Source organism: Azospirillum sp. TSO22-1 (assembly GCF_003116015.1).
Classification (GTDB): Bacteria; Pseudomonadota; Alphaproteobacteria; order Azospirillales; family Azospirillaceae; genus Azospirillum.
This window is the reverse complement of sequence record NZ_LGQZ01000027.1, coordinates 113,825-222,483: the sequence shown is the minus strand read 5'-3', so window position 1 is coordinate 222,483 and position 108,659 is coordinate 113,825. Positions and strand designations below refer to the sequence as shown.

At 69.9% G+C, this 108,659-nt stretch carries 110 protein-coding genes and 1 tRNA gene (1 of these 111 cut by a window edge); 63 read left to right on the top strand and 48 right to left on the bottom strand.

Annotated features, from left to right (window positions below; genetic code table 11):
- On the bottom strand, positions 1–1,086 hold a 1,086-nt coding region (locus TSO221_RS08540; protein WP_158284029.1), incomplete at its 3' end, for an FAD-dependent oxidoreductase.
- Positions 1,083–1,400 carry a (2Fe-2S)-binding protein gene (locus TSO221_RS36805; RefSeq protein WP_282187736.1) on the bottom strand — a complete coding sequence of 106 codons (318 nt, stop codon included), beginning with the start codon at positions 1,398–1,400 and terminating at the stop codon, positions 1,083–1,085. The genes TSO221_RS36805 and TSO221_RS08540, both read right to left, overlap by 4 nt.
- A gap of 90 nt (positions 1,401–1,490) precedes the next feature.
- Between TSO221_RS36805 and TSO221_RS08530 the strand changes: the two genes are divergently transcribed.
- The 3 genes from TSO221_RS08530 to TSO221_RS08520 are packed head-to-tail and all read left to right on the top strand — an operon-like array spanning position 1,491 to position 4,001.
- Entirely contained in the window at positions 1,491–2,474 is a 984-nt protein-coding gene (locus tag TSO221_RS08530; RefSeq protein WP_109118048.1) for a dipeptidase, read from the top strand.
- Positions 2,471–2,920 carry a hypothetical protein gene (locus TSO221_RS08525; protein WP_109118047.1) on the top strand — a complete coding sequence of 150 codons (450 nt, stop codon included), beginning with the start codon at positions 2,471–2,473 and terminating at the stop codon, positions 2,918–2,920. Before TSO221_RS08530 ends, TSO221_RS08525 begins: the two co-directional genes overlap by 4 nt.
- Before the next feature lie 55 nt (positions 2,921–2,975).
- Positions 2,976–4,001 carry an ABC transporter substrate-binding protein gene (locus TSO221_RS08520; RefSeq protein ID WP_109118046.1) on the top strand — a complete coding sequence of 342 codons (1,026 nt, stop codon included), beginning with the start codon at positions 2,976–2,978 and terminating at the stop codon, positions 3,999–4,001.
- Between the two features lie 46 nt (positions 4,002–4,047).
- Here the strand turns inward: TSO221_RS08520 and TSO221_RS08515 are convergent, their stop codons facing one another.
- The 4 genes from TSO221_RS08515 to TSO221_RS08500 all read right to left on the bottom strand — a co-directional run bounded on the left by TSO221_RS08515 (position 4,048) and on the right by TSO221_RS08500 (position 8,498).
- On the bottom strand, positions 4,048–5,604 hold the full coding sequence (locus tag TSO221_RS08515) for an AMP-binding protein (protein ID WP_109118045.1): 1,557 nt from the start codon (positions 5,602–5,604) through the stop codon (positions 4,048–4,050).
- 16 nt (positions 5,605–5,620) lie between these two features.
- Positions 5,621–6,442, bottom strand: coding sequence for an enoyl-CoA hydratase (locus TSO221_RS08510; protein ID WP_109118044.1), 822 nt, complete (start codon positions 6,440–6,442; stop codon positions 5,621–5,623).
- An 82-nt stretch (positions 6,443–6,524) separates the two neighbouring features.
- Positions 6,525–8,153, bottom strand: a complete 1,629-nt coding sequence (gene groL / locus TSO221_RS08505; RefSeq protein ID WP_109118043.1) for a chaperonin GroEL — start codon at positions 8,151–8,153, stop codon at positions 6,525–6,527.
- Positions 8,154–8,207: 54 nt separating this feature from the next.
- A complete protein-coding gene (locus TSO221_RS08500) occupies positions 8,208–8,498 on the bottom strand; it encodes a co-chaperone GroES (RefSeq protein WP_109118042.1) in 291 nt (96 codons plus the stop codon).
- Positions 8,499–8,793: 295 nt separating this feature from the next.
- On the opposite strand from TSO221_RS08500, the gene TSO221_RS08495 reads away from it, so the two are divergent.
- The 12 genes from TSO221_RS08495 (at position 8,794) to TSO221_RS08435 (ending at position 18,439) form a co-directional block, all read left to right on the top strand.
- Positions 8,794–10,410 carry an ABC transporter substrate-binding protein gene (locus TSO221_RS08495; protein WP_109118041.1) on the top strand — a complete coding sequence of 539 codons (1,617 nt, stop codon included), beginning with the start codon at positions 8,794–8,796 and terminating at the stop codon, positions 10,408–10,410.
- Positions 10,410–11,408, top strand: a complete 999-nt coding sequence (locus TSO221_RS08490) for an ABC transporter permease (RefSeq protein WP_199229415.1) — start codon at positions 10,410–10,412, stop codon at positions 11,406–11,408. The genes TSO221_RS08495 and TSO221_RS08490 overlap by 1 nt, the downstream gene beginning before the upstream one ends.
- 20 nt (positions 11,409–11,428) lie before the next feature.
- Positions 11,429–12,280 (top strand): ABC transporter permease, encoded by an 852-nt coding sequence (locus TSO221_RS08485; protein WP_247877958.1) that lies wholly within the window; start codon positions 11,429–11,431, stop codon positions 12,278–12,280.
- Positions 12,277–13,290, top strand: a complete 1,014-nt coding sequence (locus tag TSO221_RS08480) for an ABC transporter ATP-binding protein (RefSeq protein ID WP_109118039.1) — start codon at positions 12,277–12,279, stop codon at positions 13,288–13,290. Before TSO221_RS08485 ends, TSO221_RS08480 begins: the two co-directional genes overlap by 4 nt.
- Positions 13,253–14,245, top strand: a complete 993-nt coding sequence (locus tag TSO221_RS08475; RefSeq protein ID WP_247877957.1) for an oligopeptide/dipeptide ABC transporter ATP-binding protein — start codon at positions 13,253–13,255, stop codon at positions 14,243–14,245. Before TSO221_RS08480 ends, TSO221_RS08475 begins: the two co-directional genes overlap by 38 nt.
- Before the next feature lie 15 nt (positions 14,246–14,260).
- Positions 14,261–14,824: a peroxidase-related enzyme gene (locus TSO221_RS08470; protein WP_109118038.1), complete on the top strand. Its 564-nt coding sequence runs from the start codon at positions 14,261–14,263 to the stop codon at positions 14,822–14,824.
- Positions 14,825–15,503: 679 nt separating this feature from the next.
- A complete protein-coding gene (locus TSO221_RS08460; protein ID WP_109118037.1) occupies positions 15,504–15,926 on the top strand; it encodes a hypothetical protein in 423 nt (140 codons plus the stop codon).
- A 72-nt stretch (positions 15,927–15,998) separates the two neighbouring features.
- The gene (locus tag TSO221_RS08455) at positions 15,999–16,292 is read left to right on the top strand and encodes a hypothetical protein (protein WP_109118036.1); all 294 of its coding nucleotides are present in this window, start codon (positions 15,999–16,001) and stop codon (positions 16,290–16,292) included.
- Complete coding sequence (locus TSO221_RS08450; RefSeq protein WP_199229414.1) at positions 16,292–17,020, top strand: hypothetical protein; 729 nt, start codon at positions 16,292–16,294, stop codon at positions 17,018–17,020. Before TSO221_RS08455 ends, TSO221_RS08450 begins: the two co-directional genes overlap by 1 nt.
- Positions 17,021–17,022: 2 nt before the next feature.
- Positions 17,023–17,262 carry a DNA-binding protein gene (locus tag TSO221_RS08445; RefSeq protein WP_146208742.1) on the top strand — a complete coding sequence of 80 codons (240 nt, stop codon included), beginning with the start codon at positions 17,023–17,025 and terminating at the stop codon, positions 17,260–17,262.
- A 3-nt stretch (positions 17,263–17,265) separates the two neighbouring features.
- Positions 17,266–17,952, top strand: coding sequence for a hypothetical protein (locus TSO221_RS08440; protein ID WP_109118034.1), 687 nt, complete (start codon positions 17,266–17,268; stop codon positions 17,950–17,952).
- Positions 17,936–18,439, top strand: a complete 504-nt coding sequence (locus TSO221_RS08435; RefSeq protein ID WP_247877956.1) for a tyrosine-type recombinase/integrase — start codon at positions 17,936–17,938, stop codon at positions 18,437–18,439. Before TSO221_RS08440 ends, TSO221_RS08435 begins: the two co-directional genes overlap by 17 nt.
- Positions 18,440–18,452: 13 nt before the next feature.
- Here the strand turns inward: TSO221_RS08435 and TSO221_RS08430 are convergent.
- From TSO221_RS08430 to cysE (TSO221_RS08400), 7 genes are all read right to left on the bottom strand, one after another.
- A tRNA-Met gene (locus TSO221_RS08430) sits at positions 18,453–18,527 on the bottom strand.
- A gap of 73 nt (positions 18,528–18,600) precedes the next feature.
- Positions 18,601–19,722: a tRNA 2-thiouridine(34) synthase MnmA gene (mnmA, locus tag TSO221_RS08425; protein ID WP_109118062.1), complete on the bottom strand. Its 1,122-nt coding sequence runs from the start codon at positions 19,720–19,722 to the stop codon at positions 18,601–18,603.
- Positions 19,723–19,790: 68 nt separating this feature from the next.
- Complete coding sequence (locus TSO221_RS08420; protein WP_109118032.1) at positions 19,791–20,123, bottom strand: ferredoxin family 2Fe-2S iron-sulfur cluster binding protein; 333 nt, start codon at positions 20,121–20,123, stop codon at positions 19,791–19,793.
- 29 nt (positions 20,124–20,152) lie between these two features.
- Complete coding sequence (locus TSO221_RS08415) at positions 20,153–20,794, bottom strand: molecular chaperone DnaJ (protein ID WP_109118031.1); 642 nt, start codon at positions 20,792–20,794, stop codon at positions 20,153–20,155.
- 112 nt (positions 20,795–20,906) lie between these two features.
- Positions 20,907–22,019 (bottom strand): cysteine desulfurase family protein, encoded by a 1,113-nt coding sequence (locus TSO221_RS08410; RefSeq protein ID WP_109118030.1) that lies wholly within the window; start codon positions 22,017–22,019, stop codon positions 20,907–20,909.
- A 125-nt stretch (positions 22,020–22,144) separates the two neighbouring features.
- The gene (locus TSO221_RS08405) at positions 22,145–22,615 is read right to left on the bottom strand and encodes an Rrf2 family transcriptional regulator (protein ID WP_109118029.1); all 471 of its coding nucleotides are present in this window, start codon (positions 22,613–22,615) and stop codon (positions 22,145–22,147) included.
- A gap of 57 nt (positions 22,616–22,672) precedes the next feature.
- Entirely contained in the window at positions 22,673–23,407 is a 735-nt protein-coding gene (gene cysE / locus TSO221_RS08400; protein WP_247877955.1) for a serine O-acetyltransferase, read from the bottom strand.
- Between the two features lie 256 nt (positions 23,408–23,663).
- Here cysE (TSO221_RS08400) and TSO221_RS08395 point away from each other — a divergent pair, with 256 nt between their 5' ends.
- Positions 23,664–24,326 carry an alpha/beta hydrolase gene (locus TSO221_RS08395; protein WP_109118027.1) on the top strand — a complete coding sequence of 221 codons (663 nt, stop codon included), beginning with the start codon at positions 23,664–23,666 and terminating at the stop codon, positions 24,324–24,326.
- 30 nt (positions 24,327–24,356) lie between these two features.
- On the opposite strand, the gene TSO221_RS08390 is transcribed toward TSO221_RS08395, so the two are convergent.
- Positions 24,357–24,905, bottom strand: coding sequence for a carbonic anhydrase (locus tag TSO221_RS08390; protein ID WP_109118026.1), 549 nt, complete (start codon positions 24,903–24,905; stop codon positions 24,357–24,359).
- Between the two features lie 75 nt (positions 24,906–24,980).
- Positions 24,981–26,045, bottom strand: a complete 1,065-nt coding sequence (locus TSO221_RS08385) for an anhydro-N-acetylmuramic acid kinase (RefSeq protein WP_109118025.1) — start codon at positions 26,043–26,045, stop codon at positions 24,981–24,983.
- Positions 26,046–26,230: 185 nt separating this feature from the next.
- On the opposite strand from TSO221_RS08385, the gene tyrS reads away from it, so the two are divergent.
- Positions 26,231–27,484, top strand: coding sequence for a tyrosine--tRNA ligase (gene tyrS, locus TSO221_RS08380; RefSeq protein ID WP_109118024.1), 1,254 nt, complete (start codon positions 26,231–26,233; stop codon positions 27,482–27,484).
- Between the two features lie 142 nt (positions 27,485–27,626).
- On the opposite strand, the gene TSO221_RS08375 is transcribed toward tyrS, so the two are convergent.
- On the bottom strand, positions 27,627–31,313 hold the full coding sequence (locus TSO221_RS08375; protein WP_109118023.1) for an AsmA-like C-terminal region-containing protein: 3,687 nt from the start codon (positions 31,311–31,313) through the stop codon (positions 27,627–27,629).
- Between the two features lie 198 nt (positions 31,314–31,511).
- Here TSO221_RS08375 and TSO221_RS08370 point away from each other — a divergent pair, with 198 nt between their 5' ends.
- The 3 genes from TSO221_RS08370 to TSO221_RS08360 all read left to right on the top strand — a co-directional run bounded on the left by TSO221_RS08370 (position 31,512) and on the right by TSO221_RS08360 (position 35,963).
- The gene (locus TSO221_RS08370; RefSeq protein ID WP_199229413.1) at positions 31,512–34,508 is read left to right on the top strand and encodes a bifunctional [glutamine synthetase] adenylyltransferase/[glutamine synthetase]-adenylyl-L-tyrosine phosphorylase; all 2,997 of its coding nucleotides are present in this window, start codon (positions 31,512–31,514) and stop codon (positions 34,506–34,508) included.
- The gene (gene bcp, locus TSO221_RS08365; protein ID WP_109118021.1) at positions 34,505–34,969 is read left to right on the top strand and encodes a thioredoxin-dependent thiol peroxidase; all 465 of its coding nucleotides are present in this window, start codon (positions 34,505–34,507) and stop codon (positions 34,967–34,969) included. Before TSO221_RS08370 ends, bcp begins: the two co-directional genes overlap by 4 nt.
- A gap of 160 nt (positions 34,970–35,129) precedes the next feature.
- Entirely contained in the window at positions 35,130–35,963 is an 834-nt protein-coding gene (locus tag TSO221_RS08360; protein WP_109118020.1) for a hypothetical protein, read from the top strand.
- Between the two features lie 48 nt (positions 35,964–36,011).
- Here TSO221_RS08360 and TSO221_RS08355 read toward each other — a convergent pair whose 3' ends face one another.
- Positions 36,012–37,811, bottom strand: coding sequence for an acyl-CoA dehydrogenase (locus TSO221_RS08355; RefSeq protein ID WP_109118019.1), 1,800 nt, complete (start codon positions 37,809–37,811; stop codon positions 36,012–36,014).
- Positions 37,812–37,967: 156 nt separating this feature from the next.
- On the opposite strand from TSO221_RS08355, the gene cdd reads away from it, so the two are divergent.
- Positions 37,968–38,786, top strand: a complete 819-nt coding sequence (gene cdd / locus TSO221_RS08350; RefSeq protein ID WP_158284028.1) for a cytidine deaminase — start codon at positions 37,968–37,970, stop codon at positions 38,784–38,786.
- Positions 38,787–38,813: 27 nt separating this feature from the next.
- Positions 38,814–39,791: a hypothetical protein gene (locus tag TSO221_RS08345; RefSeq protein ID WP_247877954.1), complete on the top strand. Its 978-nt coding sequence runs from the start codon at positions 38,814–38,816 to the stop codon at positions 39,789–39,791.
- A gap of 80 nt (positions 39,792–39,871) precedes the next feature.
- Here TSO221_RS08345 and TSO221_RS08340 read toward each other — a convergent pair whose 3' ends face one another.
- Positions 39,872–41,281 (bottom strand): FAD-binding oxidoreductase, encoded by a 1,410-nt coding sequence (locus TSO221_RS08340; RefSeq protein WP_109118017.1) that lies wholly within the window; start codon positions 41,279–41,281, stop codon positions 39,872–39,874.
- 340 nt (positions 41,282–41,621) lie between these two features.
- On the opposite strand from TSO221_RS08340, the gene TSO221_RS08335 reads away from it, so the two are divergent.
- The gene (locus TSO221_RS08335; RefSeq protein WP_109118016.1) at positions 41,622–41,984 is read left to right on the top strand and encodes a hypothetical protein; all 363 of its coding nucleotides are present in this window, start codon (positions 41,622–41,624) and stop codon (positions 41,982–41,984) included.
- Positions 41,985–42,099: 115 nt separating this feature from the next.
- Here the strand turns inward: TSO221_RS08335 and TSO221_RS08330 are convergent, their stop codons facing one another.
- Positions 42,100–43,071 carry an L-threonylcarbamoyladenylate synthase gene (locus TSO221_RS08330; RefSeq protein WP_109118015.1) on the bottom strand — a complete coding sequence of 324 codons (972 nt, stop codon included), beginning with the start codon at positions 43,069–43,071 and terminating at the stop codon, positions 42,100–42,102.
- A 112-nt stretch (positions 43,072–43,183) separates the two neighbouring features.
- On the opposite strand from TSO221_RS08330, the gene parA reads away from it, so the two are divergent.
- Entirely contained in the window at positions 43,184–43,831 is a 648-nt protein-coding gene (gene parA, locus TSO221_RS08325; RefSeq protein ID WP_109118060.1) for a ParA family partition ATPase, read from the top strand.
- A 2-nt stretch (positions 43,832–43,833) separates the two neighbouring features.
- On the opposite strand, the gene TSO221_RS08320 is transcribed toward parA, so the two are convergent.
- The 12 genes from TSO221_RS08320 to TSO221_RS08265 all read right to left on the bottom strand — a co-directional run bounded on the left by TSO221_RS08320 (position 43,834) and on the right by TSO221_RS08265 (position 58,325).
- On the bottom strand, positions 43,834–44,544 hold the full coding sequence (locus TSO221_RS08320) for a phosphatidylcholine synthase (protein ID WP_109118014.1): 711 nt from the start codon (positions 44,542–44,544) through the stop codon (positions 43,834–43,836).
- 4 nt (positions 44,545–44,548) lie between these two features.
- Positions 44,549–45,886: a glycolate oxidase subunit GlcF gene (glcF, locus tag TSO221_RS08315; RefSeq protein WP_109118013.1), complete on the bottom strand. Its 1,338-nt coding sequence runs from the start codon at positions 45,884–45,886 to the stop codon at positions 44,549–44,551.
- A gap of 5 nt (positions 45,887–45,891) precedes the next feature.
- Positions 45,892–47,091 (bottom strand): glycolate oxidase subunit GlcE, encoded by a 1,200-nt coding sequence (glcE, locus tag TSO221_RS08310; protein WP_109118012.1) that lies wholly within the window; start codon positions 47,089–47,091, stop codon positions 45,892–45,894.
- Between the two features lie 6 nt (positions 47,092–47,097).
- Positions 47,098–48,585, bottom strand: coding sequence for an FAD-linked oxidase C-terminal domain-containing protein (locus TSO221_RS08305; protein ID WP_109118011.1), 1,488 nt, complete (start codon positions 48,583–48,585; stop codon positions 47,098–47,100).
- A 157-nt stretch (positions 48,586–48,742) separates the two neighbouring features.
- Complete coding sequence (ykgO, locus tag TSO221_RS08300; protein ID WP_012973122.1) at positions 48,743–48,868, bottom strand: type B 50S ribosomal protein L36; 126 nt, start codon at positions 48,866–48,868, stop codon at positions 48,743–48,745.
- A gap of 106 nt (positions 48,869–48,974) precedes the next feature.
- Complete coding sequence (locus TSO221_RS08295; RefSeq protein ID WP_109118010.1) at positions 48,975–49,928, bottom strand: methyltransferase domain-containing protein; 954 nt, start codon at positions 49,926–49,928, stop codon at positions 48,975–48,977.
- 80 nt (positions 49,929–50,008) lie between these two features.
- Positions 50,009–50,971 carry a penicillin-insensitive murein endopeptidase gene (mepA, locus tag TSO221_RS08290; RefSeq protein WP_109118009.1) on the bottom strand — a complete coding sequence of 321 codons (963 nt, stop codon included), beginning with the start codon at positions 50,969–50,971 and terminating at the stop codon, positions 50,009–50,011.
- 115 nt (positions 50,972–51,086) lie between these two features.
- On the bottom strand, positions 51,087–54,170 hold the full coding sequence (locus TSO221_RS35900) for a patatin-like phospholipase family protein (RefSeq protein WP_247877953.1): 3,084 nt from the start codon (positions 54,168–54,170) through the stop codon (positions 51,087–51,089).
- Between the two features lie 352 nt (positions 54,171–54,522).
- Positions 54,523–55,665 carry an ABC transporter permease gene (locus TSO221_RS08280; protein WP_109118008.1) on the bottom strand — a complete coding sequence of 381 codons (1,143 nt, stop codon included), beginning with the start codon at positions 55,663–55,665 and terminating at the stop codon, positions 54,523–54,525.
- 127 nt (positions 55,666–55,792) lie between these two features.
- Positions 55,793–56,719: an ABC transporter ATP-binding protein gene (locus tag TSO221_RS08275; protein WP_109118007.1), complete on the bottom strand. Its 927-nt coding sequence runs from the start codon at positions 56,717–56,719 to the stop codon at positions 55,793–55,795.
- Complete coding sequence (locus TSO221_RS08270; protein ID WP_109118006.1) at positions 56,716–57,660, bottom strand: HlyD family efflux transporter periplasmic adaptor subunit; 945 nt, start codon at positions 57,658–57,660, stop codon at positions 56,716–56,718. The genes TSO221_RS08275 and TSO221_RS08270 overlap by 4 nt, the downstream gene beginning before the upstream one ends.
- The gene (locus TSO221_RS08265; RefSeq protein WP_109118005.1) at positions 57,657–58,325 is read right to left on the bottom strand and encodes a TetR/AcrR family transcriptional regulator; all 669 of its coding nucleotides are present in this window, start codon (positions 58,323–58,325) and stop codon (positions 57,657–57,659) included. Before TSO221_RS08265 ends, TSO221_RS08270 begins: the two co-directional genes overlap by 4 nt.
- A 230-nt stretch (positions 58,326–58,555) precedes the next feature.
- Here TSO221_RS08265 and nifA point away from each other — a divergent pair, with 230 nt between their 5' ends.
- The 3 genes from nifA (at position 58,556) to TSO221_RS08250 (ending at position 61,657) form a co-directional block, all read left to right on the top strand.
- A complete protein-coding gene (gene nifA, locus TSO221_RS08260; protein ID WP_199229412.1) occupies positions 58,556–60,331 on the top strand; it encodes a nif-specific transcriptional activator NifA in 1,776 nt (591 codons plus the stop codon).
- Between the two features lie 102 nt (positions 60,332–60,433).
- On the top strand, positions 60,434–60,679 hold the full coding sequence (locus tag TSO221_RS08255; RefSeq protein WP_158284027.1) for a YdcH family protein: 246 nt from the start codon (positions 60,434–60,436) through the stop codon (positions 60,677–60,679).
- Between the two features lie 87 nt (positions 60,680–60,766).
- Positions 60,767–61,657 (top strand): adenylate/guanylate cyclase domain-containing protein, encoded by an 891-nt coding sequence (locus TSO221_RS08250; protein WP_109118002.1) that lies wholly within the window; start codon positions 60,767–60,769, stop codon positions 61,655–61,657.
- Here the strand turns inward: TSO221_RS08250 and TSO221_RS08245 are convergent, their stop codons facing one another.
- Complete coding sequence (locus TSO221_RS08245) at positions 61,658–61,861, bottom strand: DUF1127 domain-containing protein (protein WP_109118001.1); 204 nt, start codon at positions 61,859–61,861, stop codon at positions 61,658–61,660.
- A 101-nt stretch (positions 61,862–61,962) separates the two neighbouring features.
- Here TSO221_RS08245 and TSO221_RS08240 point away from each other — a divergent pair, with 101 nt between their 5' ends.
- From TSO221_RS08240 to TSO221_RS08185, 12 genes are all read left to right on the top strand, one after another.
- Positions 61,963–62,844, top strand: a complete 882-nt coding sequence (locus tag TSO221_RS08240) for a LysR family transcriptional regulator (RefSeq protein WP_109118000.1) — start codon at positions 61,963–61,965, stop codon at positions 62,842–62,844.
- 151 nt (positions 62,845–62,995) lie between these two features.
- Positions 62,996–64,546: a nitrogenase cofactor biosynthesis protein NifB gene (gene nifB, locus TSO221_RS08235; RefSeq protein WP_109117999.1), complete on the top strand. Its 1,551-nt coding sequence runs from the start codon at positions 62,996–62,998 to the stop codon at positions 64,544–64,546.
- Between the two features lie 44 nt (positions 64,547–64,590).
- Entirely contained in the window at positions 64,591–64,782 is a 192-nt protein-coding gene (locus tag TSO221_RS08230; protein WP_109117998.1) for a 4Fe-4S dicluster domain-containing protein, read from the top strand.
- Between the two features lie 75 nt (positions 64,783–64,857).
- Positions 64,858–65,376, top strand: coding sequence for a hypothetical protein (locus TSO221_RS08225; protein WP_109117997.1), 519 nt, complete (start codon positions 64,858–64,860; stop codon positions 65,374–65,376).
- Positions 65,373–66,155, top strand: a complete 783-nt coding sequence (locus tag TSO221_RS08220) for a 4Fe4S-binding leucine-rich repeat protein (RefSeq protein ID WP_109117996.1) — start codon at positions 65,373–65,375, stop codon at positions 66,153–66,155. Before TSO221_RS08225 ends, TSO221_RS08220 begins: the two co-directional genes overlap by 4 nt.
- Positions 66,152–66,466, top strand: a complete 315-nt coding sequence (locus TSO221_RS08215; protein WP_247877952.1) for a nitrogen fixation protein NifZ — start codon at positions 66,152–66,154, stop codon at positions 66,464–66,466. The genes TSO221_RS08220 and TSO221_RS08215 overlap by 4 nt, the downstream gene beginning before the upstream one ends.
- 14 nt (positions 66,467–66,480) lie before the next feature.
- On the top strand, positions 66,481–66,783 hold the full coding sequence (locus TSO221_RS08210) for a nitrogen fixation protein NifZ (protein ID WP_109117995.1): 303 nt from the start codon (positions 66,481–66,483) through the stop codon (positions 66,781–66,783).
- Positions 66,783–67,940, top strand: coding sequence for an aminotransferase class V-fold PLP-dependent enzyme (locus TSO221_RS08205; RefSeq protein ID WP_109117994.1), 1,158 nt, complete (start codon positions 66,783–66,785; stop codon positions 67,938–67,940). The genes TSO221_RS08210 and TSO221_RS08205 overlap by 1 nt, the downstream gene beginning before the upstream one ends.
- 30 nt (positions 67,941–67,970) lie before the next feature.
- Positions 67,971–68,180, top strand: coding sequence for a putative nitrogen fixation protein NifT (gene nifT, locus TSO221_RS08200; protein WP_109117993.1), 210 nt, complete (start codon positions 67,971–67,973; stop codon positions 68,178–68,180).
- A gap of 4 nt (positions 68,181–68,184) precedes the next feature.
- Complete coding sequence (locus TSO221_RS08195) at positions 68,185–68,463, top strand: hypothetical protein (RefSeq protein ID WP_109117992.1); 279 nt, start codon at positions 68,185–68,187, stop codon at positions 68,461–68,463.
- A 4-nt stretch (positions 68,464–68,467) separates the two neighbouring features.
- Entirely contained in the window at positions 68,468–69,631 is a 1,164-nt protein-coding gene (locus TSO221_RS08190; RefSeq protein ID WP_109117991.1) for a DegT/DnrJ/EryC1/StrS family aminotransferase, read from the top strand.
- Positions 69,632–69,785: 154 nt separating this feature from the next.
- Positions 69,786–70,631, top strand: coding sequence for an SIR2 family protein (locus TSO221_RS08185; protein WP_109117990.1), 846 nt, complete (start codon positions 69,786–69,788; stop codon positions 70,629–70,631).
- A gap of 76 nt (positions 70,632–70,707) precedes the next feature.
- Here the strand turns inward: TSO221_RS08185 and TSO221_RS08180 are convergent, their stop codons facing one another.
- The 4 genes from TSO221_RS08180 to TSO221_RS08165 all read right to left on the bottom strand — a co-directional run bounded on the left by TSO221_RS08180 (position 70,708) and on the right by TSO221_RS08165 (position 73,735).
- Entirely contained in the window at positions 70,708–71,475 is a 768-nt protein-coding gene (locus TSO221_RS08180; protein WP_109117989.1) for a class II glutamine amidotransferase, read from the bottom strand.
- Positions 71,476–71,542: 67 nt separating this feature from the next.
- A complete protein-coding gene (locus TSO221_RS08175) occupies positions 71,543–71,968 on the bottom strand; it encodes an ArsC/Spx/MgsR family protein (RefSeq protein WP_109117988.1) in 426 nt (141 codons plus the stop codon).
- Positions 71,961–72,872: an ADP-ribosyl-[dinitrogen reductase] hydrolase gene (gene draG, locus TSO221_RS08170; protein ID WP_109117987.1), complete on the bottom strand. Its 912-nt coding sequence runs from the start codon at positions 72,870–72,872 to the stop codon at positions 71,961–71,963. The genes TSO221_RS08175 and draG overlap by 8 nt, the downstream gene beginning before the upstream one ends.
- Entirely contained in the window at positions 72,869–73,735 is an 867-nt protein-coding gene (locus TSO221_RS08165; RefSeq protein WP_109118057.1) for an NAD(+)--dinitrogen-reductase ADP-D-ribosyltransferase, read from the bottom strand. The genes draG and TSO221_RS08165 overlap by 4 nt, the downstream gene beginning before the upstream one ends.
- Before the next feature lie 221 nt (positions 73,736–73,956).
- On the opposite strand from TSO221_RS08165, the gene TSO221_RS08160 reads away from it, so the two are divergent.
- From TSO221_RS08160 to TSO221_RS08130, 7 genes are all read left to right on the top strand, one after another.
- The gene (locus TSO221_RS08160) at positions 73,957–75,225 is read left to right on the top strand and encodes a hypothetical protein (RefSeq protein WP_109117986.1); all 1,269 of its coding nucleotides are present in this window, start codon (positions 73,957–73,959) and stop codon (positions 75,223–75,225) included.
- A gap of 159 nt (positions 75,226–75,384) precedes the next feature.
- Positions 75,385–77,067 (top strand): methyl-accepting chemotaxis protein, encoded by a 1,683-nt coding sequence (locus tag TSO221_RS08155; RefSeq protein ID WP_109117985.1) that lies wholly within the window; start codon positions 75,385–75,387, stop codon positions 77,065–77,067.
- 313 nt (positions 77,068–77,380) lie between these two features.
- Positions 77,381–78,286 carry a nitrogenase iron protein gene (gene nifH / locus TSO221_RS08150; RefSeq protein WP_109117984.1) on the top strand — a complete coding sequence of 302 codons (906 nt, stop codon included), beginning with the start codon at positions 77,381–77,383 and terminating at the stop codon, positions 78,284–78,286.
- A gap of 118 nt (positions 78,287–78,404) precedes the next feature.
- Positions 78,405–79,844 (top strand): nitrogenase molybdenum-iron protein alpha chain, encoded by a 1,440-nt coding sequence (gene nifD / locus TSO221_RS08145; protein WP_109117983.1) that lies wholly within the window; start codon positions 78,405–78,407, stop codon positions 79,842–79,844.
- A gap of 29 nt (positions 79,845–79,873) precedes the next feature.
- Positions 79,874–81,421 carry a nitrogenase molybdenum-iron protein subunit beta gene (gene nifK, locus TSO221_RS08140; protein ID WP_109117982.1) on the top strand — a complete coding sequence of 516 codons (1,548 nt, stop codon included), beginning with the start codon at positions 79,874–79,876 and terminating at the stop codon, positions 81,419–81,421.
- Positions 81,422–81,704: 283 nt separating this feature from the next.
- On the top strand, positions 81,705–82,049 hold the full coding sequence (locus tag TSO221_RS08135) for a hypothetical protein (protein ID WP_109118056.1): 345 nt from the start codon (positions 81,705–81,707) through the stop codon (positions 82,047–82,049).
- 36 nt (positions 82,050–82,085) lie between these two features.
- Positions 82,086–82,556, top strand: coding sequence for a hypothetical protein (locus TSO221_RS08130; RefSeq protein ID WP_109117981.1), 471 nt, complete (start codon positions 82,086–82,088; stop codon positions 82,554–82,556).
- Positions 82,557–82,573: 17 nt separating this feature from the next.
- Here TSO221_RS08130 and TSO221_RS08125 read toward each other — a convergent pair whose 3' ends face one another.
- Together TSO221_RS08125 and TSO221_RS08120 are read right to left on the bottom strand one after the other, a co-directional pair.
- Positions 82,574–83,044 (bottom strand): DoxX family protein, encoded by a 471-nt coding sequence (locus tag TSO221_RS08125; RefSeq protein ID WP_109117980.1) that lies wholly within the window; start codon positions 83,042–83,044, stop codon positions 82,574–82,576.
- A gap of 112 nt (positions 83,045–83,156) precedes the next feature.
- Positions 83,157–83,876, bottom strand: a complete 720-nt coding sequence (locus TSO221_RS08120; RefSeq protein WP_158284026.1) for a TRIC cation channel family protein — start codon at positions 83,874–83,876, stop codon at positions 83,157–83,159.
- Between the two features lie 231 nt (positions 83,877–84,107).
- Here TSO221_RS08120 and nifE point away from each other — a divergent pair, with 231 nt between their 5' ends.
- The 12 genes from nifE to TSO221_RS08060 all read left to right on the top strand — a co-directional run bounded on the left by nifE (position 84,108) and on the right by TSO221_RS08060 (position 93,640).
- Positions 84,108–85,487: a nitrogenase iron-molybdenum cofactor biosynthesis protein NifE gene (gene nifE, locus TSO221_RS08115; RefSeq protein WP_109117978.1), complete on the top strand. Its 1,380-nt coding sequence runs from the start codon at positions 84,108–84,110 to the stop codon at positions 85,485–85,487.
- A gap of 1 nt (position 85,488) precedes the next feature.
- Complete coding sequence (gene nifN, locus TSO221_RS08110; protein WP_109117977.1) at positions 85,489–86,868, top strand: nitrogenase iron-molybdenum cofactor biosynthesis protein NifN; 1,380 nt, start codon at positions 85,489–85,491, stop codon at positions 86,866–86,868.
- A complete protein-coding gene (gene nifX / locus TSO221_RS08105) occupies positions 86,847–87,314 on the top strand; it encodes a nitrogen fixation protein NifX (RefSeq protein WP_247877951.1) in 468 nt (155 codons plus the stop codon). Before nifN ends, nifX begins: the two co-directional genes overlap by 22 nt.
- Positions 87,315–87,317: 3 nt before the next feature.
- On the top strand, positions 87,318–87,776 hold the full coding sequence (locus TSO221_RS08100) for a NifX-associated nitrogen fixation protein (protein WP_109117976.1): 459 nt from the start codon (positions 87,318–87,320) through the stop codon (positions 87,774–87,776).
- 10 nt (positions 87,777–87,786) lie between these two features.
- Positions 87,787–87,987, top strand: coding sequence for a CCE_0567 family metalloprotein (locus TSO221_RS08095; RefSeq protein WP_109117975.1), 201 nt, complete (start codon positions 87,787–87,789; stop codon positions 87,985–87,987).
- A 17-nt stretch (positions 87,988–88,004) separates the two neighbouring features.
- Positions 88,005–88,298 (top strand): ferredoxin III, nif-specific, encoded by a 294-nt coding sequence (fdxB, locus tag TSO221_RS08090; RefSeq protein ID WP_109117974.1) that lies wholly within the window; start codon positions 88,005–88,007, stop codon positions 88,296–88,298.
- A gap of 475 nt (positions 88,299–88,773) precedes the next feature.
- Positions 88,774–89,145, top strand: a complete 372-nt coding sequence (locus TSO221_RS08085) for an iron-sulfur cluster assembly accessory protein (RefSeq protein WP_109117973.1) — start codon at positions 88,774–88,776, stop codon at positions 89,143–89,145.
- A 24-nt stretch (positions 89,146–89,169) separates the two neighbouring features.
- The gene (gene nifU, locus TSO221_RS08080; protein ID WP_109117972.1) at positions 89,170–90,093 is read left to right on the top strand and encodes a Fe-S cluster assembly protein NifU; all 924 of its coding nucleotides are present in this window, start codon (positions 89,170–89,172) and stop codon (positions 90,091–90,093) included.
- A gap of 2 nt (positions 90,094–90,095) precedes the next feature.
- Entirely contained in the window at positions 90,096–91,298 is a 1,203-nt protein-coding gene (nifS, locus tag TSO221_RS08075; RefSeq protein ID WP_109117971.1) for a cysteine desulfurase NifS, read from the top strand.
- Between the two features lie 121 nt (positions 91,299–91,419).
- Positions 91,420–92,547: a homocitrate synthase gene (gene nifV, locus TSO221_RS08070; RefSeq protein ID WP_109117970.1), complete on the top strand. Its 1,128-nt coding sequence runs from the start codon at positions 91,420–91,422 to the stop codon at positions 92,545–92,547.
- A gap of 38 nt (positions 92,548–92,585) precedes the next feature.
- Entirely contained in the window at positions 92,586–93,320 is a 735-nt protein-coding gene (gene cysE, locus TSO221_RS08065; RefSeq protein ID WP_348770254.1) for a serine O-acetyltransferase, read from the top strand.
- A complete protein-coding gene (locus TSO221_RS08060) occupies positions 93,317–93,640 on the top strand; it encodes a nitrogenase-stabilizing/protective protein NifW (RefSeq protein ID WP_109117968.1) in 324 nt (107 codons plus the stop codon). Before cysE (TSO221_RS08065) ends, TSO221_RS08060 begins: the two co-directional genes overlap by 4 nt.
- Here TSO221_RS08060 and TSO221_RS08055 read toward each other — a convergent pair.
- Both TSO221_RS08055 and TSO221_RS08050 read right to left on the bottom strand, forming a co-directional pair.
- On the bottom strand, positions 93,637–93,957 hold the full coding sequence (locus TSO221_RS08055; protein ID WP_109117967.1) for a CcdB family protein: 321 nt from the start codon (positions 93,955–93,957) through the stop codon (positions 93,637–93,639). The genes TSO221_RS08060 and TSO221_RS08055 overlap by 4 nt on opposite strands.
- The gene (locus TSO221_RS08050) at positions 93,957–94,193 is read right to left on the bottom strand and encodes a type II toxin-antitoxin system CcdA family antitoxin (RefSeq protein WP_109117966.1); all 237 of its coding nucleotides are present in this window, start codon (positions 94,191–94,193) and stop codon (positions 93,957–93,959) included. The genes TSO221_RS08055 and TSO221_RS08050 overlap by 1 nt, the downstream gene beginning before the upstream one ends.
- Positions 94,194–94,548: 355 nt before the next feature.
- On the opposite strand from TSO221_RS08050, the gene TSO221_RS08045 reads away from it, so the two are divergent.
- From TSO221_RS08045 to TSO221_RS08030, 4 genes are read left to right on the top strand one after another with little or no spacing between them, the layout of a single operon-like run.
- Complete coding sequence (locus tag TSO221_RS08045; protein ID WP_109118054.1) at positions 94,549–95,379, top strand: electron transfer flavoprotein subunit beta/FixA family protein; 831 nt, start codon at positions 94,549–94,551, stop codon at positions 95,377–95,379.
- A 12-nt stretch (positions 95,380–95,391) separates the two neighbouring features.
- Complete coding sequence (locus TSO221_RS08040) at positions 95,392–96,465, top strand: electron transfer flavoprotein subunit alpha/FixB family protein (RefSeq protein WP_109117965.1); 1,074 nt, start codon at positions 95,392–95,394, stop codon at positions 96,463–96,465.
- 14 nt (positions 96,466–96,479) lie between these two features.
- Entirely contained in the window at positions 96,480–97,781 is a 1,302-nt protein-coding gene (locus tag TSO221_RS08035; protein WP_109117964.1) for an FAD-dependent monooxygenase, read from the top strand.
- 5 nt (positions 97,782–97,786) lie between these two features.
- Positions 97,787–98,077, top strand: coding sequence for a ferredoxin family protein (locus tag TSO221_RS08030; RefSeq protein WP_109118053.1), 291 nt, complete (start codon positions 97,787–97,789; stop codon positions 98,075–98,077).
- A 104-nt stretch (positions 98,078–98,181) separates the two neighbouring features.
- On the opposite strand, the gene TSO221_RS08025 is transcribed toward TSO221_RS08030, so the two are convergent.
- Together TSO221_RS08025 and TSO221_RS08020 are read right to left on the bottom strand one after the other, a co-directional pair.
- Entirely contained in the window at positions 98,182–98,565 is a 384-nt protein-coding gene (locus TSO221_RS08025; protein ID WP_109117963.1) for a nuclear transport factor 2 family protein, read from the bottom strand.
- Positions 98,566–98,661: 96 nt separating this feature from the next.
- On the bottom strand, positions 98,662–99,108 hold the full coding sequence (locus tag TSO221_RS08020; RefSeq protein WP_109117962.1) for an Rrf2 family transcriptional regulator: 447 nt from the start codon (positions 99,106–99,108) through the stop codon (positions 98,662–98,664).
- 155 nt (positions 99,109–99,263) lie between these two features.
- On the opposite strand from TSO221_RS08020, the gene TSO221_RS08015 reads away from it, so the two are divergent.
- Positions 99,264–99,677 (top strand): hemerythrin domain-containing protein, encoded by a 414-nt coding sequence (locus TSO221_RS08015; RefSeq protein ID WP_158284025.1) that lies wholly within the window; start codon positions 99,264–99,266, stop codon positions 99,675–99,677.
- Between the two features lie 104 nt (positions 99,678–99,781).
- Here TSO221_RS08015 and TSO221_RS08010 read toward each other — a convergent pair whose 3' ends face one another.
- The 6 genes from TSO221_RS08010 to TSO221_RS07985 form a co-directional block, all read right to left on the bottom strand.
- Positions 99,782–102,238, bottom strand: coding sequence for a hybrid sensor histidine kinase/response regulator (locus TSO221_RS08010; protein WP_146208741.1), 2,457 nt, complete (start codon positions 102,236–102,238; stop codon positions 99,782–99,784).
- Between the two features lie 310 nt (positions 102,239–102,548).
- Positions 102,549–105,512, bottom strand: coding sequence for a DUF3369 domain-containing protein (locus TSO221_RS08005; protein WP_109117959.1), 2,964 nt, complete (start codon positions 105,510–105,512; stop codon positions 102,549–102,551).
- 78 nt (positions 105,513–105,590) lie between these two features.
- Positions 105,591–106,310: a Crp/Fnr family transcriptional regulator gene (locus TSO221_RS08000; protein WP_109117958.1), complete on the bottom strand. Its 720-nt coding sequence runs from the start codon at positions 106,308–106,310 to the stop codon at positions 105,591–105,593.
- Between the two features lie 91 nt (positions 106,311–106,401).
- Positions 106,402–106,932 (bottom strand): YgjV family protein, encoded by a 531-nt coding sequence (locus TSO221_RS07995; RefSeq protein ID WP_158284024.1) that lies wholly within the window; start codon positions 106,930–106,932, stop codon positions 106,402–106,404.
- Positions 106,933–107,174: 242 nt separating this feature from the next.
- Positions 107,175–107,981 carry an alpha/beta hydrolase gene (locus TSO221_RS07990; RefSeq protein ID WP_158284023.1) on the bottom strand — a complete coding sequence of 269 codons (807 nt, stop codon included), beginning with the start codon at positions 107,979–107,981 and terminating at the stop codon, positions 107,175–107,177.
- A gap of 103 nt (positions 107,982–108,084) precedes the next feature.
- Positions 108,085–108,659, bottom strand: partial view of a hypothetical protein gene (locus tag TSO221_RS07985; protein ID WP_109117955.1) — the 3' portion only. It continues 61 nt past the right edge of the window; only the last 575 of its 636 coding nucleotides appear in the window; its start codon lies off the right edge, out of view — the gene reads right to left on this strand; the stop codon is at positions 108,085–108,087.

Sequence of the window (108,659 nt, the reverse complement as noted above, 5' to 3'; positions counted from 1 at the left end):
TCCCGGAACCCGCCAGTGGCCGGCGCGCGCCGCCACCGCGGCCGTGGTGCGCCCGGCAAAACGGCGGGCGTCGCGGTGCAGCGCCCAGCCCGCCGCGGCGGCTCCGGCCACCACGCCGTCCGCCGCCGCCGCCAGGGCGCCGGCCACGCCGCTGCCGTCACCGGCGACGAACAGGCCGGGGACGGAGGTGGCGCCCCACGCGTCGCGCACCGGCAGCCAGCCGCCGCGGCGGGCGTCGAAGCGCGTCTCCGCCCCGGCCATGCGCGCCAGATCGCTGTTGGCGGTGAAGCCGAAGCTGGCCGCCACCGTGTCCACATCGATACGGATCTCTGTGCCGGACAGGGGCCGCCCGTCGCCGCCGTGGCGGGCGATCACCAGCCGTTCGACTCCGGCCGCGCCGACCGCCCGCACGGGCACATGCCCGCCGTAGATCCGGACGCCGGCGCGGTGCAAGCGCGCCAGATGGCGCAGCCCCTCCCCCAGCGCGGTGCGCCCGGTCCACAGCGTGCGCGGGCCGGCGGCGAGGCGCCACCAGGGCTTGAGGAGGACGACGGCGGGCACCGCGGCGCCGGCGGCCAGCGCCTGGGAGGCGGCGACCAGCGGCAGCGGCCCAGTGCCGACGAAGGCGATGCGGTCGCCGACGCGCACCGCGCCACCCTTGAGCTGCGCCTGCACGGCGCCCGCGGTGACGACGCCCGGCAGGGTCCAGCCGTCGAACGGCACCACGAACTCGTGCACCCCGGTGGCGAGCACCACGGCGTCGGCCGCCGCCAACTCGCTGGCCGACGGGTCGGCGAGCAGGATCTGGTCGAGGCCGTAGAACGCCGTCACGATGGTGCGCGGCCGGTAGTCGATGGCGTCGGCGACGGCGGCGAAGCGCGCCAGCACGCGCGCCTTGCGGGCCTTTTCCGAGGGAAGCTCCGGCGCGGCCGACGGCAGCGGCTCCGGCGGCTGCCGGTGGATCTGGCCGCCCGGCCGCTCGCCCTCGTCCACCAGCGTGACGGCGCAGCCGAGGTCCGCGGCCTCCGCCGCCGCCATCAGTCCAGCCGGGCCGGCGCCGACCACAAGGATGCGGGGGCGACTCACGACAGCCCCTCCTGGCGGCGCACCACCATGCCCGGCCGCACCAGCGTCTGGCAGGCCCGGGTGTTCGGCTGCCCGTCGACGACACAGCGGCATTCCCAGCACACGCCGATGCCGCAGAACAGCCCGCGCGGCGTGCCGTCCTCGGCCCGCCGCCACGTCCGGTGCCCGGCCGCCAGCAGGGCGGCGGCCACCGTCTCGCCGGGCCACGCGGCGATCTCCGCGCCGTCGAAGAGGAACGTGAAGCCATCCCCCTCGCGGCGCCCGAGGCGGCGGTCCCGGCCGGGGGCGGTCGTCGGAGCGGTCAAGTCGGTCACCCGCTGTGATTCCTTCGGTTAATACACAAACCTATTGCGAACGTTGCATCAAATGTATACTGAATCAATAGAGATATTTGGGACCGAGCCATGCCCCTGCACGACACCCTCACCGTCATCGACGGCCTGATCGTCTCCAAGTGGAGCCGATCGGTGTTCGAGAGCATGCGGCGCGGCGGGCTGGCCGCGGCCAACTGCACCTGCTCGGTGTGGGAGGGGCTGGACGGCTCGCTGCGCAACCTGGCGCAATGGAAGGTCTGGCTGCGCGAGAACGACGACCTGCTGCTCCAGGTCTACCGCGTCGGGGACATCGCGCGGGCGAAGGCGGCGGGAAAGGTCGGGATCGTCCTCGGCTGGCAGAACTCCACCGGCTTCGGCGACCACCTGCCGAACGTCGCGCTGTTCCACGAGCTGGGCCTGCGCGTCGTGCAGGTCACCTACCACACCGCCAATTCCGCCGGATCCGGCTGCCTGGAGAGCCGCGACGGCGGCCTGACCGACTTCGGGCGCGACCTGGTGGCGGAGTTGAACCGCGTCGGCATCCTGATCGACCTCAGCCACGTCGGCCCGCGCACCGCGCGCGAGACCATCGAGGCGTCGGCGCAGCCGGTGGCGTTCACCCACTGCGCGCCGAAGGCGCTGAAGGACCACCCGCGCAACCGCACGGACGAGGAGCTGCGCTTCCTGGCCGAGCGCGGCGGGGTGGTCGGCGTCACCATGTTCCCGCCCTTCATGCCGCGCGGCAACGACTCGACCATCGACGACTACCTCGACGCCATCGACCACGTCGTGAATCTGTGCGGCGAGGACCACACCGCCATCGGCACCGACTTCACCCAGGACGTCGATGCCGACGGCATCCGCACCTTCACGCTGGACAAGGGGTACGGGCGCAAGCTGCTCGACGTCGGCGAGGTGCGCAACCCGCCGGGGTTCGAGCGGATCGACGGCTTCCCCAACCTGACCGCCGCCATGGAGCGGCGCCGCTGGCCCGAGGCGCGCATCATTAAGCTGCTGGGCGGCAACTGGCTGCGCCTGTTCGGCGCGGTGTGGCGCGACGGAGGCCGCCGATGAACCGCGCCGCCCCCGAAAATTGGGCAGAGCACTGGTTCGGGACGGAGGTGCCCCGGCGCTTCCTGGAGGACACGCCCGAGGCCGAGCGGCCGCAGGTGACGGCCATGCTGGAGTCCTCGGCCACGTTCCTGCGCAACTGCGCGCGCTACCGGGTGGTCGCCGAGGTGGTCGAGGCGCAGCGCTGCATGGCCGGCGTCAAGGTCGGCGACCGCTACGTGTTCCAGGGCGCCGCGCTGGATCCCGGCCGGACCACCGGACCGCTGTGCGCCTTCCTGATCGCCATGCTGGTGCAGCGCGTCGGCGTCGCCTTCGACCGCTTCGGCCGGGACGAGGCGCCGTCGCCGGCCCTGACCGGCGCCCACTGCACCGATCCCGGCCCCGCCGTGGGCGGCTTCGGGCAGGTCCGCGCGCGCCTGTGGATCGAGCCGGCCGGGGCCCCGCCCTGACGGCGGCCGGGAGCGGGCGTGGTTTCAACGTTCACAACACGAGGGGAATTCGGTCATGACGGTTCGGTTCGGGGGTGAGTCCGCAGTGTCGCGGCGCGGCCTGCTCAAGCTGGGTGCGGCGGCGGGGTTGGCGCTGCCGCTCGGCGCGGTGGGCGCGCGCGCCCTCTCGGCGGCGCCGGCGGCGGGGCTCAAGCCGCTCAAGTTCGCCTGGAACACCGGGGGCGTCTGCGGCGCGCCGGTGGCGGTGGCGCTGCACAAGGGCATCTACGCCAAGCACGGCCTGGACGTGGAGTTCATCAACTTCGCCGGCTCGACCGAGCAGCTGCTGGAATCGCTGGCCACCGGCAAGGCGGACGCCGGCATCGGCATGGCGCTGCGCTGGCTGAAGCCGCTGGAGCAGGGCTTCGACGTCAAGATCACCGCCGGCACGCACGGCGGCTGCATGCGCCTGCTCGCTGCCAAGACGGCGGGCATTGCGGACATCAAGGGCCTGCGCGGCAAGGCGGTCGCCATCTCCGACCTCTCCAGCCCGGCCAAGCACTTCTTCTCCATCGTGCTGGCCAAGCTGGGCATCGACGGCAACAAGGAGGTGGAGTGGAAGGTGTTCCCCGGCGACCTGCTGGGCGCCGCGGTGGAGCGGGGCGAGGCGCACGCCGTCGCCCACTGGGACCCGGTCACCTTCAACTTCCTGAAATCGGGCAACCTCGTCGAGATCGCCACCAACCTGGACGGCGAGTTCAGCAACCGGGTGTGCTGCATCGTCGGTGTGCGCGGCAGCCTGCTGCGCGAGGACAAGCCCACCGCCGCCGCGCTCACCCGCGCACTGATCGAGGCGCACGACTACACCGCCGCCCACCCCGAGGAGGCCGCGGCCGTGTACCAGCAGTATTCGCCCAAGAGCAACCTCGCCGACCTCACGGCCATGCTGAAGAGCGAGACGCACAACCACCACCCGGTCGGCGGCGACCTGAAGAAGGAGCTGGCGCTCTACACCGACGAGCTGAAGCTGATGCAGATCTTCAAGCCGACGACCGACACCGCCAAGTTCGCCGACAAGATCTACGCCGACGTACTGGCCTGAGCGGGTGCGCGGCGGACGCCCCGGGCGTCCGCCGCGCACCCGTTCCTCACACCGGTTCCAGCCGGCGCCGGCGGTAGTGGTCGCGCAGCTCGCGGCGCAGGATCTTGCCGTAATGGCTCTTCGGCAGCTCCTCCACCACGTCCACCGAGCGCGGGCGGCGGTCGGTCGGCAGCCGGTCGCGCGCCCAGGCCAGGAAGGCGGCCGGGTCGAACGTGCGGCCCTCCCTGGCGGACACCACGACGTGCACCGTCTCGCCCCACAGCGGATCGGGCAGGCCGATCACCGCCAGCTCGCGGACGTCCGGGTGCTCGTACAGCACCTCCTCCACTTGGCGCGGGTAGACGTTGTTGCCGCCGGTGATGATCATGTCCTTCTTGCGGTCGGTGATGTAGACGAAGCCGTCCCCGTCGATGTGACCGACGTCGCCGGTGCGCTGCCAGGGGCCGACGCGCAGCTCCGCCGTCGCCTCCGGGTTGTCGAGGTAGCCGACCATCAGGTGCTCGCCCGCCGTGGCGATCTCGCCGGTGCTTCCGGGCGGCAGTTCGTTGCCGTCGTCGTCCAGCACGGCGACGCGGGCGAAGGTGCCGGGCTTGCCGGCCGACTGCAGCCGGTGCGGCGCGTGGCGCAGCGCCTCCACATGCTCCCATGGTTTAAGGTGGATGAAGGCGACCGGTGCCTCCCACTGGCCGTAGCCCTGGACGAAGCAGGGGCCGAACAGCTCCAGCGCCTCGGCCAGCCGTTCCGCCGGGAAGGGGGCGCCACCGTAGAACAGGCCCTTCAGCCGCAGCGCCGCGCGGTCGAGGCGCTGCGCGTGCTGCATCAGCAGCATGATCATGGTCGGCGCCATGAAGCTGGCGGTGATTCCCTCGGTGGCGAACAGCGTCAGGATGCGCTCGGTGTCGAAGTGGTCGATCACGTAGAGCCGGGCGCCCCGCGCCAGATGCGGCAGCACCAGCGAGCCGGTGGCGTGGCTCAGCGGTGCGGCGAGCAGCGCGGTGTCCTCGTGCGAGGCGGTCGGGAAGGCGTCGAGCAGGTGCGCCGTGGTGATGCTCACCCAGTTGCGGTGCGCCAGCACCACCCCCTTCGGCCGGCCGGTGGTGCCCGAGGTGAAGTACAGGCTGTGCGCATCGTCCAGCCCCGGCGGCGCCGGCGGCGGCGCCTCCGAGGCGCGGGCCAGCAGGTCGTCGTAGGCGTGCGCCCAGCCCGGCGCCGGGCCGCCGACGGCGATCCAGTGCTCGACGCCCGGCAGCTGCGGGCGCAGCGCGTCGATGTGCGGGGCCAGCGCCGCCTCGAAGACCAGGGCTTTGACGCGGCCGAACTCCAGGCAATAGGTGTGGTCGGCGGCGGGTGCGCGGACGTTCAGCAGGGTGCGCACCAGCCCGAAGCGGGCGGCGGCGAGGTCGAACTCCACCATCTCGACGGAGTTGTGCTGCACGGTGGCGATGGTGTCACCGGGCCGCAGGCCGAGGGCGAGCAGCGCGTGGCCCAGGCGGCGGGTGCGGCGGTCCAGCTCCCGGTAGGTGAAGCGCCGCCGGCCGTCGTCGAGGGCGATGCGGCCGGCGTAGCGGCTGAAGGCGTTGTCGAGCAGCGCGGTCAGCGACATGGCGGGCGTCCTCCGCTCACCGGCCGCGCCAGACCGCGGGGCGCTTCTCCAGGAAGGCGGCGATGCCCTCCTGCGCGTCGGCGTGCTGCAGGTTGACCGGGATCAGCGTGCCCGTGTAGGCGAGGGCGTCGCCCAGCGTCAGCCCGCGCTGGCGGTAGAAGGACTCCTTGCCGAGCGCCACGGCGTAGGACGACTTCGACGCGATGGTGCGCGCCAGCTCGTCCACCGCGGCGTCCAGCTCGTCGGCCGGCACCACGCGGTTGAGCAGACCGATGCGGAAGGCGTGCTCGGCGTCGAACAGCGTGCCGGTGGCCAGCAGCTCGAAGGCGTGTTTCGGGTGCACGGCGCGGCTGAGCGGCACCTGCGGCGTCAGGCACCACAGGCCGATGTTGACGCCCGGCGTGGCGAAGCGGGCGCCGCTCTCGGCGACGGCGAGGTCGGCGGCGGCGACCAGCTCCAGCCCGGCGGCGGTGGCGACGCCGCGCACCTTGGCAATCACCGGCTGCGGCAGCCGGACGATGGCCTCCACCACCGCCGAGGCGGCGTCGGCGGAGGCGCGCAGCGCCTGCGCGTCGGATTCGGCGAGAAACTCGCGCAGGTCGTGGCCGGCGCAGAACACGCGCTCGCCGACGCCGGTCAGCACCACCACCTTGACCGAGCGGTCGGCGGCGATGGCGTCCAGCTCCCGCTTCAGCGCATCGACCAGCGCGTGCGACAGCGCGTTGCCGGCCTGCGGGCGGTTGAGGGTCAACGTGGTCACGCCCTCCTCGTCCCGGCGCAGCAGGACGGAATCGGCATCGGCGGGCGGCGGGGTGGTCTCGGACGGTTGGATGGGCATGGTCCGGAAAGCTCCGATAGGGGATGGTGAAACGCCGCGGACATCGCTGCCCGCGGCGTCTCCCGGTGCGTCGCTGCCAGCGTCAGAAGTCGTAGTCGCCGCCACCCGGCGGCAGGGCCGGCGCCTTCTTCTCGGCCTTCTCGACCACCAGCGCCTCGGTGGTGATCAGCAGGCCGGCGACCGAGGCGGCGTCCTGCAGCGCGATGCGCACCACCTTGGCCGGGTCGATGATGCCGGCCTTCAGCAGGTCGGAGAACTCGCCCTTCTGCGCGTCGTAGCCCAGCGCGTCATCCGCGGCGCCGAGCAGCTTGCCGACGATCACCGAGCCGTCCGCCCCGGCGTTCTCGGCGATCTGCCGGACCGGCGCCTGCAGCGCGCGGCGGACGATGTCGATGCCCACCCGCTCGTCGTTGTTGCCCGGGGTCAGGGAGTCGATGGCGCGGGTGGCGTACAGCAGCGTGACGCCGCCGCCCGGCACGATGCCCTCCTCGATGGCGGCGCGGGTGGCGTGCACGGCGTCGTCCACGCGGTCCTTGCGCTCCTTCACCTCGACCTCGGTGGCGCCGCCGACGCGGATCACCGCGACGCCGCCCGACAGCTTGGCGAGGCGCTCCTGCAGCTTCTCGCGGTCGTAGTCGGACGTCGTCTCCTCGACCTGGGCGCGGATCTGGGCGATGCGGGCGTCGACCGCCTCCGAACCGCCGGCGCCGTCGATGATCGTGGTGTTCTCCTTGCTGATCACCACGCGCTTGGCGGTGCCGAGCTGGGCGAGCGTGACGTTCTCCAGCTTGATGCCGATGTCCTCGCTGATCAGCTGGCCGTCGGTGAGGATGGCGATGTCCTCGAGGATGGCCTTGCGGCGATCGCCGAAGCCCGGCGCCTTCACCGCCGCCACCTTCAGCCCGCCGCGCAGGCGGTTGACCACCAGGGTGGCCAGCGCCTCGCCCTCGACGTCCTCGGCGACGATCAGCAGCGGGCGCGACGACTGCACCACGGCCTCCAGCACCGGCAGCAGCGCCTGCAGGCCCGACAGCTTCTTGTCGTGAATCAGGATGTAGGGGTTCTCGAACTCGGTCACCAGCTTCTCGGCGTTGGTGACGAAGTAGGGCGACAGGTAGCCGCGGTCGAACTGCAGGCCCTCGACCACGTCCAGCTCGGTCTCCAGGCTTTTGGCCTCCTCCACCGTGATGACGCCGTCGTTGCCGACCTTGCCGACGGCGCGGGCGATGATCTGGCCGATCTCGGTCTCGCCGTTGGCGGAGATGGTGCCGATCTGCGCCACCTCGTCGTTGGTGGAGATCGCCTTGGAGCGCACCTTCACGTCGGCGATCACCGCGCCCACCGCGCGGTCGATGCCGCGCTTGAGGTCCAGCGGGTTGAGGCCGGCGGCCACCGCCTTGGCGCCCTCGCGCACGATGGCCTGGGCCAGCACGGTGGCGGTGGTGGTGCCGTCGCCGGCGAGGTCGTTGGTCTTCGAGGCGACCTCGCGCACCAGCTGGGCGCCGAGGTTCTCGAACTTGTCGGCCAGCTCGATCTCCTTGGCGACGGTGACGCCGTCCTTGGTGATGCGCGGAGCGCCGAACGACTTCTCGATGACGACGTTGCGGCCCTTCGGGCCCAGCGTCACCTTGACGGCGTTGGCGAGGATGTCGACGCCGCGCAGAATGCGCTCGCGGGCGTCGGTCGAGAACTTGACGTCCTTGGCAGCCATGATTCCGGTTCCTGTCGAAATATGAATGGGATCAATGAATTCGGCGGGCGGCGCTCAGCCCTCGTAGACGCCGATGATGTCGGATTCCTTGAGGACCAGCAGGTCGTCGCCGTCCAGCTTGATCTCGCTGCCCGACCACTTGCCGAAAACGATGCGGTCGCCGGGCTTGACGTCCAGCGGGTGGACGCGGCCCTGCTCGTCGCGCACGCCGGGGCCGACGGCGATCACCTCGCCTTCCTGCGGCTTCTCCTTGGCGGTGTCGGGAATGATGATGCCGCCCTTGGACTTCTCCTCCTGGGCGAGGCGGCGGACGACGACGCGGTCATGCAACGGCCTGAACGGCATTGGTGTCTCCTGGCATCCCCTGGGCCCGGCGCGCGCCGGACCGTTCGAATGCCCGGAACGGTACAGGGGCATATTCTCTACTGTCAATGTGGATTGTTTACATAAATAACACAAAATATTTTTGCTGATAACAGGGCTGCCCGGCACCCCCGCATACGATGATAGAGCGCTTGACAGCTGAATTATCCTATTTTGATAATAGGATTAAAATTTGCTTTGAACAGCGAATTTAGTGTTTTTATCGGCGGCCGGCGCCATCCGCCGGTCCCCCTCCGCCGAACCGCAAGGATCCCCCATGACAGCCCACGCCTCCAGCCCGCTCCTCCTGCGCGCCGCGTCCGCCGCGGCCGTGGCCGCCACCCTGCTGACCGGCGGCGCGCTGGCGCAAACGCCGCAGAACGGCGGCACGCTCACCGCCATCGTGCAGCCGGAGCCGGTGACCCTGACCTCCGCCATCAACACCGCCGCCCCGACCGGCTTCATCAGCGGCAACGTCTTCGACGGTCTGGTCGACTACGGCACCGACCTGACGCCGCGCCCGGCGCTGGCCGAGCGGTGGGAGGTGGCGCCCGACGGCCTGTCGATCACCTTCCACCTGCGCAAGGGCGTCACCTGGCACGACGGCCACCCGTTCACCGCCGCCGACGTGAAGTGGACGCTGGAGAACGTCTGGAAGACCATCCACCCGCGCAACCAGGCGACCTTCGGCCGCGTCACCCGGGTGGAGACGCCGGACGACCACACCGTCATCCTGCGCCTCAGCGAGCCGTCGCTGGCCATCCTTAGCTCGGTCAACTCGAACGGCGCGCAGATCCTGCCCAAGCACCTGTACGAGGGCACGGACATCCTCAACAACCCGCACAACCTGAAGCCCGTGGGCACCGGCGCCTACGTCTTCAAGGAATGGAGCAAGGGCAACCACGTCATCCTGGAGCGCAATCCGAACTACTGGGACAAGGGCAAGCCGCACATCGACCGCATCGTCTTCAAGGTGATCCCCGACGCCGCCGCCCGCGCCGCCGCGCTGGAGAAGGGCGACGTGCAGTACGCCGTGTTCAGCCCGGTGCCGCTGAAGGACGCCGAGCGGCTGGGCAAGCTGCCGAACCTGAAGATCGAGACCCGCGGCTACGAGTGGATCTCGCCCTGGCTGTTCTTCGACCTCAACGTCGACACCCCGTACCTCAAGGACGTGCGGGTGCGCCACGCCATCGCGCACGCGCTGGACCGCAAGGCGATCGCCAACGTCGTCTGGTACGGCTTCGCCAAGCCGGCGATCAGCCCGGTGCCCTCGACGCTCGGCGCCTTCCACGACGCCACCGTGCCGCAGTACGAGTTCGACCCGAAGAAGGCGGAGGCGCTGCTCGACGAGGCCGGGTTCAAGCGCGGGGCGGACGGCGTGCGCTTCACCCTCACCCACGACTTCATCCCCTACGGCGACGACTACAAGCGCACCGGCGAGTACCTGAAGCAGGCGCTGAAGAAGGTCGGCATCGAGGTGACCATCCGCAGCCAGGACACCGCCGCCTTCACCAAGCGCGTCTACGGCGACCGCGACTTCGACATCTCCAGCGCGTGGTTCGCCGCCTTCTCCGACCCGCAGGTGGGCGTCACCCGCGCCTACTGGTCGGGCTGGATCGGCAAGAACACGCCGTGGACCAACGGCTCCGGCTACCGCAGCGCGGAGGTGGACGCGCTGATCGCCAAGGCGCAGGGCCTGGCGAGGCAGGAGGACCGCATCGCCACCTTCAAGCAGCTCCAGCAGACCGTGCAGAGCGACCTGCCGTCGATCCCGCTGGTCGAGCTGAAGTTCTTCACCGTGCACGCCGCCAGCCTGAAGGACGTGGTGACGCGCGGCGACCAGATCTACGGCTCGCTGAAGGACGCGTGGTTCGACAAGGCCCCGACCAACTGATGACGACGCGGGGAAAAACCGGGCGGCGGCTGCGGTTCTGGACCGGGCGGATCGTCCACATGGCGCTGGTCGTGTTCGGCATCGCGGTGGTCAACTTCTTCCTGCTGCACCTGGCGCCCGGCGACGCGGCCCAGGTGCTGGCGGGGGAAGCCGGTTCGGCGACGCCGGAATACCTGGCGGCGCTGCGCCGCCAGTTCGGCCTGGACCAGCCGCTGCCGGTGCAGTTCGTCCGCTACGTCGGGCACCTGCTGACGCTCGACCTCGGCTTCTCCTTCCGGCACGGCCTGCCCGTGTCCGACCTCATCGCGCAGCGGCTGCCGGCGACGCTGCTGCTGATGGCGGCGAGCATCGGCTTCGCCGTCGTGGCGGGCTCGGCGCTGGGCGCGGTCGCCGCGCGCCACGCCGGGCGGCTGGCCGACACCCTGATCTCGACGCTGGCGCTGCTGTTCTACGCCACGCCGGTGTTCTGGATCGGGCTGGTGCTGGTGGTGATCTTCTCGGTCGGGCTGGACTGGCTGCCGGTCGGCGGCATGACCAGCGTGGAGGCCGGCTACGCCGGCTGGGACCATGTCCGGGACGTGGCGCGCCACCTCGTGCTGCCGGCGGCGACGCTCGGCCTCTTCTACCTCGCCATCTACACGCGGCTGATGCGCGCGGCGACGCTGGAGGTAACGACGCAGGACTTCGTCCGCACCGCCGTCGCCAAGGGCCTGACGGCGCGCCGCATCGCCGTCCGCCACGTGCTGCGCAACGCGCTGCTGCCGGTGGTCACCATGCTGGGCGTGCAGGTCGGCTCGATCCTCGGCGGCGCCGTGCTGGTCGAGACCATCTTCGCCTGGCCCGGCCTCGGCCGCCTCGCCTTCGAGGCGCTGTTCCAGCGCGACCTCAATCTGCTGCTCGGCATCCTGCTGTGCAGCTCGGCGGTGGTCGTGGTCGTCAACCTTGCGGTCGATCTCCTTTACACGGTGCTCGACCCGCGCATCGAGCTGGCCCGATGAGCCTTGTTGAACCGATACGCGTGGTATCCCTGCCCGGCCGCAGCGGCCTCGCCGGACGCCTGCTGCGCCGGCCCTCGGCGGTCGCCGGGCTGGCGCTGCTGGGCGCCATCGTCGGCATGGCGGCGGGGGCCGACGTCCTCTACCCCGCCGACCCGCTGGACATGGTGGGCACCCCCTTCCTGTGGCCGGGCGCCGATCCCGACTTCCCGCTGGGCACCGACATGCTGGGGCGCGACATCGCCGCCGGCATCTTCCACGGCGCACGGATGTCGCTGCTGATCGGCGCGGTGGCGACGCTGGTGTCGCTGCTGATCGGCGTGGGCGTCGGCGCGGTTGCCGGCTTCTTCGGCGGGCGCACCGACCACGCGCTGATGCACGTGACCGAGCTGTTCCAGACCATCCCGCCCTTCCTGTTCGCCATCGTCATCGTCGCGGTGCTGCAGCCGAACGTCGTCACCGTGGTGCTGGCCATCGGCCTGACCTCCTGGCCCAGCCTGGCGCGACTGGTGCGCGCCGAGGTGCTGAGGCTGCGCGACGGCGAGATGGTGCAGGCCAGCATCGCCATCGGCCTGTCGGACGCGCGGATCATCCTCGCCCACGTGCTGCCCAACGTGCTGGCGCCCATCGTGGTGTCGGCGTCGATCATGGTGGCCTCGGCGATCCTGACCGAATCCAGCCTCGCCTTCCTCGGCCTCGGCGATCCCAACATCGTCAGCTGGGGCAGCATGGTGGGCTCCGGGCGCGAGGTGCTGCGCACCGACTGGTACGTCGCCACCGTGCCCGGCCTCGCCATCGTCGCCGCCGTGCTGGCGCTCAACCTGCTCGGCGACGGGCTGAACGACGCACTCGACCCGAGGCAGAACCGGCGATGACCCATCGTGATTCCGTCCTCGCGGTGGACGACCTGTCCATCGTCTTCCGCCAGGGTGCCCGCGCGCTTCCGGCGGTGCGCAACCTGTCCTTCCAGGTCGGCCGCGGCGAGACGCTGGCCATCGTCGGCGAGTCCGGCTGCGGCAAGTCGCTGACCGCGCTGTCGCTGCTCGGCCTCGTGCCGCGGCCAGGCCGCGCCGAAGGGCGCGGCATCCGCCTGGAGGGCCGCAACCTGCTGGGGCTCCCCGCCGAGGAGCTGCGCCGCCTGCGCGGCGGCCGGATCTCCATGATCTTCCAAGAGCCGATGACCGCGCTCAATCCCGTCCTGACGGTGGGCGAGCAGATCGTCGAGACCATCCTCGACCACGAGCCGGTGCGCCGCGCCGCGGCGCGCGACCGCGCGCTGGCGCTCTTGGAGCGGGTGCACATCCCCGACCCGGTGCGCCGCTTCGGCGAGCACCCGCACCGCCTGTCCGGCGGCATGCGGCAGCGGGTGATGATCGCCATGGCGCTCGCCTGTTCGCCCGCCGTGCTGGTCGCCGACGAGCCGACCACCGCGCTCGACGTGACGATCCAGGCGCAGATCCTCGACCTGATCGACGAATTGAAGCAGGCCGGCATGGCGGTGGTGCTGATCACCCATGATCTTGGTGTCGTCGCCGGCCACGCCGACCGCGTGCTGGTGATGTACGCCGGCCGCAAGGTGGAGGAGCAAGCCGCCGCGTCGCTGTTTGCCGCGCCGCTGCACCCCTACACGCGCGGCCTGATCGCCGCCCGCCCGCGCCTGCGCCCTGGCGGCGGGCGCCAGCGCCTTGCCGAGATCCCCGGCAGCGTGCCGTCGCTCGCCGGCATGCCCGCCGGCTGCGCCTTCGCCCCACGCTGTGCCCTGGCCACCGCCGCCTGCACCGCCGCCGAACCGCCCCTCGCCCTGCTCGACGGCGGCGCCGTCGCCTGCATCCGTGCCGGAGAGTCCGATGCCGCCCCTGCCGTTCCCCATGCCCGCCACGCCTGACGCGCCGCTGCTCGCGATCGAGGATCTCGTCGTGCGCTACGACACGCCGCACGGCGTCGTGCACGCGGTGGACGGCGTGTCGCTGACCGTCCGGCGCGGCGAGACGCTCAGCCTCGTCGGCGAGTCCGGCTGCGGCAAGTCCACGCTCGGCCGTGCCATCCTGCGCCTGATCGAGCCGGCCGGCGGCCGCATCCGGCTGGAGGGCGAGGAGTTGACCGGCCTGAGCCGCCGCGCCCTGTGCCCGAAGCGGCGCGCGGTGCAGATGGTGTTCCAGGACCCGTTCGGCTCGCTCGACCCGCGCTGGACCGTCGGGCAGCTGCTGGCCGAGCCGCTGCACGTCCACGGCATCGGCCCCCGCGCCGAGCGGCGCGACCGCGTGCTCGGCTTGCTGGAGCGGGTCGGGCTGCCGGCCGACGCGGCGCAGCGCCATCCACACGAGTTCTCCGGCGGCCAACGCCAGCGCATCGGCATCGCCCGCGCGCTGGCGCTGGAGCCCAAGCTGGTGGTGTGCGACGAGCCGGTGTCGGCGCTCGACGTCTCGGTGCAGGCGCAGATCCTCAACCTGCTGGTCGACCTGCAGCGCGACCTCGGCGTCGCCTTCCTGTTCATCAGCCACGACCTGTCGGTGGTCGAGTACATCGCCGACCGCGTCGGCGTCATGTACCTCGGCCGCATCGTCGAGACCGCCCCGCGCGAGGCGCTGTGGCGCGCCCCGCTGCACCCCTACACCCGGGCGCTGTTCGACGCGGTGCCCGACATCGAGCGCCCCGGCCGGGCGCGGGCGCCGCTGTCCGGCGACGTGCCGAGCGCCTACGCGCCGCCGTCCGGCTGCCGCTTCCACACCCGCTGCCCGCTCGCCGTCGACCGCTGCCGCCGGGACGCCCCCGCCCTGCGGCCGGCCGGCGATCCCGACCACCACGTCGCCTGCCACCTCGCCCCCGGCGGCGCACCCTAGACGAGGAACCGTCCCATGGCCCGCGTGCGAAACATCGAGATTGACGACGTCGCCGGCGAGACCCGCGCCGTCTACGAGCGCATCCAGCGCGAGTACGGCCCGTTCGGCAATATGCTGCGGGTGTTCGCCCACCGCCCGCCGGCGCTGCGGCACATCTTCGGCCTGCTGCTGGACTCCGCCGCCGACGCGGTGATCTCCAAGCGCCACCTGGAGATCGTGCTGCTGACCGCCTCCAAGGCGGCGGCGTGCGCCTACTGCGTCGCCCACCACGCGCCGCGGCTGGCGGAACAGGGGCTGCCGCCGGAGACGGTGGAACGCATCCTGGAGCCCGACGTGCCCGGCCTCAGCCCCGTGGACCGGCTGGTGCGCGACTACGCGCTGCAGGTCACGCGCGACCCGGCGCGGGTAACGGACGCGCTGTTCGCCCGCCTGCGCGAGCACTTTACCGAGGAGCAGGTGGTCGAATTGACGCTGCGCGCGGCCCTGTGCGCCTTCTTCAACCGCTTCAACGAATCGCTCGGCATTGAGATCGAGGACGACGCGCTGACCGACGCCGCGGCCCTCGCCACCAGCGCATGAGCCGCCCCGGCGTGAAACACTCCGCCAGTGGAAACCCGCTCGCCGGACAGAGCCTGATCCTACAGTTGAGGTTGGTCGGTCATGAGCTGCCGGCCCCAGTGGTACGCGCGGGCGACAGCGTGGTGTGTTCGCCGCCATACGGACCAACCGAGGATCATGGCGATGCCGGGTGGGCTCTGCCGCTGAAGCGCGCTGATGAGGTGGCGGATCTCCGGCATGCTGCAGGCAATCGGTTCGAATGGCCTGCGGCTGGCGCCCCCTTGCCGCGTTGAGCCGCAGGCGCATGGCCGCCAGGAAGGCCAGCGCCAGCATGGACAGCGTGACGTACCGGTACCAACCACGCCAACTGCGCACCTCGTAGTCGTCCAGCCGCTGGTCCGGGCCGATGACCCGGCCGGAGGCCCGCTCCTGCCGGACGCAGGTGGTCCACGCGTGAAGAAGGGATCGTAGGGGATGTTGTCGGTGGCGATCGCCGTGGGAATGCCCAGGCGCAGCAGGTGCGCGTGCGGCACGACGCCGTCGCCGCCGTCCGGCTCCTCCAGATAGGCCGCGCCGCGCTTCCACAGAGGCGCTCGATCTCCGTGAAGCCGTCGCCAAGGCCCTTCACGACCACGAAGGCGAAGACTGGACGTGGCCGACGCACGAGGATGACGATGGCTGCCACGGCAACGGCGGCTATGTGCGCATCACGCCGCCTGACGTGCGCGAGCGATACCGGGATCGCGCCGACGTGGCCCTGGGCGCAATCCCCCACGCGGCGGTGACGCGCGCCGTCAACGAAGCGCTATTCACCCGCCGCGGGGATGCCCGGAATTACGACATGGACGCGGGGAGGGAGGTGGCGAGGAAGGACACCCCAGTCATCGTCGCCGTGCCGAGCAAGACGCGCGGCGCGCCCATCGTCGGCGAGGCGTACTACGACCCGGACGCCTACGGCGGCACGTGGTGGTGGGGCACGACTTCCGAAAAGGATTGGGGAGCCTCGTGCATCGAAGACGGTAATGACGGCCCGCCCTTCGCTTGGCAGCCGATGCCCGCTGCGCCGCAGCAGGAAGCCTTTCAGCCCCAACAGGACGAGGTTCGGACGGAAGCGGCGCAGTAGCGCCGCGCTCCGCCAGCCACCAACCGAGCGATTGACGATGCCCCCCACCCCCTCTTCCGACACCGGAGACCCATGCCGCAGCGTGCCCCCTCCCCCGCCGTGGAGGCCGTGGCGAGGGCGCTGGAGCCCGAGACGTTCCTGCTGCCCCGCCTCAACCTGTACAAGGCCGATTACGACAGGGACTATGCCGCAGCCGAACGCGCCATCACCGCGCACCTCGCCGCCCTGGCAGATGCCGGGATGGTGGTGCCGGCCTTCCCGTCGGACGAGATGATCGAAGCCGGCGCGGCCATGAAGCGGCAACCGCTCGCCCAGCCGTCCGACATCTACCGCGCCATGCTCTCGGCCCACTCGGGGGAGCGGTGATGCAGCTGGTTTCAGCCCTCTTCGTCGAGACCAATGGCGCCTATTACGGCCTGCCCGGTGTCGATCCGTGGGACGAGGCCCGCGACGCGCGCCTGTATGACGGCCCGCACCCGGTGGTGGCGCATCCGCCCTGCCAGCGGTGGGGCCGGTTCTGGCATGGTTCCACGCGCAAGCCTCACCAGTTCCGGCTTGGCGCTGATGGTGGATGCTTCGCCGCGGCCCTGACCGCCGTCCGAAATTGGGGGGGCGTTCTGGAGCATCCGGCGCAGTCGCGCGCCTGGTCGTACTTCGGTCTGCGCGAGCCGGCCATTGGCGCGGGATGGGTGCCGGCGGATGCCTTCGGCGGCTGGACCTGCTATGTGGAGCAAGGGCACTACGGGCACATCGCCCGCAAGCCGACGTGGCTCTACGCCTGCGGCGTCGATCTGCCAGACCTGGACTGGACCCGCGGCGAACAGCGCCTGCACCCCCGCGCCGTCGAGTTGCACGGCTACGCCAAGGCTCGTCGGATCGGCATGGTGGCGATGGTCGGCGGGAAGGACAAGACCAGGATCCGCAACGCCACGCCGGCCGCGTTCCGCGACGTGCTGCTGGCCATGGCGCGCACCGCTGGTCCAGCAGCCCGGCAGCAGAAGACGACGCCCGTCGAACTGCCGCTGTTCGAACTGGCAAGCCACGGAGGCCGCATGACCACTTATCCCACAGGAACAACGGGAGCGGGGGTGTAGCGATGGCACGACCGAAGCCTGCAGACCTGCCCGACTGGCCCCGTCTGATGTCGAAGGACATGGCCGCCGCCTACATCAGCCTGTCGGTCGGCACGCTGGGGAACCTGCCGATCGTCGTGCGGCGCGTCGGAGCGCGCGTGCTTTACGATCGCAATGACCTGGACCGCTGGGCCGATGGGCTGGCGAAGGTCGGCGCGCCCGCGAACGATTCGGACGAATATTGGCTGGCGAAGCTTGGGTGACGCATGCTGGTTCGGTTGAAGAACGTCAAGAGCTACGTGTCCAAGGGGCGCACCTACTACTACCACCGCCCGACGAAGACCCGCATCATGTCGGAGCCGGGGACAGCGGCATTCGTTGATGAGGTGCGACGGCTCGAAGAGAAGGCGGCTCAGCAAGCCGAGCGGCCGGGAACCCTTGGCAGCCTGATCGGTGATTACCGTGGAAGCCCTGAGTTCGGCAAGCTATCGGACGCCACCAAGGCCGACTATCTGGGCGTGCTCGACTATCTCCAGCCGATGGCCGGGCGGCCAATTGCTGAGTTCACGCCTCCCTTCGTCCTGAAGGTGAGGGACTTGGCGTTCAAGAAGCACAAGCGCCGATTCACCAACTACGTGCTCGCCGTCCTGTCGATCCTGTTCAACTGGGGCATGCCTCGGGGGATCACCACCACGAACCCGGCGGAGAAGGTCCCAAAGATCGAGCGCCCACGGAAGATGGCGGAGGCCAACCGGGCGTGGAAGGCCATCGAGCTGGAGGTTGTCATGCTGGCCGCGCCGGACGAGTTGCGCGTCGCCATCGCCATCGCCGCGTTCGCCGGCCTGCGCCAGGGCGATGTGATCCAGCTTCCATGGTCGGCCTACAAGGGGGGGGATCATCGAGTCGCGGCAGGCGAAGACGGGGGACCCGATCTGGGTGCCGGCGCACTCTGAGCTGCGGACCATACTGGACGAAGCGCGGGCGCGCCTGCCCGACATGGCGGAGAAGCTGGCGCAGAAGGGCCGCCCGGTGCCAATGACCATCGTCGTCGGGGAGCGCGGCGCGTCGTTCACAGAGGACGGCTTCCGCGCCCGGTTCTTCAAGCTGGTCCGTGAGTTGGAGAAGAAGGAGTGGGTGCGGCCGGGCCTGACCTTCCACGGGCTGCGCCACACCGCCGCGACCATGCTGGCCGACGCGGGGTGCGACACCCGCGACATCCAGGCTGTCCTTGGGCACAGGACGGCCGCCATGTCGGAGCACTACGCCAAGGACGCCGACCGCCGCCGCCGGGCTACAGCCGCCATCACGAAGCTGGAGGATGCACGCAATAGGCGCGGCGATGGAACAGGTTCGGAACAGGCGGTGTCTAACTCGATGTCTAACGGCGCCACCGAGAACGGAGCGAGACCAAAGAAAAACCCCGCCAAGCCATTGACCTAGCGGGGTTTCCGATTGGTAGCAGCGGAGGGATTTGAACCCCCGACCAAGGGATTATGATTCCCCTGCTCTACCACTGAGCTACGCTGCCGTCGGACCCGGTCGTTTCCGGCCGGGGCCGCTTACATAGGCGATCGGATCAGAGGTGTCAACACCCTGTTGCGTCAGGCTTCGGCACCCGCGATCCAACCGCCGCCGAGCACTCGGTCACCTCGGTAGACCACGCAAGCCTGCCCCGGCGCCACGCCGTACTGCGGCTCGGCCAGCGTCACCACCGCACCGTCGCCATCGGTCAGCCGCAGCGTCGCCGCGGCCGGCGGCTGGGCGGAACGCAGCTTGACCTCCACCGCCAGTTCCTCGCCAGCGTCCAAAGCAGGGCCGAGCCAGTTCACCTCGCGCACCAGCACCCGCGCGCGCGCCAACTGGCGGCGCGGGCCGACCACGACGCGGCGGGCCGGCGCGTCGAGGCCGATGACGAACAGCGGCTCGCCCTCGCCCTTGATGCCGCCGATTCCCAGGCCCTTACGCTGACCGACCGTATAGTGGACGATGCCCTCGTGCCGGCCGAGCACGCGGCCATCGACGTGCACGATCTCCCCCGGCTCGATGGCGCCGGGGCGCAGCTTCGCCACCACGTCGGCGTAGGAGCCGTCGGGGACGAAACAGATGTCCTGGCTGTCCGGCTTGGCCGCCACCTCCAGGCCATAGCGCTCCGCCAACGCGCGGGTCTCCGGCTTGGTCAGGCCGCCCAGCGGGAAGCGCAGGAAGTCCAGCTGCTCCTGTGTGGTGGCGAACAGGAAATAGCTCTGGTCGCGCGCCGGATCGACGGCACGGTGCAGTTCCGCCCCCCGCTCTCCACCCAGGCGGCGCACGTAGTGGCCGGTCGCCAGCGCCTCGGCGCCGAGGTCGCGGGCGGTGTTCAGCAGGTCGCGAAACTTGACGCGCTGGTTGCAGCGCACGCAGGGAATCGGCGTCTCGCCGCGCAGGTAGGTGTCGGCGAAGTCATCGATCACGTCCTGGCCGAACCGGCTCTCGTAGTCGAGCACGTAGTGCGGGATGCCGATGCGGTCGGCGACCTGGCGGGCGTCGTAGATGTCCTGCCCGGCGCAGCAGGCACCCGGCTTCTGCACCGCCAGGCCGTGGTCGTAGAGCTGCAGCGTGACGCCGACCACGTCGTAGCCTTCCTCGCGCAGCAGCGCGGCGGTCACCGACGAATCGACCCCGCCGGACATCGCGACGACGACGCGGGTGTCCTTGGCGGGCTTGGAGAAACCAAGCGAGTTCAGAGGAGAATTCATGGCGCCCTATATGGGCCGGCGGCGCCTTCAGACAACCGCGCCGCCGGTGTCGGCCGTCAGGCCTTCATCGCGTTGCGCGTGCCGCCCGGCAGGCGCACGGCCAAGCCGTCCAGCTCCTCGGTGATGATGATCTGGCAACCCAGGCGCGAGGTCTTGGTCAGGCCGAAGGCGAGGTCCAGCATGTCCTCCTCGTCCTCGCTCGCCTCGTTCAGCACGTCGAACCACTCTGGCTCGACGACGACGTGGCAGGTCGAGCAGGCCAAGGAACCCTCGCACGCGCCCTCCAGGTCCAGGCCGTGCTTGTGCGCGACCTCCAGCACGGACAGGCCGAGCGGCGCGTCCACCTCCTTGCGGGTGCCATCGGGCTCGATGAAGGTCATCTTCGGCATGGAACGGGGACTCCTCGGGCGTTCGTCTCTTACGGGGTCTTGTCGGTGAAGGCGGCGCGGCGCTCGCGCGCGGCCTCGGCGATGGCGTCCAGGTCCTCCAGCCGGGCCAGCACGCGCGCGGCGTTGCCGGTCAGCCCGGTGCGGAAGGCGATGGAGAGGTCGCGGATGCAGGCCTCGATGCGGTGGACCACGTCCAGCGCCACCCGGTCCACCGCCGCAGCGTCCGGAGCGGCGGCGAGGTCGCCGCGCAGGTCCATGGCGTCGGGGTCGTCGGCGGGCGACGCCGCCACGCGCTCGATGCCCAGCATCTCCAGCAGGTAGCGGGCGCGCCGGACGGGGTCGCGCAGCACCTCGTAGGCGGCGGTCATCGCCTCGGCCTGGGCGCGCGCGTGCGCCTGCTGGCGGGCGCCGCGGGCGACGAAGCGCTCGGGGTCCAGCGCCTTGGTCAGGCCGGTGTGCTGGCGGCCCAGCTGCTCCAGGTCGATGTCGAAGCGGCATTCCAGGTTGAGCCGCGCGAAGTGGTCCAGCTCGCGCGGCGGCAGAACGGCGCCGCAGCCGTGGCAGAACAGCGCGCGCGCCGACACCGAGCGGCCGCACAGCCAGCACGGCTGCATGTCGCCGGCGATGGTGCCGGCGATGCGAGGACCGTTGCCGTTGTCCGACTGGCTCATGCGGGCTTTCCGTTGGACGCACGTGCACGGGCGGACGCCCGTTTCCGGCGCGTCATACCGGCATCGGCGGCGCGACGCAACACCGGGATGCGCCTGACGCGCCACGAAGCCATTATTGCGCAAGCCCAAGACGGCGCGCCATGGCGATCCAGGCGGCGAGGAAGCGCCCGACGTCCTCCGCCGTGCTGCCCCAGCCGAGGCTGATGCGCAGCGCCGAACCGGCCAGCGAATCGTCCGCCCCCATGGCGCGCAGAACGTGCGACGCCTTGACCTTGCCGCTGGAACAGGCCGAGCCGGCGCTGACCGCGATCCCCGCGAGGTCGAGCGCCATCACCTGCGTCTCGCCGCTCGCGCCGGGCAGCGCCAGGCAGGAAACGGTGCCGACACGCGCCGCCCCCGCCCCCATGACGCGGGCCACCGGCACCGCGTCCAGCGCGCGCATCTCCAGGGAATCGCGCAACGCGGCGCGGTCCGGCGCCGCCGCCACGTCCTCTGCCGCCAGCGCCGCGGCGGCGCCGAAGCCGACGATTCCCAGCAGGTTCTCGGTGCCGGCACGGCGCCGCCGCTCCTGCCCGCCACCGCGCAGCAGCGGCTCCGGCTCGACGCCCTCGCCCAGCAGCAGCGCGCCGACTCCAGCCGGCCCGCCGATCTTGTGCGCCGACAGCGTCAGCAGGTCGGCGCCGAGATCCGCCAGCGCCAGCGGCAGCCGCCCGGCCGCCTGCACGGCGTCGCAATGGAGCAGCGCGCCATGCGCGTGGGCGATGCGCGCCGCCTCGGCGACCGGCTGGATGACGCCGGTCTCGTTGTTGACCAGCATCAGCGACACCAGCGCCGGGCCGCCGCCCGCCAACAACCGTTCCAGAGCGTCGAGATCGGCGCGCCCCTGCGAATCGACGGGAATGCGGGGGGCGTCCGGCACGGCGGCGAGCACCGAATCGTGCTCGACGGCGGAAACGATCGGCCGACGGCCGGGAAAGCCGCGCAGCGCCAGGTTGTTCGCCTCGGTGCCGCCAGCGGTGAATACGGCGCGGGTCGGCGCGGCGCCAGCCAGCGCGGCGACCTTGGCCCGGGCGTCCTCGACGGCGCGCCGCACCGCGCGGCCATGCCCATGCACCGAGGACGGATTGCCGACGAGGTCGAGCGCCGCCACCACGGCCGCCTTCACCCCCGGCTTCAGCGGCGCGGATGCATTGTAGTCGAGGTAGACGCGGCCGTCGGAACCCATCGCTTCAAATCATCGTCATCCCCGCGAAAGCGGGGATCCAGCGTTGTCCGGAAAATGCACGACGCGCGAAGCCTGGATCCCCGCCTTCGCGGGGATGACGGCCTCAAAACGTGCGAGCCTGGGGATCACTCCGCCGCGACGGCCGGGTCGACGCGTTCGGCGCGGGCCATGATGCTGGTGCCGATGACGCGCTTCTCCACCACGTCGGCGATGGTGACCGAGCTGAGGTACATGTGGATCTGGTTGCCCAGTTCCTCCCACAGGTCGTGCGTCAGGCAGCGCGAGCGGTTGGTGCGGCAGCCCTGCGGCGTGATGTTGGCGCAGCGCGTGGTGCGGATCGGCTCGTCCACCGCCAGGATGATGTCGGACACCCGGGTGTTGTCGGCCGTGTAGGCCAGCAGGTAGCCGCCGCCGGGGCCGCGCACGCTCTTCACCAAGCCGCCCTTGCGGAGCTTGGCGAACAACTGCTCGAGGTAGGAGAGCGAGATCTCCTGCCGTTCTGCGATGTCGGCCAGGGCGACGGGGCTGCCGTTGCTGTTGGCCGCGAGGTCGACCATTGCCATCACGGCGTAGCGCCCCTTCGTGCTCAGTCTCATCTCACCACCTCTCCTTTTTCTTGTTCCGGCCCGCCGCCCGCAGCGGCCGGCCGGTTCTCAACAGGGCCCCAGCGGACCGGCGTCCGCGGTGGCGCGCTCGCGCGCCGGGTTGGGGTCCTCCGCCAGGATCGCGCCGGAGCGTTCCTGCTCCAGCTCCTCGACCCGCCGGCGCAGCGTGGCGACCTGATCGAGCAGGCCGGACAGCGCGCGCGCCACCGGGTCGGGGATGTCGCCGCACGGCGTGCCGTACGGCAGGAACGTGTTGGCCTCGGCCTTGTCGCGCGGCACCACCACGCGGGCGGCAACGCCGACCATGCTGGCGCCCGCCGGCACGTCCTTCACCACCACGGCGTTGGAGCCGATGCGCGCCCCCTGCCCCACCGTGACGGCGCCCAGCACCTTGGCGCCGGCGCCGACGACGACGCCGTTCTCCAGCGTCGGGTGGCGCTTGCCGTGGTGCAGCGCGGTGCCGCCCAGGGTGACGCCGTGGTAGAGCACCACGTCGTCGCCGATCTCCGCCGTCTCGCCGATCACCACGCCCATGCCGTGGTCGATGAAGAAGCGGCGGCCGATGGTCGCGCCGGGGTGGATCTCGATGCCGGTCAGGAAGCGCGCCGCCTGCGACAGGAAGCGCGCCAGCAGCTTCCACTCGCGGTCCCAGCAGTAATGGGCGATCCGGTGCATCAGCAGCGCGTGGAGACCGGGATAGCACAGCACGACCTCCAGCCGCGAGCGCGCAGCCGGATCGCGTGCGATGATCCCGTCGATCTCTTCGCGAAGATGCTTGAACACCGTATCACCCGCCGTGGTATAGTCCGCGCTCTTACCTCTCCACTTCGGTCCGAGCTGTGTTCGTGCGGGGCCGATCGCGTGGGTTGCCCCGAACGTACCATCGACGCATATATGATGACCAAGCAAAACGGTCAAGAATTGTGTTGGCGAAAAACGTGGCGCCCCGTGCGAGTCCACATTAGCTTGTCCCGCGCTGGCAGGTCCCGTCCTGGCAGTCGTCCACGTCATTCGAGTTCGCGCCAGGATCGTCGCCCCAATGCCTGAAGTGATCATCAACGGTCCGGCCGGTCGACTGGAAGGTCGCTACACCCATGGCAAGGCGCAGAACGCGCCGGTCGCCCTGCTGCTCCATCCGCACCCGCAACACGGCGGGACGATGAACAACAAGGTGGTGTTCACCCTCTTCCAGGCGTTCACCAAGCGCGGCTATTCGGCCCTGCGCTTCAACTTCCGCGGCGTCGGCCGCAGCCAGGGCAGCTACGACAAGGGCGAGGGGGAACTGGCGGACGCCGCCGCCGCGCTCGACTGGCTGCAGACCTACAACCCCAACGCGTCGCTGTGCTGGATCGCGGGCGTCTCGTTCGGCGCGTGGATCGGCATGCAGCTGCTGATGCGCCGGCCGGAGATCGACGGCTTCGTCAGCGTGTCGCCGCCGGCCAACCTGTTCGACTTCTCGTTCCTGGCACCCTGCCCGTCGTCCGGACTGATCATCAACGGCGAGAAGGACGAGCACGTGCCGCAGGCGGCGGTGACCAAGCTGGTGACCAAGCTGTCGCACCAGAAGGACATCCGCATCGACCACCGCGTGGTGCCCGGCGCCAATCACTTCTTCGTGAACCGCACGGACGACCTGGCCGTGCAGGTGGACGACTACCTCGACCGCGCGCTCGGCAACCCGCTGGCGGTGGTGGAGGGGTAAGGGCGGACCCGGAGGTCCGCCCGCGGGTCCTTACCCGACCTTCTCGACCGTGCCGTCGAGCCCCATGATCAGCAGCTCGACGCCCAGGTCCGGGTGCTTCTCGCGAATCATCCCGCCGAGCTTGGCCAGCACCTCGCCGTGCACCGCCGTCTCCTTGGCGCGGTCGTCCTTCAGATCCTGGCCGAGGAAGACCTTGTAAGCGCCGCAGTCGCGGTGATCCAGGACGATCACCTTCTTGATGTGGTGCAGGGCCTTGGCGACCTCCACGTGCTTCCAGAAGGTCTGGCCCCAGGCGGGCTCCTTGTCCGTCAGCGCACCCAGGCTGGCGCCGGCCAGGATGACGTGGTCGTAGTTGTTGGTCAGGCCGCGGCCGTCCATATAGCGCACGATGTCGTCGACCAGCCGGTAGTCCATGCAGGACAGCAGCAGCGCCTCGACGTCGCCCGCCGCAGCGGCGTGGCGGATGGGCGTGGCGCTCAGCAGCATGGCGCCGCCGCCCAGGGCGGCGAGCTTCAGGAAGGTGCGGCGGTCACCGGTGGCCGGGCGGTGGCAGGTGCAGTCGTGGTCGTGGCGGTGCATGGGCGTCTCCCCTGATGAGCAATCGGCACCACGAACGATACCCGAGCAATCCACCCATGCATTAACTCTTTTGTGTCACGGGCCGTGGTACCGCCCGCCGGTCACCGGCACCGGCACCCCGGTGGTGCTCGGCAGGCTGAGCGGCAGGCCGAGGCGCGAGCGCACCGCCAGATAGGCGAAGGCCTGCGCCTCCAGCGCATCCCCGTCCCAGCCCACGCTCTCCACCGGATCGACGGGCGCACGCAGGCGGTCGCGCAGCATCTCCATCAGCGTCGCGTTGTGCCGCCCGCCGCCGGTCACCAGCCAGCGCACCGGCGGCGCCGGCAGGTGCGGCAGCACGCGCTCCACCGCGAAGGCGGTGAAGGCGGTCAGCGTCGCCGCCCCGTCCTCCGGCGACAGGCCGCGCACCGGCGCCGGGTCGAAGGCGTCGCGGTCCAGCGACTTCGGTGCCGGCCGGTCGAAGTAGGGGTTGTCGAGCAGTTCGGTCAGCGCCAGCGCGTGCACGGCGCCGCTGCGCGCCAGTTGCCCGCCCTCGTCGTAGCGCCGGCCGGTCTTCGCCAGCACCCAGTCGTCCACCAGCGCGTTGGCCGGGCCGGTGTCGCAGGCGATCACATCGTCCTCGCCGTCTCCAATCCAGGTGACGTTGCCGACCCCGCCCAGGTTCAGCACCGCCAGCGGCCGCGGCAGGCCAGAGGCGAGAGCGCGATGGAACAGCGGCGCCAGCGGCGCGCCCTGCCCGCCCGCCGCCACGTCGGCGGTGCGGAAATCGTGCACCACGGCGATGCCGGTGCGCTGCGCCAGCAGGGCGCCGTTGCCGATCTGCCAGGTGCGGCGCTCGTGCGGCGCGTGCAGGATGGTGTGGCCGTGGAAACCGATGAGGTCGACGTCGGTCGCGCTCACCCCGGCCTGCGCCAGCAGGCCCTTCACCGCCGCGGCGTGCGCCTCGGTGAGATTGTGCTCGACGTCGGCGACGTCGCCCTTGCCGCCCAGGCAGGCGCGCAGCCGGGCGCGGAAGCCGTCGTCGTAGGATGTGAAGCGGAAGGCCAGCGGCTCGACCCGGTCGACGCCGTCGGTGCGCACCAGCGCCGCGTCGATGCCGTCCATGGACGTGCCGCTCATCAGGCCGACGACGGTCTGCATATCTCGATCCTTCCGACCACAACGGATCCTGCATCTATAGCGTCAATTTCGTGCCAGCCCGACAAATATGTCGGGCAATGCCGAATGCGTGTCGATCTAAGTCGGGCACTGTCGATAATTGTCGGCCCACACGGCCCGTGCTATCAGACGCAGCCCTATACGCACCAGACAGACGAAGATCGGCCATGACCACGCTGAAATCGGATTTCCTGCGCACCTTGCAGGAGCGCGGCTACATCCACCAGTGCACCGACATGGAGGGCCTGGACGCCAAGGCTCTCGGCGGGCCGATCGTCGCCTATATCGGGTTCGACTGCACGGCCGACAGCCTGCACGTCGGCAGCCTGATGCAGATCATGATCCTGCGCTGGCTGCAGAAGACCGGCCACAAGCCGGTCGTGCTGATGGGCGGCGGCACCACCAAGATCGGCGACCCGAGCTTCCGCGACGAGAGCCGTCCGCTATTGGACGACGCGGCCATCCAGCGCAACATGGACGGCATCAAGACGGTCTTCGCCAAGTACCTGATCTTCGGCGACGGCCCCACGGATGCGGTGATGGTCAACAACGCCGACTGGCTGGACGCGCTGCACTACATCCCGTTCCTGCGCGACATCGGCCGGCACTTCACCATCAACCGGATGATGAGCTTCGAGTCGGTGAAGATCCGCCTCGACCGCGAGCAGCCGCTGACGTTCCTGGAATTCAACTACATGATCCTCCAGGCCTACGACTTCATGGAGCTGTCGCGGCGCATCGGCTGCGCGCTGCAGATGGGCGGCTCCGACCAGTGGGGCAACATCGTCAACGGCGTCGAGCTGACCCGGCGCGTCGACGGCAAGGAGGTGTTCGGCCTGACCTCGCCGCTGCTGACCACCGCGTCGGGCGCCAAGATGGGCAAGACCGCGGCGGGCGCGGTGTGGCTCAATGCCGACAAGTTCAGCCCCTACGAGTTCTGGCAGTACTGGCGCAACACCGAGGACGCCGACGTCGGCCGCTTCCTGCGGCTGTTCACCGAGCTGCCGCTGGACGAGGTGGCGCGCCTGGAGGCGCTGGAGGGTGCCGGCATCAACGAGGCGAAGAAGGTGTTGGCCACCGAGGTGACCGCGCTCGCCCACGGCCGCGCCGCCGCCGGGGAGGCCGCCGAGACCGCGCGCCGCACCTTCGAGCAGGGCGCCGCGGCCGAAGGCCTGCCGACCGTCGAGGTGCCGCGGGCCGAGCTGGAGGCCGGCTTGGCCCTGGTCGACCTGTTCGTCACCGCCGGCCTGACCGCGTCGAAGGGCGAGACGAAGCGCAAGATCAAGGAAGCGGCGCTGAAGCTGAACGACGCCACGGTGACCGACGAGGCGGCGAAGGCGACGGTCTCGGATCTGAACGCCGACGGGGCGATCAAGCTGTCGTTCGGCAAGAAGAAGCACGCGCTGGTCAAGGCGGTGTGACGCCCTGAAGCCCTCCCCCGCCTCCGGCGGGGGAGGGAGGGACCCGCAAAGCGGGTGGGTGGGGGCTACGGCTCACCCGAAGAACAACTGGCCCCCTCCTAACCTCCCCCGCCGGAGGCGGGGGAGGGACTGAAAGCCCCCCTCAGTTCCGGTGCTCGTCCAGCCCCGGCGTCGTCGGCGCGGGTGAGCTGTCGCTCTTGCCCCGCCCCAGGAAGAACAGATTGCGCAGAAAGCCCGGCGCCAGCACGGCCAGCGGGTTGACCGACACGTTGGGGTCGGCCATCGGCCCTTCCACGTGCCACGTCGCGGCGAAGATGCCTTGGCCCGCGCCGCCGCTCAGCGCGTCGCCCAGCAGCGGGATCTGCCCGATGATGCGGTTGATGCCGTAGACCGGCACGATGGTGCCGCGCAGGTTGGCCACGTCGGTGCCGAGGTCGATGTCGCCCTCCGCGGTCAGCCCCAGCGCGCTGCCGGAGGTGCGCAGCTCCTTCAGCGTCAGCAGCCGCCCCTCCTTGCGGAAGTTGCCGGTCAGCCGGCCGAAATGGATGCCCTTGCCGCCACCGAGAAGCTCGGCGAAGCCGCTCGGCGAGAGGGTGTTGAGGATGCGCGCCAGCGTCGGCACGTCGACCGCCGTGTAGTCGGTCAGCTCGACCTGCCCCTCGATCACCGCGTCGGCGCGCGGCTCCACCGTGGTGCCGGTGATCTTCAGGGTGCCGCCCTGGATGCGGTCGGTGACGTCGAGCATGCGCAGCACCGTCCCGGCATCCTGACCGACGATCGACACCTCGTGCCGCCGCCCGGCCCCCGGCCCGCCACCCGGCGGCCCGTAATGCACCGTCAGCGAGCCCTTGTCCCCCGCCTTCGCCTGCGCGTCGAGCCGGTTCCACGCCATCCCGTCGTTGCGCAGGTCGGCGGTCACTTGGGTGAGCTGCCGCCCCTCTCCGAACACCACACGGCCGAGCTTCGCGTTGATCGCCAGCGGCCGGCGCTTCGGCTCGTCGGCGCTGGATCTGGTGCGGTTGTGCTTGAGGAAGGCTTCCAGGTCCAGGCTGTCGCCGGTTACCGTCACCCCGTAGCCGCCGTCGCGCGGCACCAGCTCGCCGCGCGCGCGGGTGCGGCCGAGCGCCAGCTCGTTCACCAGGATGCGCGACAGCGTGGTGCCGCCGGGAGCCAGCTCGACCACGACGCCGGCCTTCAGCCCGCCGCCCTCGACCGTGATGCCGCTGACCTTGGAGACCTTGTCCTTCTGGAACTCCAGCGCGAAGCGGCCGGTGGCGGCGGTGCCCGGCGGCTTGGTCCAGCCCAGTTCGGGGATGCTCAGCGTCGTCTTGCCGAGGTCCAGCGCGCCGGTCAGCGCGAGGCGCTTGGAGCGGTCCACGGTGAACACGATGTCGGTGCCCACCGGCCCCTCGGCGTAGCCGGCGGGGTCGGGAACGAAGCGGGTGAAGTCGGCCGCGCTCGGCGTCGCCTTGACGGCCACGCGGGTGCGCGGCCCGCGCGCGGCGGCGTCGAAGGACTCGCGCCACTCCACGTTGGCCGGCACGCCGTCCAGCTTGGCGGTGCCCTTCACCGTCATGCCCTTGGTGGTGAGGTTCACCTCCACCGCGCCGTCGGTGGCGTCCAGCCCGGCCGCCACCTTCTCGATGCCGACGCCGGTCGCCTTGCCGGCGACGCCGACCTCCACCTGCTCGACCTTGAGGTCGCTCAGCAGCGGGAATTGCAGGTGCAGCTTGGCGTCCACCATGCCGGCGGTGCGGCGCGGGTCCATGTCCAGGCGCTTGGGGTACTCCAGCGGCGGGTTGTTCAGCACCGTCAGGATGGTGCGCAGCGGCCCCTGCATCGGCACGTCGATGACGATGTGCTCCTTGCCACCGAGGTCGTGGATGACGATGGCGCCGTCGCCCAGCTTCACGTCGTCGATGCGGCCGCCCTGGGTGTGGACGGAGAAGGTCTTGCCGTCCGTCGTCGCGCGCATCCTGGCGACGCCGAGCACCGGCGGCAGCGGCCGGAAATACTCGACGTCGATTCCCTCGCCCTCCATCGCCACGTCCACCAGGGTGGGCCTGAACGCCGCAAGGTCGTCGCGCGGCGCCGCCCCGGCGAAGCGCGCCTTCGCCTCGTGCACCACGCCCTTGGACAGGTTGCTCACCACCCACTTGCGGGCGTTCGGCGACGCCGGGAGCGGCCACCAGCGGTGCAGGTCGTCGAGCGGCACGCCGCGCGCCGTCGCCTCCGCCGCCACCGTCAAGTCGGAACCCGACACGCCGACCTGCGCGCTGGCCTCGATGGTCGGCCCGCCGAGGTCGAGGGTCAGCGCCTCCAGCGACAGCCGGTCGGCCGCCCGGTCGCCCGAGGCGCGCAAGGTCAGCGACGCGATGTCCAGCGGCGCCTCGAACACGCCCGGCAGATCGAGGCGTCCGGCCCCGGCGGCGAGGTCGACGCGGCCGCGGCTCGGCACGAACGTCCGGTCCAGGTCGAGGTCGGCGGTGCCGGAAATCGGCAGCGACGCCTTCGCCAGCGGCGCCAAATCCGGCGCCAGCCCGGCCAGCGCCGCCGGCACGAGGTCACGCAGTTCCGCCACCACGCGCGGCCCGCCGTTGCCGGGGGTGGCGGTGGCGCGCAGCTCGGCGGTGTGCCCGCCGGCCGCCAGAGTCAGCAGCGCGGTGCCGATCGGCCCGTCCGGCTCGTCCATCAGCGTGCCGCTGCCGCCCAGCTGCGCCTCGGCCAGCGCCAGCGCCATGTCCTCGACGGTCAGCTTCCTCGTGGTCAGGTCCAGCTCGCCGCGGGCGCGGGCGGAGCGCACGGCGTAGGGCTCCGGCCGCACCGGCAGGCCGAGACTGCCGGCCCCGGCGGCGAGGTCGAAGCGCACGCGCGTCGGGCGGAAATCGGGATCGAGCACCGCCGCCAGCGTGCCGCTGACCGGCACCGCGGCGGCGCGCAGCGGTTCCAGCGTCGGCGCCACCTGCGCCAGCGTCGAAAGGTCGAGGTCGTCCACCCGAAGCGAGGCGGTGGTGGTGCCGGCCGCCGCGCGGTAAGCGCCGGTGGCCTCCGCCGTCGTCGGCCGGCCGCCGAGATCCAGCGTCAGCTGGGCGCGGCCGTCGATGCCGTCGTCGCCCCGGCGCAGCGCGATGTCGGCGCGCGAGGCGTGCCAGGACAGGCCGAGCTGCCGGTTCTCCACCCGCAGGTCGGCGCCGACCACGGTCAGCCGGCGCAGCAGGCCCAGCGGGCGCCCCCGCGACGGCGGGCGGCGCAGCGTGTCGAGCAGGTCGGCGGTCACCTCGGTGCCGGCTTCCGGTTCGGCAGCGGCGGCGGCGGTGCCTTCCGGCCCGGCGTCGCGCACGTCGAAGCCATAGCGGCCGTCCTCGTGGCGGATGACGGTGAGCTGCGGCCCGATCAGGTCGAGCCGCGTCGGCGCCAGCCGGCCGAGCAGCAGCTCGCGCAGCGACAGGCCGATGCCCATCTCCGGCACCGCGGCGATCGGCGTGCCCCCCTCGCCGGCGACGCGGACCTGCCGGGCGCGCAGGTCGAGGATGGAGGCGCCGGTCTCCGCCTCGCCGGCCCAGCTCAGCACCAGCGAGCCGATGGTGACATCGACGCGGGCGTCCTCGTCCTCCAGCGCGCGTTCGATGTAGGGCGCCAGCGCGTCCACCGCGACCGGCCCCTGCGCCAGCCGCCACACCAGCGCCCCGGCACCGGCCAGCACCGCCGCCAGCAGCAGGGTCGCCAGCCAGCCGAGGATCTTGGCGGTGCGGCGAATCGTCTTTCCCCTCTCCCCCCTGGGGAGAGGGCTGGGGTGAGGAGGGGCCACGGTGTGGTTGGCGTCGGTCATATCTCCCTCTCCCGGGACGGGAGAGGGTGGCCGCGCAGCGGCCGGGTGAGGGTCATCGCGAGAATCCTTGCAGGCACCCTCACCCTCCCGCGCTCTGCGCGGGCCCCTCCCTCTCCCGAGGCGGGAGAGGGACAATCAGCGTTGACCACAGAGCACGGGATGCGCAGTCTGCCCGTCTGCACAAACAGTGAGCACGCCATGCCCATCGCGTTCCCCGCCCCATTGCCGAAGCCCTTCGACCCCGCGCAGGCCCAGCTTGGCCGCGAGCGCTGGCGCGAAGAGGCGGCCAAGGGCGAACCGGAGCTGGCGGCCTGGGCCGAGGCGTTCGCCGCCGGCTCGACCGGTGCGTCGCTGATCGATGCGGTGTGCGGCAACAGCCCGTATCTTGGCCAGTCGCTGACGCGCGAGCTGCCCTTCGTCCGCCGCACGCTGGAGGACGGCTTCGACGCCGTCTTCCCGGCGTTGATGGCGGAGCTGGAACGCGACTTTGCGCAGGAGCGCGACATGGACCGGCTGATGACCGGGCTGCGCATCGCCAAGCGGCGCGCCGCGCTGCTGATCGGGCTGGCCGACATCACCGGCTCCTGGACCCTGGAGCAGGTCACCGGCGCGCTGAGCGACACCGCCGAGACAGGGCTCCGCCTCGCCTCCAGCCACCTGCTGCGCAGGGCGGCGGAGGCCGGCACGCTGACGCTGCCGAATCCGGAGCGTCCGTGGGAGGGGTCTGGCCTGATCGTTCTCGGCATGGGGAAACTGGGCGCGCGCGAACTCAACTATTCCAGCGATATCGACCTGATCGTGCTGTACGACGACGCCGTCGTGAAGACGGCCCAGCCGGACAACCTCGCCCGGACCTTCATCCGGCTGGCGCGCGATCTGGTGCGCATTATGGATGAACGGACCCGGGACGGCTACGTCTTCCGCACCGACCTGCGCCTTCGCCCCGACCCCGGCGCCACGCCGCTGGCGGTTTCCGTCACCGCGGCCGAAATTTACTACGGCTCGGTCGGCCAGAACTGGGAACGTGCGGCCATGATCAAGGCCCGTCCGGTCGCCGGCGACCTGGAGGCGGGCAGGGCCTTCATGCGCTTCCTGGAGCCGTTCGTCTGGCGCCGTCACCTGGACTTCGCGGCGATCCAGGACATCCACTCGATCAAGCGGCAGATCAACGCGCACAAGGGCCACCGCGAGGTCACCGTCAACGGCCACGACATCAAGGTCGGCCGCGGCGGCATCCGCGAGATCGAGTTCTTCGCCCAGACCCAGCAGCTGATCTACGGTGGCCGCGACATCCGCGTGCGCCCCTCCCCCACCCTCAAGGCCATCGAGGCGCTGTGCGAGGTCGGCCGCGTCGAGCCGGCGGCGGTGGAGGAACTGACCCGCGCCTACAATTACCTGCGCCGGGTCGAGCACCGCATCCAGATGACCGAGGACCGGCAGACCCATCAGGTGCCGGCCGACGACCGCGGAGTCGAACACCTCGCCCGCTTCCTCGGCTACGACGAGTCCGACGCCTTCCGCGCCGACCTGCTGGCCACCCTCGGCCTCGTCGAGGACCGCTACGCCGAGCTGTTCGAGGAGGCGCCGTCGCTGTCCTCCAACACCGGCAACCTCGTCTTCACCGGCACCGACGACGACCCCGGCACGGTCAGGACGCTGTCCGAGATGGGCTACCAGGACCCCAGCCGGGTCATCAGCGTGGTGGCGGCGTGGCACCGCGGCCGCTACCGCGCCACCCGCTCCGCCCGCGCCCGCGAGCTGCTGACCGAGCTGGTGCCCGGCCTGCTGCAGGCCTTCGCCAGGACGCCGGTGCCGGACACCGCGCTGATGAACTTCGACGGCTTCCTGGAGAAGCTGCCGGCCGGCGTCGGGCTGTTCTCGCTGTTCTACGCCAACCCGGCGCTGCTGGAGCTGGTGGCCGAGATCATGGGCAACGCGCCGCGCATGGCCGAGGTGCTGTCGCGCAACCCCTCGCTGCTCGACGCCGTGCTGACGCCCGACTTCTTCGACGCCCTGCCCGGCCAGGACGTGCTGACGCCGGAGTGGGCGCGGGTGGTGTCCGCCGCCCGCGACTTCGAGGATTCGCTGGCCCTGGCGCGGCGCTGGACCAACGACCAGCGCTTCCGCGCCGGCATCCACATGCTGCGCAACATCACCGACGGCGACCGCTGCGGGCCGTTCCTCGCCGACCTCGCCGACGTGGTGGTGCCCGACATCGCCGCCCGCGTGCAGGAGGAGTTCGCGCGGCGGCACGGCACCGTCCCCGGCTCCGCCTGGGTGATCGTCGCCATGGGCAAGCTGGGCAGCCGGCAGCTGACGCTGACCTCCGACATCGACCTGATCGTCGTGTACGAGTCCGCGCCCGCCGCGACGATGTCGGACGGGGCCAAGCCGCTGTCGGCCGGCGAATATTACATCAAGCTGACGCAGCGCCTGACCAACGCCATCACCGCGCCGATGGGCGACGGCCGGCTGTACGAGGTGGACATGCGCCTGCGCCCCAGCGGCAACGCCGGGCCGCTGGCGACCTCGCTGGAATCCTTCGTCAAGTACCAGCAGCAGGACGCCTGGACCTGGGAGCACATGGCGCTGACCCGCGCCCGCGTGCTCGGCGTCCGCACGCCCTTTGCGGAAAAGGTGGAGGCGGCGATCCGCGACGCGCTGGTGCGGCCGCGCGACCCGGACAAGCTGCTGTGGGACGTCGCCGACATGCGCCGGCGGATCGACAAGGAGTTCGGCACCGACAATCCGTGGAACGTCAAGTACCACCGCGGCGGCCTGATCGACATCGAGTTCATCGCCCAGTACCTCCAGCTCCGCCACGCTGCGGAGCACCCGGCCGTGCTCAGCATCGGCACCGCCAACGCGCTGAAGGCCGCGGCGGCGAACGGCCTGCTGGACGCGGCGGTGGCGGGGGACCTGGAAGCGGCGCTGCGCCTGTGGCGACGGGTGCAGGGCTTCCTGCGGTTGACGACCGACGGCGTGCTCGATCCGCAGCAGGTGTCGGAGACGCTGTTCGCCGGTCTGGCGCGAACCGCGTTCCCCGGAGAGGCGGCGCCGGTTGACTTCGCGGAACTCGACGCCAGAATCCGTGCGGTCGCCGCGCGGGCCCACGCCCACTTCCGCACCCTGGTGGAGGAACCGGCGGCCAGGCTCATCCCACCCGCCCAAACCGAGGAACCGAACATACCATGAGCGTAGAGGCCGGAACCCCCGCCCCCGACTTCACCATGCCGACCGACGGCGGCGGCAGCGTCACGCTGTCCGCCCTGCGCGGCAAGCCGGTGGTGCTGTACTTCTACCCGAAGGACGACACGTCCGGCTGCACCGCGCAGGCCTGCGGCTTCCGCGACCAGCTGCCCGATTTCCAGGGGGTGGACGCCACGGTGATCGGCGTGTCCAAGGACTCGGTCGCCAGCCACGACAAGTTCAAGGCGAAGTACAGCCTGCCCTTCACGCTCGCCTCCGACAAGGAGGCCGGCGTCGCCGAGACCTACGGCGTCTGGGTCGAGAAGAGCATGTACGGCCGCAAGTACATGGGCATGGAGCGCGCCACCGTCCTGATCGACAAGGACGGCGTGGTGCGCAAGGTCTGGCGCAAGGTCAAGGTGCCCGGCCACGTCAAGGAGGTGCTGGAGGCGGTGAAGGGGCTGTAAGCCCCTCACCAACGGACGCTGGACCTCGGCGAGGCGGGGTATTCCCGGGATCGGTCGGACTAAACCCATCGCTTGCTTAGCAAATAACTTAGAATCTCTATAAAGTCCGCCTGCAACGAAACGTTGGTTCGCTCCAGCGTCCCGGCAAGGAAATACCCCCATGAACGTCGCCAACATCGCCCGGCGTCTGGCTGCCGGTGAGCTTCACTATGCGCTTGGCCGCTTCGAGACCGTGCGCCGCGGCTACAGCCTCGTGCGCGGCTTCGGGCGCCGCCCCCGCGGCGGGCCGGCGCTGGTGCCGACGCTGTTCCCACGGGTGGACGTGGCGGCGGCGGCGGAGGCGGTCCGGCGGGAGTCGGTGGCCTTCGGCTTCGACCTGCCGGTCGAGGTGGTGGCCGAATTGCAGGCCTTCGCCCGCACCGCCGCGCTGTACGACCGCGGCGTGCCGCATCCCTTTCATCATGACGACGTGACCGACGGGCGCCTCGCCGACGGCACCCCCGCCGTCCTCGGCCTGATCCCCGAGCCGATCCAGAACGCCGCGGTGCGCCGCATCTGCAACGACCACATGCTGCTGGACGCGGTGACACGGCACCTCGGCTACCGGCCGACGAAGCTGGTCCCGCGCCTGTTCTGGAGCTTCGCCACCAGGATGGACGAGGACGAGCGGCGGCGCCGCGGCCAGACCATCGACTGGCACTTCGACGTGCACGATTTCAACTTCTGCTCGGCCTGCTTCTACCTCAGCGACGTGACGGAGCGGACCGGGGCGCACGCGCTGGTGTGCGGCTCGCACCGCGACAAGCCGCTGCGCTTCCTGGTGGGGTCCGCCAACGTACCGCAGGACGAGGTCTTCGCCCAGTTCGGCGCCGACCGCGCGATGATCATCGAGGGCCCGGCCGGCACCGGTTTCCTCGAGGACACCTCCTGCTTCCACCGCGCCATGCCACCGCTGGAAGGCGAGCGCTTGATGATGCAGATCTGGTTCAGTTGAGCCACGCACAAAGCCCCTCCCCCGCGAGGGGGAGGGACTCCAGGGGAGTCAGAACTGCTCCTCGCTCAGCGCCATCACCGTGCGCTGGGCGCTGAGGATCGGCACCAGCAGGCCCTGGGTGCTCGGCAGGATCTGCTCGGCGTAGAAGCGGGCGGTGACCAGCTTGGCCTCTAGGAAGGGCGCGTTCGCCCCCGGCTGGCGCAACCCGTCCAGCGCCTTGGCCGCCGCCTTCGCCATCATCCAGCCGCCGGCCACCGTGCCCCACAGGCGCAGGTAGTTCACCGCACCGGCCGCGGCGGCGCGGGCGTTGCCCTCCTGCTGGACGCGCACCACCCACTCCGTCGCCTGATCCAGCGTCGCCAGAGCGGTCGACAGGTTGGTGAGGATCGCCTGCATGTCGTCGCCGGGCACGCTGTCCAGTTCGGCCAGCGTGGCGCGGATCTCGGCGATGAAGGCGTTCGCCGCCGCGCCGCCGTCGCGCCCGACCTTGCGGAAGACGAGGTCGTTGGCCTGGATGCCGTTGGTGCCCTCGTAGATCGGCGTGATGCGGGCGTCGCGGTAGTGCTGCGCCGCCCCGGTCTCCTCGATGAAGCCCATGCCCCCGTGCACCTGCACGCCCAGCGAGGTGACCTCGCAGCCGATGTCGGTGGACCATGCCTTGACGACCGGCGTCACCAGATCGATGCGCGCCTGCGCGGCCGCCCGCACCTCGGCGTCCTCGTGGCTGCGCGCGAGGTCGAGCTGCGTGCCGGCGTAGAGCGCCAGGGCGCGCGCCGCCTCGGTCTTGGCGCGCATTTCCAGCAGCATGCGGCGGACGTCCGGGTGGCGGATGATCGACACCGCCGGCCCTCGGGAATCGGCGACGTCCTTGCTCTGCACGCGGGTGCGGGCGTAGTCGCGCGCCTGCTGGTAGGCGCGCTCGGCCAGCGCGATGCCCTGGATGCCGACGCCCAGGCGGGCGTTGTTCATCATGGTGAACATGTACTCCAGGCCGCGGTTCTCCTCGCCGACCACGTAGCCGACAGCGCCCTCGTGGTCACCGAAGGCCATGACGCAGGTCGGGCTGGCCTTGATGCCCAGCTTGTGCTCCAGGCTGGCGGCGCGGGCGTCGTTGCGGTCGCCCAGGCTGCCGTCCTCCTTGACCAGGAACTTCGGCACGATGAACAGCGAGATGCCCTTCACCCCGGCCGGCGCGTCCGGCAGACGGGCCAGCACGAGATGGACGATGTTCTCGGCCATGTCGTGCTCACCGTAGGTGATGAAGATCTTCTGGCCGCTGATGCGGTAGGTGCCGTCCTCCGCCCGCACCGCGCGCGTGCGCACCGCGGCGAGGTCGGAGCCGGCCTGCGGCTCGGTCAGGTTCATGGTGCCGGTCCAGGTGCCGGCGATCAGCTTGGGCAGGTAGGTCGCCTTCTGCTCGGCACTGCCGTGCTCGGTCAGCAGATCAACCGCCCCCTGGGTCAGCAGCGGGCACAGGCCGAAGGACAGGTTGGCGGCCTGCCACATCTCCTGCGCGGCGAACTGCACGGTCCACGGCAGGCCCTGGCCGCCGTAGTCCGGCTCGAACGGCAGGCTGCCCCAGCCGGCCTCGACGAACTGGGCGTAAGCCTCCTGCCACCCCGTCGGCGTGCGCACCACGCCGTTCTCCAGCACCGAGCCCTCCTTGTCGCCCACCGTGTTGAGCGGGGCGAGCACGCCGGAGGCGAACTTGCCACCCTCCTCCAGGATGGCGTCCACCAGGTCGGGGGTGGCGGACTCGAAGGCGGGCAGCCCGGCCACGCGGTCGAAGCCGACCACCTCGTTCAGCAGGAAACGGAAGTCGGCGACAGGGGCGGTGTAGGGGATCATGGAACGCGTGGCCCTCCCGAGACCGTGCAGGTGTTGTTCTTGTGGCCCGGCAGGATACCGCGCCGTATGGTGATTGGCGATACGCCGTTGGCGCAGGGCCGCCAGCCGAGCGTATTACCTTTACGTAAACGTCATAAAGTGCGCAAGAGGCAAAGGATGGACCCGGCTCTGGAGGGCATCGCCGAACGCGACGGCTTCCGCGGGGTGATCGCGGCGGACGAGACGCAGCGCCTGGGCCTAACGCTGCCGGACCTGCTGCCGCTGGCGGCGCTCTACGCCCGCCCGCCGGTGTCGGGCTTCGCGGTCGGCGCGGTCGCGCAGGGACTGTCGGGCGCGGTCTACCTCGGCGCCAACATCGAGTTCCCCGGCCAGCCGCTCAACGCCTCGGTGCACGCCGAGCAGAGCGCCGTCGCCAACGCCTGGATGTACGGGGAGCGTGGGCTCTTGTCCCTGGCCGTCACCGCCGCGCCGTGCGGCCACTGCCGGCAGTTCCTGCACGAGCTGGCGCACCCGCCCACCCTGCTGCTGCCCGGCCGCGAGCCGGTACCGCTGTCGGCGCTCCTGCCGGACGCCTTCGGCCCGCGCGACCTCGGCATCGCCGGCGGGCTGATGGACCCGGCCGACCACGGCCTGACCATCGACTCCGACGACCCGCTGCTGCGCGCGGCGCTGGACGCCGCGAACGCCAGCCACGCCCCTTACACCCGCGCGTACGCCGGCGTGGCGCTGCGCACCGTGGACGGCGCAGTGTTCCCCGGGCGGTACGCCGAGAACGCTGCCTTCAACCCCGGCCTGCCGCCGCTGCAGTGCGCCGTGGCGCTGCTGGTGCTGGCCGGGCGCGCGCTGGCGGAGGTGACCGCCGCCGCGCTGGTCGAGCACCTCGCCCCGGCCAGCCACGCCGAACCGGCCCGTGCGCTGCTCGCCCCGCTCGGCATTCCCTTCACCACGGCGCTGGCACACCCATTGCAGTGCTAGGGGCGAACCCCAGCAGGGATTGCCGCCATGACCTTCGCCGCCGCCATCGCCCAGTCCGCCCAGTCGGCCGTCCAGGCCCAGAAGACGCCGCGCGGCCCTGCCGAAGTGGAAGCCGCGGTGCGCAACGCCAGCGCCAAGACCGGGGTCAATTTTGCCTACCTCATGGAAAAAGCTGCCACCGAGAGCGGGTTCCGCACCGACGTGAAGTCGTCCTCGTCCAGCGCCACCGGCCTCTACCAGTTCATCGACTCGACGTGGCTGACCACGCTGAAGGAGCACGGCGGCGACCACGGCCTGGGCCAGTACGCCAACGCCATCCAGACCCGCTCCGACGGCCGGCCCTACGTGTCCGACCCGGAGATGCGCAACAAGATCCTCGAGCTGCGCAAGGACCCCAACGTCTCCGCCCTCATGGCCGCCGAGTTCACCAAGGACAACCAGGACTACCTGAAGGAGAACGTCGACAAGGGGCAGATCGGCTCGACCGAGCTGTACATGGCGCACTTCCTGGGCGCGGCGGGGGCGGCAAAGTTCCTCAACGCCATGCACGACAGCCCGAACCGGCAGGCGCAGGACCTGTTCCCCGAGGCGGCGGCGGCCAACAAGGCGGTGTTCATCGACAAGGAGACCGGCCGCGGCAAGACGCTGAAGGAGATCTACGACCGCTTCGCCAAGCGCTTCGACGAGATCGGCGGTGCGCCGGCCGCGGCGGCGACCGAGCGGGTGCGTCGCCAGGACATGCCGGACGGCTTCACCACGCAGATGCCGAGCGTCTCCGCCCATACCATCGGCGGCACGCCGCTGTCGATGTACCAGATCCTGGCGCTGAACGCGCTGGAGACGCCGGACGAGGCGGAGACCAACACCATGCGCCCCGGCAACCGCAAGTCCGTTTCCCAGCCGGAGCGCCACCGCATGCGCGACGAGCCGGTGCGCGGCGACCAGACGGCGGAGACGGGCCTGGGGCTGGGGCTGGGGCGGACGCCGTTCGGGCAGGCGGCGTAGGCGGCGCAAACACTTGCCCCCACCCCTTACCCCTCCCCTGCGAAGCGGGGGAGGGGTAAGGGGTGGGGGCAATATCTTCCCTACGGCAGCAGTTTCCCTGGATTCATGATCCCCTTGGGATCCACCGCCGCCTTCACCGCGCGCATCAGGTCCAGTTCCACCGGGCTCTTGATGTGCGGCATGTCGTCCTTCTTGAACCGCCCCACCCCGTGCTCGGCCGAGATGGAACCGTCCAGCTCCAGCACGATCCCGTTGACGAGGTGGGTGATCTCCTCCCAGCGCTCCATGTAGGACGCCGTGTCGGCGCCTTCGGGCTGGCTGAGGTTGAAGTGGATGTTGCCGTCGCCGACGTGACCGAAGGGCGTGGCGCGGATGCCCTGGCACGCCGCCTCGACCGCCGCCGTCGCCTTCCCAAGGAACTCGGCGACGCGGCTCACCGGGATCGACACGTCGTTCTTGATCGAGCCGCCCTCGAACTTCTGCGCCTCGACGATGGCCTCGCGGATGAACCACAGCTGGTTGGCCTGACTCTCGCTCGCCGCCAGCGTCGCGTCGGTGGCCAGCCCGGCCTCGAACGCCTCGCCCAGCGCCGCCTCGAAGTTCTCGCGGAAGGCGTCGGACTGCGTGCCGGCGGTCAGCTCGGTCAGCACGTACCACGGCGACGGCTCGGACAGCGGGTCCACCGTGCCGGCGACGTGCTTCAGCGCGAACTCCAGGCAACGGCGCGACATCAGCTCGTACGCCGCCACGGCGTCGCCCGACGCCGCGCGCAGCCGCGCCAGCAGCGCGATGGCGGACTCCGGGTCCGGCACGGCGACGAACGCCGTCTCCACCTGCCGCGGCCGCGGGTAGAGCTTCAGCACCGCGGCGGTGATGATGCCCAGCGTGCCCTCGCCGCCGATGAACAGGTGCTTGAGGTCGTAGCCGGTGTTGTTCTTGCGCAGCCGGCGCAGGCCGTTCCACACCCGCCCGTCCGGCAGCACCACCTCCAGCCCCAGCACGAGGTCGCGCATGTTGCCGTAGCGCAGCACGTTGATGCCGCCGGCGTTGGTGGAGATCAGGCCGCCGACCTGGCAGGTGCCCTCCGCACCCAGGCTCATGGGCAGCAGGCGGTCCTGGTCCTTGGCGGCCTCCTGCGCGGTCTTCAGCACGACGCCGGCCTCGGCGGTCATGGTGTAGTTCAACGGGTCGAGGTCGCGGATGCGGTTCATGCGCGACAGGCTCAGCACGATCTCCGTCCCCGCCTCGTAGGGGATGGAGCCGCCGACCAGCGAGGTGTTGCCGCCCTGCGGCACGATGGGCTGCCCCGCCTCGGCGCACGCCTTGACCACCGCGGCCACCTCCTCGGTCGAGGCCGGGCGCACCACCGCCGGGCTGTTGCCCTTGAAGCGCCCGCGCCACTCGGCAAGGTACGGCGCCATGTCCGCCGGATCGGTGAGCAGGCCGTTGGGACCCACGATGGAACGGATGCGGTCGAGAAGGGCGGTCATGGGCGTCGGATCCGGGCTGAGACAGTGCGGACGCGCAAACTAGCGGAGTTCGCAGGTCGGGCCAAGCGCAGCGCGGCCCAACCCAGCCTTGCAGAGCCGGAGACCGCCGCGCGCCGGCCGCACCCATCCGGGCTACCACGGAAAAATCACACTGAACGGTTCAGTTTAGTCTTGACGAGGCGATGGGTCGAGAGCATGTTCCTCACATGAACTGAACGGTTCAGTTCAATTTTTAGACCCAAGGGCTCCCGCCGACCCCGCCATGAGGGACGAAGCGGCCAGCCTCATGAAGGCCCTGCACCCGACGGTGCACGCCCCAACTCGATCAAGGAAACAAGCCATGAGCATTCGCAACACGACGGCCACCCTTCTGTTCTCGACGCTGCTTCTCGCCTCGGGGACCGGCTTCGCCGCCGCGCAGACGGCCGGCACCGACCAGTCCTTCGAGAGCCAGTTGAGCGAGGCCGCCGACGCCGTGCGCAATCACATCCCCGGCGGGATCGGCCAGGAGGAGCGCCTGACGGTCGAGCGCCACCTGCAGATCGCCCGCGACCTGTCCCGTCAGGGCCGGACCGACGCGGCGCAGTCGTACCTGAACTTCGCCCGCGGGGAACTGGGCCTGTCCGTCAGCCCGCGCGCGAGCGAGGTGACCGCGATGCCCTCGCAGTTCTCCGCCAAGGACTTCAACAACTCCGTCCACTGACGGCATCGGACTGGAACGGGGCCGGCGGCAGGCCGGCCCCGCCCGTTCGTTCAGCCGTGACGGAAAATCCTGACACCATCGGGCCGCTTCCCGGCCCACGCGATCCCCGCGGCGGTCAGCCCCGCGGCGCCGCCGCCCGGCGCAGCCGGTCGTTGATCGCGACTCCCAATCCCTCCTCCGGGATCGGCATCACGGCGATGGCCCGCACACCCGGCTTGTCCAGCGCCCGCAGGTGGTGGAACAGGTTGGCCGCCGCCTCGTTGAGGTCGCCCTCCAGCGACAGGTTCAGCTTCTCCCGGCCACCGCGCACGAAGCGGTCAGGGCCGAAGCTCAGCAGCGCCTCGTCGTCTTCGGCGCCGTGCGCGTTCAGGCGCACCGACGCCCGCGGCGCGTAGTGGCTGGCGAGCTGCCCCGGCGACTTCGGCGCGTCCGGGTCGCCGGACGACACCAGGATCGGGCCGATCAACCGCTCGATCTCCTCGCGCAGCACGGCGCCGGGGCGCAGCAGCACCGGCGTCTCGCCGGACAGGTCGAGCACCGTCGACTCCAATCCGACCGGGCAGCGCCCGCCGGCCAGCACGGCGGCAACCCTCTCGCCCAGGCTCTCCACCACGTGCATCGGCGTGGTCGGGCTGACCGCGCCGGAGCGGTTGGCGCTCGGCGCGGCGACGGGCCGGCCGGCGGCCTTCAGCAGCGCTTGGCCGATGGGGTGGTTGGGGACGCGCACCGCCACGGTGTCGAGCCCGGCCGAGACCAGCAGCGACAGCCCGGCCTCGTCCCGCCGCCGCAGCACCAGCGTCAGCGGGCCGGGCCAGAACTGCTCGGCCACCGCCTCGGCGCGCTCGTCGAAGACGGCGATCCGCTCGGCCGACGCCGCGTCCGGCACGTGCACGATCAGCGGGTTGAACTGCGGCCGGCCCTTGGCGGCGAAGATCGCCGCGACGGCGGCCTCGCTGGTCGCGTCGCCGCCCAGGCCGTACACCGTCTCGGTCGGGAAGGCCACCAGCTCGCCGGCGCGCAGCAGCGTGCCCGCCTTTTGGAGGGCGGCGGCGTTCGGATGCAGGATTTCGGGGCGTTGCGTGCTCACGGTGCGGCTTTTAGGCGGATCGGGGCGGGAAGTCAAAGCGTCCGGTTGCGCGGACTCGCCTCAACGGCTATGAGGGATGCGCGCAATACAGAACAAAATGATGGGTGCGGGCATGGCGGGCAAGGTCTTCACCGTGGCGCAGCAGAAGGGCGGAGCCGGCAAGACCACGCTGGTCGCGCATCTGGCCATCGCCTGGATGCAGCTCGGCTACAAGGTCGCCACGGTGGACATCGACCCGCAGGGCAGCCTGACCCGCTGGTTCGAGGTGCGCAGCGAGGCCACCGACGGCCAGCCCGGCTTCACCCACGTGCAGATCACCGGCTGGCGCACCCAGGCGGAGGTGGAGAAGCTGGCCCGCGACCACGACGTGGTGGTCATCGACAGCCCGCCGCACGCCCAGACCGAGGCCCGCATCGCCGTACGCGCCGCCAGCCTCGTCGTCGCCCCGGTGCAGCCCAGCCCGATGGACCTGTGGGCGGTGCAGCCCACCCTCGACCTGGCCAAGCAGGAGAAGCGCCGCCTGTTCCTGGTGCTCAACCGCGTACCGCCGCGCGCCAAGCTGGCCGACGAGCTGATCGGGAAGGTACGCGAGCTGGTGAACCCGCCCGACATCGAACTGGCCGAGGCGCAGATCGGCAACCGCACGGCCTACGCCGGCACGCTGCTGACCGGCCTGTCGGTCACCGAGGCCGCCAAGCGCACCCAGGCAGCAGCGGAGATGCAGACGCTGGCCACCGAGATCCTGCGCCAAGGCGCCTGATCTCAGGCCGCGCCGCGCACCGTCCGCCACGCGCTGACGCCGACGTAGTACGCGCCCGCCGCCAGCCACACCACGAAGGGCAGCACCGGGCGTTCCGGGTGGATGGCGACCAGCCACGCCGCCGATACCAGCCACGCCGCGGTGGCCAGCGCGTTCAGCGGCAGCAGCGCGCGCACCCGCAGCGGGTGCAGGAACTTTACCGGGATGAAGGTCAGCACGCCCAGCGCGGCGATCACCGCAGCGTTGACCGTCGGCCCCAGGCGCAGCAGCCACAGGCACAGCACCACCACGTTCCAGATCGCCGGGAAGCCGACGAAGTAATGGTCGGCGCTCTTCATCCCGGTGTTGGCGAAGCAGTACAGCGACGTCACCAGCATCCACGCCGCCGCCGGCATGGCGAGGCCGCGCGGCAGCAGGTCGAACCACACGACGAACACCGCCGGCACCAGCACGTAGGTCAGATAGTCGATCACCAGATCGAGCACCGCGCCGTCGATGCCCGGCAGCGCCTCCTTCACCCGCAGCGAGCGGGCGAAGGTGCCGTCGACGCCGTCCACCACCAGCGCCAGCCCGAGGAAGGCGAAGCACGCCGCCGCCTCCCCCTGCCCCGCCGCCATCAGCGCTGCGAAGCCCAGCACGGCACCGAACGCGGTAAACCCGTGCACCGCCCAGGCGGCGAGCCGCCGGCCGGCCGGAACCGCTCTGCTTGGCACCGCCCTACTCCGCCGCGCGGGTGTGCGCCGCCGGCGGCCAGCCGGCGAAGGCCTCGCTCTCCTCCAGCCCGCCCGGCAGCGGGCCGCCGGTCGCCCAGTCCAGCAGCTCCACCGTGTGCACGATGGGGATGCCGGTACCGGTGGCGATCTGGGTGATGCAGCCGAGGTTGCCGGCGGCCACCGCGTCGGGCTCGGTGCTCTCGATGTTGCGCACCTTGCGGTCGCGCAGCGCCTCCGACAGCTCGGGCTGCAGCATGTTGTAGGTGCCGGCGGAGCCGCAGCAGATGTGCCCTTCGGGGATCTCGCGCACCTCGAAGCCGGCGGTGCGCAGCAGGGCGCGCGGCGGGTCCTTGATGCGCTGGCCGTGCTGCATGGAGCAGGCGGAATGGTAGGCGATGACCTGCCCGGTGCGGCGCGTCGGCTCGGTCAGGCCGATCTCCGCCAGGAACTCGGTGACGTCGCGGGCGAGGGCCGCCACGCGCTTGGCGTCGGCCTCCAGCGCGTCGCCGGCGAACATGTGGCCGTAGTCCTTCACCGTAGTGCCGCAGCCGGACGCGTTGATGATGACGGCGTCCAGCCCGTTCCCGTCGATCTCACGCACCCAGGCGGCGATGGTGCTGGCGGCGGAGCCGTGCGACAGGTCGGTCTTGCCCATGTGGTGGGTGAGCGCGCCACAGCAGTCGGCGCCCTTCGACACCACCACCTCGACGCCGTGGCGGTTCAGCAGGCGGATGGTCGCCTCGTTGATCTGCGGCGCCAGCACCTGCTGGGCGCAGCCGATCAGCAGCGCGACGCGCTTCTTCCGCACGCCCTCGGCCGGGTAGACGCCGGGACGGTCGAAGGGACTCGGCCCCGGCACCGACTTGGGCGCCAGATGCAGCATGGCGCCGATGCGGCCGGGTATCAGGTTGCGGAACGGCCGCGCCACCCAGGCGCCGAGCAGCGCCAGCCGGAACAGGCGCGGGTTCGGCAGCACCCTGGCCAGCAGGTCGCGCAAGTGCCGGTCGACGGGGGAGCGGGTGTGGGTCTTCTCGATGTGCTCGCGCCCGCGGTCGATCAGGTGCATGTAGTCCACGCCCGACGGGCAGGTGGTCATGCAGGACAGGCACGAGAGGCAGCGGTCGATGTGCTTGACCACCTTGGGCGAGGGCGGCCCGCCCTTCTCGAACATGTCCTTGATCTGGTAGATGCGGCCGCGCGGGCTGTCCAGCTCGTCGCCCAGCGTGATGTAGGTCGGGCACGTCGCCGTGCAGAAGCCGCAGTGCACGCACTTGCGCAGGATGCGCTCGGCCTCCTGGACTTCGGGCTTGGCGAGCTGGGCGAGGGTGAAGTTGGTCTGCATGGGCCTCACACCCCCGCGTAAAGGCGGCCGGGATTCAACAGGCGTTTGGGATCGAAGCTCTCCTTGACGCGCGCGGCCAGCGCGGCCAGGGGCTCCGGCTGCGGGTGGTAGACGGGCACGGAGGCGCGCACGTCGTCCGGCGCCCGGATCAGCGTGGCATGACCGCCGGTGCCGTCCAGGCATTCGCGAATGTCGGCATCGCCGGGCTCCGCCGCGACCCACAGCAGGCCGCCGCCCCAGTCGAAGTACACGTCCGCTTCCGTGATCTCGCGGATGGCCGCGGCGACGCGGGCGCCTTCGCTGGGGGGGACGGAGAGTTTCCACACCAGCCGCTCGGCCGGTTGGACGAAGTAGGCCACGTCCCGGATCTCCCGCCACAGCGCCAGCGAGTCGTCCCGCTCCAGCACCGCGTCGGCGCCCAGCTCGTCCTTCAGCGCCGCGACGCGGGCGGCGACCGACGGCCCGAAGCCCTCCAAGCGGATGCAGGTCGCAGCACCGCCAAGCCGCGCCACCACGCCCGAGCGCGCCGCCACGGCGGCCGGCAGGTGCGCGGCACCCGACACCTCGTGCGGGCTCTGCAAGGCGGAGGTCAGCGCCCGCACCGCTTCGGCGTCGCCCTTGCCGAGCAGCACCAGCGTCCGCACGTCCTCCGGCGCCGGGAGCACCTTCAGCGTCACCTCGGTCATCGCGGTCAGCGTGCCCATGGAGCCGGCCATCAGCTTGGGCATGTCGTAGCCGGTGACGTTCTTCACCACCTTGCCGCCGCCCTTATAGACCTCGCCGCGTCCCGACACGCCCTCGACGCCGAGGAAGTGGTCGCGCGCCGAACCGGCCTGGATGCGCCGCGGCCCGGTCAGCCCGGCGGCCAGCATGCCGCCCACCGTGCCGCCACCCGCAGGCAGGCCGTACAGCGGCCCGAGGTCCTGCGGCTCGAAGGCGAAGTGCTGGCGCCGCGCGGCCAGCATCGGCAGCACCTCGGCGAGCGGCGTGCCGGTCCTGACGGTCAGCACCAGTTCCTCCGGCTCGTAGGCCACCACGCCGGACAGCGCGGAGAGGTCGAGCGCATAGGCGGCCTGCACCGGGCGGCCCAGGCGGCGCTTGGTTCCGGTGCCCAGCACCTCCAGCGGCTCGCCGTGGCTGAGGGCCCACTGCATCGAGTCGGCGAGCTGGGCGGCGGTGTCGGGCTTGAAGGTCGTGATCGTCATACGGCCTCAGAACCTCGGAATGTCGGGGAACGGCAGCTTGCCGCCGGAGATGTGCAGGCGGCCAAGCTCGGCGCAGCGGTGCAGCTCGGGGAAGACCTTGCCGGGATTCAGCAGGCCGTCCGGGTCGAAGGCGCATTTCAGGCGCTGCTGCTGCTTCAGGTCGGCTTCGGCGAACTGGTGGGTCATCAGGTCGCGCTTCTCGACGCCCACCCCGTGCTCGCCGGTCAGCACGCCGCCGACGTCGACGCACAGGCGCAGGATGTCGTTGCCGAACTCCTCCGCGCGCTCCAGTTCGCCGGGGTTGTTGGCGTCGTAGAGGATCAGCGGGTGCAGGTTGCCGTCGCCGGCGTGGAAGACGTTGGCGACTCGCAGCCCGTGCTTCTCCGACAGCTCGCGCATGCGCTGCAACACCAGCGGCAGCTTCTTGCGCGGGATCGTGCCGTCCATGCAGTAGTAGTCGGGGCTGATGCGGCCGACCGCCGGGAAGGCCGCCTTGCGGCCGGCCCAGAACACCAGCCGCTCCTCCTCGCTGTTGGAGACGCGGGCGTAGACGGCGCCCTTGTCCCTGGCGATCGCCTCGACCGTGCCGATCAGGTAGTCCACCTCGGCCGGCGGGCCGTCCAGTTCGACGATCAGCAGCGCTTCCACGTCGAGGGGATAGTTGGCGTGGACGAAGTCCTCGGCGGCGTGGATGGCGGGCTTGTCCATCATCTCCATGCCGCCGGGGATGATGCCGGCGGCGATGATGGCGGCGACGCAGTCGCCGGCCTGCTCGTTGGTCGGGAAGCCCAGCAGCACGGCGCGCGCCGTGGCCGGCTTCTTCAGGATGCGCACCGTCACCTCGGTGACGACGCCCAGCAGCCCCTCCGAGCCGGTGACGATCCCCATGAGGTCGTAGCCGCCGGCCTCAAGATGCTTGCCGCCCAGGCGCAGGACGGTGCCGTCCATCAGCACCATCTCGACGCCCAGCACGTTGTTGGTGGTCAGCCCGTACTTCAGGCAGTGCACGCCGCCGGAATTCTCGGCGATGTTGCCGCCGATGGTGCAGGCGATCTGGCTGGAGGGATCGGGCGCGTAATAGAAGCCCTTGTGCGCCACCGCGTTGGAGATGCCGAGGTTGGTCACCCCCGGCTGCGCCACGACGCAGCGGTTGTCGTAGTCGACCTCAAGGATCCGGTTGAACTTGCCCAGGCCGAGCAGGATGCCGTCGGCCAGCGGCAGCGCCCCGCCCGACAGCGAGGTCCCCGCCCCGCGCGGCACGACCTTGACGCCCATCTCCTTGCAGGCCTTGAGCACCTGCGAGACCTGTTGGGTGTTGCTGGGCAGAACGACGACGAGCGGCGGCTGGCGGTAGGCGGTGAGGCCGTCGCACTCGTAGGCGCGCAGCTCGTCCTCGTCGACGATGACGCCTTCGCCGGGCACGATGGCGCGCAGGCGCTCGACGATCTCGCGGCGGCGGGAGATGATTCCCGCGTCCGGGGTGGGCATCTTCATGCCGGCCCTCTCCTCCCACTTGTTTCGTCAAGTGGTAGCACCGGCAAAAGCGGCCGGGCAAGGAAAGGATTCAGGCAAAAGCAAAGCCGCGCCGGGAACACCGGCGCGGCCTGAACACGCTCAACTGCGGCGCGGCCGGGCGGACCGGCCGGCGGTATCAGCCCTGGCGGGCCTTGAAGCGCGGGTTCTGCTTGTTGATGACATAGACGCGGCCCTTGCGGCGAATCACGCGGCAAGCCTTGTGGCGCGTCTTCATCGACTTGAGCGAGTTCACGATCTTCATGATACGAATTCCTGGTGCTTGAGATCAGCGGCGTGTTCGTAGGGCGCGGAACATAGTGCGGTGGATCGGGCGTGTCAACGCCCGATGGCACCCGCCGGCGACTCCCCTACTCGGCCGGCTTCAGCGCGTAGAACCGGTAGCAGCGCAGCCCGTTGTCGAGCGCCGACACGCGCCGCGCCCACAGTTCGATCTCGTCCATCACCGCCACCTTGGTGTCGTGCGCCAGGGAGTACTGCTCCAGCACCTGGGTGAAGCCCTGCAGCGCGGTGAGGATCAGGTGGCGGTGGGTGTCGGTGATGTCCTCGGCGATGCGCAGGTCGAGGTTGCGCTGGGCGAAGGCGTTCTGCATCTGCTCCAGCGACCACAGGTTGGGTTCCAGCGGCTCGTGCTCGGCCCAGGCGGCGACCAACCCGCGATTCGGCTTGGGGCCGAGGATGTAGTCGGTGATCAGCAGGTGGCCGCGCGGCTTCAGGGACGCCTCGATGCCGTCGAACATCTGGTCCTTGTCGCGGACGGTGAACAGGCCCTCCTTGTAGACGATGCCGTCGACCCGCTTGGGGAAGCTGAAGCGCTCGGGGTCGTAGCCCTCGATGGGCGCGCGCTTGTCGAGCCCGGCCATGTGCGAGCGCTCCATCCCCGCCTTGGCGAGCAGCGGCGAGGCCTCCAGCCCGGTCACCCAGCAGCCGAACTGCTGCGCCATGGTGCGGCTGGCGCCGCCCAGGCCGGCCGAGAGGTCGAGCGCGCTCATCGCCGGGTTGAGGCCCATCGGCTTGACCAGATAGGAGATGTGCTCGGTTCCGCCCGGCGTGCTGAAACCCTTGCCCCACAGCCGCTCCGCCACCTCGATTCGGGTGGCGTTCCACAGCGGCTTGCCCCAGCGGTTCTGCCCGGCCTCCGGCGGCTTGCCGGCCGGCTTGGCCGTCGCAGCGGGAGCGGACTCGGCCGGGTCCTCGCCCTTGCGCCGCTTCAGCCCGGCAAGGTCATAGCCCTCCCACCACGCGTGCAGGCGGGTCTTCAGCTTGAGGTGCGGAGCGTCACCAGGCTCGGTCTTGTCGGTCATCGCACGGCGCGCTCCGGCGCGCTTGATCCAGGGGTGAGTACGATACGATGCTGACGTTATCGTAACGCCCCCGCCCAAGGCTAATCAATAGTTGTCGCACCGACCTTCGTTGCCGGGGCGGCGGCGATGCGGGTTCCGCCCGAGCGCAGCACCGCCTGACAGGCGGACGGCAGGTGCGGGTTGCGCGGGCGCGCCCGCTCGGGCGGGGTCTCGGTCACCGGCACCGCGCGGCGCAGCCAGCCCTGCAGGTCGTCGTCGCAGCCGTCGCCGTCCGGCCGCTCGCGCTGCTCCTCGCACTGCGGGCTGCCCGGCGGGCAGCTCAGGCGGACATGCATGTGGCCGTCGTGGCCGTGCCAGGGGCGCAGCTTGCCCAGCCAGTCGCGGCTCTTCCACTCCCTGACGCACAACTCCCGCTTGATGGCCGGGCTGACGAAGATGCGCGACACGCGCGGGTCGCTGGCGGCGATGCGGATCATCTCCGCCTGCTTCGCCGACCAGTCCCCGGTGACGCGGCGGTCGTCGTAATCGACGTACTTGATCTCCTCCAGGTGCTCGCGCGCGGCGCGGCCCATGGGCGGCAGGTCGAGGCGCAGCCAGACGTCGGCGTCCAGGCCGATCTGGTGGCTGGCGTGGCCGAAGCTCATCGGCCCGCCGCGCGCCTGCGACATGTCGCCGATCAGCGCGGTTCCCAGCCCGGCCGTCGCCACCTTCTGGCCGAAGCCCCTGAGGAACTCCACCAGCGCCGGGTGGCCGTAGTTGCGCTGCCGCGACAGGCGGATCACCTGGTATCCAGTGCCCTCGCCCGGCAGCGCCATGCCACCCGACAGGCATCCCGCCGCGTAGCCGCCGATGGCCTGCGCCGCTCCCTGCGCCGGACCGTCGGTGCGGCTCCAGGCGATCGGGTTGTAGCCCTTGTTGGCGATCACCCGCGAGGCGACCGCCTTCTTTCCATGACGGTGCTTGCGCGGCTTCGCGTCGGCGTCTCCCGCGGTGAGGGCCAGCGCGCACACCACCACCAGCAACCCGCCGAGCATCCGCCGCATCGCCTATCCCCCGCCGAACGCGATAGGCGGATTTAAACTTAATGGTTCTTAACGAAACGTAGCGTTCGCGGGAGACGGGCGCATTTGTCACGGGTGCTTGTCTTGGGCCCTTGTTTCACGGACCGGCGACATCGACGATCTTCAGCTTGGCCGCGAGGCCTCCGTTCGGCGGCGGCGGGGCGGACGACGGCGCGGCGAACGCGCCGAAGAACTGGTCCAGCGTGCCGGTCGGCTTGCCCTTGAACAGCTGTTTCATGGTCTCCAGGCCCAGCCCGCGGTAGCTTTCGAACTGCGACTCGCTGAACCACTGGTCGCCGGTGCTCTGGTGCGGGAAATCCTTGTTGGCCAGGGCATAGGCCTGCACGTCGAGCGGCAGGTCCGGCAGGTAGGTCGGCTTGATGTAGAGGATCATGCCCTTGCCACCCTCGGGGTAGCGGATGGTGCCGACGGCGAAGGCGACGGCGTCCTTGTCGGCCTTGTCGTCCTTGCCGCGCGCGGCGATGCGCACCGGCTGGAACTCGATGCCGACGTTCTGGTCGATCATGCATTTGCGGACGGCGTTGCCGAGATCCTCGAACCCGCAGGCCGGGTCGCAGCCGGCGTCGCTGACCAGGATCAGCCGGCAGCGCCGCCGCACCATCTCGTAGATGCCCAGGTTGTCGAAGTGCCCGCCGTCGGAGAGGTAGACGTACGGCCCGCGCTCGTCCGCCTGGCCGGCCAGTTCGTCGAGCATGGGCACCAGCCCGAAGCGCGGCTCGGGCTTCGTCCACAACTCGCGGACCGCATAGGCCGGGTTGGGCAGCCAGGCGCCGAGGCGCACGTTGAACAGCGTCATCAGGAACGCCGTCGCCTTGGTCGAGTGGTAGCCCATGTTCGGGCTGGCCGCGGCGCCGGAGAGCGTCATGGCCGTCGCCAGACTGATGCCCGGCGGCGACGCGGTGAACGAATTCCCGGGCGCGCCGTTGCCGGGCGGCGTGGCGTACTGCCAGGAATCGTCGGGAATCTCCGGCCCGCCGTAGACCTTCGACGAGACATAGGCGCCGCTGCGGCAGGCCATGGGATCCCGCAGTTCCTTCAGGCTCAGCCCGTGCTCCGGCGTGCGGGGCTGCAGGTCGGCGCTGCCGCAGGCCAGCGGGGTGATGGTGAACGACATCGCCTTGCGCTCCTGCCAGGCGAGCCGGGTGCTCTTGGTCAGGTTCAGCGCGACGTTGACCACGGGGAAGAGGACCCGCCGCGGATGGTCGTCATCCCGGGGCGGCGTGTTCGCCTCGGTCGCCAGTTCCCACATGCGCGGGTTGTCGCCGCTGTCGAAGCCGGTGAACGGATGCGGCTCGCGCCCCTCGTGCGCCGAGCCCAGGAAGGCGCGCGCCAGACGGTTGCGGTAGAAGCCGTGCATGGAGAAGCGGTTGACGCCCACCCGGTAGGACATGAGGGCGGCCAGCCCCGCCATGAAGGCGGCGAGGAGCACCAGGGAACCGAACAGCTTGTCCTGCCACAGCGCCTGCGCGTCGGCATCGCCCAGCCAGCCGATCAGGACATTGACCTGCAGCCGGCTGAACAGCGCCAGCAGCCCGGCGATGCCCACGGCCGCCGCCACCGACAGCGCGATCTTGAGCGACGCACCGCACAGCGTCATCACCTTGCCGGCTTTCGACCAGGCGCTGCTGCCGCCGAACGCGGAGAACAGCGTGGACGCGGCGGCCACGGCGCTGCTGCTCCACGCCAGCGTGGTCTGCCCGTCCCACAGGAAGCGGGGCAGCAGCAGGCACGCCGCCGCGAGCAGCCCCCACGCGGCGGTCAGTTGCAGGCACACCGCGCTGACCCGCGCGATCCATTCCCGGTCATCGTCGCCGTCCGGCCGCTGCCGGCGGATCCCGCTGTGCAGCGACGCCTGCGCCAGGCAGGCGACGGCCACCCACACCGGCCCCAGGGCCGCCAGCGCGTCGAACTGCCACACCGGGCCGACCCGCCACAGGACCAGGCACCCGCCGGTCAGCAGGAGCGCACCGAACACCGACGACAGCGTCCAGGACAGCAGGTTCCAGGAGCGGAACGCCCCCGGGTCCTCGCCGCGCGCACGCCACCACGCCGCCAGATAGGCGGCCATCGACGCGCACCAGGTCAGCACGCCCAGCCACACCGCCAACGGACCGCGCGGGTCGGGGCCGTCCGGCGTCAGCAAAGGCGGCAGGGTCACCCCCGCCGCCGCAATGGCGTCCTTCGACGGCATCGTCAGGCACTTGAAGGACGCGCACCGGTCCGCCACCCACGACGCGCCGGGAAGGACCGACGGCAGATCGACGACGGCCGCCCCAAACCAGTTGGTGCCGGACACCGATCCCAGGAACAGCGCGCAGGCGAACGCCCAGACCATGGCGCAGGAGATGATGACGACGTGCGCCCTGCCCTTCGGTTCGAGCGCGGTGCCGCGCGGCGGCTGCAACGGCGGCCCGCCGATCCGATGGCTCGGCAGGTACCGGCACGCCCGGTACAGGCCGGCGGCATAGGCCGCGAGCCCGACAAGCAGGAGCAGGACCGAGAGGGCGAGCGGCGCCCCGCCGCGCGCTCCCTCCAGCCCGTCCATGCCGCGGGCGACCAGGTTCGGCAGGAGGGCGGCGCACATCAGCGCCGGCAGGAACACCCCCCAGTTCAGCAGCACGTTGCGGATGTACAGCACCACGCCGGTCCAGGTGTCCACCGACGCGGCGCCGACCTCCGGCGTCAGGAAGTTGGTCAGCTCCCGCAGGCGCTTCAGCGCCGGCGGTTCCACCGCCCCGCTGGTGGACAGCTCGGCCTCGACCTGGCGCACGGCTTCGCGGGGCGTCCTCCCCCCGAGCATCTCGTCCCGGATCCAGCGGGACAGCCAGCCGCCGATGTACCCGCCGCCGGACACCGTCGACAGGTAATGGAACTGCGTCAGCAGCCCCTCGCGCGCCAGCCCCTGGATGACGCCGAGCGCGAAGGCCGCGCTGCGGATGCCGCCGCCGGACAGGCACAGCGCGGCCTGCGGCGTCCCCACCTTGGCACGTTCGGCGACCGCGGCACGGTAATGATCCACCGCGTCGTGCTCGCACCGGCTGCGCTCGGTCGGGTCCATCGTGGCGGCCTGCGCCTTCACGCGCTCCTCGGCGGCGTCAAGCGCGGCCGACCGTCCCCAGATCTCCCGGTATTCGTCGAACAGCGCCTTGTATTCCGCCATGGGCGTGCTCTCAGGCGGGGTCTGTCCGGCCGCCGGCCTGAGCAGAAGCTTGTTGGTCCCATCGATGCTCTTGCCGACCGCGTCCCGCAGGCGTGAAGGACCAGGCCGTGCCGCGTTCGCCATGCCACCCTCCCCTTGCCGTCGGCGCCCCCAAGAGATCCGCTGCGAAAGCCAAAAGAAGACCCTCGCCCGGAACGCGAAGATCGCTCCGGTGCAGTCACGCCGCATCTTGAAAATCGAGGATGAAATGATAATTTGGAGTTGTAAACTATCCCGAAAAATATAGCTTATTCAAGACATATCATGGCATTCGCCCGCCCGCAGGGCGTTATCACCGACATAATATTCCCGCTCAGTCCAGCGTTTGGCGGTAGCGCTTCAACGCGATCACCGTGACCACCACCAGAAAGGCGGTCAGCGGCCCCAGCTCGCCCAGGATGTCGGACAGGCCGTTGCCCTTCAGCAGGATGCCGCGGACGATGCGCAGGAAGTGCGTCAGCGGCAGCACCTCGCCGATCGCCTGCGCCCACTCCGGCATGCCACGGAACGGGAACATGAAGCCGGACAGCAGCATCGACGGCAGGAAGAAGAAGAACGACATCTGCATCGCCTGCAGCTGGTTCTTCGCCACCGTCGAGAAGGTGAAGCCGACCGCCAGGTTGGCGGCGATGAACAGGATCATCACCACCGACAGCAGCGTCAGGCTGCCGACGACGGGCACACCGAACAGCAGCCGCGCCGCCGCCACGATGATCACCACCTGCACGTAGCCGACGCCGATGTAGGGCAGGATCTTGCCCAGCATCACCTCGAACGGGCGGACCGGCATGGCCAGCAGGTTCTCCATGGTGCCGCGCTCGCGTTCCCGGGTGACGGCCAGGGACGTCATCATCACCATGGTCATGGTGAGGATCGTCCCCATCAGCCCCGGCACCACGTTGTACTGGGTGATGCCCTCCGGGTTGTAGCGGCGGTGGACACGCAGCTCGACGGGGTCGGGGGTGGCGCGCAGAGTCGCCAGCGGCCCGCTGAGGTCGCGGTCGAGCGCGTTGCGGGCGATCTGGTTGAGGGCGCCCAGCGCGTTGGAGGTGGCGGCCGGGTCGGTGGCGTCGGCCTCCACCAGCAGCACCGGGCGGGTGCCGCGCTGCAGGTCGCGGCCGAAGCCGGCGGGGATGGTGACGGCGAACTGCACGCGGCCCTCGGACAGCAGCTCGTCCAGCTCGGCCTCGGAGCGGACGGCGCGGGTCATGGCGAAATAGCCGGAGTTGGCCATGGCGGCGACCAGCGTGCGGGCGAACGGCCCCTCGTCGGCGGCCAGCACGGCGGCCGGCAGGCGCTTGGGGTCGGAGTTGATGGCGAAGCCGAACAGGATCAGCTGCATGATCGGGATGGCGACCATCATGGCGAAGGTCAGCCGGTCCCGCCGCATCTGGATGAACTCCTTCACCATCACCGCGACGAAGCGGCGGGGGGAGAAGCGGGTGCCGGTCAGCATGGAACGCCTCCGCCCTCGCTTGCCCCCACCCTAGCCCTCCCCCGCTGCGCAGGGGAGGGAACTCCGCCGCGTGCTCCCCTCCCCTGCGAAGCGGGGGAGGGGTCGGGGGTGGGGGCAAGTGCGCGCGTCATCGGAAGTTGTCCGTGCTCTGGTTCATCAGGTGGATGAAGACGTCCTCCAGCGTCGGCTCCACCACGCTCACCTGGACGCCCGGCGTCCGCGTCCAAGGCTCCAGCGCCGCCCGCACCGCGGCCTCGTCGGTACCGCTGACGTGCAGGCGGGCACCGAAGACCGCCACCATCTCCACGCCGGGCTTGCCCTCCAGGTCGTCCGCCACGCGGCCGACGTCCGGGCCGGAGATTGCCCAGGTGCGCAGGCGCGAGCCGGCGATCACCTCCTCCACCGTGCCGCGGGTCATCAGCTTGCCGTAGGCGATGTAGGCGATGCGGTGGCAGCGCTCGGCCTCGTCCATGTAGTGGGTGCTGACCAGCACGGTCAGGCCGGCGTGCGCCAGATCGTGGATCTCGTCCCAGAACTCGCGGCGCGCCTTGGGATCGACGCCGGCGGTGGGCTCGTCGAGCAGCAGCAGCTTGGGGTCGTGCAGGATGCAGGCGGCCAGCGCCACCCGCTGCTTCCAGCCGCCCGACAGATCACCGGCCAGCTGGCTCCGCCGGTTGGTCAGGCCGAGCCGGTCGAGCGCCTCGGCGACGCGGCGCCTGCGGTCCGGCATGCCGTACATGCGGGCGACGAAGTCGAGGTTCTCGGCGATGCTGAGGTCCTCCCAGAAGCTGAACTTCTGGGTCATGTAGCCGACCTGCCGCTTGATGGCGGCGCTCTGCGTGCGGATGTCGAGGCCGAGGCAGGTGCCCTCCCCGGCGTCGGGGGTGAGCAGGCCGCACAGCATGCGGATGGTCGTCGTCTTACCCGAGCCGTTGGGGCCGAGGAAGCCGTAGATCTCGCCGCGCGCCACCTGGATCGAAAAGTCGTCCACCACCGTCTTGGCGCCGAAACGCTTGACAAGGCCGCGGACGTCGATGGCGAGGTCGGCGTTCATGGCAGGTCCACGTCCACCGGCAGCCCCGGATTGAGCCCCACCCCGTCCTCCGGCTTCGCCTCGATGCGGAAGACCAGCTTCTCGCGGCTGCCGACGCTGTAGATCACCGGAGGCGTGTACTCGGCCCGCGACGCCACGAAGGTCACCCGCGCCGCCAGCCCGGCCGGGCAGCCGTCGCAACGCAGCGCCACGGGGTCGCCGGGCTTCACCCGCGCCATCAGCGGCTCCGGCACGAAGGCGATCACCTTCACCCGCCCCGGCGGCAGCAGCGACACCACCGGCGAGCCGGCCGGCACCCACTCCCCCGGGTTGTACAGCGTGTCGTCCACCAACGCGTCGGCCGGCGCCGCGGGCGCCATCTCCGACAGCCGCCGCTCCTGCTGCGCCAGCGCCGCCTCGGCCATGGCGACGGCGCCCTGCGCCGCCTGGATCTGGTCGGGCCGCGCCGGCAGACGGCTGACGGCGAGCTGCGCGGTCAGCTCGGCCAACCGGGCGCGGTCGCGCTCGAAGGCGCTGCGCGCCGATTCCAGCTTCTCCGGCGAACTGACGCGGGCGCGCACCAGTTCCTCCTGCCGCTTCAGCTCGGATTCGGTGTAGCGCAGGCTGGCCTCGGCCTGATTCTTCTGCGCCTCGATCACCGCCAGCTCCTCCGGCCGCCGGCCGAGCAGCAGGTCGGCCAGCTGCGAGCGCGCCTGCGCCACCGCCGCGGCCAGCCGGGCCCGCTCGGCCAGCGCCGCCGTGCGGTCGAGCGCAAACAGCGGCGCGCCGGCCGTCACCGTCTGCCCCCGCGCCACGGCCAGCGTCTCCAGTGTCGCGGCGACGGGGCCGGCGACGCGGAGGTACTCGCCCTCCACGTAGCCCTGGATCCGGTGCCCGGCCGGCGCCGACGTCAGGCCCAAGGTTACGGCCAGTGCCGCCAGCGTCTCGCTGATCCAGCTCATGCTTCGTCTCCCCCGGGGCCCTCCGGCTGCAAGGCCCGGCGCAGATGGTCGAGGTGCTCGGCGAGCAGGCCGCGGACGTCGAGCGGCTTGCCCTCCACCGGCTCGAAGGAGGAGCGCCAGACGGCGATCATCAGCACCGGCGCGATCACCAGCCGCACCGTGTGGGCGACGTTCACCGGGCGGAACTCGCCGCGGGCGACGCCGCGCTCGATCACCGCGCCGATGACGCGGAAGCCGCGGTTGATCACCTCGTCCAGGTAGAAGCGGGCGAGGTCGGGAAAGTTGCCGGCCTCGGCGATCATCAGCTTGGGGATGCCGCCGACCTTCGTGGCCATGATCCGCCCGCCTATGCCCTCCAGCAACTGCGCCAGGATCTCCATGGAGGGGCCGGGGAAGTCGTGCAGCAGATGCTCCGCCATCTCCAGGTTCGGCACGATGGCCGAGCGGACCACCGCCTTGAACAGCTCCTCCTTGTTCGGAAAGTACAGGTACAGCGTGCCCTTGCTGATCCCGGCGCGCGCCGCGATCTCCTCCAGCCGCGTCGCCGCGAAGCCGCGTTCGGTGAAGACGTCCAGCGCGGCGGCGACGATCTCCTGCGGGCGCGCCTCCTTGCGGCGGCGCCAGCGCGGCGGAGTCCCGGATTCGGGAAGCGGATCGTCGGCCATGGCGGCCTCATTTGATAACTGACCAGTCAGTTATTTATCACAGTGCACGCCGACGCGCCAGTCCCTCCGAGCAGTGCACACGAAGGCGGCAGAACGGCGCGCGGGCGGGCAGTGCCATGCCGTACCCGCATGGAGGAGCGGCGAAGGTCCCAGAAAACGCACGGGTTTCGCCGGCGGCACCGTGATTGCATATGCGGAACCGGGTAGCGGGTAGTGAAAGGATGCCGCCCATGTCCGCACGGCACGCCGCGTCGAACCTGGAACTGCTGGCGATCTACGAGGTGAGCAAGATCCTGGGCTCGTCCCTGGACCTGCAGCAGACCCTGCGGGAGGTGCTGCGGCTGCTCTCCTACCAGCTCCAGATGCACCGCGGCCGGATCTACCTGCTGGGCGAGGACGCCGTCATGCGGCTGGTCGCCGCCAACGGCCTGTCGAACGAGCAGGCCGGCCAGGTCGAGTTCCGCGAGGGCGAGGGCATCATCGGCCGCATCCTCAAGACCGCCATGCCCGCGGTGGTGCCGAACCTGGCCGACGAGCCGCTGTTCCTCAACCGCACCGGCGGCCGCGACGACCTGGAGGAGCAGGTGGCCTCCCTGGTCGGCGTGCCGATCAAGGCGGCCGGCAGCGTCATCGGCGTGCTGACCATCGACCGCATCAGCGACGACGGCCCGACCACGCATTTCGGCACCGACGTGCGCTTCCTGACCATGGTGGCGAACCTGATCGGCCAGACGGTGCGGCTGCACCGCACGGTGGCCGAGGAGCGCCGCTTCATGATGCGCGAGACCTTCCGCGTGCAGAAGGAACTGCGCGCCGCACCCCCGATCGCCGACGTGGTGTGCACCAGCCCGGCGATGACCGACGTGCTGGCCCAGGTGCACCGCGTGGCGCCGTTCAAGTCGACCGTGCTGATCCGCGGCGAGAGCGGCACCGGCAAGGAGCTGATCGCCCGCGCCATCCACAACCTCAGCCCGCGCAAGGACAACCCGTTCATCCGCGTGAACTGCGCGGCGCTGCCCGAGACGCTGCTGGAATCCGAGCTGTTCGGCCACGAGAAGGGCGCCTTCACCGGCGCCCAGAAGGACCACAAGGGCCGCTTCGAGCTGGCGTCCGGCGGCACGCTGTTCCTCGACGAGATCGGCGACATCTCGCCCAACTTCCAGGCAAAGCTGCTGCGCGTGCTGCAGGAGCAGGAGTTCGAGCGGGTCGGCGGCTCGCGCACTATCAAGACCGACGTGCGCCTGATCTGCGCCACCAACCTCAACCTGGAAGAGGCGGTGGGCAAGGGCAAGTTCCGCGCCGACCTCTACTTCCGCATCAACGTGGTCAGCATCTTCCTGCCGCCGCTGCGCGAGCGGCGCGACGACATCGGCGCCCTGGCCAAGCACTTCGTCGCCAAGTTCAACAAGGACAACGGGCTGACCCTGGCGCTGGCGAACGAGGCGCAGGACGTGCTGAACCGCTGCCCGTGGCCCGGCAACGTGCGCGAACTGGAGAACTGCATCGAGCGCGCGGCGACGCAGAGCCGCGACGGCATCATCCGCGCCGTCGACCTGTCCTGCGCCATGAACCTGTGCAACTCGTCGATCCTGTTCCAGTACAGCACCATGGGCTCGGCGGTCGGCGGCCTCGCCCCGGCCACCGCGGTGCACGCGGCGCACAGCGCCGCCGCACCGTCCCCCGCCCCGCCCCCGGCGAAGGCGATGCCGGCGACCGCCCCGGCGCTGCCGCCGATCCTGCCCTCCACCGCGCCGTCCGGCTGCGCCGCCTGTCCCAGCGCCCCGTCCGCACACGCCGCGCCGCCGAGCATCCCCGCGCCGGACCCCGCCGAGGCCGCCGAGGCCCTGGCGGAGGAGCCGGAGTCCGGCTCGCTGCGCGACCGCCTGCTGTGGGCGATGGAGCGCACCGGCTGGGTGCAGGCCAAGGCGGCCCGCCTGCTCGGCATGACGACCCGTCAGGTGAGCTACGCCCTGCGCAAGTACGACATCGAGATCAAGCGGTTCTAAGCACCGCCCTGCGACCGTATGTCCACCTCCGTGCGGTTGCATCCGGCTGTGCGAGGCTCCTACGCTCGACCCATCCAAGGTCCGAACGAAGGAGACCATGCCATGCTGCAACGTCACGACCTGGAAGGCGAATTCCCCGAATATCGCGGCAAGCTGGCGTCGATCCGCGCCACCAACGAGAACTTCCGCACGCTGGAGGGCGAGTACGCCGCCCTCGACAAGGAGATCCTGACGGCCGAGGAGAACGGCCTGCCGATCACCGACGAGCACTTCGCGGCGCTGAAGCGCCGCCGGCTCGCCATGAAGGAACAGCTGGAGGGCATGCTGAAGGCGTGGCAACCGGCGTAACCGCCGCCATTCCCCCTGGGCCGGCGGCCTCGTTCCATGCTATTCAGCGTCTAGGCATGCCCACCCGAGGCCGACCGGCGCCCCCGCATGGAAACTCCCCTCGCCATCCTGTTCGTGGACATCGCGGATTCCACGCAGCTCTACGAGCGAATGGGCAACGTCGAGGCCGCCGCGCTGACGCAGAAGATGCTGCGCCACCTGCGCCTGGTGATCGAGGGCAAGCGCGGGCAGGTCATCAAGATGCTCGGCGACGGCCTGCTCGGCGCCTTCCCGACCGCCGAGGAGGCCGGCTGGGCCGCCATCACCATGGTGGAGAGTCAGGCGGCCTTCCGCCTGCAGCTGCGCGTCGGCCTGCACTTCGGCCCGGTGGTGCAGCGCACCGAGGATCTCTACGGCGACGCCTGCAACGTCTGCGCCCGGGTCGAGGCGCTGGCCAAGCCCAGCGAGATCCTCGCCACCGAGGATTTCGTGCTGCTGGTCTCCGAAGGCCTGAAGCGGCGCACCAAGCTGCTCAACAACATCTCGGTCAAGGGCAAGACGGTGCCGCTGCGCATCCATCAGCTCTGCCTCGCCGAGGTGGCGGACGAGCCGACCGACAGCTTGACGGTGGCGGCGTCCTCGCTCCCCGAGCTGTCGGCGCAGAGCCGGCTGACCCTGCACCTCGCCTACCGGGGCGCGGTCTTCACGGTGGACGCCGGGCAGCGCCGCCTGAGCGTCGGCCGCGAGGAGAGCAGCGCGCTGCGCATCCTGTCGCGCCGTACCTCGCGCCAGCACGCGGTGGTCGACTTCAGCCGCGAAAGCTTCATCCTCACCGACCACTCGACCAACGGCACCTTCGTCCGCAGCGGCGATTCGCTGCCCGTCGCGCTGAAGCGCGATTCCACCAAGCTGGTCGGCACCGGCCTGATCGGCTTCGGCGCCGAGCCGGAGCACGACGGCCAGGACCACGTCGCGGCGTTCCGCTGCGAGCTGGCGTGATCAGCGCCAGAACGGCTTCCGGCTTTCCTCCGCCGCGTCCTCGGCGCTCAGCCCGACGTCCTTGAGCAGCCGCTGGTCGAGCAGCGCCAGGGCGCGGCGCTGCCGCCGACGCCCGGCCCAGGCCTTCAGGGTGGCCGCCGCCGCCGCGATCCACGCCGGGGTGGCCGGAGCGCTTGCCTTGGGAAGGAAACGGGTGCTGGTCATGGCGTCCTCCTGTCTGCCGGGAGGAAGCTTGCCAAGCCGCATTCCATAAGGCAAATTTGGACTTCTTGTATCTTCTCAAAGAAATTCTTTAAGTTCACGCCATGCGCAGCCTCAATCCGGACCAGCTCCGCACCTTCCTGGCGGTGGTCGAGACCGGCAGCCTGTCGGCCGCGGCGCGGCGGCTCAACCTGACGCAGCCGGCGATCAGCCTGCAGATCCGCGAGCTGGAGGCACGCACCGGCGTGCCGCTGCTGGAACGCCTCGGCCGCCGCACCGCGCCGACCGCGGCCGGGGAGACGCTGGTGGTGCACGCCCGCCGCATCGCCGCGGAGATCGACGCCGCGCTGGAGGCGATGCGCCGCCACCGCGAGGGCGCGCTCGGCCGGGTGCGGCTGGGGGCGGGCCTGTCGTTCGCCACCTACCTGCTGCCGGTGGTGCTCAAGCGCCTGCGCGCCACCCGCCCGGACCTGGAGGTCACCGTCGCCGTCGGCACCGCGGAGGACATCGCCCGCCGCCTGCTGGCCAACGACTTCGATCTGGCGGTGGTCACCCTGCCGGTGGACGACCGCGGGCTGGACGTCGAGCTGCTGCGCCAGGACGCCGCCCTCGCCGTCTTCCCGGCGGGCACGCCGCTTCCCGACGCGGTCACGCCGCAGGACGTCGCCCGCTTCCCGCTCATCCTCGACGAACGGCGCAGCCGGGTGGCCCTGTCCACCACGGCGTGGTTCGAGGCCGGCGGCGTCCGGCCGAAGCCGATCATGGAACTCGGCAGCTTCACCGCCATCCGCTCCATGGTGGAGGCCGGGCTGGGCGCCTCCATCATGATGCCGGACATCGTCGCGGATGCCGCCGGCCGCATGGAAACCCGGCCGCTGGACCCGCCCCTGGTCATCCGCCTCGCCATCATCCAGCGCCAGGGCCAGCCGCACGACCCGGTGCTGGATCTGGCGCGCGCGGCGCTGCGGACGCTGGCGACGGCCTGACACCCGTGTCGCATCCCTGACATCACCGTCGCTTTGTCGCATAGCCGACACGCGCCGAAATCAAGCAACCAATTGAAATAACACAATATTCCACTCTGGCCCGCTCCTTGCTTTTCTCCAGCCGTCCAACACGGGCGACAAGGAGCTGGTCATGAGCAACGTGGTTTCGCTGGACGGCATCCTGGGCGTGGGCGAGCTGAAGTCCGCCGCCTTGACCTCCAAGGGGGCATCCGGGTGCGCGTCGTCGTCCTGCGGCTCGTCGTCGGGGCCGAGCGACCTGCCCGCCGACGTCTGGGAGAAGGTGAAGAACCATCCCTGCTACAGCGAGGAGGCGCACCACTACTTCGCCCGCATGCACGTCGCCGTGGCGCCGGCCTGCAACATCCAGTGCAACTACTGCAACCGCAAGTACGACTGCTCGAACGAGAGCCGCCCCGGCGTGGTGTCGGAGAAGCTCACCCCCGAACAGGCCGCCAAAAAGGTGCTGGCGGTGGCGCAGGAGGTGCCGCAGCTCTCCGTCGTCGGCATCGCCGGCCCGGGCGACAGCCTGGCCGCTCAGGGCAACAACACCTTCCGCACCTTCGATCTCATTGCGAAGTCGGCGCCGGACATCAAGCTCTGCCTGTCCACCAACGGCCTGGCGCTGCCCGACCACGTCGAGCGCATCAAGGGCATGAACATCGACCACGTGACGATCACCATCAACATGGTCGATGCGGAGGTCGGCGAGCGCATCTACCCCTGGATCTTCTACGACCACAAGCGCTGGACCGGCCGCGACGCCGCGCAGATCCTGCACGAGCGCCAGATGGAGGGCCTGGAGGCGCTGACCTCGGCCGGCATCCTGGTGAAGGTCAACTCGGTGATGATCCCCGGCGTCAACGACCAGCACCTCGTCGAGGTCAACAAGGCGGTGCGCGAGCGCGGCGCCTTCCTGCACAACATCATGCCGCTGATCTCCGACCCGGCGCACGGCACCCACTTCGGCCTGACCGGCCAGCGCGGCCCCACCGCGCAGGAACTGAAGGCGCTGCAGGACCAGTGCGAGGGCGACCTGAAGCTGATGCGCCACTGCCGCCAGTGCCGCGCCGACGCCGTCGGCCTGCTGGGCGAGGACCGCGGCGGCGAGTTCACCGCCGACAAGGTCGAGGCCATCGCGGTCAACACCGACGACGAGGCCCGCCGCCTGTACCGCGAGCACGTCGAGGTCGAGCGCGCCGAGCGCCACGCCTCCAAGGCCGCCGCCCGCGAGGAGGTGGCGGAGAGCGTCGCCGCCGACGTCGCCCCCATCCTGATCGCCGTCGCCACCAAGGGCGGCGAGCGCATCAACGAGCACTTCGGCCACGCCACCGAGTTCCAGATCTACGAGGTCGGCACGTCGGGCGCCAAGTTCGTCGGCCACCGCCGCGTCGACACCTACTGCGAGGGCGGCTCCGGCGACGAGGACGCGCTGGAGATGGTCCTCAACGCCATCGGCGACTGCACCGCGGTGTTCGTCGCCAAGATCGGCGCCTGCCCGAAGGAGAAGCTCTCGAAGGCCGGCATCGAGCCGGTGGACGGCTTCGCCTTCGATTACATCGAGGAGTCGGCATTGACCTACTTCAAGGCGCACGCCGAGCGTGCGGCGCAAGGTGCGGTGCAATCCCGTACCGGCCGCGACGCCGTCCTCCGCCCGGCCGAGCCGGTCGCCCGACGGGCCTGATTACCCTCACCTGCACCACGACCACACGAGAGGAGACCCCGACCATGGCCTACAAGATCAAGGGTGCCGAGTGCACCGCCTGCGGCGCCTGCGAGGCCGAGTGCCCGAACAACGCCATCAGCTTCAAGAAGGGCACCTACGTGATCGATCCGGCCACCTGCACCGAGTGCAACGGCCAGTTCTCGAGCCCGCAGTGCGCCTCGGTCTGCCCGGCCGACTGCTGCGTCCCGGCCTGACCCCCCTGCCCCCGCGCCCTCCCGCACCCGCGGGAGGGCCGGAGGACCCCACCCACCCCCGACCCGGGGACGTCCATGCTGGCGGAGCTGGATGACACTTGGCTGTCGCGCCGGTACTACGGCGGCGACCTGCCCGCGGAGGCGGAGCGCTGCCTGCACTTGGCGGCCGCGCACTTCGCCGACACCGCGACGGCCGAGGGGTTCCTCGCGCACGCCGCGCTCGTCGCCCCCGGCCACCGCCTGGTCGATCTCGGCTTCTACAAGTTCCATTTCTACAAGGCCAATCTGGTCGAGGCGCTGGAGTACGCCCAGCGCATGGTCGTCCACGCGCTGGCCGGCCTCGGCCTGAACACGCCGGACTGGCGCGACGTGACGCCGGCGCACGCCGACTTCGGCTCGCTGGAGCCGCCGCCCCGCCTCTTCCTCTTCGCGCTGACCGCCGTCGGCTACCTGCAACTCCGCCTGCGCCGTTTCGAGGAGGCGCGCCTGTCCCTCGGCAAGGTGCGCGCGCTGGACAGCGCCGACCGCATGGCCGCCGGCCGCCTGCTCGACCTCGTCGACCGCATCGGCCGGCTGGAGGAGGACGAGGAATGAGCGACGACATCGACGCCGCCTTCGACTGGCTCGGCCGCCCGGTGGACTGCGCCGCCTGCCCGCACGCCGAGTTGCTGGCCCAGGGCCGCTGCGAACCGCTGCGCGCCTGCATCCACGACCGCTACGCCAAGCGCATCCAGCGCTTCCTCGAGTGGAACCAGGACCGCGCGGCGGAATTCCTCGACCACCCCTACTTCGAGGTGCGCGCCATCGCCGCCCGGGTGGCACCGATCTTCCTGATCACCCGGCTGATGGACGACCCGGACGAAACGGTGCGCACCAGCGTCGCCCGCCGCCTGCCGCGCCGTCTGCTGCTGCGGATGCGCGGCGACTCCGACCGCGAGGTGCGCATCGCCGTCGCCTCGCGGCTGGAAGAGGCCGACCTCGCCCCGATGATGCGCGACCCCGACTACGGCGTGCGCCTGCGGGTCGCCCGCCGCGTGCCGGAGGGCATGCTGCCCGCCATGATGCACGACGAGGACTCCGAGGTGCGGCTGGAGGTGGCGCGCCGCGTCGGCCTGGAGTGGCTGATGAGCATGGCCTGGGACGACAGCGCCCGCGTGCGCATCGCCGTCGCCCAGCGCCTGCCCCCCGAGAAGCTGGCCGCCCTGGCGCGCGACCCGGACTGGTGCGTGCGCTACGCCGTCGCCAGCCGCATCGCCTCCGACGACCTGGAGCCGCTGACCCACGACCCGGTGGACGAGGTGCGCAGCGTCGCCCTCGAACGCCTTGCCGCCGAGGCGGCCCCCGCCATCCCCACCGAGACAGGTGAGCCATGACCATGACCGCGCTGCGCGCCTCCTCCCGCCGCTGCCACGACGACGTGGTCGAACTGATCGAGCCCCCGGAGTTCGAGCTGGGCGACAAGGTGGTGGCGCTGCGCGACGTGCGCAACGACGGCACCTACCCCGGCCGCCCGGCCGGCGAGGTGCTGATCCACGCCGGCGACGTCGGCTACGTGCAGTCGGTCGGGACCTACCTTCAGATGTACTACATCTACGGGATCGACTTCTACGAGCGGCGCATGATCGTCGGCATGCGCGCCAAGGAACTCGACCTCGTCGATGGCTCCCTCAACGCCCCGAAGTGAACGGAGAGCCCGCCATGACCGAAGCCGCCGCCAAGCCCGCCTTCCTGCCGCCGCGCGAGCCGATCTTCGACTGGGGCATGCGCATCACCGCCGCCGAGGACCTGTACAACGACGGCAGCCACCCGCACGCGGCGGAGGGCGCGCTGCTCGCCCCGAAGGGCACGCCGGGCGAGGTCGTCCGCGTCGGCCACGCCGGCGAGCCGCCGGTGCCGGTCTACCTCGTCGAGTTCCCCGGCGGCGTGCTGATCGGCTGCCTGGAGGAGGAACTGGCCGCCACCCACGCGACGCGCCTGCCGAAACCGGGGGTGATGGGCTGATGGCCTACCTCGACCACAACGCCACCACGCCGCTGGCGCCCGAGGCGCTGGAGGCGATGCTGCCCTTCCTCGGCGCCCGCTTCGCCAACCCGTCCAGCCCGCATGCGGCCGGCATGGCGGCGAAGCAGGCGGTCGGCGAGGCGCGCGGCGCGGTGGCGGGGCTGGTCGGGGCCAAGACCGCGGAGATCGTCTTCACCGCCTCGGCCACCGAGGCGAACCATCTGGCGATCCTCGGCACGCTGCGCGCCGTCGCCGAGGGCGACCCGGCGCGCCGCCACGTCGTCACCACGGCGGTCGAGCATCCGGCCAGCCTGCTGCTGTTCGCCGATCTGGAGCGCCAGGGCTGGCGGGTCAGCGTGCTGCCGGTGGACGGCGCCGGGCGGGTGTCGCTCAATGACCTGCGCGCAGTGGTGGACGACACCACCGCTCTGGTCTCCATGATGTGGGCGAACAACGAGACCGGCGTGCTGATGCCGGTCGCCCCGGCCGCCGACATCGCCCAGGCGCGCGGCGCCCTGTTCCACACCGACGCGGTGCAGGCCGCCGGCCGGGTGCCGGTGGACGTGATCGCTGCCGGTGTCGACTTGCTGACACTGTCGGCGCACAAGCTGCACGGGCCGAAGGGTGCCGGCGCGCTCTACGTCCGCAAGGGCACGCCGCTGGCGCCGCTGCTGCACGGCAGCCAGGAGCGCGGCCGGCGCGGCGGCACCGAGAACGTGCCGGCCATCGTCGGCTTCGGCGTCGCCGCCCTGCTGGCGCAGCAGGCCATCGCCGCCTGCGCGCCGGCCTCCCTGGCGGTGCTGCGCAACGCGCTGGAGCGCGGCATCCTGGAGCACTGGCCGGGCAGCCGCGTCAACGGCGCCGCCGCCGAGCGCCTGCCCAACACCAGCAACATCCACTTCGCCGGCCCGGACGGGCGCCCGATGGACGCCGAGGAGCTGCTGATGCGCCTGGACGCCGCCGGAATCCAGGTCTCCATGGGGGCCGCCTGCGCGGCGGGCGGCACCAAGCCCAGCCACGTGCTGACGGCCATGGGCCTGTCGGCGGCGGAGGCGGCGGCTTCCCTGCGTTTTTCCCTGGGCCGCGACACGACGCAAGCGGACGTGGAGGCGGTTCTGTCCGCCCTGCCCCCGCTGCTCGCCCGCGCCGCCGCATAACGACAACGAACACGAACAGGAGTGCGTCTGATGAAGGTGATGGTCCGCAAGTCCGGCGAGCAGTACACGATCTACGTCGCCAAGAAGGACTTGGAGGAGCCGATCGTCGCCATGGAGAAGCCGACCCTGTGGGGCGGCTGGGCGAAGATCGCCAACGGCTGGACGCTGGAGCTGCCGGACCTGCCGCCGGACACCCGCCTGCCCATCACCGTCGAAGCCAAGAAGCTGGGATCGGAGTGACGCCATGGCCCTGTCGTCGGAGCGCATCGAGGAAGTCGTCGCCATCGCCAGCCGCGGCTTCGCCGCGGGGCAACCGGTGAAGGCGGTGGTGCAGGCGGTCAAGGAGGCCAGCCCCGGCCTGACGGTCACCGGCACCTTCGCCTCCATCATGGCCGAGGATCCCTACCGCGAGGAGGCGCGCTTCGACCTCTTCCTGGTGGACGGCTCCGGCCACTGCTGGACCATCACGGAAAAGCCGGAGAGCGCCACCGGCGTCGTCATCGCCGAGCACGACGAGGAGTAGCCGCATGCCAGACGGTTCCGCCGACACCGGCTTCATCCCGCTCGTCGATCCCGACATCTCCGCCGCCGAGGTGGCGGTGCTCGGCCGGGTGCTCACCTCCGGCCCGCTGAACGACGGCCGCATGACCGAGGCGTTCGAGCGCGCCTTCGCCGGTTATGTCGGCCGCGCGCACGCGGTGGCGGTGGCGAGCGGCACGCTGGCGCTGCTGCTGGCGCTGCGCGCCCAGGGCATCGGTCCGGGGGACGAGGTGCTGTGCTCCCCCTACGGCTGGCACCAGGTGCAGCAGGCGGTGGCGCTGTCGGGCGCGACGCCGGTGTTCGTCGACATCGACTACTGGCAGCACACGCTGAACCCGGAGAAGGCGGCGGCCAAGGTCACGCCCGCCACCAAGGCCATCGTCGCCGGCAACGTCAACGGCCACCCGGCGCACTGGGACGAGTTGACCGCGCTCGCCGCCAAACACGGCCTGATCCTCATCGAGGATTCCAGCGAGGCCATCGGCTCCACCTACAAGGGCCGTCCGGTGGGCAGCTTCGGCGCCTGCTCGATCTTCGACTTCTCCGAGCCCGGCGTGCTGCTGGCCGGCGGTGGCGGCATGGTGGTAACCGACGACGGCGCGCTGGCGCATGAGCTGCGCTACCTGCGCACCCGCGAGGCCGAGCACCGCTACACCGTCGGCATCACCCGCCGCCTGCCCTGGCAGGCCGGGATGAGCAACCTGAACGCCGCGCTGGCCCTCGTGCAGCTGGAGCGCCTGCCGGAGATCCTGGAGCGCCGCGCCGCGGTGGTCGCCCTCTACGAGGCCGCCATGGCCTCGTTCGAGGGCATCAAGCCGCCCTACAAGGGTCCGGGGGCGGAGACGGTGCACCCCATGGTGTACGCCGTGCACCTCGGCACCCGCTTCACCGCCAGCGGCCGCAAGGCAATCCTGGAGGACCTCGACCAGCACGACATCGAGGCGTCCGACTACGGCCAGCCGCTGTACAGCCAGCAACACTATGCCGAGCGCGGCTATAGCCGGGCCGACTGCCCGGTCTGCCAGAAGACCGCCGACCGCGCGCTGGCGCTGCCGCTGCACCGGAGCATCACCGCCGACCAGATCGCCTTCATGGTCGACACGCTGAAGGATGCCACCGTCAACACCGGCGCGGGCGCGGCGATCTATTAACTCCCTCTCCCGCCCCGGGAGAGGGTGGCCGCGCAGCGGCCGGGTGAGGGTAAAGGCAAGGATCCTTGTACGCACCCTCACCCTCCCGCTCGTTCCGAGCGGGCCCCTCCCTCTCCCGGGGCGGGAGAGGGTAAAACGAGAGGATCGAGCACGCATGACCACGACCACCACCGACGCCCTCGCCGACATCGCCGCCGCGCTCCGGGCGCGCACGGTCGTCCCCTACGTCGGGCCGGGCTGCTTCGCGCTGCTGCCGGAGTGCCCGATCCCGCGCAACTCGGCGGAGCTTGTGCAGCGCCTGAACGCCAAGGTGGCGGCGCCGGGCCGCATCCGCTCCAACCTGACGGCGGTCGCGCAGTACATCGAGAGCCGGCGGCACCGCAAGACGCTGGAATCCATCCTCACCGAGATATTCCGCGCCGAGGTCGCCCCCACCCCGGTGCACGCGTGGCTGGCGACGCTGCCGGCACCGGAGCTGATCGTCGACGTCTGGTACGACGGCGTTCTGGAGGCGCTGCTGTCCGACAAGGCCGACCGCACTTGGGGCCAGATCCAGGGCCTGTCGCACCCGCAGTCGACCGGGGAGTGGGTCAGACACTACGCCCCGGACGGCAGCGAGGTGGACGCGGAGGCCGCCGCCGGCTGGCAGACCATCCTCTACAAGCCGTCGGGCAGCGTGTCGCCGGCCGGCAACTACCTGATCTCGGATTCCGACTTCGTCGAGGTGCTGACCGAGATCGACATCCAGTCGCCGATCCCGCCGGTGGTGCAGCAGCGCCGCGCTGGCAAGCATTTCCTGTACCTCGGCTGCCGCTTCGACGCGGAGATCCAGCGCACCTTTGCCCGGCAGATCGCCAAGCGCTCCTCCGACCGGCACTGGGCGGTGATCGAGGGCGAGCTGTCGAAGAACGAGGCGCGCTTCCTGGAGCAGCACAACATCGCCCGCATCGACCTGCCCCTGGACGAGGCGGTGGCGCGGCTGGGCGCGGCGATCGCGTAAGCCTTACCCCCACCCTAACCCTCCCCCGCTCTGCCCCCCCCGCCCAGCGGGGGAGGGATGGGGTGGGGGCAATGCCCTACCCAACCCTCATCCCGTCACGGAACACCACCATCTCCCCGGGCCGCATCACCGTCCACGCCTCGTCCCGCGTCAGCGGCCGGGTGGCGATCACGGTGACGACGTCGTTGGGCGTCGTCTCCTTCTCGAAGTCCACCGTCATGTCCTCGTCCAGCAGGGTCGCCGGGCCGAACGGCGCCTTGCGGGTCAGCCACGCCAGGTTGGTCGAGCAGTGGCACCACAGGTGCCCGCCGTCCGACAGCAGCATGTTGAACACGCCCAGCCCGTTCAGCCCCCCCGCCAGTTCGCGCACCAGCGCCGACAGCGCCGACGCGCGCTTCGGCGGCTCCGGGAACGCCTCGCGGATGCGGCCCAGCAGCCAGCAGAAGGCGTGCTCGCTGTCGGTGGTGCCGACCGGCCGGTAGAAGGACAGCGGGAGCTTCTTGATGCCCTTGAGCTGGCCGTTGTGCGCGAAGGTCCAGACGCGGCCCCACAGCTCGCGGGTGTAGGGGTGGGTGTTCTCCAGCGCCACCCGGCCGCGGTTGGCGCGGCGGATGTGCGAGATCACCACGCATGACTTGATGGGGTACTCGCGCAGCAGCCGGGCGATCTCGGACTCACAGCTGGGCGCCGGGTCGTGGAAGGTGCGGCAGCCCTTGCCCTCGTAGAAGGCGATGCCCCAGCCGTCGCGGTGCGGCCCGGTGCGGCCGCCGCGGTTCATCAGCCCGGTGAAGCTGAAGCAGATGTCCGTGGGCACGTTGGCGCTCATGCCCAGGAGTTCGCACATGGTGTCGCCTGCCGTTGGGTTCGTGTCGTTGACGCGAACCCAACGTACGACGAACCCTGGGGCTCCGTCACCCCCCGACGGGAACCGGACACGGCTTCATGTCGGCTTTCGGACAGCCCTCGATGTTGCCGCCCGGCTTGCGCGCCAGGCCGATCCACGCGTCCACCGCGTCGGCGTCGAAGCCGCAGGCCCGCCGGTCGCCGACCCGCATCAGCGGGCGGCGGATCAGCAGCGGGTCGGCGAGCAGCAGGGCCAGCGCCTCGTCCTCGCCCAGCGCGTCGGGGTTCACCGCGCCCGACTTCACCGCCGGGGCGGAGCGGTTGAACCACTCGGCCACCGGCCGCTCGCCGAAGAACGGGCGCAGCGTCTGGTCGGTCCACACCGTGCTGAGCAGGTCGCGGACGATCAGCCGGTGCCCGGCCTCCTCCAGCAGCTTCTTCTGCCGCGCGTTGCCGACGCAGCCGGGCTTTTCGTAGAAGACGACTTCAGCCATGGACGTTCCCCCGGTTTTTGTAGAGTGGCGAGCGCGCCAGCAGCGCGTCGGTCTGGCGGGCGATCTCCTCCTGCACCGCGAGGTCGAGCTTCTTCAGCCAGCGCGACGGGATCTGCTCGACCCCGTAGGTGGCGCCGGCCAGCATGCCGGCGATGGCGCCGGTGGTGTCGGCGTCGCCGCCCTGGTTGACGGTCTCGACGATGCAGGATTCGACGGTGTCGGTCTGGAAGTAGTAGTGCAGCACGGTCTGCACGGTATCGACGATGTAGGCCGTCGACAGCCCGCGGTACGGCACGAACTTGAACTGCCTGTGCTGGGCGACCAGCGCGTTCGCCTCGTCGCGCACGTCCTTCACCCCGCCGCCCAGGATCAGCCGGCGCACCATCATGCCCAGCGACAGGATCGCCGCGTCGGCCAGCGGGTTGGCGTGGGTGATGTGCGCCTGCTCCAGCGTCCAGGTGCGGAACGCCTCATCGTCGCCCAGCGTGGCCAGCACCACCGGCAGGTTGCGCATGGCCGCACCGTTGCCGGCGTGGTACTCGGCCGGCGGCTCGCTCAGCGTGCCGTGCATGATGTAGCGGCGGATGCCGCGGCGTGTCGTATCCCCGACATCGATCGGCTTGCCCTTCAGCCAGGTCGCGAACTCCTCGGCGACGCGGCGCGCGTCCCAGGTGGCGCCGGACAGGATGGCGCGGCCGAGGTGCAGGCTCATCTGCGTGTCGTCGGTGACCTGGCCGGGCTTCAGCTTCAGCCAGCCGCCGCCCTTGATGTGCTTGTGCACGCCGTGCTGGCTGGCGATCTCCGACTTTGTCAGGAACTCGACGGTGGCGCCCAGCGCGTCGCCGCAGGCGAGGCCGAGATAGGCGCCCAGCGCACGCGAGCGCAGTGTCGGGCCAATTGTCATAACAGCGACACTCCCACCCGGTAGTCGCCGCCGACCACCAAGTACTCGCCCTCGCCCTTGAAGGGATAGTGCGGCAGAATGTCGCGGAAGAACACGATCTTCACCACGGGCACCCAGGCCTCCAGAATGTAGTCGCCGAACTGGCCGGCGATGTCGCGGTCGACGGAAAAGGAGCACAGGTTGTTCAGCCGCAGGACCGCGGTGCGCTTGTCCGGCCGCCCGACAACGTGATGCTCGTCGAAGTCGTTGACCCCGCGGTACAATTTCACCGCACGCGCCCAGGCCGGCATCGGCGAGTCCGGCCAGCCGCGGCGGATCCACCATTGGCAGTATTCGTACAGCAGGTCTATTTGCAGATTGATGTTGTTGTTGTGGAAGCGCGTCGAGAATTTCTCTTCGCCATAGCGGTTCCACGCCTCCGAGGCGAAGCGCTTGATCGGCTCCTTGTGGTAGGTGGGCAGCAAACCGAAGCGGCTTTCTGCCCAGCCTTTGAGCACCGCGCCCTCGGCGTTGTTGCTGTCGAACATCCAGCCCTTGAGCAGGCGCAGGTAGCTGGCGCGGTAGCGCCGCTTGCCGTCCGCGCCCTCAGACCCCGAGAAGTCCGGGTTCAGGTCGAAGGTCTGCGCCATGTAGCGTTGGAACACCTCGGCCGCCGCCTCCGCCGTCAGAACCTCGTCCAGCGCCTCGAACAGCGCCGCGTGCATGCCGCGCGTGCCGTGGATGCGCAAGGCGCGCGGCTGCTCGTTGAAGGCCGCGGTGACGATCACGTCCGCCGGGATGCCGACCATGTTGGTGCGGTGGCCGCGCAACGCCAGCGGCGTACCGGTTTCTGCTCCCGTTGCCTCGTCCACGCCGTCCGCCATGCCCCGCGCACCCCACTGCTCGTCCGGCGGGAGATTGTGCAAACCGCGGGCCATTTCGAATTTGGAAACGTCTTCGCCGTATTCTCCCAAGATGAAGAAAGATTAGCGAAAGGTTAATCAGATTCCGTTTGCCGCACCCTCTCCGGCTCCCCATAATTCCCGCAGCGGCATCGCAAGAACACGCCTGGAAAAACGCAGCGGAAGGACTTGACCGGAATACGATGGACGGCATACGACAGCGCGAGGAAGGCAAACGCACCGACGGCGCGCCGCGCCGCGCGGTGCCGCGCCGGATCCGCGGCACGCGCGAGGCGACGGACGCCGTCAAGGTCGCCGACCATCTGGCCGAGATGCAGACGCCGGAGCGGGCGGCGGTGCTGCTCACCCTGCTGACCCCGTACCGCCGCCGGCTGTTCCACGCCGACGGCAGCAACCCGCTGGCCGGGCTGGATGGGCTGCCGCCGGCGCGCCAGCACGAGCTGGCGATGCGGCAGGCGGCGCCGATGCTGCTCGACGTGCTGCTGCCGGCCTGCCGCGACCACCTGATCGACCGCCTGATCGCGCCCGCCCCCGTCGAAGGCGAAGCGCCGGAAGACGACGAGGGATTGCCCAGCATCGTCGACGTGGCGGCGGCGATGCGCACCATCGTCGCGACCTTGCGGGGCGGCGGGCGCCAGCACGCCACCGCCGTGGTCGGCGCCGTGGAGGAGGCGAGCCGCGCCATGGTGCAGCAGGCGGCCTCCGCCGAGATGCCAGCCGGCACCGCGCGGGGCGTCACCATGCTGTCGCACACGCTGCTGCGGCTGGAGGCTCTGCGCCTGGTGCTGGAGACCCTGGGCGCCCGCGGCGCGGCGCTGGGCGAGGTCGCCTACCAGTCGCGCCGGGTGGCGCGCCTGGCGCTGCGCCACGCCGCCAACACGCTGAACGCCTATGTCGGCAACCACGACCTGATCGCGCTGCACGGCAGCCTGCAGGTGATCGGCGCGGTGGACAGCCTGATCGTGGTGGCGCTGCGCATCCTCGACGCGCTGGAGGGCCAGGAGGAGGAGGAGACCCCCTTCGTCAAGGTCGCCGACGAGGTGGCGCTCGACACCTATGTCGAATCCGCGACACGGTTGGCCCAGGTTCTGGTCGAGCTGGCCGGCAAGGCGCTGCCCAACGACGAGCTGGACAGCCTGCTGTTCGCCGCCATGGTCCGCAAGATCAAATGGCTGCACCGCTTCTGCGTCCGCCTCGGCGCCGACCACAGCCGCCGCCCGGCGGCGCTGGACGAACTAGGCGACTACATCGTCCTGCAAAGCGCCATGATGGCGCGCCGTGCCGGCGAGTGGCTGACCGACACGCTGGGCAGTGGGCTGGACCCGGCGACCACCCGCCGCCGCATCGAGCGCGCCGAGGCGGTCGCCGACCTGCTGACCGAGATGAACCGCCGGCATGTCCAAGAGGCGCTGGAAGTGCGCGTCGCCGCGATGCGGCTGGCGGTGGGATGAGGTTCCGGGGCCGGAGTGGGCTCGACCACACGGAGGTCACGCCATCTATTATGTTAGAAATAGAACAATGCTAATAATCATTACTTTTTGGTAATATCCGCTAAGGCATAATTCTTCATCCCGGACGCGCCGTGGCGCCCGTTTCGCGTGGAGATCCTCATGCTCATTGGCCGCTTGTCCATTCTGACCCGCTTGGTCGCCGGATTCGGCGCCGTGCTGGTGCTCGCCATCGGGCTTGGCGTGTTCGCCGCCGTCGAGATGACGGCGCTGTCCGACCTCACCGCCAAGCTGTACAAGCACCCCTTCATCGTCAGCACCAGCGCGCTCGAGGCCAAGGCCGACCTGATCGCCATGCACCGCGGCATGAAGGATGTGGCGCTGTCGCAGGACGCTGCCCAGCTCGACGCCGCGACCAAGGCCGTCGATAAGTACGAGGCCGAGGTTTACGAAGGCCTGAAGGTGGTTCAGGAGCGCTTCCTCGGCGACAAGCGCATGATCGAGGACCTGCTGACCGCCTTCCGCGCCTGGAAGCCGATCCGCGACGAGGCCATCGCCTTCATGCGCGAGGGCAAGCGCGCCGAGGCCGCCAACATCACCCGCGGCAAAGGCGCGCAGCAGGTGCAACTGGTCTCCGCCAAGATGGACGAGTTGGTGAGCTTCTCGCTGAACAAGGCCGCCCAGTTCGACAAGGACGCCACAGCCGACCGCGACACCGCCGTCACCCGGCTCTACGCCTCGCTGGGCGCGCTGGTGGTGCTGGGCCTGCTGGTGGCGCTGGCGATCACCCGCAGCATCACCGGCCCGCTGGGCAGCCTGCGCGCCGGCATGGCGCGGCTGGCCGACGGCGACCTGTCGGTGGCGGTGCCCCACACCGACCTGGACAACGAGGTCGGCGCCATGGCCAAGGCGGTCCAGGTCTTCAAGGAGAACGGCCAGCGCGTCGCCAGCCTGACCGCCGAGCAGGAGGCGCTGAAGGCGCGCGCCGACGAGCAGCGCCGCGAGGCCATGCTGCGCCTCGCCGACGAGTTCCAGGCCCACATCGAGTCGGTGGTCGAGCACGTCGCCTCCGCCTCCACCGAGATGAGCGCCACGGCGAAGTCGATGACCTCCATCGCCGACACCGCCATGCGCGAGGCGGGCAGCGCCGCCAGCGCCGCCGCGCAGGCCTCCAGCAACGTACAGACGGTGGCCTCGGCGGCCGAGCAGCTCTCCGCCTCGATCGGCGAGATCAGCACGCAGGTCGTGCAGTCCACCCGCACCTCGCAGCACGCCGTCGAAAAGGCCGAGCGCACCAACGAGATCGTCCGCAGCCTCGCCACCGCCGCCCAGACCATCGGCGAGGTGGTGAACCTCATCAACTCCATCGCCAGCCAGACCAACCTGCTGGCGCTCAACGCCACCATCGAGGCGGCGCGAGCCGGCGACGCCGGCAAGGGCTTCGCCGTCGTCGCTTCCGAGGTGAAGAACCTCGCCAACCAGACGGCCAGCGCCACCGAGGACATCGCCCGCCAGGTGACCGCCGTGCAGGGCGCCACCGGGCAGGCGGTGGAGGCGATCCAGGACATCGTCCATACCCTCACCGAGGTCAGCCAGACCGCCACCGCCATCGCCTCGGCGGTGGAGGAGCAGCAGGCCGCCACCGGCGAGATCGCCCGCAACGTCGAACAGGCGGCGCAGGGCACCCAGGAGGTGGCGCGCAACATCGACGGCGTGAACCACGCCGCGCAGGACGCCGGCCAGGCCGCGTCCCAGGTGCTGGGCGAGGCGCAGGAGCTGTCGCGCCAGTCCGAGATGCTGAAGCGCGAGACCGCCAACTTCATCGCCCGGGTGCGCTCTGCCTGACGACGGAGGGCTTTGCGCCGCTGCGCCGGTTCAATGGGGAGCGCTCCCGGGCGCTCCCCTTCGCGTATCCGGGCATGAGCGCGTTTCAGGACCGTTTCCGTCCTGTTTTTAAGGCGACATTGACCGGACAAAAAATATGGGTTTGTCGTGTATCGCACAGATGCCGACGCCCCCGACACGAATCCAACAAACCGAAATATCTTTTATAAATCATATATTTAAGTCGCATCGCAGCACTTGGCACGCTCCCTGCAATTACCCGATCGGCAGCGGCAAAGGCGCCGCGACGGAACAACGCAAAGGAGCGACCAACATGACGAAGCCCGGTCTGCGCCAGATCGCCTTCTACGGCAAGGGTGGCATCGGCAAGTCCACGACCTCGCAGAACACGCTCGCCGCTCTCGTCGAGCTGGAGCAGAAGATCCTGATCGTCGGCTGCGACCCGAAGGCCGACTCGACCCGCCTGATCCTGCACGCCAAGGCGCAGGACACCGTGCTGCACCTCGCCGCCGAGGCCGGCTCGGTCGAGGACCTGGAGCTCGAGGACGTCGTCAAGATCGGCTACAAGGACATCAAGTGCGTCGAGTCCGGCGGTCCGGAGCCGGGCGTCGGCTGCGCCGGCCGCGGCGTCATCACCGCCATCAACTTCCTGGAAGAGAACGGCGCCTACGAGGACGTGGACTACGTGTCCTACGACGTGCTGGGTGACGTGGTGTGCGGCGGCTTCGCCATGCCGATCCGCGAGAACAAGGCCCAGGAGATCTACATCGTCATGTCCGGCGAGATGATGGCGCTGTACGCCGCCAACAACATCTCCAAGGGCATTCTGAAGTACGCGAACTCCGGCGGCGTGCGCCTGGGCGGCCTGATCTGCAACGAGCGTCAGACGGACAAGGAGGTCGATCTGGCCGACGCCCTGGCCAAGCGCCTGGGCACCAAGCTGATCCACTTCGTGCCGCGCGACAACATCGTGCAGCACGCCGAGCTGCGCCGCATGACGGTGATCGAGTACGCGCCGGACAGCAAGCAGGCCGACGAGTACCGTCAGCTCGCCAACAAGATCCACAACAACAAGGGCCAGGGCGTCATCCCGACCCCGATCAGCATGGAAGAGCTGGAAGAGATGCTCATGGACTTCGGCATCATGAAGTCCGACGAGCAGGCTCTCGCCGAGCTCGAAGCCAAGGAAGCCGCCAAGGCCGCCGCTGCCGGCGCCTGATCGCGGCATCCTTAACTGGCCCCCTCCCCAGCCCGCCCCCGCTCACGCGGCGGCGGGAGAGAGGGGGCCGGTCCCCGCGCTGCAGGGCGCGATGAAGCACACGAGCAGGAGGCCGGCTATGAGCTTGGCAGTGAACACGGACATCGACGTCAAGGGTCTCGTCGACAAGGTTCTGGAAGCCTACCCCGAGAAGTCGCGCAAGCGCCGCCAGAAGCACATCAACGTCCTGGAGGCCGAGGCCAAGGACTGCGGCGTCAAGTCGAACATCAAGTCCATCCCGGGCGTCATGACCATCCGCGGCTGCGCCTACGCCGGTTCGAAGGGCGTGGTGTGGGGTCCGATCAAGGACATGATCCACATCTCGCACGGCCCGGTGGGCTGCGGCTACTACTCCTGGTCGGGCCGCCGCAACTACTACATCGGCGACACCGGCGTGGATGCCTTCGGCACCATGCACTTCACGACCGACTTCCAGGAGAAGGACATCGTCTTCGGCGGCGACAAGAAGCTGCACAAGGCGATCGAGGAGATCAACGAGCTGTTCCCGCTCGCCAACGGCATCTCCGTCCAGTCCGAGTGCCCGATCGGCCTGATCGGCGACGACATCGAGGCGGTCTCCCGCGCCAAGGCCTCGGAAATCGGCAAGCCGGTCATCCCGGCCCGCTGCGAGGGCTTCCGCGGCGTGTCCCAGTCGCTGGGTCACCACATCGCCAACGACGTCATCCGCGACTGGGTGTTCGAGAAGTCGGAGCCGAAGGCCGAGTTCGTCTCGACCCCGTACGACGTCACCGTGATCGGCGACTACAACATCGGCGGCGACGCCTGGGCGTCGCGCATCCTGCTCGAGGAGATCGGCCTGCGCGTGATCGCCCAGTGGTCGGGCGACGGCACGCTGGCCGAGCTGGAGAACACCCCGAAGGCCAAGGTCAACCTCATCCACTGCTACCGCTCGATGAACTACATCGCGCGCCACATGGAAGAGAAGTACAACATCCCCTGGATGGAGTACAATTTCTTCGGCCCGTCGCAGATCGCCGCGTCGCTGCGCAAGATCGCGGCACTCTTCGATCACACGATCCAGGAGAAGGCCGAGGCCGTCATCGCCAAGTACCAGCCGATGGTCGACGCGGTGATCGCCAAGTACAAGCCGCGCCTGGAAGGCAAGAAGGTCATGCTGTACGTCGGCGGTCTGCGCCCGCGCCACGTGGCCGACGCCTACACCGACCTCGGCATGGAGATCGTCGGCACGGGCTATGAGTTCGCCCACAACGACGACTATCAGCGCACGACGCACTACGTGAAGGAAGGCACGCTGATCTACGACGACGTCACGGCCTACGAGCTGGAGAAGTTCGTCGAGGAGATCCGCCCCGACCTCGTCGGCTCGGGCATCAAGGAAAAGTACGTCTTCCAGAAGATGGGCCTGCCGTTCCGGCAGCTCCACAGCTGGGACTACTCCGGTCCGTACCATGGCTATGACGGTTTCGCGATCTTCGCGCGCGACATGGACATGGCGATCAGCAACCCGGTCTGGGGCCTCCAGAAGGCCCCCTGGTAACCGCGGCACGGACACAGGAGTACAAGAACATGTCTCAGAGCGCTGACAAGGTCCTGGACCACTTCACGCTGTTCCACCAGCCCGAGTACCGGGCGCTGTTCGAGCGGAAGAAGAAGGACTTCGAGTTCGGTCACTCGGACGAGAAGGTCGCCGAAGTCTCCGAGTGGACGAAGTCCAAGGAGTACCTGGAGAAGAACTTCGCCCGCGAAGCCATCACCATCAACCCGACGAAGGCCTGCCAGCCGATCGGGGCGATGTACGCGGCGCAGGGCTTCGAGGGCACGCTGCCCTTCGTGCACGGCTCGCAGGGCTGCGTCGCCTACTTCCGCACGCACCTCACCCGCCACTTCAAGGAGCCGAACAACGCGGTCTCCTCGTCGATGACGGAAGACGCGGCGGTGTTCGGCGGCCTCAACAACATGATCGACGGCCTGGCCAACGCCTACGCGCTGTACAAGCCGAAGATGATCGCCGTGATGACCACCTGCATGGCGGAAGTCATCGGCGACGATCTTGGCGGTTTCATCACCAACGCCAAGAACAAGGAGAGCGTGCCGCAGGAGTTCCCGGTCCCCTACGCCCACACCCCGTCGTTCGTCGGCAGCCACATCGTCGGCTACGACAACATGATGAAGGGCATCCTGTCCTACTTCTGGGACAAGGCCGAGGACTACAGCGTCGAGAAGACCCAGGCGATCAACATCATCCCGGGCTTCGACGGCTACGCGGTCGGCAACAACCGCGAGCTGAAGCGCATTGCCGCCCAGTTCGGCATCGACGTGACGATTCTCTCGGACGTCTCGGACGTGTTCGACACCCCGGGTGACGGCGAGTACCGCATGTACGACGGCGGCACGACGCTGGAGGCCACCAAGCAGGCCCTCCACGCCAAGGCCACCATCTCCATGCAGGAGTACAACACCAACCAGACCCTTCAGTTCGTGAAGGAGAAGGGCCAGGAGGTCGCCAAGTTCAACTACCCGCTGGGCGTGACGGCCACCGACGACCTGCTGCTGAAGCTCGCCGAGCTGAGCGGCAAGGCGATCCCGGACAGCCTGAAGCTGGAGCGCGGCCGTCTGGTGGACGCCATCGCCGACAGCCACGCCCACCTGCACGGCAAGCGCTTCGCCATCTACGGCGACCCGGACTTCTGCCTGGGCATGGCGCGCTTCCTGCTGGAGCTGGGTGCGGAGCCGGTGCACATCCTGTCCACCTCCGGCTCGAAGAAGTGGGAGAAGCAGGTCGCCAAGGCGGTCGAGGGCTCGCCCTTCGGCGCCGCGGCGAAGGCCTACGGCGGCAAGGACCTCTGGCACCTGCGCTCGCTGCTGTTCAACGAGCCGGTGGACTACATCATCGGCAACAGCTACGGCAAGTACCTGGAGCGCGACACCAAGATCCCGCTCATCCGCCTGACCTACCCGATCTTCGATCGGCACCACCACCACCGTTACCCGTCCTGGGGCTACCAGGGTGCGCTGAACGTGCTGGTCCGCATCCTCGACCGCATCTTCGAGGACATGGACGCCAACACCAGCGTCGTCGGCGTGACGGACATCTCCTTCGACTTGGTCCGCTGATCTCCCTCGGCGGATCCTGACGAAAACGGCCGGCCCCCGTCCATCCACGGGGGCCGGTTGTTTTTTTGGCGCGTGCATTGCCCGACGCCCAAGCCCCCATGCTGCAGACCGCATCCTGAGCCGTCGGATGCACCGACGTGCCAGAGACTCCAAAGGGCGGAGCGTTGCGCTCCGGTTGTGTGGCGACGGTAAACCTCGCCCCCTTGTCGCAACAGCCATCGCCTGGAATATTTCAAGGCGACAGGACGTTCATCCTTGCATGTTCCAACCTATGGAGGGGACCATGCGCTTGCCGATGATCATGTGCGCCGTTATCGCTCTCTATGCCCATACCGCGGCGGCGGAGCGTTGCATGGCAAACATTCATGGCGGGTATAATTGCGACAATGGTCTTTACTCGAGAAAGAATATTTTTGGCGGGCAGGAATGGAGCAACGGCTTAGTTTGCAACCCGAACATACTTGGCGGAGAAGACTGCAACAACGGCCTTAGAAGCCAATCCAACATTCATGGCGGCCACAATTATAACAACGGAGTTTATAGTCGACAGAACATTTTCGGCGGCCAGACCTACAGCAATGGAAAAGTGTGCACGCCAAACATCCATGGCGGAATGGATTGCAATTGATCCCCACAAACCGGCTTCAGAAAAAGAGGAAACATCATGCTTGCGCAGCCCAACCGCTTAACGACCCTTGGCCTTGTCAGCGCCGCCCTTTTCGCCATTTCATTCGCGCACCATGCACCGGCACAAGCTCAGCAGGCCGAGCGGAAACTCCTGCACGAGCAGGATGGCAAAGCGTATTTCGTCGATGAAAATCTGAACCTCGCCTGCACGGGTTGCCGGCGCGGCGTACCAGCCGGCACGCCGGTCGTGATTTCCAAGGCGCTGGGCCCCGGCTTGTCAGCCGTGGCGTCGGAGGGCAAGTTCCTCATCCTGCAGGAAAATCGAGGCACCTCCTGCCACGCCGGCGGCTGGTACGCGCTGCATTTGGAAACGCTCGCGGTGAAGGAGATCAAAATCCGAAGCTGCTCGGAGATCCTCAAGGATACCTATACCTTGAACAAGGACGGTTCACTGGTCGTGACGCTGACGCATTATGATGGGAGGAAGATTTCGACCAAGCTGAAGTAGGACGGCGAAGGCATGCTTCACCACTCCCGCCGCCGCCGGAAGCCGTCCACGCTGTAGCGCCCCGCTCCGGCGGCCAGCAGCGCCAGCAGGCCGCCGACGATCGCCACGTTTTTCATGAACTGGATGTTCTGCATCATCCGCTGCTCGGGCGGCACATCCCAGAAGCGGTGAGCGAGGAGCGTCGCAACGACCGTGAAGCCGGCCACCAGGATGGCCGCCAGTCCCGTCCACGCGCCCAGCACGATGGCCAGCCCGCCGAAGAACTCGACGCAGGCGCCGGCCAGCCCCGCCATGGAGGGCACCGGCACCCCCATCTTCTCCAGCCCTTCGGCGAATCCGGCGAGGTTGGTCAGCTTGCCGAAACCGCTCTGAACGAAGATCGCGCCGAGCATCACGCGGGCGACGAGCAGCGTCGCGTCCTGCCAGCCGGCGGTGCTTCGATGGTCCCAGGACGCCGCTCCGGACGAGCGGCTGCCGAACGTCGCCATGACTGCCTCCAGTGACCGTCCGCACTTGAGCTGTGGACTGGAACGCGTCCCGAACAGTCCGGCGCACGAAAACAAACGGCGTATGCCGCCCGACGCCCCTTGATGCCGGTCCTCAGAACATCGGCGCCCGCGCCTCGCGCCGGTACAGCAGCACCCGCACCACCGGCAGCGCCACCAGCGTCGCCACCACCCCGTAGCCCAGCGCCCACACCGGCGCCGCCTGCACGTAGAGCGACAGGGCCAGCCCGCCGGCCACGGCGATCTCGGCGTAGACGGAGCCCTTGAGGATGGGGTTGTGGGCGTCGGCGCGCACCACGTCGCGCAGGATGGCGCCGAGGCTGGCGTTCATCATGGCGAAGGCCGGCCCCCACAGCTCCAGCGGGTGGCAGTGGAACTGCACCGCGGTGAACACACCGGTCACCGTGAAGCCGGCCAGCCCCACCGCGTCGAACACCACCAGCAGAGTGGTCGGCGGCACCCGGCGCGCCACCATCAGGTACCAGTGCACGACGTCGAAGAAGAACAGCCAGCGCCCGCGCGCCCGGTCGATCAGCCACAGGACGCCGCGCGCCACCAGCACCGTGGCGATGATCGCGTACATGTAGGAGGGCTGCGCCATGATGCCCGGCGGCACGCGCCCGGCGATCAGGTCCATCACCAGCCCGCCGCCCAGCGCCGGCAACCAGGCCAGGACGAAGGCGCCCAGCATCGAGTACCGCTCGGACCGGGCGATGGTGATCCCCGACAGCGCGAAGGCAACCGTGCCGATCAGGTCGATGGTGATGAACCAATGGCTGGAGACCACCTGATCCAGGGATGCCGACAGATCCATGCTTCCGGGCTCTCCGCCGCGCGCAGTCGAAAGGAGCATCCCCATTGCCGGCCCACGCCATGTTCGTCAAGACCGGCGTCAAGGCCCGCCCCCGTGTGCGACATCCGACAAGGATCGGCGATTGTCAGCTTCCGGACATCGCCCACGCGCACTCGATTCCAAGAGAATCAATAGATTAGCCTCTGGCACAGGCCGTGCAAATCCCTCCTCGCCCGCAGCGAGGAGGCCTGCATGTCCGTTGCCGACAAGGTCCAGGAGGTCTTCAATGAACCCGGTTGCACGACCAACCAGGCGAAGACCGACAAGGAGCGCAAGAAGGGCTGCTCCAAGGCGCTGAAGCCCGGCGCCGCGGCCGGCGGCTGCGCCTATGACGGCGCGATGATCGCGCTGCAGCCGATCGCCGACGCCGCGCACCTCGTGCACGGGCCGATCGCCTGCCTGGGCAACTCGTGGGACAACCGCGGCACGCGCTCCTCGCACTCGCAGCTCTACCGCACCGGCCTGACCACCGACCTGTCGGAGCTGGACATCATCCACGGCGGCGAGAAGAAGCTCTACAAGGCGATCAAGGAGGTCGTGCAGCAGCACAAGCCGCCGGCCGTCTTCGTCTACCAGACCTGCGTCCCCGCCATGATCGGCGACGACATCGAGGCGGTGTGCAAGCACGCCGCGGCGAAGTTCGGCGTGCCGGTGATCCCGGTGAACGTGCCGGGCTTCGTCGGGTCGAAGAACCTCGGCAACAAGCTGGCCGGCGAGACGCTGCTCGACCACGTCATCGGCACGCAGGAGCCGGCCTTCACCACCGACACCGACGTCTGCGTGATCGGCGAGTACAACCTCGCCGGCGAACTGTGGCAGGTGAAGCCGCTGCTGGAGGAGATCGGCATCCGGCTGCTCTCCAACATCTCCGGCGACGCCAAGTACCACGAGGTCGCCCGGGCGCATCGCGCCCGCGTCACCATGGTGGTGTGCTCGCAGGCGCTGGTGAACGTCGGCCGCAAGATGCAGGAGCGCTGGGGGATGCCCTACTTCGAGGGCTCCTTCTACGGCGTCTCGGACATGAGCGACACCCTGCGCACCATGACCCGCATGCTGGTCGAGCGCGGCGCCGCCGCCGACCTGATGGACCGCGCCGAGGGCGTCATCGCCCGCGAGGAGGCGCGCGCCCAGCGCCGCCTGCAGGCCTACCGGCCGCGCTTCGAGGGCAAGCGGGTGCTGCTGTTCACCGGCGGCGTCAAGAGCTGGTCGATGGTCACCGCGCTGGAGGAGGCCGGCCTCACCATCGTCGGCACCTCGACCAAGAAGTCGACCGCCGAGGACAAGGAGCGCATCCGCAAGAAGAAGGGCCAGGAGTTCCACATGTGGGACGACCTGAAGCCGCGCGAGATGTACCGCATGCTGCGCGAGTCGGAAGCCGACATCATGCTGTCCGGCGGGCGCAGCCAGTTCATCTCGCTGAAGGCGAAGGTCCCCTGGCTCGACATCAACCAGGAGCGCCACCACCCCTACGCCGGCTACGACGGCATCATCACGCTATGCGAGGAGATCGACAAGACGCTCTCCAGCCCGATCTGGCGGCAGGTTCGCACGCCAGCCCCGTGGGAGGTGTAACATGGGCCACATCCAGCGCTTCCCCACCTCCACCAAGTCCGTCGCCACCAACCCGCTGAAGATGAGCCAGCCGATCGGCGCCGCGCTCGCCTTCCTCGGCATGGACCGTTCGCTGCCGCTGTTCCACGGCAGCCAGGGCTGCACCGCCTTCGGCCTCGTGCTGCTGGTGCGGCACTTCCGCGAGGCGATCCCGCTGCAGACCACCGCCATGGATCAGGTCTCGACCATCCTCGGCGGCTACGAGAACCTGGAGGAGGCGCTCAAGAACATCGACGAGCGCATGAAGCCCGCCCTGATCGGCGTCGCCACCACCGGCGTCACCGAGACCAAGGGCGAGGACTTGGCTGGCCACCTCGCCACCTTCCGCCAGCGCAACCCGACCCTCGCGCACCTCAATCTGGTGTTCGTCAACACGCCGGACTTCGCCGGCGGCTTCGAGGACGGCTTCGCCGCCGCAGTCACCGGCATCGTCGAGGCGTTCGCCGAGCCCTCGCGCTCCACGGTGAAGGGTCAGGTCAACATCCTGGCCGGCTGCCACCTGACGCCGGGCGACGTCGAGGAGATCCGCGACATCGTCGAGAGCTTCGGCCTCACGCCGATCATCCTGCCCGACCTGTCGCTGTCCATGTCCGGCCGCCAGCCCGACGACTTCACCCCGACCTCGCTGGGCGGCACCACCATCGACCAGGTCCGCGCCATGGGCCAGTCGGAGGCGACGCTGGTGCTGGGCGAACAGATGCGCACCGCCGCTGCGGCGCTGGAGCTGAAGACCGACGTGCGCTCGCTGTTCTTCGACCGGCTGACCGGGCTGGAGGTGAGCGACCGCTTCATCCGGGCACTGGCCGAGATCTCCGGCCGCCCGGTCCCCGCCCGCCTGCGCCGCCAGCGCGAGAGCCTGGTCGACGCCATGCTCGACGGGCACTTCTACACGGCGCGCAAGCGCGTGGTGGTGGCGCTGGAGCCCGACCTGCTGCACGCGGTCACCGGCTTCCTCGCCGACCTTGGCGCGCAGGTGGTCGGCGCGGTGTCGCCGACCCAGGCGCCGGTGCTGGAGAAGCTGCGCGCCGGCACCGTCATGGTCGGCGACCACACGGACGCCGAGGCGTTGGCGGACGGCTGCGACCTCATCATCTCGAACTCGCACGGCCGCCAGGGCGCGGCGCGGGCCGGGGTGGAGCTGTTCCGCATGGGCCTGCCGCAGTTCGACCGGCTGGGCGCCGGGTTGACGGTCAGCGTCGGCTACCGCGGCACCCGCGACCTGCTCTTCGCCCTCGCCAACCGCTTCCTGGCGCAGGAGACGGAACACCACGCGGACCACGACGCGGACGGCGGCGGACACGATTGCCATGGAGGCGGCGGATGCGGATGCAGCGCCGGCTGAAGCTGATCGAGGAAAACGGGGCCGCCGGCCCCAGAGGAGGTTCCATGAAGGTGGCGTTCTGCACCCAGGACATGCAGCACGTGGATGCGCATTTCGGCTGGGCGAAGAACATCGCGATCTACGAGGTGGCCAAGGACGGCTACCGCATGGTGGAGACCTGCCAGTTCGGCGGCTCGATGTTCGAGGACGGCAACGAGGACAAGCTGGTCCCGAAGATCGAGGCGATCGGCGACTGCGCCATCGTCTACCTCTCGGCCATCGGCGCCTCGGCGGCGGCGCGCATCGTGGCGAAGAAGATCCACCCGGTGAAGGTCGACGCCACCGCCTCCATCACCGGCCAGCTCGACCGGCTGGTCGAGACCATCAATGGCAACCCGCCGCCCTGGCTGCGCAAGGCGATGGGCGAGGTTCCCGAACTGGCCTTCGCCGACGACGAGGAGGATTGACCCATGACGGACGTGACGGTTGCCGAAGACATCGATGGCGCCTTCCTGAAGACGCTGGTCCTGCTGTTCCGCGCCGAGGACACCTACGGCGCCTGGGAGGGCAAGAGCGACGAGCAGATCCTTGCCCCCTTCATCCTCGACAAGGAGGCCCGCGCGGCGATCCCGATCATCGGCGATCCCGACCCGGACACGCTGTGGCGGCTGGAGCTGTTCTACAAGGCCGTCGGCATCACCGTGGAGAAGCTGACCGGCGTCATGGGGTCGACCATGATGAAGATGAGCCACGAGGGCTTCGGCCGCATCGTGCTGATCGCCGGACGCCTTGTGGTGGTGTCGAAGCACCTGCGCGACGTGCACCGCTTCGGCTTCCCGTCGCTGGAGAAGCTGACCGCCGACGGCGGCAAGCTGGTCCGCGAGGCGGTGGACCTGATCGAAAAGCACCCCGACGTGGCGCAGCTGTGAGGGCCGCAGCATGACCGATGCCGCCGCCCTCAAGGACGAGATCAAGAAGCTGAACGCCCGCGCCACGGCGAAGAAGATGGACCTGCACGACCTCTCCGAGGAGCTGCCGGTGAGCTGGGAGCGCATCCCGGAGGTGGCGCAGGAGACCTATGAAGCCTTCAAGCTGCTGGCCGAGAAGCGCGCCCGGCTGAAGGCGCTCGAGACCGCTTGAGAAGGAGCCTAAGGACCATGAGCGCATTCGTCACCGGCCTGACCCGCGGCGGGGCCGCCTGGACGCCGAAGTTCGTCGAGAGCATCGACCAGAAGCAGTGCATCGGCTGCGGCCGCTGCTTCAAGGTGTGCGGCCGCGACGTGCTGGAGCTGATCGGCATCACCGAGGACGGCGACATCGTCGACGCCTTCGACGACGAGGCCGAGAAGAAGGTCATGAGCATCAAGACCGTCGGCAACTGCGTCGGCTGCGAGAGCTGCTCGAAGGTCTGTTCGAAGAGCTGCATCACCAACCTGCCGCTGGCGGCGTAACCGTTCCGGCCCCACCCGTCTCTCCCGGGGCCCGGAGGTGGGGTGGGGAAGCATGATTCAGGCCGAAACCCTGCTTCCCCACCCGCGTCCATCTTTCCATTTTCCCTCAGACGGCGGGCGCGGCCATCCGGCCGCTTGCCTTACGTGCGCATGTGCGCACGGGGCCTCAACGGCCCAGCCGCGCTGACGCGCTCCATTCCCCCACCCCGACCCTCCCCCGCTGGGCGGGGGAGGGTGCTTTTGCTTGTGCTCCCCTGCAACGGGGCGGAGTTCCCTCCCCCGCCCAGCGGGGGAGGGTTAGGGTGGGGGCAAGTGCTGCCTGCCCCCATTGTCGCTGTCGCAAACCCGACAATCGTCGCGAATCCCCCACCCCTGAAAACCTGACAATCCTTTCATATCAGCCCCTTATCACTTGGCACGCCGCATGCTTCTCATCTCCCCAGACAGGCTCACGAGCCGATAAGGAGACGAAGACATGGTGACCCTCACGCAGACGGCGGTGGCCACGTTGGAGACGGTCCTGGCGAAGTCCGGACCGATGGTGCAGGGGCTGCGCATCGCCGTCACCGACGGCGGCTGCGCCGGGCTGAAGTACCAGATGGGCCTGGAGGCCGAGGCGTCCGAGACCGACGAGGTGATCGAGTTCGGCGCCGTGCGCGTCTTCGTCGATCCGGACAGCGCCCCGCTGCTCGACGGCGTCGTGGTCGACTTCGTGGAAGGCATCGAAGGCGCCGGCTTCAAGTTCGACAACCCAAAAGCGACCAGCTGCGGCTGCGGCAAGTCCTTCTCCGTCGGCGGCTCCTGCTCGCCCGCGAGCGCGTCGTCCTGCGGCACCTCCACGCACTGATCCCCCTGAAGAAGGCACCCGCCCATGTGGAACTACACCGACAAGGTCAAGGAGCACTTCTTCAACCCGAAGAACGCCGGCGTGCTCGACGGCGCCAACGCGGTCGGCGAGGTCGGCTCCATCACCTGCGGCGACGCGCTGAAGCTGATGATGAACGTCAACCCGGCCACCAACGTGATCGAGGACGCGCGCTTCCAGACCTTCGGCTGCGGCTCGGCCATCGCCTCGTCCTCGGCGCTGACCGAGATGATCATCGGCAAGACCGTCGATGAGGCGCTCCTGCTCACCAACCGCGATATCGCCGAGTACCTGGGCGGCCTGCCGCCGGAGAAGATGCACTGCTCCGTCATGGGCGCCGAGGCGCTGCGCGCCGCGATCTCCGCCTACAAGGGCGAGGAGTGGGACGACGACCACGAGGAAGGCGAGCTGGTCTGCAAGTGCTTCGGCATCGACGCCGCGATGATCGAGCGCGCCGTCACCGTCAACGGCCTGACCACGCTGGAGGAGGTCACCCACTACACCAAGGCCGGCGGCTCCTGCCAGACCTGCCACGAGAAGATCGAGGACGTGCTGGAGGCGGTGCTCGCCAAGACCGGCGCGCTGAAGCCCGCCAAGGCACACGCGCCGGGCACCGTCGGCCTCGACGCCATCCTGCCGCTGAAGCCGAAGGAGGCCCCGGCCGCCGCGGCGCCGAAGCTGACCAACGTCCAGCGCATGCAGGCGATCATGCTGGCCATCGAGGAGATCCGCCCGCAGATCCAGAAGGACGGCGGCGACGTCGAGCTGGTCGATATCGACGGCAAGGACATCTACGTGCGGCTGTCCGGCGCCTGCTCCGGCTGCTCGCAGTCGGCCGGCACCATGATGGGCGTGCAGATGAAGCTGGTCGAGAAGCTGGGCGAGTTCATCCGCGTCAAGCCGGCCTCCCTCATGCCGGCGGGGGCGTGACGATGACGGGCATCTACCTGGACAACAACGCCACCACCCGCGTCGATCCCGAGGTGCTGGCGGAGATGCTGCCGCTGTTCACCCAGGACTTCGGCAACCCCTCCTCCATGCACGGCTTTGGCGCCGCCGTCGGCGGCAAGATCGAGTGGGCGCGCAAGCAGGTGCAGGCACTCTTGGGCGCCGCGCACGACAGCGAGGTCGTCTTCACCTCCGGCGGCACGGAGAGCGACAACACCGCCATCCTCTCGGCGCTGGAGGCCTACCCGAAGAAGAAGAGCATCGTCACCAGTGTGGTCGAGCACCCCGCCGTGCTGGCGCTGTGCGACTACCTGGAGAAGAAGCGCGGTTACACCGTCCACCGCATCGCCGTGGACGGCAAGGGCGACCTGGACATCGACGCCTACAAGGCGGCCCTGTCGGAGGACGTCGCCATCGTCTCCATCATGTGGGCCAACAACGAGACGGGGACGATCTTCCCGATCGAGGAGCTGGCGGTGCTGGCCAAGGCGGTCGGCGCGGTGTTCCACACCGACGCGGTGCAGGCGGTCGGCAAGATCCCGATGAAGCTGGCGGACAGCGCGGTCGACATGCTGTCGCTGTCCGGCCACAAGCTGCACGCGCCGAAGGGCATCGGGGCGCTGTACGTGAAGCGCGGCCTGCGCTTCCGCCCGATGCTGCGCGGCGGCCACCAGGAGCGCTCGCGCCGCGCCGGCACCGAGAACGCGCCGGGCATCGTCGGCCTGGGTGCCGCGGCTCAGCTGGCGCTGGTCCACATGCAGGACGAGAACACCCGCGTGAAGGCGCTGCGCGACAAGCTGGAGGCGGCGATCCTGGAGGCGGTGCCGAACTGCTTCGTCACCGGCAACCCGGCCAACCGCCTGCCCAACACCGCCAACGTCGCCTTCGAGTACATCGAGGGCGAGGCGATCCTGCTGCTGCTGAACGAGCACGGCATCGCCGCGTCCTCCGGCTCGGCCTGCACGTCGGGCTCGCTGGAGCCCAGCCACGTCATGCGGGCGATGGGCGTGCCGTATACGGCCGCGCACGGCGCCACCCGCTTCTCGCTGTCGCGCGAGACGACGGAGGCCGAGATCGACCGGGTGATCGCCGTGGTGCCGGGCATCATCGAGCGGCTGCGCAGCCTGTCGCCCTATTGGGCGGGGGCCGGCGCGGCGCCGAAGGCCTTCGCGCCGACCTACGCGTAACGGTTCGCCCCCTCTCCCCCGGCCCCTCTCCCGCGAGGGGAGAGGGGGGCACACGGCAAAGCCCCTCTCCCCCTGCGGGAGAGGGATTGGGGAGAGGGGGCCACTCTGGGGGACTCTGCCGATGCACACGCCCGGTTTCGTCACCATCAACGACACGACGCTGCGCGACGGCGAGCAGACGGCCGGCGTCGCCTTCACGCTCGCCGAGAAGATCGCCATCGCCCGCGCGCTGGATGACAGCGGCGTGCCGGAGCTGGAGATCGGCATCCCCGCCATGGGCGCGGAGGAGCGCGAGGGCATCCGCGCCGTCGCCGCGCTCGGCCTCAAGGCGCGGCTGATGGTCTGGTGCCGGATGACCGACGCCGACCTGGAGGCGGCGCTGACCTGCGGCGTGGACTTCGTCAACCTCTCCATGCCGGTCTCCGACATCCACATCACCAAGAAGCTGCGCCGCTCGCGCAGCTGGGCGCTGGGGCAGATCGACCGCATGGTGCGCATGGCGCGCGACGCCGGCGTCGACGTCAGCCTGGGCGGCGAGGACTCCTCGCGCGCCGACATGGACTTCCTGATCCAGGCGGCGATCACCGCGCAGATCGCCGGCGCGCGGCGCTTCCGCTTCGCCGACACGCTGGGCGTGCTCGACCCGTTCCAGACCTATGCGGCCATCGCGCGCATCCGCGCCGCCACCGACCTGGAGATCGAGATCCACTCCCACGACGACCTCGGCCTCGCCACGGCGAACTCCCTGGCCGCGGTGCAGGGCGGCGCCACCCACGTCAACACCACGGTCAACGGCCTGGGCGAGCGCGCCGGCAACGCGCCGCTGGAGGAGGTGGTGATGGCGCTGAAGGTGCTGCACCACCGCGAGACGGGCGTCGACACCCGCTCCTTCGGCGCGATCTCGGCGCTGGTCGAGGCGGCGTCGAACCGGCCGGTGGCGGTCAACAAGTCGATCGTCGGCTCGGCGGTGTTCACCCACGAGGCCGGCATCCACGTGGACGGCCTGCTGCGCGACCGCCAGACCTACCAGAACTTCGACCCGGCCGAGGTCGGGCGCGAGCACCGCATCGTGCTCGGCAAGCATTCGGGCACCGCCGCCGTCAAGCTGGCCTACGCGCAGATGGGCGTCACGCTGGAGGACGCCGAGGCGCAGGCGATCCTGCCCCGGGTGCGCAGCCTCGCCACCACCGCCAAGCGCGCGCCGACCTCCGACGAGCTGCGCGCCTTCCGCGAGGGCGTGCCGGCATGACCGCCATCGCGGAGACCGCCCCCCTGCCCGCCCCCGGCCTGCTGCGGCTGCTGAAGGAGGACGTGACCTGCGTGTTCGGCCGCGATCCGGCGGCGCGCAACGGCTGGGACGTGCTGACCTGCTACCCTGGCGTCCACGCGCTGATGGCGCACCGGCTGGCGCACGCCCTGTGGCGACGCGGCCTGCGCTGGCCGGCGCGCTTCCTGTCCTACCTGTCGCGGGCGGTGACGGCCATCGACATCCACCCGGGCGCGCGGATCGGCCGGCGCTTCTTCATTGACCACGGCGCCGGCGTGGTGATCGGCGAGACGGCGGAGGTCGGCGACGACGTGACGCTGTACCACGGTGTCACGCTGGGCGGCACCACCTGGAGCCGGGGCAAGCGCCACCCGACGCTGGAGGACGGCGTGCTGGTCGGCGCCGGAGCCAAGATCCTCGGCCCCATCACGGTCGGCCGCAAGGCGCGGGTCGGCGCCAACTCGGTGGTCACCAAGGACGTGCCGGACGGCATGACCGTGGTCGGCATCCCCGGCCGCGTGGTGCGCCCGGCCACGGCGCGCCGCCTCACCGACGCCGGCATCGACCTCGACCACCACCTGATGCCCGACCCGGTCGGCAAGGCCATCGCCTGCCTGATCGACCACATCAACCGCCTGGAGGCACGGCTGGACTCGGCCGGCACCCCGTCCGCCGGCGTGGTGTGCGCGTCCTGCGGCGACCTCTGCGATCAGCGCGCCTGCGGCGCGGACCTCGTGAAAGGACTGGACATATGAGCTTCAAGGACGACTTCGAGGATCTGGAGACCGCCGAGGACTTCCTGATGTTCCTGGGCGTGACCTACGAGCGCCGCGTGGTGGACGTGAACCGCCTGCACATCCTGCAGCGCTTCCACACCTACCTGGCTGCCGACACCGGCCTGGAGGGCATCACCGACGACGCCGACCTCGCCGCCCGCCACCGCGTCCACCTGGAACGCGCCTACCACGACTTCGTGGTCAGCACCGGCGTCGCCGAGAAGACCTTCAAGGTCCACCAGCAGCAGGCCGAGCGGATGAGCGACCGGTTCGTCTCGCTGGATTCGCTGGTGCGTTAAAGATCGCCGGTCAGGATGTCGATCGCCGTCCTGACCTCAAGGCGGCGATCGGCCAGATTTGCGATGGCCGGCCCGATCTCGGCCGTCGAGATGCCGGCGATCTGCGGCGTCATCATGACGACCTGCTCCCCGCCGATGGCAAACACCGGCATCAGGCGCTTGACCGGTTTGCCCGCATCGCTCGCCCGCACCAGCGGCACGACGACCCGCGAACTCCGCACGTCGACATGGTCGCCCTGGACGATCAGCAGAAACGGCACGGGATGGTCGGGTCTGCCTTCGGCGTCCGGGTTCCGGCAGACGTCGAGAAAGCGCATCAGAAGAGCCTCTTGCCCTTGCTGAAGACGCCGTTCACCTCGACGAAGCGGTCGTAATCGGCGAAGGCCTCCCTGTTCTCCTGCGCCCACTGCTGCCGCCGGGCTTCCTGCACCGAGGCTTCCAGCGCGGTCTCAAACACCTCGGACAGGTTGATGCCCAGGGACTTGGCTTCAGCCACCAGGTCGGTGCGCGCCGACACGTTGGTCGGTTTCCGAAGGGCAGTGCGTCGGGCCATCACTCACCCCCTTGAATTCTGCGCATAATTTATGCGCGCATCGACCGCCCTTCAAGGAGATCAGCATTTTCTGATTGGTCACACCACCGCTGTTTAGAACCCGACAAAGCGCCCGCCATGTCATGAACGCGACACAGTGGCAGGCGCCGGCCAAAACCAAACAATCCAAGCCGTTTCAGCGCTTTGCAGGCTTCCTCGAAACGCTGGCACGCTCCTTGCTCAATCCTGTGCGCGGCCCGAAACGGCCGCACGAGCCTCGCGGTGCATCGCGGACCATTGCTATAACAGCAATTTGGTACCATAATGCGATTATCCGTACAGCCAGCAATTTCCCGCGATGCAGCAGGAGACCGGCATGCACATCGTCGTCTGTATCAAGCAGGTCCCGGACAGCGCGCAGATCCGCATCCATCCGGTGACCAACACCATCATGCGGCAGGGTGTGCCGGCGATCATCAACCCCTTCGACCTCTTCTCGCTGGAAGAGGCCCTGCGCATCAAGGACCGCACCGGCGCCAAGGTCACCGTGCTGACCATGGGCCCGCCGATGGCCGAGGCGTCGCTGCGCAAGGCGCTGTCCTTCGGCGCCGACGCGGCGGTGCTGCTGACCGACCGCAAGTTCGCCGGCTCGGACACGCTGGCGACCTCCTACGCACTGACCTCCGCCATCAGGAAGCTGCACGAGGAGGACCCGGTCGACCTCGTCTTCTGCGGCAAGCAGACGGTGGACGGCGACACCGCCCAGGTCGGCCCCGGCATCGCCACGCGCCTCGGCCTGCAGCAGCTCACCTACATTTCGAAGATCGAGGGCGTGGACACCGAAAAGCGCGAGATCACCGTGCACCGCCGCTCCGAGGGCGGCGTGCAGGTGCTGAAGACCGCGCTGCCCTGCATGATCACCATGCTGGAGGGCACCAACACCATGCGCTTCGGCACCATGGACGATCTGTTCCGCGCCGCGCGCACGCCGCTGCGCCAGTGGGGCAAGGACGACTGCGTCGAGGACGAGACCAAGGTCGGCCTCAAGGGTTCGCCCACCGTGGTCTCCAAGGTCTTCGTGCCGAAGCCGCGCGCCCAGAAGGCCAACGTCGTCGAGGGCGACGGCCCCGCGGCCCTCGCGGCCGCCGCCATCGACACCATCTTCGCCGCCCAGCCCAAGCTCGCCTCCGAGCTGCTCGCCCGATAAGGAGACCCGCACATGAGCGACAAGCCCCAGGGCCGCCGCTTCCAGCTGCCCGAGCACCTCAAGGCCTACCAGGGCGTCTGGGTCATCGTCGAGCAGGAGCGCGGCCAAGCCCACTCCGTGTCGTGGGAGCTGGTGGGCGAGGCCCGCAAGCTGGCCGACAAGCTGGGCGTCGAGGTCGGCGCCGTGGTGCTGGGCGCCGACAGCCCCGACCTCAACCGCATCTGCGGCGAGGCGTTCGGGTTCGGGGCCGACGTGGTCTACAAGGTGACCGACCCGGTGCTGGCCGACTACCGCACCGAGCCCTACGCCCGCGTCATGACCGACGTCGTCAACGCCCACAAGCCGGAGATCGTGCTGCTGGGCGCCACCACGCTGGGCCGCGACCTCGCCGGCGCCATCGCCACCACGCTGCAGACCGGCCTGACCGCCGACTGCACCGAGCTGGACATCTACGCCGAGAACCGCAGCCTCGCCGCCACCCGGCCGACCTTCGGCGGCACGCTCCTGTGCACCATCCAGACGCTGGCCTTCCGCCCGCAGATGGCAACCGTCCGCCCGCGCGTCATGGCGATGCCCGACCGCGACGAGACCCGCATCGGCCGCGTCGTCGAGATCACGCCGGCCCTGGCGGAGGAGGACGTCGTCACCAAGGTGCTGCGCTTCATCCCCGACAGCGCGCAGAACGAGGCGCAGCTGGCCTTCGCCGACATCATCGTCGCCGCCGGCAAGGGCCTGGGCAAGCCGGAGAACCTCGGCCTGGTCTGGGACCTCGCCAAGGTTCTGGGCGCCGAGGTGGGCGTGACGCGGCCGCTGGTGCAGGCGGGCTGGGCGACCTTCGACCGCCAGGTCGGGCAGACCGGCAAGACGGTGCGCCCGAAGCTCTACATCGCGGCGGGGATCAGCGGCGCCATCCAGCACCGGGTGGGCATGGAGAAGGCCGACCTGATCCTGGCGATCAACACCGATCCGAACGCGCCGATCTTCGACTTCGCGCACCACGCGATCGTCGGCGACGCCCTGCAGGTGCTCCCGGCGCTCACGGAAGCGTTCGCCAAGCGCCTGCAAGTCAACCGGCTGGCGAGCTGAGGAGGGACAGGACCATGGTGGAAAAGTTCGATGCCATCGTCGTCGGCGCCGGCCCGTCCGGCAACGCGGCGGCCTACACGCTGGCCAAGGCCGGCCTGAACGTGCTCCAGCTCGAGCGCGGCGAGTACCCCGGCGCCAAGAACGTCCAGGGCGGCATCATGTACGCCGCGGAGCTGGAGAAGATCATCCCCGACTTCCGCGAGGACTGCCCGACCGAACGCCACGTCATCGAGCAGCGCATCTGGCTGCTGGGCGACGACAGCTACATCGGCACCAACTACCGCTCGGACGGCTACAACACCGAGACGCCGAACCGCTACACGATCATCCGCGCCAACATCGACAAGTGGTTCTCCGAGAAGATCCGCGGCGCCGGCGCGCTGCAGATCTGCGAGACCACGGTGACCGAGCTGCTGCGCGATTCCTCGGGTAAGGTCTACGGCGTGCGCACCGACCGCGTCGGCGGCGAGATCCACGCCGACGTGGTGGTGATGGCGGACGGCGTCAACGCGCTGCTGGCCAAGCGCGCCGGCCTCCAGAAGGAGCTGGAGCCGCAGAACGTCGCGCTCGCGGTGAAAGAGATCCTGTTCATCGACCCCGAACTCATCCAGCAGCGCTTCGGCCTGAAGGACGAGGAAGGCGTGGTCATCGAGATCATGGGCAAGGTGACCAAGGGGATGGTCGGCACCGCCTTCCTCTACACCAACAAGGAGTCGCTGACGATCGGCATCGGCTGCCTGATCTCCGACTTCAAGAAAGGGTCCATCCCGCCCTACAAGATGCTGGAGGACCTCAAGCGCCACCCCGTCATCGCCCCCCTCATCGAGGGTGCGGAGATGAAGGAGTACGCCGCGCACATGATCCCCGAGGGCGGCTTCAACGCGGTGCCCGAGCTGTACGGCGACGGCTGGGTGGTGGCGGGCGACGCCGCGCACTTCAACAACGCCGCGCACCGCGAGGGCTCCAACCTCGCCATGGCCTCGGGCCGCATGGCGGCGGAGACGATCATCGCGCTGAAAAAGGCGGGCAAGCCGTTCACCGCGGCGAACCTCGCCGCCTACAAGAAGGCGCTGGACGACTCCTTCGTCATGAAGGACCTGAAGAAGTACAAGGACCTGCCGGGGATCATGCACGAGAACAAGCAGTTCTTCGGCGCCTACCCCGACCTCATCAACGCCGCCGCGCACAACCTCTTCACCGTGGACAGCGTCGACAAGCTGACCAAGGAGAAGGAGATCCTGCGCTCCTTCGTGAAGAAGCGCTCCGTGTTCGGGCTGGTGGGCGACGCGATCAAGCTGGCGAGGGCATTCCGATGAGCCACATGAGCACCCCCAAGGTCGAAGAGAAGCTGTACCAGAACCGCTACATCGTCGACGAAAGCCACCCGCACATCGCCATCAAGGACAAGGCGACGTGCACCACCTGCGACCATAAGGCCTGCACCTGGTGCTGTCCGGCGGCGTGCTACACCGCCGACGCGGCGGGCACGGTGACGCTGGCGACGGACGGCTGCCTGGAGTGCGGCACCTGCCGCGTGGTCTGCCAGGACAAACAAAACATCGCCTGGGACTACCCGCGCGGCGGATACGGTATAAGTTACAAGTTCGGTTGAGGCCTGGGCGCACGCTATCCCGGCGCCCGGATCCCTCTCCTATCCGCCAGGACTTGAAAACCCCTCCCCGCAACCAGCGGGGTGGGGTTTCTTCGTTGCGGCCGTCAGCTGGTGGCGCAGCTCACCTCGTCCCAGGCCTGCACCGTCAGGTGCCGGGCGATCCGGCCGCCGCGCAGGTCGAGCGTCATCGCCGACATCACGTGGCATCCGTCGGGGTACGCGCACTCCTCGACGAAGGCGGCGCGGTCCGCTCCGACGACCTCGTGGCCGACGCGGTGCGACATGTCGCGGGAGCAGACGTCGCGCCAGAACGCCGCGATGGCCTCGCGGCCCGTCAGCGTCATGGGTGAACTTGGAGGCCGGTTGCGGTCGACGATGAGCATCTCGGCGTCGTCGGCGTAGAGCCGGACCAGCGTGTCGGCGTCGCTCTGTTCGAGCGCCCGCTTGAGGGTGCCGAAATCGAAGGAGTCGGAAGCCGCTGTCGCCATGGCGCACCCCCCTGTGGTTCCCCGCGTGGATGCGCCAGGATACGCCGCTGGAGGCCGCCCGTCTCCGACGCGGATGGATCTACGCCGCACGCGCCCTCATCGTCCTCCGCAGCGGCCAGTCAGGTCGAGCAGGCGGGCCATCTCGTCCGGTGCCGCGATCACGTCGGCCAGGGTGTAGCGCGACAGCACGCCGATGAAGGCCCGCAGCGCCTCGCCCAGGATGCCCCGCAGACGGCAGGCCGCGGTGATGCGGCAGGCGTTGCCGGCCTCGAAACACTCGACCAGTTCCATGTCCTCCATCTGCCGCACCAGATCCCCGAGGTTGACGGCCTCGGGCGGGCGGGCGAGGCGGATGCCGCCGCCCTTGCCGCGCACCGCCTCGAGGTAGCCGAGCCGGCTCAGCTCCTGCACCACCTTGACCAGATGGTTGCCCGAGACGCCGTAGCGGTCGGCGATCTCCTGCGTCGTCGCCAGCGCGTCGCGCTTCAGCGCGCAATAGGCCAGGACGCGGATGCTGTAGTCGGTGTAGCGCGTGATCTGCATTCCGAACCCCCCGGGCATGGCAAAGCACCTCCAAAATGGCGAAATTTGCCATTCTGAAGCGCCCTTTAATTGCATGGCGGCTCTGCCGGATTCGCGCACCGCCCGCTCCTCATAATATGCATTATAAATACATATTAACGCAAGGAGGCACGGCGATGTCGGATCTGGTTCGCACCCTGAAGAACGAGCACGGGCAGTTGAAGGAGCTTCTGGACCGCGTGAAGGTGCTGGGCATCGGCTCGGCGGAGGGGCAGCGGGCGCTGCGCGGCGCGCGTCAGGTGTTCGTCGATCATCTTGCGCACGAGGACCGGGACTTCTACCCGGCCTTCCTGGCCGCCTCGGCCGGACGGCCCGACGCCGAGCGCATGGCGATGCAGTTCGCCGCCGAGATGACGGCGATCAGCAAGGATATCCTGGGCTTCTTCGACAAGTACAAGGACGGCGGTTCCGGGCTGGAGTACGCCCGCGACTTCGGCCGCCTGTCGGCCGCGCTGTTCCTGCGCTGGCACAAGGAGGAAAGCATCCTCTACACCCGCTACGCCGAACTCGCCGCGACGAAGGCGGCGTAGCGGGTGCGCCGGGCGCGGGCGTGCCGACGGCCGCCCCCGCCCGGCCCCGCGTCCCCTGAAAGGGCGCAGCGGCGCGGAACATTCAGGGCGGACAGGAAACAACCCTAGGACACCGCGCGGTCCGGACCGTCGACCAGGGCGGAGGCCTTGGCCTGCGCCAGCGTTTTGGCTGTGCGGATTTCACTTGCGACCACGTCCAGCCGATGCCGGGCTTCCGCCGCACGGCCGCCGCGACAGGCGTCATCCAAGGCTCGGCAGGCCTCGTGCATGGACATGAAACCGAGGGTTGCCGAGGTGCCCGAGAGACGGTGAGCCACAGCCTGGAGTTCATGGAGGTCATCGCGATACCCCTCCAGTTCTTCCACCCAGCCGTCCGCCTGATCGACGAACAGGCCGAGCATCTGCACCAGCACCGAGGGCGCCACGTCCGCGCAAGCCGCGGCTTGCACCGCGTCATTGGTCCGCGGCGCCGTGCGGCTCGCCGCTGCGCCGTCCGGCGACGCCCAGCCGGTCTCCAGAAAACCGTCGATCGTCCTCAGCAACTCCGGCCAGACGATCGGTTTCCTGACGCAGCCATTCATTCCGGCGGCTTGCAACGCCTCGGCCTCGTGCGATCCGTCCGCGGTCATGGCAATGATGGGAATGGCGGAGACCGCGCCCGGCAGGCTGCGGACGATCCTGGTCGTTTCGATGCCGTCGAGCACCGGCATCATCAGATCCATGAGGATGAGGTCGAACGAGCGCTTCTGGACCGCGGCGACGGCCTCCGCACCGTTCCCGACCACCTCGACGCGGTGACCCGCCCTTTCCAGCATGGAGCAGGCCAGGATCCGGTTCAGGTCGACGTCGTCAACCAGCAGGATCGCGCCATGGCGGGCCGCCTCCCGCAGCGGCGCAGCGGATGGCGTTTCACTTTCCGCGGGCTTCTCGCCAACGGCCGAGCGGATCGTGACGTGAAAGGCGCTGCCTTCGCCGACCATGCTTTCGACCCGGATGGTTCCCCCCATCATCTCGACCAGCGCCTTGCAGATCGCCAGCCCCAGGCCGGTGCCGCCGTACCGGCGCGTCGTCGAGGTCTCCGCTTGGCTGAAGCGCTGGAACAGCCGCCCCATGTACTCCGCGGGAATGCCGACGCCGGTGTCCCGGACGACGAACCGGAGGTCGCAGGATCCATCATCCCGCCTGCGGTGCCCGACCGACACGGTCACGGCGCCGTGGGCGGTGAACTTCACGCCATTGCCGAGCAGGTTGATGAGGATCTGCTGCAGCCGCACCGGATCCCCGCGAACGAAGCGCGGCACATCAGGCTCCACCATCATCCCGATCTCAAGCCCCTTGCCCTGCGCCATGGGCCGGACGAGGGCGACGCATTCGCCGACCAGATCCGGCAGGTCGAACGACACCGATTCCAGTTCGAGGCGGCCCGCCTCGATCTTCGAGTAATCGAGAATGTCGTCGATCAGCCGAAGCAGCGAACGGGCGGCGCGCTGCTGGTGCCCGATGTGACTCGTCTGCTCGTCGGTGAGGCCGGACTGCACCAGCGCCTCGGCAAAGCCGAGAATGCCGTTGAGCGGTGTGCGCAGTTCGTGACTCATCATCGCCAGAAACACCGATTTCTCACGGTTCTCCTGGTCGGCGCGGTCCCGCTCCCCCTTGACTTCGGCGATGCGCCGCTCGGCGGCCCGGGTGCCGCGCCGGGTCAGGGAGATGGACAAGCCCCCGGCGGCGATGATCGCCACGGCGGCGCCAAACATGAGCAGCCACATGATTGTGCGGTAATCGGCCTCGACCACGGCGACCGGCGCGGCGATGACCACGTGCCACGGCGCTCCGGCAACCGGCGTGGTGAACGCGTAGACCCGGTCGCCTTCCTTGACGGTTCCCTGAAAGACCCCCGACGAGCCCGAGCCGAAATGGGCCCGGGCGTCCTCGGTGGCCGGCGTCCCGACGAACCGTTCAGGCGCCTTGTTGCGGCCGATGATGATGCCGTTGGCGTCCACCAGGGCGCCGACCCACTGCTCCGGGAGGCCATAGGCCTGCAGCAGATCGGAGAGCGCCCCGGGGTTCAGGGCCGCCACCATCGAATAGCGCACCGCCCCGTCCCGGATGACCGGGAAACGCACCGCAATCGTGCCGGCGACCAAATTGCTGATGGCCGGCGCCCTGGTCGCCCAGGTCCGCCTGAGAGACTCGGGATCCCGCACGGGCGGCAACGGCTCTCCGGCGGCGTAGCCCAGATTCATCAACTGCCGTTCGGCGTCGGTGAGGAGGACGGTGCGCCAATGCGCCCTTTGGTCGAAAACACGCTGCGCTTCCGTCCGGAAGCTCTCGATGTCGCCCCGGTCGAGCGCGGTGGACTGCGCAAGGCCGGCCAAGTGGCCCAATTCGTCCGTCAGCATGCGCACGATGGCGTTGGATACGCCCTGCGCCACCCTTTCAAGAGTTTCGGCGACCGCGTCCTGCTGCTGGCTTCGTATCATACCGAACAAAAGCAGTATGTAAGCCAGCAGAGGGAGCAGGCCAAGGATAATGAACCAATGGAGGCGCCTGACCGTTTGCATACATATCTGCATCGGCTTGGTGTTTGCCAGAACCCTACATTGGCAATCCACCGAAATGCCATAACAAATAAGCATTGAAGCCAGAGCAAACTTTTAAGGACAACAGGACGTGGGAATATCCCAATAACCATCTACCCACAGATGGTCGAACAACCTTCGCGGGCCACCTTGGCTCTACGCATCAACCGTCAACCCGCAAAACGGGTTGGAGCAAGGCAAGAACAGCGCCACCATGAACAGGGCAAGGCGTCGCAAATCGCTTTCAGTTTGAAAATGCGCTGCGCGCCACCCTCTTCCCGGCGGTACGCGATCACAGCGCCCCGATGAACGCCGCCACCCGGTCCAGTTCCTCGGAGGCGCGCGCCGCCATCGGCTCCAGCCCTTCGGTGCGGCCTTCCACCACCGCGGTCTCCAGCGCGTCGCCGGCCGCCGCCAGCGCCGCGGCGCCCACGGTGCGGGACGAGCCGGCCAGCTTGTGCGCAGCCTGCCGCACCTCCTCCCAGGCCTGGGTCTCCAGCGCGTTGAACAGGCGCTCGCGGGTGGCGAGGTTGGACGCCAGGAACTCCTGCAGGAGCTGGCGCAGGAACTCCTCGTCGCCGTCGAACAGCGCGGCCAGCGCGCTGGTGTCCAGCGGCGGTTCGGTGTCGGACGGCGGCGCGCTGCCGCCCGACGGCGGCGCGGCCGAGACGGGAGGCAGGTAGCGCTCGACGATGCGCTTCAGCTCGCCGATCTCCACCGGCTTGGAGACGCTGTCGTCCATGCCGGCGGCGAGGCACTTCTGCGCCTCGCCCTCCATGGCGTTGGCGGTGATGGCGACGATCGGCAGGTGGGCGCCGGAGGCCGCCTCCGCCTCGCGGATCGCGCGGGTCAGGTCGAAGCCGTCCATCTCCGGCATCTGGCAGTCGGTCAGCAGCAGCACGTAGCGCCCGCTGCGCCACTTCGCCAGCGCCTCGCACCCGTCCGCCGCCACCTCGGCAGCGTGGCCGAGCAGGGCAAGCTGGCGCAGCACCACCTGCCGGTTGGTCGGATGGTCCTCGGCCACCAGGATCAGCCGCCCCTCGGCCAGCGCCTCATCCACCGAAGGGGTGCGGCGCGCCGCCGCCGGCACGATGGCGTCGCCGTGCGCCTCGCCGCCGGTCTCCGCCACCTGCCGCCCGGACGCCACCAGGACGCCGCGCACCAGCGCGCTGCGCCGCACCGGGCGTGGAATCATGGTCGGGCCGCCCGGGCCGCCGGGGGTCGGCTGCTGCTGCACCACCACCATGCCGGCGTCCACCAGCCGGCGCTCGCAGCGCAACCCGTCGAGATCGGCTTCCTCCGCCGCCACGACCACGTCGCACACCGCGCCGGCGTCCAGTTCGCGGAGCGCCGGCAGCGCGTCGGGCGCCTCGATGACCCGGGCGCCCTCGGCGCTCAGGTAGCGGGCGATGAAGCGGCGCTCGTCGCCCTCGGGATCGACGACCAGCACGCGCAGACCCGCCAGCGGCGCGCTCTCCGGCGCCGCCGCCTCGGGCACCACGTCGGCGGTGAAGGTGAACCAGAAGGTGGCGCCGACGCCGGGCTCGCTCTCGACGCCGATCTCGCCGCCCATCAGTTCGGCGATGCGGCGGCAGATCGACAGGCCGAGGCCGGTGCCGCCGAAGCGGCGGGTGGTCGACGCCTCGGCCTGGGTGAAGGGGCGGAACAGGCGGGCCTGCACGTCCTTGGCGATGCCGATCCCGGTGTCGATGACGGTGATGCCCACCGTCACCTTGCTGTCGCGCAGCGAGATCAGCTCGGCGCGGATCTTGACCGAGCCGGATGGCGTGAACTTCACCGCGTTGCCGGCGATGTTGAACAGCACCTGCCGCACCCGCACCGGATCGCCAAGCACCGCCGCCGGCAGCTCCGGATCGACGTAGCTGATCAGCGCCAGCCCCTTCTTGCGGGCGCTGGGCGCCAGCGTGTCGGCCACGCCCTCCACCACCTGGCCCAGCGAGACCGGCACCCGCTCCAGGTCCAGCTTGCCGGCCTCGATCTTCGAGAAGTCGAGGATGTCGTTGATGATGGTCAGCAGCGCGCCGGCGCTGTCGCGCACCACCGCCACCAGCTCGCGCTGCTCCGGCGTCAGCGGCGTGTATTCCAGCAGCTCCAGCATGCCCTGCACGCCGTTCATCGGCGTGCGGATCTCGTGGCTCATGGTGGCGAGGAACAGGGACTTCGCCTGGTTGGCCGCCTCCGCTTCGGCGCGCGCCGCCTCGGCAGCACCCGACGCGGCGACCAGCGCGCGGGTGCGCTCGGCCACCTGGCCTTCCAGGGTGCGATTCAGCTCGCTCAGCTCCTCGTAGAGGTGCACGTTGTCGAAGCCGACCGCGACCTTGGAGCAGAACACCTCCAGCAGCCGCCGCTCGTCCTCGTCCAGCGGGTGGCGGTGGCGGACGAAGACCACGGTGTCGTGGTGGCGCGAGGTGGAGCGGAACACCAGCACGCTGCGCTCGCTCTCATAGCGGTGGCGCATGCCGTCCAGCGCGCCGAACACCAGCGGCGCGTCCGCCTCCGGCAGGGCGGCGCCGACGCGCAGCCCCTCCAGCCCGGCCAGCGCCCCGCCGCCGCCGAACACCAGCGGCTCGCCCATCCCGCCCGCCCCGCGCACGCCCAGCAGCGCGCCGGTGCAGGACGGGAAGACGGTCAGGATCTGCTGCACCGAACCGCCGACGTAGTCGGCGATGGTGCGCTTGTCGAGCAGCGCCGAGGAGGCGTTGAGGATGCGCTCCAGCCCCTGGCGGTGGTGCTCGATGGCGGTGATGTCCTGGTAGCCGCGCAGCGCCGCCACCACCGAGGTGAACAGCTTCTGCGCCGTCAGCTCGGTCTTCGACTTGTAGTCGTTGATGTCGTAGTTGAGGATGACGTCGCGTTCCGGCGCCTGGCCGGGCTGGCCGGTGCGCAGGATGATGCGCACACGGCGGTTGCGCAGATCCGAGCGGATGAAGTGCACCAGCCGCAGGCCGGCGTCGTCCGACTCCATCACGACGTCGAGCAGCACCACGGCGATCTGCGGGTGCGCCGCCAGGACGCCGCGCGCCTCCGCCGCGGTGGCGGCCGAGAGGAACTGCGCCGGCCGCCCTTCGAAGGTGAAGCCGCGCAGCACCATCTTGGTGGTGGCGTGGATGGCCGGATCGTCGTCGACGATGAGGATCAGCCACGGTTCGGCCGGTTCCGGCGCGGACTCCTTCGCCGACGCCGCCTCGGCCTCAGAGCCCGGCTCCTCATCGGCAAACAGAAACTCGTCGCTCATCCGGCCCAGCCCTGCTCCACCCGAAAGCGGAGCACGATATCACAGCCCCCGGTCGTATGACCAGTCGGGCTCCCTCGCCTATTCCTCGTCATCCTCGTCCGGCTCGACCTGGCAGAAGCGGCGGAGTTCTTCGAGGTCCCCGACCGAGATCGTGGAGCCGTGCGCCTCCACCCCGACGGCGCGCAGCTTGGCCAGCGCGCGCGAGAAGGTCTCCGGCTGCATCCCCAAGCGCCGCGCGATCAGCGCCTTGTCGAAGGGCAGCGCAAACACCGCCGAGCCCGGCCCCTCCGGGCAGAAGCGCAGCAGGAAGGTGCCGACGCGCTGCGGCGTCGGCTGCACCTGCAGCTGCTCGATGGCCTGCACGAGGTGGCGCAAGCGCAGCGACAGCGAGCCCAGCATGGCGAAGGCGATCTGGTCGTCCTCGCGCAGGCAGCGGGCGAAACCCTCGGCCGTCAGGGTCATCAGCCGCGAATCGGACACCGCCTCGGCGCACACCGGGAACTTGCCGCTGGCGAACATGGCGGCCTCGGCGAAGGTCTCGCCCGGCGCCACGACGTTCACCACCGCCTCCGCGCCGTCGCGGGTGACGCGGTACAGCTTCACCCAGCCCTCCAGCAGCACGAAGAAACGGTCCGCGGTCTCGTCCTGCACGAACAGCGTGGTGCCGCGCGGCACCGAGCGCACCTGGGCGCTGCCCACCAGCATGGCGAGCGCGCGGTCGGGCAGCCGCTGGAAGAGCGGGATGGTGCGGACCGTACCCGCGTCCTGCGGCCGCAATCCCGGAATGTCGGTCTTCATGCTCTGCGCTCTCCCCTTCGGCGCGGCCATTCTATCCGGAGCCGGTTCCGGCGGGTCAAGCGCGTTCGATCGACCACGAACCGTCGCCCGCTCAGGGCGCGGTTTCCATCGCCGGCCGATGCGGGCGGACCAGCATGGCGAGGTTGAGCGTCATGCCCACGACGTCGGACAGCATGCCGGGCAGCGAGCCGACCATCAGGTTGTGGGCGAACCAGCACGGCAGCGCCACCGCCATGATCAGGCGGAACGGCCGCACCGCGGTCTGGTAGCGCGCCAGGCTGACGACGCCGAATCCCATGGCGGCGAACAGCGACGGCAGGCCTTCCCAGGTCAGCACCACCCCCGCGACGATGAACGGCAGCACCGCCAGATAGACCAGCCGGAACCCCGGCCGCGTGCCCAGGGGCACCGCTGCCGCCACCTGGGCGGCGGCCAGCAGGTTCATGGCGCAGCCGGTCTCCGCCCCCAGCAGCCCGTAATGCAGGGCAAAGAACAGGTTGGTGGCGAACTGCGCCAGCAGCATGCCGAGCCGGCTGCGGAACAGCGGCCAGGACATGCCGCAGGCGGTGCCGGCGAGGCCGATGCCCTGGGCGAGCGGGGCGGCGAGGAAGGCGTCGATCATGGTCCAGCGACGAGGGGCGCTTTTGGGAACCGCAGGCCGCGCATCCCAGGCAAGCATTGACACGGATTACACGGATTGACGCACGGATTGCACGGATTTCTTTGGGACTTGAGGCCGTCCGGCCGATCCGGCAACCGGGCGCGCCAGCATAGCGGATTCCGTGAAATCCGTGCCCAAATCCGCGCAATCCGTGTGTCTGTTGCCCGCGGTGCCGCGCCCCCGGCCGTTTAGGCCCCAACCTTTTATGCGCGGGCCACGTCCTTCAGGTGCTTGGCCAGCACACCGACCACCAGGTCCGGCGCGGTCAGCTGCGGCAGGTGGCTGGACACCGCCAGCACCTCGCTCTCGGCGAACGGCCAGAGGGAGCGCAGATGCTCGGCGGCCTCGGGCGGGACCAGGGGGTCGCCCTCGCCGTGCACCAGCACCGCCGGCACCTCGAAGTCGTCGATCCAGCCGCGCAGGTCGGACTGGAAGGCCATCGCCGCCAGCCGGAAGGCGACGTCCGGCCGCACGGCGGCGAGGCAGGAGGCCACCTCCGCCGTCTCCGGGCTGGCCGGCGGCGCGTCCACCGCCAGCGCGGCGAACTCGCGCGACCACGCGGCGTAGTTGATGGTCATGCAGGCGATCATGCGGCGCATGGTCACCGCGTCGATGCCGCTGCGGTAGCGGCCCCGATCGACGCCGCAGGCGCTGGGGGCGAGCAGCACCATGCGCTCGAACCGCCCGGGCTCCAGGATGCCGGCCAGCACCCCGGCCATGGCGCCGGAGCCGTGCCCGACATAGGCGCAGCGTTCGATACCGAAGGCGTCGAGGATGTCCAGCAGGTCCTCGGAGAAGCCGGCCAGCGAGCCGTGCCGGAACCCGTCGTAACCGCTGCCGTCGCCGCCGCTGCCGGCGAAGTCGAAGCCGATGGTCAGGAAGTGGCGTTCGGCCCAGGGGCGGATGCGGCGCCAGGCGCGCTGGTCGGTGCCGAAGCCGTGACCGAGGAGGAGAGCCTTGTGGCCGCAGCCGCCCACCATCACGTTGTGCCGCCGCAGGACGTCCACCATCGCCGCGCTCCCCGCCGGTGCCTGTGGGGAGAGCAACATTCCGCACCCCGCCCCCGTTCCGGCGGCGGCCGTCCGGCGTGCGGGGTACCCCTTCCCTACCCGGTCAGCAGCCGCTCAGCGGGCGGATCCGTTCGATCAGCCCCCGGCCGTCGATGCGGCGCACGGTGACGTCGGCGACGCCGTCGCAGTGCCGGCCGCTCTGGTGGGTGTAGGCGTAGCGCACCCGCACCACCTCGGGATCGAGCCGCCCGACGCCGATCAGCTGCAGCGGCTCGCGCATCGCCGAGTAGAAGCGGGTCATCGCGGCGATCTCGTAGGCGCCCTGGTTGCGCTTCTCGGGCAACAGGAACTCGTTGGCCCGCTGCCCGTCGCCGTGCGCCAGCGCGCCGTAGAAGCCCTCGACCGCCGCCAGCACGGCGTCGTTCGGCGCCATCGGGGGCGGTGCCATCGGAGGAGGAGGCGTAGGCTGGACCGCGGCAGGGGCCGGCGGAGGGGGAGCGGCGGGCGCGGGCGGCAGCGGCGTCACCGCGATGCCTTTCGGCGCCGCGGGCCGCGGTTCGGACGGCACCGCCAGCGGCGGCACCGCTGGCTCGGCGGGCGGAGCGACCGGGCGCGCCGGTTCCGAAGCGGGCGCCTGCGCGCCGGGGGTGGCGCGCGGATAGAGCTGGACCGGCGCCT

Excerpts from the sequence above, each read along its gene's own strand:
- TSO221_RS08530 (WP_109118048.1), top strand. The coding sequence starts at position 1,491 with ATGCCCCTGCACGACACCCTCACCGTCATCGACGGCCTGATCGTCTCC.
- TSO221_RS08525 (WP_109118047.1), top strand. The coding sequence starts at position 2,471 with ATGAACCGCGCCGCCCCCGAAAATTGGGCAGAGCACTGGTTCGGGACG.
- TSO221_RS08520 (WP_109118046.1), top strand. The coding sequence starts at position 2,976 with ATGACGGTTCGGTTCGGGGGTGAGTCCGCAGTGTCGCGGCGCGGCCTG.
- TSO221_RS08515 (WP_109118045.1), bottom strand. The coding sequence starts at position 5,604 with ATGTCGCTGACCGCGCTGCTCGACAACGCCTTCAGCCGCTACGCCGGC.
- TSO221_RS08510 (WP_109118044.1), bottom strand. The coding sequence starts at position 6,442 with ATGCCCATCCAACCGTCCGAGACCACCCCGCCGCCCGCCGATGCCGAT.
- groL (WP_109118043.1), bottom strand. The coding sequence starts at position 8,153 with ATGGCTGCCAAGGACGTCAAGTTCTCGACCGACGCCCGCGAGCGCATT.
- TSO221_RS08500 (WP_109118042.1), bottom strand. The coding sequence starts at position 8,498 with ATGCCGTTCAGGCCGTTGCATGACCGCGTCGTCGTCCGCCGCCTCGCC.
- TSO221_RS08495 (WP_109118041.1), top strand. The coding sequence starts at position 8,794 with ATGACAGCCCACGCCTCCAGCCCGCTCCTCCTGCGCGCCGCGTCCGCC.
- TSO221_RS08490 (WP_199229415.1), top strand. The coding sequence starts at position 10,410 with ATGACGACGCGGGGAAAAACCGGGCGGCGGCTGCGGTTCTGGACCGGG.
- TSO221_RS08480 (WP_109118039.1), top strand. The coding sequence starts at position 12,277 with ATGACCCATCGTGATTCCGTCCTCGCGGTGGACGACCTGTCCATCGTC.
- TSO221_RS08475 (WP_247877957.1), top strand. The coding sequence starts at position 13,253 with ATGCCGCCCCTGCCGTTCCCCATGCCCGCCACGCCTGACGCGCCGCTG.
- TSO221_RS08470 (WP_109118038.1), top strand. The coding sequence starts at position 14,261 with ATGGCCCGCGTGCGAAACATCGAGATTGACGACGTCGCCGGCGAGACC.
- TSO221_RS08455 (WP_109118036.1), top strand. The coding sequence starts at position 15,999 with ATGCCGCAGCGTGCCCCCTCCCCCGCCGTGGAGGCCGTGGCGAGGGCG.
- TSO221_RS08450 (WP_199229414.1), top strand. The coding sequence starts at position 16,292 with ATGCAGCTGGTTTCAGCCCTCTTCGTCGAGACCAATGGCGCCTATTAC.
- TSO221_RS08445 (WP_146208742.1), top strand. The coding sequence starts at position 17,023 with ATGGCACGACCGAAGCCTGCAGACCTGCCCGACTGGCCCCGTCTGATG.
- TSO221_RS08440 (WP_109118034.1), top strand. The coding sequence starts at position 17,266 with ATGCTGGTTCGGTTGAAGAACGTCAAGAGCTACGTGTCCAAGGGGCGC.
- TSO221_RS08420 (WP_109118032.1), bottom strand. The coding sequence starts at position 20,123 with ATGCCGAAGATGACCTTCATCGAGCCCGATGGCACCCGCAAGGAGGTG.
- TSO221_RS08415 (WP_109118031.1), bottom strand. The coding sequence starts at position 20,794 with ATGAGCCAGTCGGACAACGGCAACGGTCCTCGCATCGCCGGCACCATC.
- TSO221_RS08410 (WP_109118030.1), bottom strand. The coding sequence starts at position 22,019 with ATGGGTTCCGACGGCCGCGTCTACCTCGACTACAATGCATCCGCGCCG.
- TSO221_RS08405 (WP_109118029.1), bottom strand. The coding sequence starts at position 22,615 with ATGAGACTGAGCACGAAGGGGCGCTACGCCGTGATGGCAATGGTCGAC.
- TSO221_RS08395 (WP_109118027.1), top strand. The coding sequence starts at position 23,664 with ATGCCTGAAGTGATCATCAACGGTCCGGCCGGTCGACTGGAAGGTCGC.
- TSO221_RS08390 (WP_109118026.1), bottom strand. The coding sequence starts at position 24,905 with ATGCACCGCCACGACCACGACTGCACCTGCCACCGCCCGGCCACCGGT.
- TSO221_RS08385 (WP_109118025.1), bottom strand. The coding sequence starts at position 26,045 with ATGCAGACCGTCGTCGGCCTGATGAGCGGCACGTCCATGGACGGCATC.
- tyrS (WP_109118024.1), top strand. The coding sequence starts at position 26,231 with ATGACCACGCTGAAATCGGATTTCCTGCGCACCTTGCAGGAGCGCGGC.
- TSO221_RS08375 (WP_109118023.1), bottom strand. The coding sequence starts at position 31,313 with ATGACCGACGCCAACCACACCGTGGCCCCTCCTCACCCCAGCCCTCTC.
- TSO221_RS08370 (WP_199229413.1), top strand. The coding sequence starts at position 31,512 with ATGCCCATCGCGTTCCCCGCCCCATTGCCGAAGCCCTTCGACCCCGCG.
- bcp (WP_109118021.1), top strand. The coding sequence starts at position 34,505 with ATGAGCGTAGAGGCCGGAACCCCCGCCCCCGACTTCACCATGCCGACC.
- TSO221_RS08360 (WP_109118020.1), top strand. The coding sequence starts at position 35,130 with ATGAACGTCGCCAACATCGCCCGGCGTCTGGCTGCCGGTGAGCTTCAC.
- TSO221_RS08355 (WP_109118019.1), bottom strand. The coding sequence starts at position 37,811 with ATGATCCCCTACACCGCCCCTGTCGCCGACTTCCGTTTCCTGCTGAAC.
- cdd (WP_158284028.1), top strand. The coding sequence starts at position 37,968 with ATGGACCCGGCTCTGGAGGGCATCGCCGAACGCGACGGCTTCCGCGGG.
- TSO221_RS08345 (WP_247877954.1), top strand. The coding sequence starts at position 38,814 with ATGACCTTCGCCGCCGCCATCGCCCAGTCCGCCCAGTCGGCCGTCCAG.
- TSO221_RS08340 (WP_109118017.1), bottom strand. The coding sequence starts at position 41,281 with ATGACCGCCCTTCTCGACCGCATCCGTTCCATCGTGGGTCCCAACGGC.
- TSO221_RS08335 (WP_109118016.1), top strand. The coding sequence starts at position 41,622 with ATGAGCATTCGCAACACGACGGCCACCCTTCTGTTCTCGACGCTGCTT.
- parA (WP_109118060.1), top strand. The coding sequence starts at position 43,184 with ATGGCGGGCAAGGTCTTCACCGTGGCGCAGCAGAAGGGCGGAGCCGGC.
- glcF (WP_109118013.1), bottom strand. The coding sequence starts at position 45,886 with ATGCAGACCAACTTCACCCTCGCCCAGCTCGCCAAGCCCGAAGTCCAG.
- glcE (WP_109118012.1), bottom strand. The coding sequence starts at position 47,091 with ATGACGATCACGACCTTCAAGCCCGACACCGCCGCCCAGCTCGCCGAC.
- TSO221_RS08305 (WP_109118011.1), bottom strand. The coding sequence starts at position 48,585 with ATGAAGATGCCCACCCCGGACGCGGGAATCATCTCCCGCCGCCGCGAG.
- ykgO (WP_012973122.1), bottom strand. The coding sequence starts at position 48,868 with ATGAAGATCGTGAACTCGCTCAAGTCGATGAAGACGCGCCACAAGGCT.
- TSO221_RS08295 (WP_109118010.1), bottom strand. The coding sequence starts at position 49,928 with ATGACCGACAAGACCGAGCCTGGTGACGCTCCGCACCTCAAGCTGAAG.
- mepA (WP_109118009.1), bottom strand. The coding sequence starts at position 50,971 with ATGCGGCGGATGCTCGGCGGGTTGCTGGTGGTGGTGTGCGCGCTGGCC.
- TSO221_RS35900 (WP_247877953.1), bottom strand. The coding sequence starts at position 54,170 with ATGGCGGAATACAAGGCGCTGTTCGACGAATACCGGGAGATCTGGGGA.
- TSO221_RS08280 (WP_109118008.1), bottom strand. The coding sequence starts at position 55,665 with ATGCTGACCGGCACCCGCTTCTCCCCCCGCCGCTTCGTCGCGGTGATG.
- TSO221_RS08275 (WP_109118007.1), bottom strand. The coding sequence starts at position 56,719 with ATGAACGCCGACCTCGCCATCGACGTCCGCGGCCTTGTCAAGCGTTTC.
- TSO221_RS08270 (WP_109118006.1), bottom strand. The coding sequence starts at position 57,660 with ATGAGCTGGATCAGCGAGACGCTGGCGGCACTGGCCGTAACCTTGGGC.
- TSO221_RS08265 (WP_109118005.1), bottom strand. The coding sequence starts at position 58,325 with ATGGCCGACGATCCGCTTCCCGAATCCGGGACTCCGCCGCGCTGGCGC.
- nifA (WP_199229412.1), top strand. The coding sequence starts at position 58,556 with ATGTCCGCACGGCACGCCGCGTCGAACCTGGAACTGCTGGCGATCTAC.
- TSO221_RS08255 (WP_158284027.1), top strand. The coding sequence starts at position 60,434 with ATGCTGCAACGTCACGACCTGGAAGGCGAATTCCCCGAATATCGCGGC.
- TSO221_RS08250 (WP_109118002.1), top strand. The coding sequence starts at position 60,767 with ATGGAAACTCCCCTCGCCATCCTGTTCGTGGACATCGCGGATTCCACG.
- TSO221_RS08245 (WP_109118001.1), bottom strand. The coding sequence starts at position 61,861 with ATGACCAGCACCCGTTTCCTTCCCAAGGCAAGCGCTCCGGCCACCCCG.
- TSO221_RS08240 (WP_109118000.1), top strand. The coding sequence starts at position 61,963 with ATGCGCAGCCTCAATCCGGACCAGCTCCGCACCTTCCTGGCGGTGGTC.
- nifB (WP_109117999.1), top strand. The coding sequence starts at position 62,996 with ATGAGCAACGTGGTTTCGCTGGACGGCATCCTGGGCGTGGGCGAGCTG.
- TSO221_RS08230 (WP_109117998.1), top strand. The coding sequence starts at position 64,591 with ATGGCCTACAAGATCAAGGGTGCCGAGTGCACCGCCTGCGGCGCCTGC.
- TSO221_RS08225 (WP_109117997.1), top strand. The coding sequence starts at position 64,858 with ATGCTGGCGGAGCTGGATGACACTTGGCTGTCGCGCCGGTACTACGGC.
- TSO221_RS08220 (WP_109117996.1), top strand. The coding sequence starts at position 65,373 with ATGAGCGACGACATCGACGCCGCCTTCGACTGGCTCGGCCGCCCGGTG.
- TSO221_RS08215 (WP_247877952.1), top strand. The coding sequence starts at position 66,152 with ATGACCATGACCGCGCTGCGCGCCTCCTCCCGCCGCTGCCACGACGAC.
- TSO221_RS08210 (WP_109117995.1), top strand. The coding sequence starts at position 66,481 with ATGACCGAAGCCGCCGCCAAGCCCGCCTTCCTGCCGCCGCGCGAGCCG.
- TSO221_RS08205 (WP_109117994.1), top strand. The coding sequence starts at position 66,783 with ATGGCCTACCTCGACCACAACGCCACCACGCCGCTGGCGCCCGAGGCG.
- nifT (WP_109117993.1), top strand. The coding sequence starts at position 67,971 with ATGAAGGTGATGGTCCGCAAGTCCGGCGAGCAGTACACGATCTACGTC.
- TSO221_RS08195 (WP_109117992.1), top strand. The coding sequence starts at position 68,185 with ATGGCCCTGTCGTCGGAGCGCATCGAGGAAGTCGTCGCCATCGCCAGC.
- TSO221_RS08190 (WP_109117991.1), top strand. The coding sequence starts at position 68,468 with ATGCCAGACGGTTCCGCCGACACCGGCTTCATCCCGCTCGTCGATCCC.
- TSO221_RS08185 (WP_109117990.1), top strand. The coding sequence starts at position 69,786 with ATGACCACGACCACCACCGACGCCCTCGCCGACATCGCCGCCGCGCTC.
- TSO221_RS08180 (WP_109117989.1), bottom strand. The coding sequence starts at position 71,475 with ATGTGCGAACTCCTGGGCATGAGCGCCAACGTGCCCACGGACATCTGC.
- TSO221_RS08175 (WP_109117988.1), bottom strand. The coding sequence starts at position 71,968 with ATGGCTGAAGTCGTCTTCTACGAAAAGCCCGGCTGCGTCGGCAACGCG.
- draG (WP_109117987.1), bottom strand. The coding sequence starts at position 72,872 with ATGACAATTGGCCCGACACTGCGCTCGCGTGCGCTGGGCGCCTATCTC.
- TSO221_RS08165 (WP_109118057.1), bottom strand. The coding sequence starts at position 73,735 with ATGGCGGACGGCGTGGACGAGGCAACGGGAGCAGAAACCGGTACGCCG.
- TSO221_RS08160 (WP_109117986.1), top strand. The coding sequence starts at position 73,957 with ATGGACGGCATACGACAGCGCGAGGAAGGCAAACGCACCGACGGCGCG.
- TSO221_RS08155 (WP_109117985.1), top strand. The coding sequence starts at position 75,385 with ATGCTCATTGGCCGCTTGTCCATTCTGACCCGCTTGGTCGCCGGATTC.
- nifH (WP_109117984.1), top strand. The coding sequence starts at position 77,381 with ATGACGAAGCCCGGTCTGCGCCAGATCGCCTTCTACGGCAAGGGTGGC.
- nifD (WP_109117983.1), top strand. The coding sequence starts at position 78,405 with ATGAGCTTGGCAGTGAACACGGACATCGACGTCAAGGGTCTCGTCGAC.
- nifK (WP_109117982.1), top strand. The coding sequence starts at position 79,874 with ATGTCTCAGAGCGCTGACAAGGTCCTGGACCACTTCACGCTGTTCCAC.
- TSO221_RS08135 (WP_109118056.1), top strand. The coding sequence starts at position 81,705 with ATGCGCTTGCCGATGATCATGTGCGCCGTTATCGCTCTCTATGCCCAT.
- TSO221_RS08130 (WP_109117981.1), top strand. The coding sequence starts at position 82,086 with ATGCTTGCGCAGCCCAACCGCTTAACGACCCTTGGCCTTGTCAGCGCC.
- TSO221_RS08125 (WP_109117980.1), bottom strand. The coding sequence starts at position 83,044 with ATGGCGACGTTCGGCAGCCGCTCGTCCGGAGCGGCGTCCTGGGACCAT.
- TSO221_RS08120 (WP_158284026.1), bottom strand. The coding sequence starts at position 83,876 with ATGGATCTGTCGGCATCCCTGGATCAGGTGGTCTCCAGCCATTGGTTC.
- nifE (WP_109117978.1), top strand. The coding sequence starts at position 84,108 with ATGTCCGTTGCCGACAAGGTCCAGGAGGTCTTCAATGAACCCGGTTGC.
- nifN (WP_109117977.1), top strand. The coding sequence starts at position 85,489 with ATGGGCCACATCCAGCGCTTCCCCACCTCCACCAAGTCCGTCGCCACC.
- nifX (WP_247877951.1), top strand. The coding sequence starts at position 86,847 with ATGCGGATGCAGCGCCGGCTGAAGCTGATCGAGGAAAACGGGGCCGCC.
- TSO221_RS08100 (WP_109117976.1), top strand. The coding sequence starts at position 87,318 with ATGACGGACGTGACGGTTGCCGAAGACATCGATGGCGCCTTCCTGAAG.
- TSO221_RS08095 (WP_109117975.1), top strand. The coding sequence starts at position 87,787 with ATGACCGATGCCGCCGCCCTCAAGGACGAGATCAAGAAGCTGAACGCC.
- fdxB (WP_109117974.1), top strand. The coding sequence starts at position 88,005 with ATGAGCGCATTCGTCACCGGCCTGACCCGCGGCGGGGCCGCCTGGACG.
- TSO221_RS08085 (WP_109117973.1), top strand. The coding sequence starts at position 88,774 with ATGGTGACCCTCACGCAGACGGCGGTGGCCACGTTGGAGACGGTCCTG.
- nifU (WP_109117972.1), top strand. The coding sequence starts at position 89,170 with ATGTGGAACTACACCGACAAGGTCAAGGAGCACTTCTTCAACCCGAAG.
- nifS (WP_109117971.1), top strand. The coding sequence starts at position 90,096 with ATGACGGGCATCTACCTGGACAACAACGCCACCACCCGCGTCGATCCC.
- nifV (WP_109117970.1), top strand. The coding sequence starts at position 91,420 with ATGCACACGCCCGGTTTCGTCACCATCAACGACACGACGCTGCGCGAC.
- TSO221_RS08060 (WP_109117968.1), top strand. The coding sequence starts at position 93,317 with ATGAGCTTCAAGGACGACTTCGAGGATCTGGAGACCGCCGAGGACTTC.
- TSO221_RS08055 (WP_109117967.1), bottom strand. The coding sequence starts at position 93,957 with ATGCGCTTTCTCGACGTCTGCCGGAACCCGGACGCCGAAGGCAGACCC.
- TSO221_RS08050 (WP_109117966.1), bottom strand. The coding sequence starts at position 94,193 with ATGGCCCGACGCACTGCCCTTCGGAAACCGACCAACGTGTCGGCGCGC.
- TSO221_RS08045 (WP_109118054.1), top strand. The coding sequence starts at position 94,549 with ATGCACATCGTCGTCTGTATCAAGCAGGTCCCGGACAGCGCGCAGATC.
- TSO221_RS08040 (WP_109117965.1), top strand. The coding sequence starts at position 95,392 with ATGAGCGACAAGCCCCAGGGCCGCCGCTTCCAGCTGCCCGAGCACCTC.
- TSO221_RS08035 (WP_109117964.1), top strand. The coding sequence starts at position 96,480 with ATGGTGGAAAAGTTCGATGCCATCGTCGTCGGCGCCGGCCCGTCCGGC.
- TSO221_RS08030 (WP_109118053.1), top strand. The coding sequence starts at position 97,787 with ATGAGCACCCCCAAGGTCGAAGAGAAGCTGTACCAGAACCGCTACATC.
- TSO221_RS08025 (WP_109117963.1), bottom strand. The coding sequence starts at position 98,565 with ATGGCGACAGCGGCTTCCGACTCCTTCGATTTCGGCACCCTCAAGCGG.
- TSO221_RS08020 (WP_109117962.1), bottom strand. The coding sequence starts at position 99,108 with ATGCAGATCACGCGCTACACCGACTACAGCATCCGCGTCCTGGCCTAT.
- TSO221_RS08015 (WP_158284025.1), top strand. The coding sequence starts at position 99,264 with ATGTCGGATCTGGTTCGCACCCTGAAGAACGAGCACGGGCAGTTGAAG.
- TSO221_RS08010 (WP_146208741.1), bottom strand. The coding sequence starts at position 102,238 with ATGCAAACGGTCAGGCGCCTCCATTGGTTCATTATCCTTGGCCTGCTC.
- TSO221_RS08005 (WP_109117959.1), bottom strand. The coding sequence starts at position 105,512 with ATGAGCGACGAGTTTCTGTTTGCCGATGAGGAGCCGGGCTCTGAGGCC.
- TSO221_RS08000 (WP_109117958.1), bottom strand. The coding sequence starts at position 106,310 with ATGAAGACCGACATTCCGGGATTGCGGCCGCAGGACGCGGGTACGGTC.
- TSO221_RS07995 (WP_158284024.1), bottom strand. The coding sequence starts at position 106,932 with ATGATCGACGCCTTCCTCGCCGCCCCGCTCGCCCAGGGCATCGGCCTC.
- TSO221_RS07990 (WP_158284023.1), bottom strand. The coding sequence starts at position 107,981 with ATGGTGGACGTCCTGCGGCGGCACAACGTGATGGTGGGCGGCTGCGGC.